We start from the raw sequence: 115,343 nt of genomic DNA on the forward strand, positions 1-115,343 counted from the left end.
CGCCGGCATCGCCCTGGGGGTGGCCGCGCTGATTGTGGTCAGCGCAGTGATGAACGGGTTGGAGGGGCGACTGAAGACCCGTTTACTGGGGGCGGTACCTCAGGTGGTGGTCAGTGCCGACGCGCCGCTTAATAAACCGACGCTGCTGGCCAATCAGTTGGCCCAGGAGCCCCATGTGATTGGGGCGGTGCCGCTGATCAGTACCGAAGCGATGATTCAATCGGGCCCGGAGTTGGCAGGAGCCCAGGTGCTGGGGGTCGATCCGCTGCTGGAGGCGCCGCTGTCGGCGGTCAGTCGCCATTTTCGCACTGGCAGTTGGGACACCCTGCAGGGCGGCGAATATCAAATTTTTCTCGGCAGCCAGCTGGCCAATCGCCTCGGGGTGATGGTGGGCGACAAAGTTCGGGTGCTGTCGGCCACCGGGGCGGTGTATACCCCGGTGGGGCGCCTGCCCAGTCAACGGAATTTCACCGTTTCCGGCGTGTTTGAGCTGGGGGCGGAGGTGGATGCCAGCCTGGCTTACATTCACATCGATGACGCCTCCAAGCTGACTCGAATGGGCAAACACAAGGTGCAGTCCATTCGCCTGTACCTGGACGATGCCTTTGCGGCGCCATTGGTGGCGGCGGATCTGGCCGCTAAGCTCGATGGGAGCTACCGGGTCGACGACTGGCGCAGCCAGTACGGGCAGCTGTTCGGCGCAGTGAAGATGGAGAAGAACATGATGGCGATGCTACTGGCGCTGATCATCGCCATCGCCGCATTCAACGTGGTGTCGGCGCTGGTGATGATGGTGACCGATAAAACCTCGGACATCGCCATCCTTAAAACCATGGGACTGGGACCGATGGCGGTGATGGGGGTGTTTTCGGTGCAGGGAATGACCAGTACGGTGCTGGGGGTGACCATCGGTACCCTGGCGGGACTGTTGCTGGCCTTTAACCTGCAACCATTGATGGCGGCCTTGGGCATTTGGTTATTGCCTCCGGGTCAGCCGCTGCCGGTGATTTTGAACTACGGCCAAATTGGCCTGATTGTGGCCGGGGCACTGTTACTCAGTTACCTGGCAACCCTGTACCCCGCATGGCGGGCTTCCCTGATTAAACCCGCAGAGGCATTGAGATATGAGTGAGCCATTGCTGCGCTGCACGCAGCTGGGAAAAGTCTACCGCGAAGGCAAACTCGACACTCGGGTGCTGTCAAATCTGGACCTGCAGGTGGCGGCGGGCGAGTTGCTGGCGATCATCGGCAGCTCAGGCTCTGGAAAAAGCACCTTGCTGCACATCATCGGTACTCTGGACACCCCCACCGAAGGGGAGGTGGTGTTTCAGGGTCAGAATCTGTTTGCCCTGAGTGACGGCGCTCGCACTCAGTTGCGCAATCAGCAGCTGGGTTTTGTGTATCAGTTCCACCATTTGCTGCCGGAGTTCAGTGCTCTGGAAAACGTGATCATGCCATTATTGATTGCCGGTCAATCGAAAGCCGTGGCGCGCCAACGCGGTGAAGCCTTGCTGGAGAAGGTGGGACTCAGTCACCGACTCGGACACAAGCCGTCGGAGTTGTCTGGCGGTGAGCGCCAGCGGGTGGCCATTGCCCGGGCCCTGGTTAACCGGCCGGCGCTGGTGTTGGCGGATGAACCCACCGGCAACCTGGACGAGACCACCGCCGAAGAGGTGTACGAGCTGATTCGGCAGTTGGCACGGGAGGAGGGCACGGCGTTTGTGGTGGTGACCCATGATACCGCCCTGGCCGCCAGGCTGGATCGGCAGGTGGCGATGCACGGTGGCCGTCTGCAGCAGGTTCAGGGCTCATGAACCGCATCAGCTTGGTGTGGGGCTTGGGATGGCGTTTTCTGCGTACCCGTCACAGCAACCGTTTTATCTCCTTCATTTCGGTGTCGTCCATTGTCGGGGTGGCACTGGGCGTGACGGTACTGATCCTGGTGCTGTCGGCCATGAACGGCTTTGAGCGCGAGCTGAAGGAGCGGTTGTTGGCGGTGGTGCCCCATGCGGAGATGATCGCGGTCGAGGACCCGATCATGGACTGGCACACCATGGCCGCCGAGGCGGCAACCCACCCCGAAGTAGTGGCGAGTGCGCCCTTTACCCTGGTCGAGGGTTTGCTGCAAAAGGGCGACAAACTCAAAGGGGTGTCGGTACGCGGAGTGGTGCCAGAGTGGGAGCAACAGGTTTCAGAAGCCGACCACTACATGAGTCCCGAAGCCTGGCAGTCGCTGTCGGCTCCAGGCAAGCCGTTGGTGCTGGGCAAGGCGCTGGCGCAGCAGCTTAAGCTGGAGGTGGGGCAACGCGTGACCTTGATGGTGCCCAGGCCCCAGTCTCAGGGGCGCCGGCCGCCGCAGCGGGTGGTGTTTACCGTGACCGGTTTGTTCGACCTGGGAGGAGAGATTGACCGTACCATGGCCTTCACCAGCCTGGCGGTGGCGTCGGAGATTCGTGGATTTGGCGATGGCGTCGGTGGGCTGCGACTGAAGCTCGACGACCTGTTTGCGGCACCGGCGGTGATTCGTGCCGTGGGCTATGAGCAAAGCCACTACCTGTACCTGAACGATTGGACCCGCACTCAGGGACACCTGTATTCCGACATTCAGCTGATTCGAACCCTGATGTACCTGGTGTTGGTGCTGATGGTGGCGGTGGCCAGCTTTAACATTATCTGCTCCTTGGTGATGGCGGTGCAGGACAAGCAGGCGGAGATCGCCATCCTGCGAACCATGGGGCTGAGTCGCAAAGCGGTGATGGGGGCTTTCGTGATTCAGGGGGCACTGACCGGGCTGACCGGCTGTATTATCGGTGCGGCTTTGGGGAGCGCGCTGGCGTGGCGCCTGTCTGATCTGATTGCTGCTCTGGAGCAGGCTCTGGGCGTTAAACTGCTGTCCGGAGACGTCTACTTTATCGACTTTCTGCCATCGCAATTGATGCTGTCTGACGTGGTGTCGGTCACCTGTGTGGCCTTCGTGGTCACGGTGCTGGCGTCGCTGTACCCGGCCTGGAAGGCGGCCAAACAGGAGCCGGCTCAGGCGCTGGGTTAACGGTGACAGCTCGACAAAAAAAGGCCGCGATTGCGGCCTTTTTTTATTTTCGGAATCGGATTAGCGTTTGCCGTTGCCGTTGCCGTTGCCGTTGCCGTTGCCGTTGCCGTTGCCGTTGCCGTTGCGTTTCTTCTGGCGTTTCTTCCAGCTGAACAGAATGGAGTAACGCCACAGGCTGTTGATCACCAGATAGGTGAACAGCGAACTGCCGATGCCGAGAATCAGGCAGCCGAGCAGGAAGGGTTCGCCGATCTGTCCCAGGCTGGTTTCCAGCCACTCCCAGCTAAGCTCGAATTGAAAATGGCCCGCTTCCATGCCAAGCATCGAGGCACCAACCAGGTAGGCCAGGTAGAACATAAATGGCATGGTCACCGGGTTGGTGAACCAGACCGTGGCAACCGCCAACGGCAGGTTGACCCCAAGCAGAATGGCGGCGGCCGCCGCCAGAATCATCTGAAACGGCACCGGAACCCAGGCAACAAACATCCCCGCCGCCAGCGCGCCGGCAGCGGAGCGGCGGTTCAGGTGCCACAGCCCCGGTCGATCGATGACATCACCAAACATTCTCAGGTGTTTATGATGTCTCAGTTTCTCTGGGTTCGGCATCAGCCGTTTAATCGTTTTTTTTGGCATAGCGGTCCACAATCGCCTAAACAGTGTCAGGTGAACAGTTTTCTAATCGGTTGGGTAGCGGCCATCAGTTCCGGGCTGATATGGCCAGAGTTGCTACCTGCTCTGGAACGGATAATCCTCATCGTCGCAGCGTTGGTGCTGGTGCGACGCCAGCCGCTGTGGGCCGGAGTCCTGATGGGGGTCTGCTGGTTTAGCTGGCAAGCCAGTGCGTTGATTGACCCGAAACAACCCTTGCAAACGGGCCGGCATCAGGTGGAGGCCACCCTGTTGTCTTTGCCAACCCGCGCCGCACTATACCAGCGAACTTTATGGCAGGTCGAGCAGATTGATGGCGCCCCTTTGCAGATACAGCATCCGAATCGTGTTTCTCTGACCCATCAGGGACCGGCTCCCTGGCTACTGGGTGAACGTTACCGACTGGATGTTACATTACGACCGCCCTCAGGCACATTAAACCAGTTTAGCTGGAATAGTCGTCGCCATTACCTTTCCCGAAGAATTGTGGCCACCGGCCGGATTCAAGGTTTTGAACCGCTTGAGGGGAGCGTTCATTGGCGCCAGCACCTGGCGGATAAGTTGCACCAGGCCACCGCATCCTTGCCCCGAGGGGACCTGATTCGGGCCCTGGCCATGGCCGATCGCACTGGTTTGAGTGATCAGCGCTGGCGGCAGTTGCGCCAATCCGGACTGACTCATCTGGTGGCCATCTCAGGGCTGCACCTGACCCTGGTAGCGGCGCTGGTGGTGTCGGGGCTGGCCTGGGCCAGTCGACGGTTGTTGCCCAGTCCTTCGGGCAGGGGCCGCGGTGTCATTCTGATGCTGGCGGCAACGGTGGTGATCGGTTACGCCCTGCTGGCGGGACTGGGGTTGGCCACTCAGCGCGCCCTGATAATGACTCTGGCCGGCATGGCCTTGCTGGCAACCGGCCGCCAGGCGCGACCATGGGAGATTTTGCTGCGGGCGATGGCGCTGCTGCTGTTGTTCGATCCGCTGGCGGTGCTGGCGCCGGGCTATTGGCTTTCCTGTGCCGCGGTGGCCAGCATTCTATTGCTGCTGTGGTTAAAACCGCTGGGAATACGCAGCAAGGTCGCCACCCTGGTGTGGATTCAGTGTGGTCTGACGTTGATGCTGGGGGTAGTGCAACTGGGCTGGTTCGGCAGCGTCACGGTCCATGCCTTGTGGGCCAACCTGTTGATGGTGCCCTGGGTGTCGTTGCTGGCTCTGCCGCTGACACTGGCGGCGGCGTTGTGGTTGTGGCTGGGCGGCCCCGCGGGCGATGAGGTGCTGTGGTTGGCCGACGCGGCGCTGTGGCCGCTGGATAACATCGCCACCCTGGCGGCGTCGTTGCCGGGGGCGGCATTGGGCTGGAGCCTGTCTCCGGTCGCGGCGGCGTTGGCGTTGTCGGCGTCACTGCTGCTGTGGCGAAGGCCGCTACCATACAGTGGCACCTGGGCGCTGCTGCTGTTGTTGCCGCTGTTGCTGTCGGCCCTTCCGACCAGGGACGCCCCCTGGCGGGTGCATGTGTTGGATGTGCGTCAGGGACTGAGTGTGGTGGTGGAGCGTAACCGGCGGGCGCTGGTGTTTGATACCGGCGCCGCTTATCCCTCCGGGTTCAGTTACGCCGAGCGGGTGTTGCAGCCGTTTTTGCTTGGCCACAGCATCGTTGCGGTGGATCATCTGGTGCTCAGTCACGGTGATAATGATCATGCTGGTGGTCGTCGGGTCATTCAGGCTTACTGGCCCGAGGTGGCAGTGATCGAGGGGGCGGGGTGTTTGTCGGCCCCCGAGCGGTGGCAGGGACTGAGCCTGAGCTGGCATCGACAGTCCATGGCCGGCAACAACGGTTCCTGTGTGCTGGTGATCGACGATGGCCGCCATCGGGTGATGCTGCCTGGCGATATCGAGCACGAAGCGGAGCGCCGAATGACGGTGGCTCCGGTGGATCTGTTGGTGTCGCCCCACCACGGCAGTCGCAGCTCCAGCAGTCCAGCGTGGTTGGCGCAGGTGCGGCCGCGATGGGTGGTGCACCCATCAGGATGGCGCAATCGCTGGGCGTTTCCCCATCCCGAGGTGGTCGCGCGCTACCACAACCTTGGGGCGCAGCAGTGGGTAACCGGTGACCACGGTCAGGTGAGCGCTCACTTCGGGGCCGACGGGGCAACCATGATGAGTTTTCGGGAGCAACTGGCCCCCTATTGGTACAATCACCGCCCTTGGTAAATGGCCGATAAATAAGCGGTTGACGAGTTAATATTGGTATCCCACAGGGGAGTCGGTAGAATGTCTGATTCAGTTTGTGAATGGTTAAAGATATGAGCGCCAAACCCCAACGCGCAGAGAAAGGCCAAACCTGGGCCACGTTTAAACGCTTGTGGCCCTATGTGCTGCCATACCGCACCGCCTTTATCATCTCCATCGTCGGCATGTTGATCTACGGTGGGGTCGATGCCGGCATGATCTGGTTGGTGCAACCGCTGATCGACAGTGGCCTCAACGAGGGACGCAGCGAGGTGCTGCGAATGGCACCGCTGATTGTGGTGGGCATGTTCCTGATTCGCGGCAGTGCCAACTTTGTGTCGACTTACTGTCTGGCCTGGGTCAGCCAGAAGGTGGTGCAGAACATGCGCCAGATGGTGTTCAATAAATACCTGAGTTTGCCAGTGAGTTATTTCGATACTCAGAGCACCGGTGATCTCATCAGCCGCATTACCTTTGATACCGAGCAGGTCGCCCGAGCCTCCAGCAGTGCCCTGGTCAGCATGGTGCGAGACGGTGCCACCGTCATCGGCTTGCTGTTTATCATGTTCTATCAGAGCTGGCAGTTGTCGCTGATCTTCTTCATGGTAGGCCCGATTGTGGCTTGGGTGATTACCATTGTTAGCCGCCGTTTCCGTAAGGTCTCCAAGGCGATTCAGCTGGCTATGGGCGGGGTAACGACGGCATCGGAACAGATGATCAAAGGCCACAAAAACGTGATTGCCTTTGGTGGTCAAGAGGTCGAAGCCGAGCGTTTTGCCCGCATCAACAACCTCAACCGGCGTCAGAACATGAAGTTGTCTGCCGCCCAGGCCATCAGCCAGCCCATCATTCAGATTATTGGCTCCGGTGCCATCGGTGTGGTGTTGTTTGTGGCCAGTTTTGATTCGGTGTTGCAGACCCTGACTCCGGGCACCTTCGTCACCATCATTGGCTCCATGATGGGGCTGATGCAGCCGATGAAGCACCTGACCAAGGTCAATGCCGACTTCCAGCGAGGCATTACCGCCGCCCACACCGTGTTTGCGGTACTGGACAAGCCCGATGCCGCCGACAGCGGTACTCATCAGGTGGAGCGGGTACAGGGACAGCTGACACTGAACAATGTGACGTTCAGTTATCCCAACACCAACAAAGAGGAGCCGGCCCTGCGCAATGTGTCGTTGCAGGTGGGGGCCGGTCAGACCCTGGCGCTGGTGGGGCGCTCCGGCTCTGGTAAGAGCACCATTTCCAACCTGCTGCCACGCTTCTATGATGTGACCGAGGGCGAGGTGCTGCTCGATGGCGTCAATGTGAATGAGTATTCCCTGAGTAACTTGCGTAGCCAGATTGCCATGGTGTCGCAGCAGGTGACCCTGTTTAACGACTCCATCGCCAACAACATTGCATACGCCTGCGACAACTGCAGCCGTGAGCAGATTGAAGCCGCCGCCGAAGCGGCGTATCTGATGGAGTTCGTTCGGGATCTGCCCGAGGGACTGGATACCATGGTCGGTGAAAACGGCATCCTGCTGTCCGGGGGCCAGCGTCAACGCATCGCCATTGCCCGGGCCATTTTGCGCGATGCACCGGTGCTGATCCTGGATGAGGCCACCTCGGCGCTGGATACCGAGTCTGAGCGCGCCATTCAGGCGGCACTGGATAACCTGCAGCGGGGTCGGACTTCGCTGGTGATCGCCCATCGCCTGTCGACCATCGAAAACGCCGATGTGATCATGGTGGTGGATAAGGGCGAAGTGATCGAACGCGGCAGCCACGCCGAACTGCTGGCTAAAGGCGGCGTCTACAGTCAATTGCATCAGATGCAGTTTGGTGACAATGAGTAACTGGCTCGAGCGCGCCTGGCAGCAGGGCAGCCTGCTGCTGTGGGTCCTGGCGCCCTTTACCCTGCTGTTCATCGTGATCAGCGGCTTGCGGCGCTGGGCTTACTCGATGGGGCTGCTGAAATCCGTCACATTGCCAGTACCGGTGATTGTGGTGGGCAACCTCAGTGTTGGTGGTAATGGCAAGACACCGGTGGTGCTGTACCTGATTGAGCTACTGCAGGCGCAGGGCAAGCGGGTCGGGGTTATCTCCCGAGGCTATGGCGGTGAAGCGGACAACTGGCCACAGTGGGTCGCCAGTGACACACCCGCGGCGCTGGTGGGAGACGAGCCCAGGTTGATCGTTCAGCGAACGGGAGTGCCCATGGCCGTAGGGCCAGATCGCATCGCCGCTGCCCAGATGCTGCTGGAGCGTGCCGAGGTCGACGTGATTCTGTCTGACGACGGCCTGCAGCACTACCGTCTGGGCCGCAAGGTTGAGCTGGTGGTGGTGGACGGCGAACGCCGCTTTGGCAATGGTTATCGACTGCCTATGGGCCCGTTGCGGGAGCCAGTCAGCCGGTTAGCCAGCGTGGATCTGGTGATCTGCAACGGCGGCACCGCCAAGCCCGGTGAGTATTCGATGCAGTTGCAGCCGCTGCCGCTGAGGGCGGTGGACGGCAGTGATCGCGCGTTCGATGCGGATCGGGACATCGTTGCCATGGCCGGCATCGGCCATCCGCCACGCTTCTTTACCTCGCTGGAAAACCAGGGACTGATGCCGGTACGCTGCGTGCCTTTTGACGATCACCACCCCTATACCGCCCCCGAGCTGAGGCAATTGACCCCGGCGGCTGAAACCCTATTAATGACTGAAAAAGATGCGGTTAAATGCCGCGCTTTTGCGCAGCCCAACTGGTTTTACTTGCCGGTTGCTGCTAGCTTGTCGAAAGATTTTGACGGCGCGTTGCTGTCACGACTGAAGGAATAACAACATGGCGTTTGATACAAAATTGCTGGAAATCATTGCCTGCCCGGTCTGCAAAGGCAAACTGGAGTTTAACGCAGCCGAGCAAACCCTCACCTGTAAGGGCGATCGCTTGGTCTACCCCATCGACGACGGCATTCCGGTGTTGCTGGAAAACCGCGCCACCGAGATGAAAGGCGAATAACCCATGTCCTTTGTGGTGGTGATTCCGGCGCGTTATGCATCCAGCCGTCTTCCTGGTAAGCCGCTGGCCGACATCGCCGGCAAGCCGATGATTCAATGGGTGTGCGAAAAAGCTCAGCAATCCGGTGCCGAGCGGGTGGTGGTGGCTACCGATGACATTCGGGTGCAGCAGGCGGTGACCGCCTTCGGTGGCGAGGTGATCATGACCTCCGCCGATCACAACTCCGGTACCGAACGGCTGGCGGAGGTAGTGACGCTGCTGAAACTGGACGACGATCAGGTCGTGGTCAACGTTCAGGGCGATGAGCCGCTGATCCCGGCGGCAAACATTCGTCAGGTGGCGGATAACCTGGTGGCCAGTGGTACCCCGATGTCCACCTTGGGGGTGGCCATTGACGACTGCGATGAGATGTTCAATCCCAATGCGGTCAAGGTGGTGTGCGCCGAGGATGGCAAAGCGCTGTATTTCTCCCGCGCCGCCATCCCTCACGATCGTGATGCCTTTGCCCAGGGGCCGGCAGTCAGCCCGGGCGCATTGCGGCATGTGGGGATCTACGGTTATCGAGCCGGCTTTATTCGTCGCTATGTGAACTGGGCACCAAGCCCGCTGGAGGCGATTGAGTCGCTGGAGCAGCTGCGGGTGTTGTATTACGGTGAGTCAATTCACGTGGCCCGGGCGGTGGAAACGCCGCCGGCGGGGGTGGATACACCGGAAGATCTGGCTCGGGTTCAGGCCATTCTGAGCCGCTGAGTCATCATTTCGGCCACAATTGTTGTTGGGCGATGCTGGCCTGGGCGGTCAATTTGGCCCCCAGGCTTTTGCCGTGCAACAGGTGCTCGGTGCCGTAGGCGTAAGTGGCGCATAATACCGCTGCCAACAGCATTCCGCGCCAGGTTTTGGTGGCAAACAGCAGACTGAAACTGACCGCCGCGAAGGCGCCCCCCACCACCCATCCCCATTGGCCCTCGACCTGTCGCAGTGACAACTCGATCAGGGTTAACGCCACCGCCACCGCAATGATGCCGATGAACATGCCTGGTGTGGGCGATCGGATCAGAATGGCGGCCAGGTACACCGGTACCATCGCCACCATCAAAATGCCAACGATCAACAGCAGCAGTTCAATCATGGATGCGCGCTTTGTCCTCGTACAGCGTGGTTACCCAACGTTCGGTGGTGATGAAGCGCCAGCTCCAGGTGTGGAGGGATTCGGGAAAGGCTGCCTGCCACTGCTGCAAAGACGCGTCCATCGGTTGCTTTCTAGCCCATCTTATTGAGTCTAGCAGCATTTTTTGAAAGTTCTGTAAATCCGCCTTGGTCGCCAGGCCGCCATGGCCGGGAATGACCCGGGTGTCGTCGTCCATCCAGCTCAGTGCGGTGGTGACGTTATTCAGGTAGCCCTCGACGCTGCCGCCGCCTTTCAGATCCACATAGGGAAAGGTGTCTTTAAAGAACAGGTCCCCCATGTGTACCACGTTGGCCTGATCAAAGCGCACCAGGCTGTCGCCATCGGTGTGGCCGGAGGGCAGGTGCACCACTCGCAGGCGTTCGCCATTGAAATGGATGGTGATGCCGTCGCCATAGGTGACTACCGGCAGGTGGGCGTCTGTCAGTTGGCTGTCCTGAGCCAGTCTCAGCCGCACGTTGTGGTGGGCGAAGATGGTGGCCTGGTCGGCAAACTCGGCGTTGCCGCCGGTGTGATCGCCATGATAATGAGTATTCAACAGGTACTTGACCGGCCTGGGGTTGATGGCTTTCAGGGCCGCGGCGATGCGATCCGCCAAGGGAGCAAACTGGTCGTCGATGATCAACACGCCATCCTCGCCGGCGCTGACACCGATGTTGCCACCACTGCCGGTGAGCATGTACACCCCCTGGGCCAGTTCGAGCGCCTGAATTTCGACATCTTTAAACCGATCGTCGCCGCTGGCGGGCAGGGCACAGATCAGGGCGAACAGCAGCAGCTTGCGCATAGTGACTCATCCAGATTGAGGGGGGGGATTGTTGAAAATAGCATCGTTTTTCAGTGCTGGGTAGGCTCGGGCTAGGGTTCACTGCTGTTGTTGGCTGACTGCACGCCGCAATGATCCATTCGGGCAAGGGCAGGCGCCGCTTTATCGTTGGTACTCAATGATTGTGGCTATCGGGGAGTTGATTCTGTGAACCTTCGCAGCATTCGATGTGAGTTGGCCCTCAATCCGTCTCGGTGAACAAAAGTCAATATGTAAATGCCGGGTTATTTGTATATTTTTGCCTCCTATTATCGCCTCAAGGCCGCAAGGCCATTTATAAAAAAGGTGATAATGATGATGAGAGAAACGCAAAAATGGCTACTGTGCGCCGCGGTGGCATCGGTGCTGACCGGCTGTGGTGGCAGCGACGATGATGCTCCTGAGCCACCGAAACCGCCGGTGGTGGATCCCGATCGTCCCGCCGAACGGGTATTTGGCCCCCGGCCCACCCACACCATGGCCGGCAAAAATTTCAATCTGTATTGGAATGAGGGCAGCGGTTTTTACTTCTACCCGGGAGGGATGGTAATAACGCCGCCGGCGACTCGGCCCATCGTGATTAGCGGTGACGAGGTGTTGCAGTGGTTGGATCAGCACCATGGCGGTGAGTCGATCAAAAACGAGTACGTGAAGATGTTCAAACCGGGCAACTTCACCGAGTTGGATGCCCTGGTTTATGCCGCCGAGAACCGCAAGCAGGAGATCTGCGACCGCTGGGGCAAGCCGGCGGACTGTGAGGTCAACCTGGAGTACCAGTGGGACCCGCAGCGGCGCAGTTTCGACATCACCGTTAATGGTGAAGGTAACTGGATGGCCGCCCAAGACTACGATGGCGGTGATGAAACCGCAGCCAACAACTGGGGGCTGGAACACATCGGTTATTTCAGGCCGGATGAGACCCTGGTGAAGCACAAAATGAACATTGGTTTTGCCCCCTATCCCCAGGACGAGGTGGACTTCTATCACCAGGCGCAGCAGGAGGAGATCAGCCGCCTGAACGACAACGACGGCAAGGTGATCGTCTCTGAAATTCAGGTGCAGACCCGCATGCGTCTGAATAGTGACATGGAGTTTGAAACCCGCTATATCAAGGAGTACAACCGCGCCAACCCTTACGAGTCGGAGTTCACCGAAGAGCGCTCCGAAGCGCAACTGGATGATAATGGCGAGCCGATGTATCACACCGGTTTTGTGATGGAAGGGATGTTCATCAGTTGCGGTATCGAAGGCTTCATCTGCTGGGACTACAAACCGGATTACGTGATTCGTGACGTGGAAGTGACGCCGCATAATCTGCGCCCGGATTACTACTACGATGGTGTGGTGACCATGGCGGATGTGGCCCTGTCCCTCAACGACGTCCCCGGTCATTCCGGCAGCCTGATCCTGTGGCCGTCTCTGGATACCAATACCACGGTGGAGACCTACGCCATTAATGACATCGATGGCCTCTACTCCAGTGGCTTCTATGGCTGGAACTACAACTGGAGCCATAAGATGCTGTTTGAAAGCGAGGGGGCGCCCTATCAGAAATTGAATCAGACGCCGTTTGACTATTCGCCGCACATTGTCGGTGACATGGCGGTGCTGGCCAATCCGGACGTGATGGTCTTCCAGTACGGCGACTTCTATCGCTCCTACTACGAGGTGCAGGAGTTTGTGCAGGGGGATGAGCGTGATCCCTATCGCCTGACCCGAGGCAGTGTTCTTGAGCCTGCGGCGCCATTGTCCGAGTCGCATTTCGGCTGGAAGGTGGCAAACTGCGGCATGTGTCATACTGCCAAGGACATGGACTACGGCAAACACCCGACGTTGGCGGACGATAGGTTGATTGAACCGGCTAAGTGTGCCGAGTGTCATGGCAATAACGGTGCGCCCAAGGGCCACGATCAGAAAGCCGGCTGTTACCGTTGTCACTTTGACATGGTTGGCCATGGCGATGCCATCGAGGCGAATTTCACGGCTCACCCCTTCGAAAAGTTGGGTAAAGGTCAGAGTGCCACCTTCCCCGATCCTTACTCTTGCGTCAGTTGTCATAACAACGAGCAGGATGTGCTGGTAGGCGGAAAATAGCCCTAAAAAAATCGACTGCCTCGAGGTCGCTCGGGGCAGTCGCAGCTCGAGTCAAGGGGGCATTATGAAGCGAGGCAGATTAAGGGTGGAGGAGGAGCAGGCGTTCGTGACTGCTCTGGCTGATTTCGGCATCAGTTCCTTCTACTACACCCTGTTTTATCTTCCCGAAAGTGAAGATGAGTTGGATATGGAGTTTGCCAACAAAGTGGATTTCAAAACCTACTCGCCAGCCAGGATGCTGAGAAAGAGTTATGTATTAGGCGGGGATCAGGCAACACTGCCCTACATCGAGCAGTACCTCAAACGTTATGCGGAACAGGATAAATGCTATCACTACGAGGCGTCTGAGGAGTTTGAGTTTTATCAGCCTCGCTGCGGCGAGCGCAAAAATCAGGCGCTGTTAAAGCTGATGGCCAGCCACCATGTGAATGCCGAGATGGGAACCGGTGTGCTGGACAGGGTCAGGCGGGGCTTTTTTGGTTTCTTTTTTCTGACCTCGGCCCAGCAGTCGGAACCGTTTGAGCGGTCTGCCCTGCACAGGAAAAGTGAGATTCGTTCCGAGCTGGAGCGGTTTCATCACCAGATGTGTGGGCGCTACTTCAAGGAGCTCAACCCCTGGTTTGATTCGGGGCTGATTCCGGAGCAGGCGCTGGAGATACTTAAACTGCTGTCTCAGGGGTACATCACCAAAGAGATTGCCGAGCTGAAAAACCTCTCCAGCCGTGGAGTGGATTATCACCTGGACAATCTGAAATCCTGCCTCAATGCCAGAAACCGAATCCATCTGACGGCCAAGGCCTATGAGCTGGGCATCCTTCCTTAACCACTCAGCCCGGCAACTGCCGGGCTGTTTTTTTGTCGTAGACTTAGTAGCTGTAGGTCAGATCGACGAAGTAGTAACCGCCATTGAAGCCATAGGGCGTATTGGTGACCGGATACTGGAAAATGCCGTTGAAGTTGTTGTCGTCGGGCCGTTTCTCCGGGTAGGTGTCAAACAGGTTCTGGGCGCCGGCAGTAATGCTGATGGCGTCGGTGGCCTGATAGCGAACGCTGAGATCCGTGGTCCAGCTGGCATCGTATTTGACCTCACTTTGGGAGTAACCCACGGTGTAGGTGCCAAAATAGTTAAACCTCAGGTGGCTGGTGAAATCGCCGTAGCGGTGGCTAAAGCCCAGATTGCCTTTATGATGCAGGTTGGCATCGGTACGCCGAATCTCCTCGCGACGATCGAACAGTGCCGCTTCCTGGGCGTCGAGGATGGCCGGTAGATTCACCCGTTCGATGTCGGTGCTGTTGTAGGCGTAAGCCAGGTTGGCCTCCAGGTCGCCCCAGCGGCCCAGATCGATGTCCTGAGATGCCACCACATCAATACCCCGGGTGCGGGTGTCGAGGCCATTGAGGAAGAAGCGGCCGGACTCGGCATTGGTGCCCTCGAACAGGGCGGCGATGGCGGGCGAGGCGTCCTTATCCAGCGAGCCGGACAGGATGATGCGATCATCGACATCAATCTGATAGGCGTCGACGGTGACGGTGAGGCCAAAGTCGGTCAGGTACACCAGTCCCAGGCTGTAGGAGTGGGAGATCTCCGGCTCCAGTTCATCGATGCCCAGAGCCTGGGTGATGGGGGACAGGGTATTAAAGGTGCCCGACTCCCTGGGAACAAACTCGCCGGTGTTCGGATCCGGGTCGAAAAAAGTGGAGATGCTGGTGTAGTACAGTTGCTGCACACTGGGGGCGCGGAATCCGGTATTGGTGGTGGCCCGCAGGGCCAGGTTGTCGGTGATGTCGTAGCGCCCGGCCAGTTTCCAGCTGGTGTTGGTGCCAAAGTCGGAGTAATCCTCGAAACGCACCGCCGCGGCCCAGTACCATTGTTCGCTGTACTGATTTTCCAGTTCCAGGTACAGCCCCAGGTTGTGGCGATCCTCGTCCACTTCCGATTGCGGCGTAAAACCACTAAAGCCCTGGCTGCCGCCGGATTTATTCTGGTAGTCGCCCTTGAGGTAGGACGCCTCGTCGCCAGCTTCTATCTGGTAACCACTGTTGCGCCAGCTCAGGCCCAGGGCCACCACCAGCTCGGAGTCGTTGTAAAACTCGTAGTAGCGAGAGGCGTCCAGGTTCAGGTTCAGCTCTTCGGTGGACAGGGTGCCGGCATCAAACTCGGTGGGGCTGCTCGGTCCCAGTGAGGCGTTGAGGCTGTTGACCACCCGGTATTCAAAGCTGTTGCTGCCGTAGCCGGCGGAGGCGTCCAGTTGCCACTGACCAAGGGCAAACTCATAGCCCAGCACCAGCGAGTAATCGATGATTTCCGGGTTAATCTGAGGCAGGAAGCCGTCCGGATAGATCTCGGGCAGATTGCGGCCATCCAGGGCGCGGCGGTAAAAGGCGCCGGATTTGGATTCGCGCTGGCTGATGCCGCCAAAGGCATACAGGTTGTCCTCGCCATCGAGGGAGTAGCCGGCATTGGCGAACAGGCCGTAGTTGTCGTAGTCGCTGTTGCCGATGTGGTGGCTGTTGCGATCAAAGCTCGCCTCGCGGGGATCCGGGCTGCCATCGGCCAGGGTTGGGTATTGTTGACGGGGATCGGCACCGGCCCGGTTGGTGGCGTTCTTCTGTTGGGCCTCCAGTGACAGGTTGAGGAAGCCGTCGTCGCCGAGGCTCAGGCCATGGTTAAGGCCAATTCGAACCTGCTCGCCATCCCCCTCGTAGGTCTGACCTATCTGGGTGGCGATGCTGCCGCCCTGATCCGCATCGTTCAGCACCACATTGATGACCCCGGCTATGGCGTCGGAGCCGTATTGGGCGGCGGCGCCATCGCGAAGAATCTCAATCCGCTTGATGGCAGCCATGGGGATGGCATTCAGATCGACGTTGGAGGAGCCCTTGCCGACGGTGCCGCTGGTGTGCACCAGCGCCGAGCCGTGGCGACGCTTGCCGTTTACCAGCACCAGGGTGTGGTCCGGTGACATGCCGCGCAGATTGGCCGGGCGCACGGCGTCGGTGCCGTCGGTAACCGACGAGAACGGAAAGGCATAGCTGGGCGCGGCGAACTGCAGTGCCTGAGCGGTTTCGGTCATGCCGGTGGCCTGCAGTTGCTCACCGCTGATGATGTCGATGGGGGCCGCACTGTCGGTGGCGGTGCGCAGGGCGATGCGGGAGCCGATCACCTCGATGGTTTCGACCTTGTCCTGTGAGGCCAGGGTCTGAGGGGCTGTAATGCTCGCTGCGACAGCCAACGCAACAAGGTTTGAGCGCATAAGGAAATGCCTTTTTATAACTATTGGTAATATTGATTGGCGGCAAGGGTAACATTTCCATTTTTATGGAATTAGAATCAAACGCGATAAATCAGCGCGGACTGTTCTAACGACAGCTGTAATTTTTTATAGCTTAAACAAGTGCTTAATATTGGTTTTTAGGCATTGTTAATGCCGTGGTGAAAAAAAGGAGAGGCACAGGCCTCTCCAAACTGGCCAGGGGAACAACTGGCCATCGGGATACAACAACACGGCAATGGCTTACAGCCACCTGGGCAGGGCGCCGTCGCTCCATTGTTTGATGCGGGCGCTTTTCTGGGCGTAGAAATGGCGCATTCGGGTTAGCAACAGGTAGCAGTAAGGCACCAGAAACAGGCTGGTAACGGTGGAGAACAGCAGCCCGCCGATGATCGCCAGCGCCATCGGGGTGTAGGAGGGGCCGCCGCCGGCCAGTCGGGTATCGTTCAGCGCCAGCGGCACCAGACCCAGCACCGTGGTGGCTACCGTCATCAGCACCGGCCGCAGCCTCGATCCGGCAGCATCGACAATGGCTTGCTTCAGCTTGTCGATGTCCGGTTCCCGCTGATTGATCTGATCCACCAGCACGATGCCGTTGTTGACCACCACCCCCATCAAGATCAGGATGCCGATCATCGCCATCATCGACATGTCCTGACCGAGAATAAAGAAGGTCCAGAAGACCCCGGTGATGGAGAATAGGATTGACGAGATCACCGCCGTGGGCAGCAACAGCGACTCAAACAGCGCCGCCATTACAATGTAGATCATGGCGATGGCCAGCAGCATGTTGGTGATCATTACCGCCTGGTCGTCCTCTTGCTGGCGGAATCCGCCGCCAAACTGGTAGTCGTAGCCCTCGGGCCAGTGCAATGAGTCCAGCACCTGAGTCAGGGCCGCCTTGGCTTCATCCATCGAGCTGTCCTCGACGTTGCCGCCGATGGTCAGGGCCGTCTGGCGATTGTAGTGTTTGATCTCTTGCAACCTGGGTTCCAGAGTGATGCTGGCCAGCATCTCCAGGGTATAGACCCGGTTATTATGTCGAGCCAGCGGCAACTGCTTCAGTCGTTGCAGTGACTGGCGCCACTGCCGGTCCCAGGCCAGGAAAATCTGCACTTCGCCACTGGGATCGTGGCGGAAGGATCGCAGGTTGTCGCCTCTGACGGCCAGCGCCACGGTCTGAGCCGCATCGGCCATGTCAATGCCGAGCCGCGACAGTTGTTGGCGGTCGAACTGTACCTGAAGTTCATACTGACCACTGTTGATGTCGGAGCGAACGTCCTCGAGGCCGTCGATGTCCTGAAACAGCGGCACCAGTTGGTCGGCCAACTCCATCAACACCGTGGTGGAGCGTCCGGTGAGGGTGACCCGCATGCCGGCGTTGTTGCCGCCATTCCAGCCAAATTCCGGGTTGGCGTCGGTCAGCCTCGGCATGTTGTCGCGAATGGTCTGCTTAATGGTTTCGATGTCCGCTGGCAGGGTTTCCTTCATGATCAGGGTGGTGGCGACGTTATCGGTGGCGTAGTAGCTGTAGACACTGTCAAACCCCAACTGTTGCTGATTGGCATACAGGTACTCTTCCACCCGGTTGACCATCCCTTCGGTGACGGCCAGGGCGTGCTGGCCTTCCAGGTGGTAACGCAGATAAAGCCGATCTTCGGCGTCGTCGTCGTCGGCCATGTTGACCTTGCTGACGGGCAGGGCGGTGCTGGCCAGGATCAGCAGGGTGATAAGGCCGGTGGTTTTTGGCCAGTTCAGACACCAGCTTAGGGCGCGTTGATAATGGCGTTGGCCCTTGGGGGCATTGTGGGAGCCGAGACGAATGCGGCCAAGCCGGGACAACAGCAGCGGCAGCAGGGTCTTGGCCAGCAGCAGTGATGCCAGCAGTGAGATGCAGATGGCGATGGCGACGTGTTCCAGGAACATGGTCATCTGCACCTTGATGCCAAAGATATTGGGCAGGAACACGATGATGGTGGTCAGGGTGCCGGCCAGTACCGCCAGGGCCACCTTGTTGACGCCATCAAGTATCGCCTGATGGCGATCGCCATCGTCGCGGTGTTCCTGGGCTTGCAATACCGACTCGGTGACCACCACCGAGTTGTCGATGAGCATGCCCACCGCCAGCAGCAGCCCCATCATCGACAGGATGTTGAGGGTATAGCCCATCAGGTACATGGCAGCCAGGGTGATGGCGATGGAGATTGGTACCGACACCACGATCACCAGGGTCATGGCCACGTTGCGCAGGAACAGAAACAGCACACCGAACGACAGTGCCGCGCCCACCAGGCCCGCCATCAGCAGATCATGCAGCGAGCTTTTGACCCCCTTGGCCTGATCGTCCATGGAGAACAGTTCGATGCCGCGAAACTGCGGATTGGCGTTGGTGGCATCGATGACCTTGGTCACCCGGGCGGCGACCTCCACCAGGTTGGCGCCGGACTCCTTAAAGATGTCCAGGCCGATGGCATAGGCCCGGTTGAGGTGGCGGCCATCGATGCGCTCCGGCAGGGTGTAGTCGATGCTGGCCACATCGCCGAGGCGAATGTTGGGCGCCAGAATCAACTGCTTGATCTCATCGAGGCTGCGAAACTCCCCCTTGGGCGACAGTTGCCACAGGGTTTGCTGGGTACGCAGGTTACCGCCGCTGATGACAAAGTTTTCTTGATTCAATCGTTGTTGCAGCAGTGAGGCCGGCACGCCACTGGCGGTAAGCCGATCCGGATCGATGCGAATCTCGATGCGCTGTTTGTCGACGCCGTACAGGGTCACCTGAGACACGCCGGGCAGGCGTTCCAGTGGCCGTTTCAGTTGTTTCTCCAACAGGTCGTAGGCACCGCTGAGATCCCGTTCGGAAGAGATCCTCAGGGTGTAGATGGGCATGTCGGCGGTGGAAAACTGACGCAATAGCACCCGCTCTACGTCCTCGGGCAACAGGTGGCGCACCGAGTCCAGCCGCTCGCGGGCTTCCACGGTTTTGGTGGCCAGGCTGCTGCCCCAGTCAAACTCCAGCTCAATGAAGGCGCCGTTCTCGGTCGAGGTGGAGCGCATCGCCTTGACGTCGCTGAGGGTGGCCAGCGACTCCTCCAGCACCGAGGTGATGCTGCGCTCCACCTCCTGTGGCGACGCCCCCTGATAGGGCACCTCTACCATGATTTCTGGAATGTCGAGACCGGGAAACATCTCCAGCGGCAGCAACCGGCTGGAGACGATGCCCATCAGCAGCATGGCGATGAAGGCCATGGACACGGTTACCGGTCGCCTCAGGGCCAGGGCGGTCAGGTTACTGGTCATGAGCAGCCTCCGTGGCAAAGTGTTTGTTGTCGAACAGGCTGTAGAGCACCGGCAGCACCACCAGCGTCAGCAGGGTCGACAGCAGCAAGCCGGCGATGACGGTGATTGCCATCGGTGCGCGCATCTCGGCGCCGTCGCCGAGGCCAATCATCATCGGTGCCAGTCCCAAGGTGGTGGTCAGGGTGGTCATCAGGATCGGTCGCAGTCGAGAGTGGGCGGCATCCTGAATCGCCTGCGCTTTATCCAGGCCGCTGCCGCGCAGTTGGTTGATGCGATCCACCAGCACGATGGCGTTGTTGACCACGATACCCGCCAGCATGATCAGGCCGATAAAGACGATGACCGAGATGTGGGTGCCGGTGAGCCACAGGCCGTAGACGCTGCCGGCCAGAGCCATGGGCACTGCCACCAGAATCAGCAGGGGATGCAGCAGGGATTCAAATTGGCTGGCCATCACCAGGTACACCAGAAACACGGCCAGGGCCAAGGCGATGTACAGCGAGTTGACCGAATGCTCCATCTCCTCGTTCTGGCCGCCAAACTGAATGCTGGTGCCGGCGGGCAGTTGCAGCTGTTGCAGCAAAGCGGTGGCATCGGCTACCGCTTCCTTGAGGGAGCCAAAGCTGAGGTTGGCCGAGACGATGGCCACCCGCTGCTGGGCGATGCGGTTGATGGCCGCCGGGCCAATCTCTTCGCTGATGTTGGCGACCGCGCTGAGGGCAATGGGGTGCTCCGAGCCCGGGTTGACGATCAGGCTGGCCAGGTCGTCCATTTGATCCCGCTGGTTGGGCAGGGCTCGCACCAGGATGTCGATTTTGCGATCGCGCACGGTGTAGCGGGAGGCCACGCTGCCGCCGATCACCGATGCCACCCGGTTGGCGACGTTTGGCGCGGTCAGTCCCAGAGTGGCTAACTTGCTGTGGTCAAAACGCACCGTCAGCTCCGGTTGCCCCTCTTTGAGGCTGTTTTGCACGTCTTTGAAGCGGCCGGACTGACCCAATACTTGAGCCACCATCAGGCTGGCCTGTTTCAGCTGCTGCAGGTCGTAGCCGCTGATCTCAAGTTCCATGGGGGTTTTAAAGCTGAATAGCTCCGGCGACTGGGCGGTGTACTCCAGATCCGGAATGCGACTGGCGACGGCACGAAGCTGGGCCATGATTCTGGGCTGAGCGCCGGCATTGGCCAGTACCACCTGCAGGCGGCCCCAGTTTTCGCCGCCGATCTGTGAGGCGGAGCTGAGCAGGCCGCCGCTGCCGGCCTGGGAGTAGACTTGCTCCACATCGGCATCGTCGACAATGGCCGTGGCCAGATGGTCGAGCACCCGGTCGGTGTGGCCGACTTCGGTGCCCGGTGGCAGCTGCACCTCCAGATAGAACTCGCCCTGATTCATTGGCGGAATCAGCTCCATGCCCAGTTTCGGCACCAGGGTGACGGCAAATCCGGTGATGGCAATGGCCAGGGCCAGGGTCAACCAGCGGGCGGACATCGCCAGCCTCAGCATTCTCGGGTAGCACCAGGTCAGGCCGGCGTAGAGGGCATTAAAGGCCCACAGGATTGGCGTGAACAGCAGTCGTGCGACTCGGCGCAGCAGCCGGCTTAGCATCAGGACCAGGGCGATCAGCAGGTTCGGCAGGTAGGAGAACAGCAGCACAAATGGAAAGCTGAATACCGTGGCGGCGCGCTGGCGCACCAGCCCCAGCCGAGTATCAGCTCGGGGTTTGGGGGCCGTCGGTGCTGGCGGGCGCAGGGTAATGCCCTTGCGGGAAGAGAGCATCGGAATGGCGGACAGGGCCACCAGCAGTGAGGCGATCAGGGCGAAGGCCACGGTCATGGCCTGATCCGCAAACAACTGGCCGGCGATGCCGTCGACGAAGATCAGCGGCACAAACACCGCCAGAGTGGTCAGGGTGGAGGCGATAATGGCACCGCTGACCTCTTCGGTACCGGTGCGGGCGGCTTGCTGCAGGTCGTCCCCCAGGGCTCGGCGGCGGTCGATGTTTTCCAGCACCACGATGGCGTTGTCCACCAGCAGCCCTACCGCCAGGGCGATGCCGCCCAGAGACATGATGTTGAGGCTGATGCCGGCGAAGTACATCAGGTTAAAGGTGGCGATCACCGACACCGGGATCGACAGCGAGATGATCAACGTGGGTTTGAGTTCGCCCAGGAACAGGAAGATCACTACCATGGCCAGCACCGACCCGATCAGGGCGGCACTGGTCACCTCGCTGACGGCACTTTCGATAAAGCGAGATTGATCGTACAGCAGAGTGATGGGGTAACGGCTGTCGGGCTGCAGTTGCTCGAGCTTGCGTTTCAGGGCCTGGGCCACCGCCACGGTGTTGGCATCGCCCTCTTTGTAGATGGCCAGTTCCACCGCTTCCTGGCCGGCAGAGCGGCTGATGTTGTCGCGCTCCTTGAAACTGTCCTGAACCTCGGCAATCTCAAACAGCCGCACCTGGCGCTGGCCGTCGCGGTAGACGATCAGTTGCCGCAGCTCGTCCAGGTTCTGGAACTGATTGAGGGTGCGGATCAGCAGTTCCTGATCGCCCTCGGTGAGTTTGCCGGCGGACAGGTTGATGTTTTCATTGCGGATACGTTCAATCAGCTGCTCGACACTGAGGCCAAGCTGGGCCATTTTCTGCTGGTCGATGAGGATCTGTACCTGCTGCTCCAGGCCTCCGGAGGGGCGCACCGAGGCCACACCGGGAACGGTTTCCAGGGTGCGTTTGAGCTCCTCTTCGACCCAGGTGCGCAGTGTCACCAGGTTGGCCTGGGCGCTGTCCTCGGCGGTGACCGCCAGCCGGACGATGGGATCCAGATTGGGGTTAAAGCGCAGGATCAGGGGTTTGTCGACGTCCAGCGGCAGTTGAATGGCATCGAGTTTTTCCCGGCTGTCCAGGGCCGCCAGGTCCATGTCGGTGCCCCATTCAAACTCCAGCAGCACGTCGGATAACCCGGCCCGGGAGGTGGAGGAGACCTTGCGCAGCCCTTTGACGACGCCGATGGCTTCCTCGATGGGCTTGCTGACCAACTGCTCCACTTCGGCGGGGGCGGCGCCGGCGTATTGGGTGCGCACGGTGAGGGTGGGGTAGCTCATGTCAGGCAGCAGGTTGACCGCCAGGCGGCTGAAGCCCACCAGTCCGAACATCACCACCGCTAAAATGAACATCCAAACGGTGACCGGCCGTTTTACTGAGGTATTAATGATTCCCATAATGCCGAACCCTTAGCGCTGGGCCAGTTGCAGAGGCTCGATCACTTCGACGTGGGCGTCCTCTTTCAGTTGATGCTGACCGCGGACCACCACTTTGTCCTGCAGGCTTAGGCCGGACAGGATCTCGATGCGGCCTTCGTCTTCAAATCCCAGCTCAACCTGGCGTCGATGGGCTTTGCCTTCTTCCACGACGTACACCGCATGGCCCTGATCCTGACGCAGCAGCGCGGTTCTGGGAATCACCAGAGCATTGTCGTGGCTGTCGTATTTGAGCTTGGCCTTGGCAAACATGCCGGCTTTCAGCTGTCCTTTATCATTGGGCACCGTCAGGGTTACCTTGAAGGTGCCGGTGTCGCTGTCGACGATGGGACTGATGCGTTCCACCTGCGCCTCAAAACGCTGATCGTTGGCCCCGAGGATCAACTGGGCCAACTGGCCTTTGCGCACCTGGCTCAGCTCCTGTTCCGGCAAGTACAGGATGCCGTGCAGTTCATCCTGACGCACCACGTAAAACAGCTCTTTGTATTGCTCGGCCATGTTGCCGCGCTTGACCAGTCGCTTGGCCACCACGCCATCGAAGGGGGCCACCGCCCTGGACTCTTTCAATTGCAGTGCCGCCAGATCCCTATCGGCGATGGCCGACAGGCGACGGAACTCCAGTTTGGCCATGGTCTCTTCGCTCACCAGTTGCTTGTTGGCGATTTTTTTCAAACGGTTCAGTTCTTGATCGATGACGTCCAGTTCGGCCTGAGCCTTATTGAGGTTGTAGCGGTAGCGCTCGGACTCAATGCTGGCCAGCAATTGGCCGGCGACCACCTTGTCGCCCTCTTCGACGGCGATGTGGGTAATGATGCCGGGGACCCGACTGACCACCATCGCCTCTTCCGGCGCTTCTAAGATGGCGGTAGAGCTGTAGTAGGAAGCGACGGTGCCGGTGACCACATCCCGGGTCTCCACCGGCAGGGTGACGATGTTCTGGTCGGTTTCGCTGGTCTGGGCCGTTTCGGTGGTGTCGGCGCCGGTGTCGTTGGCAGGAGCCTGGCCGCAGGCGGTCAGGGTGAGGATCAGAGACAGGGCAGTCACAGACAGGCGGCAATTCATAGCACGGTTCCTTGGTTGCTGAAGTCGAACGTTAGCGTCGGAAATGCAGGCTCTGTGCCAAAGTTATGAGGCTTTTTAAATCAATGGGTTAGCCGATGAGGATGCCAGGATATTGGTGGGGTTAACAAGATGTTGCGGCAATTGACTAACTGTTGGTGAGTTTGCTAACTGGTTGGTGCACTGGCCAATGACGGGCGCCGGTGCCGCCGCCACAACTCGGTGCCGATAACGGCAGCCAGCCCTCCCCATATGAGTACAAAGCCGAGCAGACGATTGGGGTGGCAGGTCTCGTCAAAGATCCACACCGCCACCAGGAACTGCAGGCTGGGGTCGTAATACTGCATCAAACTGAAATGACAGAAACTGATCCGCTTCACTGCGTAGTTGACCAGAGTCACCGCGGTCAGAATCAGGCCACCAAAGCCGAGATGATAGGCAATCTGGGCACCGTCCCCTTGCTGCAGCACCGAGTCGCCGTTGAGCCACAGGTAGCCCAGATACAGCAGTGCCGGCGGCAGCACCACCAGCTGTTCTAAAGACAATGACGTCAGGGTATCCAGTTGTACCTGTTTTTTTAAGGCGCCGTAGGCGGCAAACAAACCGCCGAGCACCAATGCCAGCACCACGCTGTCGGCATGACTGTGGAACTGGATCACCACGGCCACCGTTGCCAGCATCAGTGCCAGCAACTGTATGCGGCTGAGGCAGTCGCGAAACACCACCACAGCCAGCACCATCGACAGCAGCGGTGATAAAAACTGCCCCATGCTGGCGGCCAGAATCTGGTTGTGGCTAAAAGCCCAAGTGGAGAGCATGCCTCCGGCGCCCAGTAACGGGGCCGCCAGAGCGCAGCGCAGCAGTGCCGGCCGATGATGGCGACAGGCGTCCAGGATTCGCTGGCTTTGTCCTTGCCACTGCATTAGTGACAACAGCAGTACGGCACTCAATACGATGCGCAGACTGATAAGTTCAACCACGTCGGCACCGGGCATCAGCGGCAGATACAGGGGCATCAGGCCGAAGATGCTGAAGGCCACCAGCAGTGCCAGCTTGGGGATCATGACATCCACTCCTTGAATAGCAATCGGTAAACCCTATCACCCCTGTCGCTGGTAAGGGGGGTGCAATGGAAAAACTTTGAACCTCATCGGCGGATTTAGTGTGACCAGGGTCTAAGGGTGCAGCCGTCGTTTCCGCCGCTGCTGAGTCAGGGCTTCCACCGAGCACAGCAACAGCCCCAGCCAGATCAGGCCAAAGGTGACGGCTTTAACTTGATCAAACACCTCGGCAAACAGCACGGTGGCCAGCAAGAACTGCAGGCTGGGTTCGATGTATTGCATCAGCCCTACCATGGTCAGCGAGGTGCGGTTGATGGCCAGAGTGAACAAAATGAGCGGCGCCAGGGTGATGGGACCCGCGCCAAGATACAGCAGCAGGGTGCTGGTGCTGCCGCCAAGGGACGATAAGCCTGAGGTGGCCTGAGCGTACAGCAGAAACGCCAGTGCCGGCGGGGTTAACAGTACCGCCTCCACCGCCACCGAGGTCAGGGAGTCATAGCGGATGTACTTTTTTACCAGTCCATACAGAGCAAAAAAGCAGCCCATGAGCAGAGAGATCCACGGCAATTCGCCATATTGATAGACTTGATAGCCGATGCCCAGGGTGGCCAGTACCACCGCAATACACTGTGCCGGCGACAGCCGGTCGCTCAGAAAGAACACCCCCAGGGCGATGGCAACCAGGGGGTTGATGAAAAACCCCAGGCTGGCAGCCAGTACCTGTCCGTGAGTGAGGGCGTAGGTAAAGCTGTACCAGGAGACGCACATCAACAGGGAAGCCAGCAGGCATAACCCCAGGGAGCGACGATCTGCCACCACCGCCGTCAGTGGCATCGGCTTGCGACTCAGCAATCGAATCAGCAGCAGCATCACCGGCACCGAGGTAATGATGCGGATCGCCAGCAGCTCATTCATGTTGGCCTGGGGCAGAAAGTGGTAGTACAGAGGCAAAATGCCCCATAGAACAAAAGACAATGCCGCCAAGGCATTGCCAGTCCGGGCTTGGCTCATGGTGATTTCAGATACGTGCAGTTCGGGAAGGGCGTCAGTGTATCTTATTGCTGGTGAATGAGGGTAGCGTCAATGATGCCGTTGCGAGCCGACTCGCGAACCCGGTTTTCGGCTCAGGGACCAATGACTCAGGTTTCACCGAATTGGCTTGTGTTTAAGGGCCTGCAGCTGTTTGAGTTTGGGTTCCAGTTCGCCGGTGATGGCGTCTTTGAGCATCACCCAGTCGGCCAGCAAACTGTAGAAGGGGTAGCTAAAGGTGGCCGGACGGTTTTTTTCAAAACCAAAGTGGCCTGCCCAGGCAAAACCATAGCCAATCAGCGGCAGTAGCAACAGCAGCAGCCATTGACCCGAGGCAACGGCAATGCCGGCGGTCAATAACACCAGTGTCGAGCCGATGTAGTGCAACACGCGGCAGCGGCGATCTTGGTGCTCCCCTAAATAGAAGGGGTAAAATTCCTGAAATGAGGTGAATCGCTGTTCCATAAACCCGTTCTGACTAAAAGTTAATCAGAACAGGTTTATCATGACTGCATTCAGGAGGCAAGGTCCGCCTGGGCACGCAGCACGTCGAACCCTTCCGCTTGCAGCATTTCGGTCAGGCGAATCAATGGCAGCCCCATTAACGTATTGGGATCGCGGCCGCTGAGACGGTCGAACAGGGCGATGCCCAGTCCTTCGCTCTTAAAGCTGCCGGCACAGTTATAAGGCTGCTCGGCATTGAGGTAGGCGTCAATCTGCTTCAGGCTGAGGTTTTTGAAGTAGACCTTGAAGGTTTCCACATCCACCTGGCTCTCACCGGTGTCGGTGTTCAGCAGGCACAAGCTGGTATAGAAGGTGACTTTCTTACCACTGGCGGCCTGCAGTTGTTCGACGGCGTTGTCGTGGGTTCCGGGTTTACCCAGAATCTCATCGTCGATGACGGCAACTTGGTCGGAACCGATGACCCAGGCATCGTTGTGGCTCTGGCCAGCGGCGCGGGCTTTCGCTTCGGCCAGGCGCATCACCAGTTGGTAGGCGGTTTCATCGTCCAGTGGGGTTTCATCGACCTCAGGCTTTTCACAACGGAAAGGAAGATTCAGTTTTTCGAGAATCTGGCGTCGAAAAGGTGAGGTGGAGCCAAGGATAAGCGGCTTTTTCATGATGACACTTCAAAAGTTGATACAAATTTTCAGGCCGCAAGACTAGCAGATGAGATTCGAAATCACCATAAGGGCGAATGGTGGGTTTTTGATCTGGTTCAATGCCGGGGCAAACTTCGATAGAAAATGGTCACAGATTCGGCCGAATTGGATTCTGAGGGGCCATTTTACCCGCTTTGTGATCGGCCTCGGCAACAGGGTCAGGAGTGAGAGCGGGGTACTGAATAGGGACAAAAGAGGCGATCAGTGGAATCGACCGGGTTGTGGTGATGTTGATGTGGCGAGTAAACTAAGGCGGGGCGCTGATTACAGCGTGTCCGAATGGGAACTCAGGGTCTAAAATATTCTTTGACTCTGTGGAACTCAATCTATAAACTGCGCGCCCTATGCAGAATGTTCAAATTCCGGTATCGCTCGACCCAAAACGAGCTGCTCAACGGGGTCTTAGCTATGAAGGTATCCTTCGAGCCAAGCACCTGAAGCGTTTGATTGGTGTGAGTTCCGGCGATTGCACTGATGCTGAAGTGTCCGTTGAATGCGGCACTGACATCCAGGGGATAGTCTACCTCAAGGGGAAGGCTGTGACGGAGCTCACTCTGACGTGTCAGCGCTGTATGGAAACTTTTCAGCATCCTATCGCAGTTGAATTCGCATACAGTCCTGTGACCGACGATTCACAGGTCGAAGAGCTCCCGGATGCTTACGATCCCGTCGAACTCAATGAGCACGGCGAGATTAGACTACAGGAATTGGTGGAAGACGAGTTGTTGTTGGCCGTACCGATGATGCCTATGCATGATCTGGCTGATTGCAGCCGTCCTGAAACTGAGATCGTCGTGGGTGAATTGCCACCCGTCAGTCCTGAAGAAGAGCGTCCGAATCCCTTTGCGGTGTTACAAAACCTTAAAAGTAAGTAATTAGGAGATTGGGGCCATGGCCGTACAAAAAAGTAAAGTGACTCGTTCACGTCGCGGTATGCGTCGTTCACACGATGCTCTGTCTGAGTGTCAACTGTCTGTAGACGCGACTTCTGGTGAGACTCATCGTCGTCACCACGTGACTGCCGACGGTTACTACCGTGGCAAGAAGGTAATCAACAAGTAAGTTGATGCCATCTTGACTCATCTAACCCTAGCGTTAGATACCATGGGGGGCGATCACGGCCCCCATGTGACAGTGCCTGCAGCTTTGCAGGCGCTGTCGGTTTATTCCGACCTGCATCTTATTCTGGTGGGCGATCGCCCCGAGATTCTCTCTCTGTTACGTCAGCATCATGCGTCCGAATCCGTTCGGTTGCAGATTTTGCATGCCGAGCAGGTGGTGCAGATGGGCGACAAGCCCTTGCATGCCCTGCGGCGACTGAAGCAGAGTTCGATGCGGTTGGCGTTGGACCTGGTGGCCAATGGCCAGGCCAACGCTTGCGTCAGTGCCGGCAATACCGGTGCACTGATGACCATGGCTAAGGTGGTACTCAAAACCCTGCCCGGGGTAGACAGGCCGGCTTTAGTCAGCGCACTACCCAGCATGCATGGACAGCCGGTCTACCTGCTGGATCTGGGCGCCAACGCCTGTTGCGACTCGGAAGCCCTGTTTCAATTTGCGGTCATGGGGGCCGTATTGGCGGAACAGGTCGCGGACAACCCCAATCCGAGAGTGGCCCTGCTTAACATCGGTACCGAAGAGATCAAAGGTAACGATCAGGTTCAGCAAGCAGCAAGGTTGCTGCAGAGTACTCCCCACATCAATTACACTGGCTTTGTCGAAGGCGACCGAATCTTTACCGGTGACGCGGACGTGATCGTCTGCGATGGCTTTGTCGGCAACGTCACTCTTAAAACCACCGAAGGGATCGCCCGCCTGCTGATGCACCAGATTGCACAGTCGGTGAATCAGAATCTGGTGGCCCGCTGCTTGAGCTGGCTGCTGAAAGGGCGATTAAAAAAGCTTTTTTTGCAAATGAACCCCGACCACTATAACGGTGCTAGTCTGTTAGGATTGCGCCATATTGTGGTAAAGAGCCACGGGAACGCCGATGAGATGGCCTATTTGCGTGCCATCGAAGAGGCCATAACGGAGGTTCAAAGGCAGGTGCCTGGCAAAATCAAAGCTCGACTCGAGTCGGTGCTACTAGAAAAATCCTGTTGATATTCCTATGCATACAAAAATTTTAGGTACTGGGAGCTACTTGCCCACCCAGATCCGCACCAATGCCGATCTGGAACAAATGGTGGACACCACCGACGAGTGGATCCTGGAGCGCACCGGCATTCGCCAGCGTCATATCGCCACCGGCGAAGAGACGGTGTCCTACATGAGCCATCAGGCTTCGGTAAAGGCGCTGGAGATGGCCGGGGTGGACGCGTCCGAGATCGACATGATCATCTGTGGCACCTGCAGTGCCGCCAATGCGTTCCCGTCTGCGGCCTGTGAAGTGCAGGCGATGCTGGGCATTCAGGGCATTCCTGCCTTTGATGTGGCGGCGGCCTGCAGTGGCTTTATCTATGCCCTGGCAGTGGCGGATCAGTTCGTGAAATCCGGTGCCTGTCAGAAGGTGCTGGTGATCGGTGCCGATGCCCTGGCAGACCTGTGCGATCCGGATGACCGCTCCACCATCATCCTGTTTGGTGACGGCGCCGGTGCCGCCGTGGTTGGTGCTTCTGAGCAGCCCGGCGTGATGTCGACCCACATCCATGCGGATGGTCGCCATGGCCCACTGCTAAAAGCGGCCAACCCGGTTCGCAGCAAGACCCCTCGCGCAACCAGCGAAGAGGAATACATGTTTATGAAGGGCAATGACGTGTTTAAGCACGCCGTTACCCGCTTGGCCCAAGTGGTGGAAGAGACTCTGGTGGACAACCAGATGGACAAGTCGGAGATCGACTGGCTGGTTCCCCACAATGCCAACTATCGCATCATCAAGGCTACGGCCAAAAAGCTGGGCATGGGCATGGACCAGGTGGTACTGACCCTGGCCGAACACGGCAACACTTCGGCGGCTTCGGTGCCGATCGCCCTGGATGTGGCGGTCCGTGATGGCCGTATTCAACGCGGTCAGGTGTTGTTGCTGGAAGCCTTTGGTGCCGGCTTTGCCTGGGGCTCGGCCCTGGTTAAATTCTAAGGATTCATCATGTCTAAATTTGCATTCGTATTTCCCGGTCAGGGAAGCCAAACCGTTGGCATGCTGGCCGAACTGGCCGCAGAAAACGAGGTCGTCAGTCAGACTTTTGCCGAGGCCTCAGAGGTGCTGGGCTATGACCTGTGGAACCTGGTTAGCCAGGGCCCGGCCGAGGATCTGAATCAGACCCAGCGTACTCAGCCTGCGTTGCTGGCCGCCAGTGTGGCGCTGTACCGCGCTTACCGTCAGGCCGGTGGCGCGGTTCCAGCGGCCATGGCGGGCCACAGCCTGGGTGAATACTCCGCCCTGGTGTGTGCCGGTGTACTGGATTTTAAAGACGCCATTAAACTGGTGGAACTGCGTGGCCTGGCGATGCAGGATGCCGTTCCAGCCGGAACCGGTGCCATGTATGCCATTATCGGCCTGGATGATGACGCCATTGCTGCCGCCTGTGAGCAGGCCGCTCAAGGGCAGGTGGTGTCGCCGGTGAACTACAACAGCCCGGGTCAGGTGGTGATTGCCGGTGAAAAAGACGCCGTGGAACGTGCCGGTGCCCTGTGTAAGGAAGCCGGCGCCAAGCGTGCGCTGCCGCTGCCGGTCAGCGTGCCGTCTCACTGTGCCCTGATGAAGCCTGCTGCCGACAAGCTGGCACTGGCGTTGAATGATCTGACCCTGAGTGCCCCAGAGGTGCCGGTGATCAACAACGTTGATGTGACCGCCGAATCCGATGCCGATGCCATTCGTCAGGCACTGGTTCGACAGCTGTACAGCCCGGTTCGCTGGACCGAAACCATCAACGCCATGGCTGAGCAAGGGATTGAAACTACCTACGAATGCGGGCCGGGCAAGGTCCTGACCGGTCTGGCGAAACGAATTAACAAGACGATCTCCGCTGCGGCGCTGAACTGTCCAGCAACTTTAGCTGCGGCGTTATAATAAGGAATAAACTTCTCATGACCATTAGCATCGATTTGACCGGAAAAGTGGCCCTGGTAACCGGCGCCAGCCGTGGCATCGGTCGCGCGGTTGCCGAAACTCTGGTGGCTGCCGGCGCCAAGGTGATCGGCACCGCCACCAGCGAGCGCGGCGCCGCCGCCATCAGCGAGTACCTGGGGACTCATGGCCAGGGTATGGTCCTTAATGTGACCGAACAGAGCTCCGTTGAGGAACTTTTTGCGGCGATTAAGGCCGAACATGGTGATATCGATATTCTGGTGAACAACGCCGGTATTACCCGTGACAACCTGATGATGCGGATGAAGGAAGAGGAGTGGTGCGACATCATCGACACCAACCTGACCTCCCTGTTCCGCACCTCCAAGGCGGTACTGCGGGCGATGATGAAAAAGCGCGCCGGTCGAATCATCAACATTGGTTCCGTGGTGGGTACCATGGGCAACCCCGGCCAGGCCAATTATTGTGCCGCTAAAGCCGGTCTGCTGGGCTTTACCAAGTCGCTGGCCAAAGAGGTTGCCAGCCGTGGCATTACCGTCAACGCGGTGGCTCCGGGTTTCATCCAGACCGACATGACCGAAGAGCTTAATGATGACCAGAAACAAGCCATCATGAGCCAGGTGCCGGTGGCCCGTTTGGGTCAGGCCAAAGAAATTGCTGATGCGGTTGTATTTCTGGCGTCAGATCGTGCAAGCTATATCACAGGCGAAACCCTGCACGTCAACGGCGGAATGGTAATGGCCTAATTTAGGCTGAAACCGTGATCCAGTAGCTAATTTGAAGCGAAATTCGGCTAAATGAAGTCATCTCCGTGGTTTGACCACAAAAGCGTGACTTGCATTGTCAGACGAATCGAATAAACTACTCGCAACTCTACGCAATGGCGTAAAATTAATAGGAAAGCGAAGACTATGAGCAACATCGAAGAACGCGTTAAGAAGATCATTATCGAACAGCTGGGCGTGAAAGAAGACGACGTAAAAGCTGAAGCTTCTTTCGTTGATGACCTGGGTGCTGACTCTCTGGACACCGTTGAGCTGGTAATGGCTCTGGAAGAAGAGTTCGATACTGAGATTCCTGACGAAGAAGCAGAAAAGATCACTACCGTTCAGGCAGCGATCGACTACGTAACGGCTAACCAGTAAGCCGACGAATTTTAAAACAGGCGGCTTGGGCCGCCTGTTTTTGTTTCTGACGGAGAATAAAAATGACCAAGCGCCGCATTGTGGTCACAGGCCTTGGGGCGGTTACCCCAGTTGGCCATGACGTTGATACTACCTGGGCCAACGTACTGGCCGGTCAGAGTGGTGTCACGCCCATCAGCCACTTCGATGCCAGCGAATTCGCTGTCCGCTTCTCTGCCTCGGTCAAGGATTTTGATATTGAGGCTTATCTTTCCAAGAAAGATGCCCGCAAGATGGACCTGTTTATTCAGTACGGAATGGCCGCGTCCATGCAGGCGTTCAAGGATTCCGGACTGGAAGTGAACGACACTAATGCCCATCGCATCGGTGCTGCCATCGGTGCCGGCATGGGCGGACTGCAGTTGATTGAAGCCAATCACAGCCAGTTTGTTAAATCCGGCCCGCGCCGCATCTCACCGTTCTTTGTGCCATCCACCATCATCAACATGATTGCCGGTCACCTGTCGATCATGTACGGCTTTACTGGCCCGAACATCGCCATCACCACTGCCTGTACCACCGGTGTACACAACATCGGTCACGCGGCGCGGATGATTGCCTATGGCGATGCCGACGTGATGATTGCCGGCGGTGCCGAGATGGCCACCACCGAACTGGGGGTGGGCGGTTTCGCGTCAGCCAAGGCATTGTCGACCCGCAACGACGAGCCCACCAAGGCCAGCCGTCCCTGGGATAAAGACCGCGATGGCTTCGTGATCGGTGACGGTGCCGGCATGATCGTGCTGGAAGAGTACGAGCACGCCAAGGCCCGCGGTGCCAAGATCTACGCCGAACTGGTTGGTTTTGGCATGAGTGGCGACGCCCACCACATGACGTCACCACCGAGTGACGGTCGTGGTGGGGCGGCGGCGATGACCAATGCCCTGAATGACGCCGGTGTGGCGCCAGAATCGGTGGGTTACATCAACGCCCACGGCACCTCTACGCCTGCCGGTGATATCGCCGAAGTTAACGGCGTTAAGTCGGTGTTCGGCGAACATGCCTACAAGTTGATGATGGGTTCCACCAAATCCATGACCGGTCACCTGTTGGGGGCCGCCGGTGCGGTTGAATCGATCTTCACCATCCTGGCCCTGCGTGATCAGCAGGTGCCACCGACCATCAATCTGGACAACCCGGATGAAGGCTGCGATCTGGACTTCGTCGGTCCGGTTGCGCGTCAGGCCGAGTTGGAGTACGCCCTGTGTAACTCCTTCGGCTTTGGTGGTACCAACGGCTCTCTGTTGTTTAAGAAAGCCTGATTCAAAGGGGCACCGCCCGGTGCCCCCTGTTTTTCCTTTCCAATGTGAGTTCTTAGATGGCATACGTGGTTGCTAAGCCCCGGGGCTTTACCCTGGTTGAACTGATTATCGTTATCGTGGTGCTGGCGGTGTTGGCGGTGGTGGCGGCGCCATCATTGATTGCCCCCTCCTCAGAAGCCAGACAGCAGAGTCTGAACGCTTTTGCCGGCGCCTTTACCGAAGCGGAGCGGCTGGTGATTACCAAGTTCAAGCTGGAGGGGCTGGATATGAATGCGGCCACCAGCCAGGCCTTGTACGACGACAACAACGTCGAGTTGGTGTCCTCTGCTCATGGCACCATTAAGCTGACTCCCCATAACCTCCACGGCATGATGGACATTGATGGTTTTGTGGTAGTGGGCGATGCCATGGAAACCGAGGTGGTGGTAGTACCTTCCGGATTCGATTCGTTGGTGGACGGTGAAAGCTCCAACGCCATGGTGACCAAAGCCAAGGCGACTCAGTGTTACCTGTCACTGACCCGCCCCAGCGGTGCAGACAAAGTGGCCCAGGCCATTACCCTTAGCGGCTGCTAACTGGCACATTGATGAAAAAAAACGGCGCCTATTGGTGCCGTTTTTTGTGTTTGGGGCGGGTTATTGCCGCTGCGCCGACTGTCCAGGTTTGGCTCGTTAGGGGGCGCTGCCAAGGCGCCGGTTGGCGTGGCCTGTGACGGCTTGTCCCAGTTGATGGCAGTTGCTGTAACTGCGGCATGATTCAAAGTGAATGTTATGGTGGTGGTGTGGCTGTTAGCAATTGAGGGGAAATGTCAATGTTGTAAACGGGTTGCCATTTCAATTAGACTTTCCTTGCCCCAACCAAGGGACAAGTCGGTTGGCGGTGACAATTTGAATGCGATACAGCGATGAGCGATTGATGGTACGCGAGAGCGTAATAAATGTGCACCGCCTAAGGGCGAGCATTCCAGGGTGTAAGTTTGTGATCTTTCCCAGACACAGATGGCAGCCGGGTCGGCAACACTAGACTCGCATATTTTAACTTCAGGGTGGTCAGCTACTTAACCTAAACCGTAGTGCTGCCCGAGTTTTAATATGAGGCCATCATGACTAAACTACGCCGCTGGGGTGGGACTTTGCTCATCTCCACGTTATTGATTACTCCGTTTGCCGCTTATAAAGCGTTTGAAATTCGCTCTGCCATGGCCATGGTTGAGCACTTTCCCGAACACTCTGAGACCGTTACGTCAGCCACCGCACACACGGTGCAGCATCAGCCACAGCTCACCGTTATGGGCGAAGTGGTGATGCCTGAGCATCTGGTGATCAGCAACGAACTTGCTGGTAGAGTCGGCCAGATTGCGGTCAAGCCAGGGCAACAGGTTGAAAAGGGGCAACTGCTGCTGCTGCTGGAGATCAGCGAAGAGCTGGCCCGCCAACGCTCAGCACGAGCCAAACTCAAGCACACCAAGCTGAAGCTCGAGCGGATTCGGGCTCTTAAAAAAACTCAGGCCGCCAGCCAGTCGCAACAAGATGAACTGATCGCCGAACTGGAGATCGCCGAAGCCGAATTGGATCTGCTGCAAAGTACCATCGATAAGAAAACCCTCAGAGCGCCGTTTGCTGGCACTGTGGGCTTGTTTCAATTGGAGCCGGGCAGTTACCTGAACGCCAACACCCAAATCGGCACTCTGAGTGGCACCCAGCCGTGGACCTGGGTCGAATTTGAGCTTCCTCAGTTTTACTCCAAACTTCCCTTGGGCGCCGAAGTGACGATTAGTGGGCAGTACCAAAACGCCCCGCCGATGACGGCAACGGTGATCGCCAGTGACACCACCATCAACACCAATACCCGTACACAGCGCTACCGCAGCCGTCTCCCTGAAAAGCATGACTTGACCCACAACCAGGCGGTCAGGGTTATTGCGCCAAACGGTGCACCGCGGTCACTGCAACAGGTGCCACTGGAAGCCGTTCAGCGCGACGCTTATGGCAACTTTGTTTATCTGCTAAACCACTCTGAAGCCGAACCCGATGCGATTCGAGCTCAGCGCCAGCCGGTGACTCTGTATCGCCAGTTCGAGCACTACGCCCTGCTCAGCCAAGGCCTCAGTGGTGGTGAACAACTGGCGGCGAATGGCGCCTTTAAGCTCTACCCTGGTGTGCTGGTGAATATTGCGCCGCCTTCGCCACAGCCTGAAATCGGCAGCCAACTCTCTCAACACGAGGAGTAATCACGGATGAGCATCTTTATTCGAAAGCCAGCCCTGTCCCTGGTCATTACCCTGTTGCTGATTCTCAGTGGCCTGCTGGCGATGACCAAAATTCCGGTGCTGCAATTCCCTCAGCTGAACAGTGCCTCTTTCGTGATCACCACCCGCTTTGAAGGCTCTTCCGCCGATGTGGTTCAGGGCTTTATCACCGACCCCATCGAGCGGGTAGCAATGACGGTGCCCGGAGTCGATTATGTGGACTCGCAAACCACGGCCGGTCAGAGTCTGGTGACCGTGTGGCTGCAGCAGGGCGCCGATAATACCGAGGCACTGGCTCAGTTGACGTCCCAACTGAATCAAATCCGCTACGAGTTTCCCACCAGTGCCGAAGACCCGGCAATTACCGTGCAGCGCGCCGATCGCTCCGGCGCCGTATTCTATCTGGCAGTGGCGAGTGGCAACCTGTCTCGGTCCGAGGTAACCGACACCTTAAAGCGGCAGGTGATCCCACGCCTGTCCGCCATCGACGGCGTTCAGCGAATCGGTCTGCATGGCGATCGCGACCCGGCCATGCGCATCTGGCTGGATCCAATTCGCCTGGCAGCTCTTAACATGGGCGCCCACCAGGTATGGCAAGCCCTAGAGGCCAATAACGTATTGGCGACATTGGGCAAAACAGAAAACCCCAGTCAACAGATCAACGTGTTGAGCAACTCATTGCTGAAAACCCCTCAGGCGTTTCGAGATCTGGTTCTGTTAAACGACGGCAGCACTGTGGTTCGCCTTGGGGACATCGCCCGAGTTGAGCTTGGCGAAAGCACCGGCTCAGAAACCACCCGCGTCGACAAACAGCAGCAGGTGTTCATTGCCGTCTGGCCACAACCCGGTGCCAATGAGATCGCCATTGGTGACGATCTCTACCCAATGCTCGATCAGATTAACGGGGTTCTGGACCATGGCCTTGCAATTAACATCGCCTACGATGGCACCACTTATATGCGCCAAGCCCTGAAGGAGATTGTCATCACCTTGCTGGAAACCGTGGTGGTTGTGGGCATTGTGGTGATGGCCTTGATGGGCTCATTGCGCACCGCCATCGTGCCTCTGGTGACCATTCCCCTGTCGATTCTTGGCGCCATTGCGGTGATCTGGGCCATGGGGTTTTCGTTAAACCTGCTCACCATTCTGGCCATCGTACTGTCGGTGGGTCTGGTGGTCGACGACGCCATTGTGGTGGCAGAAAATGTCGCTCGATATATACGCCAGGGGCACAGGCCCATCGAGGCCGCACTCACCAGTTCCAAAGAACTGTTGCGGCCGATTATTGCCATGACTCTGACCTTGATGGTGGTCTATCTGCCCATCGGCTTTGTCAGTGGCTTAACCGGCAGCCTGTTTCGGGAGTTTGCCTTCACCTTAGCCTGCGCGGTGACCATCTCCGGCGTGGTGGCTTTAACCTTGTCGCCCATCTTAAGCGCCCGAGTATTCCGCAGTCAGACCGACGCCACTCAGGCGGGGCAGACCTCCCTGAGCGTTCGGGTCAATACCCAGTTTGAGCGTCTGCAAGCCGGCTATGGCCGAGTGCTTGACCGCTGCTTCGGCTACCGCCCGCAACTGCTGACCTTGGCGACCCTGTTTGCCTTGATGATGCTGCCATTCTACCTGCTGTCACAGAAAGAACTCGCCCCTGCCGAGGATCAAAACGGCATGCTGCTGATTGTCGAAGCCCCGGCGCACGCCTCCATCGACTACACCAATGCCCAAATGGACCAGGTGGTCGATGTGTTGGCGTCGGTGGAAGGCAATGAGAGCATCTGGCAGGTGCTGACGCCCAACTCCGGGTTCGGTGGCATCAGCCTGGTGGACTTCGAACGGCGCAGTCAAAGCGACCATGAGATGCTGCCGCAGATTTACCAGCGTCTTCGTAGCCTGTCCGGCCTTAGCGTGCTGCCGGTGCTGCACCCAGCCTTGCCGACAGCGGGTCAGTTTGATGTGGAGATAGTGGTACAAAGCGCCGACGACTACCAAAGTATGGAAGGTTATGCCTACCAGTTGCTGGCCGCCGCCTATGACAGTGGCCTGTTTATGTTTGTGACCACCGATCTTAAAGTGAATTTGCCACAATCCAGGCTGCAGTTTGATAACGATCGACTGGCGGATTTGGGCCTGACCATGCAAAGCGTCAGTGATCAGCTCAAAGCGATGAACTCAGAGCAGTTCGTTAATCGCTTCGACCGTGACGGCAAGTCCTATCGAGTCATCACCTTGCTCGACATCGGCACCCGCTTCAATCCAGAAGACCTGATGGATCAGACCCTGGTTAATGATCGTGGTGAGTGGATTCCCCTCCGTGCCATCGCCACCCTCACCGCCGAGGCGGGCCCCAAGACGCTGGGCAAGTTTAACCAGCAACGGGCCTTTCGCATTCAGGGAGGGATCGTTCCTGGCGTCACTAATGACATGGCGTTAACCGCGCTGGAACAGGCTGCCGAGGCGCTTCTGCCAGCGCACTACCAAGTGGATTATGCCGGCGTTTCCCGCCAGCTTCGCAGCGAAGGCAGCAGTTTGCTGTCGGTACTCGGTGCGGCTTTGGTGATGGTGTACTTGCTGCTGACGGTGCAGTTCAACAGCTTCCGGTTGCCCTGGATTGTGCTGCTCGGCTCGGTGCCATTGGCGCTAAGCGGTGCGTTAAGCTTCAGCTTCTTAAGCCTGACCACCATGAACATCTACGTCCAGATTGGCCTGGTTACCTTGGTGGCGCTGAACGCTCGCAACGCCATTCTGGTGGTGGAGTTTGCCAAAGAGTTGCAAAACCAGGGACTGAGCCGACTGCAGGCAGTGCGCCAGGCGGCCCAGACACGACTGCGCGCCATCATGATCACTACCTTTGCCACCGTGCTGGGGCACTTCCCGCTGGTGCTGGTGACCGGCGCCGGCGCCGCCGCCCGTAACAGCATCGGCATCACCTTGGTGGGCGGCATGGTGGTGGGCACCCTGCTGCTGCTGTTCGTGCTGCCCTGCGTCTATTTAACCATCGCCAAAGAAACCGACACGACCACTGACCTTGACACCAACTTTGGCGAGGCCCAAAACCTTAACCAACAGGGAGGGCTGGCGACAGAGAAAAACTAACAATCAGCAACACAGAACCACCGTGTATTACCGGGAAAAGTGGCTGTTACCTGCAAAAAGGTGTCGTCTTTTTCCCGGTATCCTTGGGCTAGATGATGGATACTCTTTCTCTTACTCACCGCTTCTAAGTGGTCGGTATTCCACCGTCAGGCCATTACCCTTAGCGGCTGCTAACTGGCACATTGATGAAAAAAAACGGCGCCTATTGGTGCCGTTTTTTGTGTTTGGGGCGGGTCAGTCGCGGCGAATCTCCACTCGACGATTGGCGGCCCGGCCTTCGCTGCTGTCGTTGCTTTTCCAGGGCTGACTTTCGCCGGCGCTAGTGCTGTCCAGGTTGGATTCGTCGACCCCCATCTCTACCAGCGCACGGCTGGCGGTATCGGCCCGGGCCAGACCCAGTTGTTGGTTGTAACTGGCGCTGCCACGGTCGTCGGTGTGGCCGGTAACCGCGATGGCCCGGGGGGCGTGTTTTAATCTCTGGGCCACCTCTTTCAGAATTGCCACCGACGCCGGAGTCAGATCGCTGCGGTCGAAATCAAAGTAGATGCGGGCCAGGGGATCGGTGTTAAGCAGGCCTTCGGCGCCCAGAAACTCCAGGCAGTCCTGGCCCAGGTCGATGGGCTGGCTGGGGACCGGCAGAGCCGGGTCTGATGCCAGCGGTTCTCTGATCTGCAGGCGGGTGTCGCGGTTGCTGCCGATGATGCTGGCTTGCTCAATCTGTACCCGGTGTTGAATCTGATAGTCGTCGAGCGCACACAGTTGTTGCAGGCGGGAGTTCGGATCCTGGCTGGCCAGGGTCGGGGTGGCCAGCAGGGCCACAGAGAGCAGATACAGAGGGATTTTCATAGTCCGTTACCCTGAATGTCGGTAGTAGAGACGGCTGATGCCATCGGTGCGGGCACCCTTGGCGATCAGCTCTTCAATTTTCTTCTTGAGATCACCGGAGCGGTTGACGTCGATCACTTCATTGGCGCAGCGCTCAAACGCCCGCTGCTCGGTGGCCTGATAGGCGATGCCGAGCACGCCGATGTACAACGGCAGGTCACTGCCTTTGAATTTGTCACGGATGGTGGTGCACAACCCCTTGTCCACCAGCTTGCCGAAAGTGTCGTGAAACGGTTGCTCGGAGCCGTCGGAGAGAATGATGATCATCTTGGCCCGGCGTTTGTACTCCTCCTGGACCGCTTCGGATGCGGCTGCCGAGGGGATGCCATCCGCCAGCACCTGGGCGCCGCGCATCAGCCCCTGAAATACCGCGGTATAACCGTTGGCATCCATGCTATTGATTTTGGGTGGGGTTTTAGCCAGCTCCAGGGTAGTAAAGTCGGTTTCGCACAGGCCCCAGCCGTACAGGTTCTGATATTGATTGGGGTGCAGATGAGCGCGGCTGGTCTTTTTCTCAAACACCTTATTGACCGATTTCTGGAAGGCGATGAAATCAAAGGGGTCCAGATAGTAGGCGTCTGAGTTGCCGGTTTCGGTTTTGGCGGCATCGAATACCTTGAGTACGGTGCGGGCCTCGGCCCGGGAGCGGCCATGGCAGTAGTAGCTGTTGTAGTTGTTGGCGCAGTAGTAGGCGTCGTTGTAGGAGTAGTTGCCCCAGTGCTGCCAGTGGACTGACTCGTAGTTGACCTCGGTACTGGTGTTACTCTTGTTTCGGTATCTTAGTTGGGTAATGCAGCGCTGACTGTTACCGATGCGCTCGCTGGTGCGCATGTTAAAGGGCACAAAGCCGACGCGGTGATCGAAGCCATCGGCCTTAGCCTGGGAGGACAGCAGGCTGGCAGTGATGGCGTTGATCTCCTCTTTCAGTACCTGAATCTTGGTTTTGTAGCTGTTCCAGCCGCGGTTCATGGAGTTGGAGAAGTCCGCCACAAACACGATGTCCAGATTGCGCTCCTGCTTGATGGGGTAGTTCTTGGCCACCGCCCGGTTGGCAATCTGCTCTTTGGCTGCAAAGCTGGGAATGGCGTCGCTGGCGAACCAGGACTGGTGTTGGGTGGTGGCGGTGACCCGGTACTGGATGTATTCCATCTCCTCCTCTTCGATCACCTCGGTGCCTTCGGTTTTTTGCACCTGCAGCTGGTCGACGGCGTCGATGTGACGCACGTAGGCGCGAACGTATTGCTCGGCCAGGTGGTTGGCGTAGGCCTGAGGTGTCTGGCCGCCGGCACCGGGAGCGCTGCGGTTGGCGATGGACACCGCCAGTGCTGCCGCCTCGGCGGCGTCCGCCAACCGGTTTTTCTTCTGAATGTAGCGGGTGCCCTCGATGGCCAGAAATACCATGCCAAACAGAGGGATCAACAGGAATACCAGATAGATGGCTGCCACGCCCCGTTGTCGCGTTATCCGGGTCTTCATCAGCGGCCCACCATGGTTGAGCTGGAAGCCAGTAGGTGGTCGCCAGCGGCCTTATCGAACCAGGCTTGTGAGTTCAGGCACAGCGTCACCTGGTACAGGGGGTAGCGCTTGCCGGCATCGTTTTCCGGCACCAGTTCGGAGAGGGCCTGAATGTCCTGCTCTGGAAGACAGGGGAGGGCGTCGAGGTAGCTGTTGCTGAAGCGCATTGGTTGGCCATCCACCAGGGATTGCAGAGCGATGCCAAAGCTGTTCGAAAGTTCAAGGCTTTCCCGTGCCAGCAGTCGGGCGGCGATCTGGGTCAGTTGATCGAAATCCTGCTGACTGACCGGCTCTCGGCCGGCGTAGAAACGGGTGCGTTCTTTGACCACATTGACCAGGGAATAGCTGACCCGGTCGAGGCGGGTGCGGTTGAGCAACTGCTGTGACAGGTCGGTACTGAACAGGAACAGCATCGCCAGAAACGCCAGTACAAAGGCCATCTCAATGGCAAAGGCGCCTCGTTGGTGATTATTGTGCATCTTGCCAGCCCTCATGTTCCTGAACCGACAGCAGCGAGCGGCGAATGGTGCGGTTGCCCACGGCGCCGACGAAATACACCGGTTGATAGTCGTAACTCAGTTCGATTTGAACGATGGGACAGCGTGGACAATTGACGCTGGGAGTGTTGTCTTCCAGTGCTTGCAGGCTGGGGTATTCATGGCGACTGAAGTGATAGCGATTCACTTCAACCAGGCTGTGCCACACCTGTCCCTGTTGACTGAACATGGCCGACAGGCGCTGGCTGTAGGACAGGTTCATGCGTTCGGATTCGAACACCTTGGTGTCGCGCACCGACTCCGACAGTGCCGCCTCGGTGAGGTTGATGATGTAGATAAACCGGCTCATCTCAAAGATGGCAAAGGTGGTTAGAAACAGCACGAAGGCGCCCAGGGCAAACTCGATGCTCAGTACGCCTCTTTGCTTGTTGGGTCGCCGAATCATGGAGTCACCTTCACAACTGTTGCAGCTGCTGAATCAGCGGCGCCAGTGGCTGTTGCGGATACAGGCTGGCCAACAGTCGCCGTGCCTGTTCCAGTTGATGATTTTTTACCAGCGACAGCGCCAGGTTGGCTTGCACCTGGGGGACGTCCGGGTGGGCGCGGTACACCGGCTCCAGCAGTGCTACCGCCTGTTGGTAGTGCCCTTGCTGCATCTGCAGCATCGCCAGGTTGTTTTTCACCGCCACTTCATCGTGACCTCGGAGCCGGGCCAGATTGAAGGCCCGTTCGGCCTCGTCGAAGCGCTTAAGCTGCGCCAGGGCAACCCCTTGACGCAAGGCCAGCTCGGACTCTGTCAGTCCCCGTTGTTCGGCCTTCTGATAGTTAAGGTAAGCAGCCTGATACTGTTGACGATCGCCGTGAATTTTCCCCTGCAGCAAGTATTGCTCGGGCAGGTCGCTGCCGAGGTCGCTTAAGTGGGAGAGGTAGAACTGGGCCGATTCCAGATCGTGATTCAGGTAGTAGCTGCGGGCCAGTTTCAGTAGCAGCTGAGGCTGATCCGGTTGCTGACTGAGTTGAGATTTGTACAGCTGAATCAGGCCGCCGTAGTTGGCGGCGGCGGTCAGCTGAGCTTCGGGGTCTTTGCGGACGTCGGTGGCGGCGCAGCCGCCGAGGGCGACGCACAGCGCCAGAAGGGTTACGCGCATCATTGACCAAACTCCATCATTAACTGGGAGATACCCGGTGCCAGAATCAGAATGACGATGGGAAACATGATCAGCAGGATCAGCGGAATGCTCATCTTTGCCGACAGTTTGCCAATCTTCTCCTCCATGCTCAGAACCTGCATTCGACGCATGTCTTCCGACAGGTCGCCCAGCACCTTGGCGATGGAGGTGCCGTACTGCAGGTTTTGAATCAGGGTAAAGGCGAAACTGCGCACCTCCGGGGTGGGCAGACGTTCGCTCAGATCGTGCAGGGCCTTCTCCAGTCCCTTGATGCTGGCGGCATCGGAGGTGCGACGAATCTGGTAGCACAGGTCCTTGTCGAAAGCCTGCAGTTCCTCGCCCAGATAGCGGAATGAAGCTTCGATGGTCATGCCGGTCTGAATGCACACCGCCATCATGTCGAGCATGTAGGGCAACTGGCGGGCGGTTTTGGTGATCAGCCACTTTTTTCTCAGCCCCAGGAGCAGGTCTGGCATCACGATGATGGTGATCAGCGACAGGGCGGCCAGCAGGATCTTGTTGGTCTGGCTGAGGTCGACCAGCACCACGGTCAACAGCGTCAATGCCAGCAGCACGTACTTGGCAGGCATGAAGTAGCGTGCCAGTGAGCCTTGGTAGATGCCGGCTTCGATCAGCTTTTGCTGCACCTCTTTTTGCTGGTTTTGCCCGAGGGTGCCGAGGAACTGGTTCAGCCAACTGATGGCGCTGCCGTCCTTTGGGGTCAGGTATTGGCGAATGCGGGCTTCCCGGGCCCGCTGGTTGATGGCCCGGGTGGCGAGCAGTGCCAGGGCCAGGCTGAAGGCTATAAACAGGGTCAGATACACCATCAGCGCACTCCCCGCACCAGCAGCCAGATAATGGTCAGGCCCAGGGCTTCGCTGCCGAGCACGTAAAACAGAATCCAGCGACCATCGGGGTGGAACAGCACAAACTGCAGGTCATCGGGGTTCATCAGGTGCATGATCCCCATGAACGCCAGCGGCAGGGCGGCGACGATTTTGGCCGACAGTCTGGCTTCCGAGGTCAGGGCCATCTTTTTCTTCTCCATGGCGCGGGAGTCCACCAGTACCCGAATCAGGCGAGCCATGACGTTTTTAAGTTGACCACCCCGGGTCATGTTGGCGCGGATGGTCACCACGAAGAACAGGTAGGCGGGGTAGGGAAAGCGTTTGCAGGAGCGTTTGAACACCGATTCCGGGGGTTCGCCCAGTTTCAGTCGCTCGCCGACGTGCTTGAATTCGCGGCCGATGGTGTTGTCCAGGGTCTTACCGACGTAGGTGATGGACTGAGTGACACTGTCACCGGCGGTGACCGCACTCATCATGATGTTGAGGGCATCGGGGAAGGTTTCTTCAAACTTGGTTTTACGGCGCCGCAGCATAAAGCTCCAGCCCCAGATGAAGGCCGCCAGGGTGATCAGCGCCGGCAGCAGCAGTGGGTGCAGTTGCAGCCACTTCTGATTGGCAAAGGTGGCGCCGGAGAACACCAGAGTCAGGAAGGCGCCAATCTTGATCCAGGCTCCGTCGCCGAGCAGATCCAGGGCGGGATCGGCCAGTTCTTTGAGTTTCAGGTAGAGGCGGGATTTTCCCAAGTTTTTCAGATTGACCGCCAAAGGGGTTTTTTCCTGCACCTGTTGCTCCGGCTTCAGGAACGCCGCTTTGGGATCGGGTCTGGTCTTGCCATACAGCAACAGGGCGAGGCCACCTAGCAGGCAGGCGATGTACAGACTCATGCCGGCACCCCGCTATGGAAGGCTTCCATCAACTCCTCCTGCAGACCGTAGTAGGAGGCTTGTTTCATCAATACCGAACGTTGCATCAGGCCGGAGGAGACGAACTCTCCGCTGATTTTGTCCTTGGCCTGGTGTTCATCGGAGTGGAATTGGAACAGCTCCTCCATCACCGCGTTGTCGCCTTCCAACCCCACCACTTCGGAGATGCTGGTGATTTTTCGAGAACCGTCACGCATGCGGCTGACCTGGACAATCAGATGAACGGCAGAGACGATGGTGCGGCGAATGGCGGTCAGCGGCAGGTTGAGGTTGGCCATCATCACCATCGATTCAATTCGAGCCAGGGCATCCCGCGGCGAGTTGGCGTGCAGGGTCGACATGGAGCCGTCGTGGCCGGTGTTCATGGCCTGCAGCATCTCAAAGGCTTCCGGGCCGCGGCACTCGCCGAGGATGATGCGGTCGGGCCGCATCCTCAGGGCGTTGATTACCAGAGAACGCTGGGTGATGGCTCCGGTGTTCTCGACGCTGGGAGCCCGGGTTTCCAGTCGCACCACATGAGGCTGCATCATCCGCAGTTCGGCGGCGTCCTCGATGGTGAGGATGCGCTCATCTTCGGCGATGTACTGGGACAGGGCATTGAGCAGGGTGGTTTTCCCCGAGCCGGTACCACCGGAAATCACTACGTTGAGACGGCAGCGGGCGGCGATCATCAGCACTCGGGCCATCGGCTCGGACAGGGTGCCGTACTTCACCATGTCTTCCAGGCCAATCTTCTGCTCGCGGAATTTGCGAATGGAGATGGTGGTGCCGTCCAGGGCGATGGGTTTCAGGACGATGTTGACCCGGCTGCCGTCATCCAGGCGGGCGTCCACCATCGGCGAGGACTCATCCACCCGCCGGCCGACCCGGGAGGCGATGCGCTGGGCAATCTCCACCAACTGCTGCTCGTTGACGAACGACAACTCGGAGCGGTGCAGGCGGCCGCCGCGCTCAAAGAAGATGTCGTTGACGCCGTTGACCATGATGTCGGTGATGCTGTCGTCTTCCATCAGTGGCTGCAGCGGCCCCAGTCCCACCAGTTCGTCCACCAGGTTCTTGACCAGGCCGGCCCGCATCACCGCCGGAACCGGGCTGGGGTAGTTGTTGGCCAGCACGCCGACGGCGCCCTCTATCTGGCCGGTCAGTTGTTGGCGGTCCATGCCGGAGATGGCACTGGCGTCCAGAACTTCGAAGATGCGGGTGCGAAAATCGGCGTAGATCGCCTTGCTGGTGCTCATCGTTTAAACACCTCTTTGAACAGGCTCAGGGGCGAGGTCCTTGAGGGGGCCAGTTGGCCATTGATCAGTTGATACAGGGCGGTGAGCGGTTTCTGTTTGCCGCTCTCCTGTTTATGCAATCGCCGCCCCTCCAGCACCATGTGAGCGAACTGCTTGTTAAACGGAATGACGATGTCGATCTCCGCCTCCAGAAACTGCTGCATCTCTTGCAGGTTGAGGGAGAAGGCACCGTCGGGTCGATGATAATTGACCACCGTCAGCAGCCGGGTTTCGGCGCCATTGGGCAGAGTGATTTTGCCGAGCTGCTCCATGATTCGCTGGGCATTGCGCAGCGAGGTCACCGAGGGCTCCTGCACCAGTACCACCATGTCGCTGCGCTTGGCCAGTACCGCCACATCCAGAGGGAAGTCGACCGAGGCGGAATAGTCTTCGACGATGAAATTGGTGCGGCGCAGCAGCAGGTCGCCGATGGAGTGACTGAACTCCATCAGATCTTTCTGTGGCCGGTTGCCGGTCAGGCCCAGCAGGTGCAGCCGTTTGCTGATGGGCGTCAGGTAGCTGAAGGCGGCATCCTCGTCCAGCTCGTGCAGTTGCACGGCGATGTTCTTGACATCGGTCTTGATGATGTCCTTGCGACACAAAATGATGTCGATGTTGCTGTTGAGGTATTTGTGATCCACCAACAGGGTTTCGGCGCCGGAGCCGGCCAGGGCCGAGGCCAGCTCGGTGGCGATCAGGGTGGTGCCGGTGCCGCCACGAGTGCCGATCACCGAGATGCGCTTGGCTTTGCGGTTCTGGCTGACCCCGGAGAATTTTTTCTGATTGCTGTGCACGTGGCGCAGGAAATCGGTGAACTCTTTTTTGTCTACCGGCCAAAACAGGTAGTAGAAGCCCATCGCCTTCAGTTCGCGCAAGGTGGTAATGGCGTTCTCCTTGCCCACCACCACGATGCCGCTCTTGTTGGGCATCTGGCTGGCAAAGCGGCGGGCATCGGCCACCACATCATTGGATTGGTTCAACTCCAGAATCACCAGATCCTGCAACTTGTCCACCGCAATCCTGGAGTGGGACTCCCGCTGGCACTCCGGCGCCGGCCAGCCCTCAAAGCGACAGATCTCCTCGATCAACTCATGAACTTCCGGGCTTTGATAGAACAGGCTGCAGCCACCGGGGCCGGTGTCCTGCTGCTCTTTCTTGGTCGATGCGCTGACCGCTTTGGCGAGATCAAACATGACTAGTGTTCTCCCTGAGACAGGTTGGCCGGATTCATGGTTTGGGTGATGCGGTTGGCGTTGGTGGCGCAGCCGAGCCTGGGGTAGGGCTGATCCAATCGATGTGGCCGGCAGGGTTCAACCGCCGTGCGCCACAGTTGCACCGTCAGTTGCAGCGGCGTAGGCAGGTGAGCGTCGGACCGAACCTGAACGCGCTGTGGGTTGAGGCCGCCGTCGATCAGGGCTTGGCGCAGTCGCTTCGCCTGACCTTGCCAGCCCGGTTGGTGGGCCAGAGTAAAATCGCTGGCATCGGCATCAAACTGATGGCTGAGAGCCACCAGCTTTTGCGACAGCCCGTTCGCCGGCTGGGCATCGACGTCGATGGCAAAGCTGTGAGTCTCGGCGTACACCAGCGCTTCGCTGCCCGGCGCGTCGTAGGCGTGATCGGCACAGGACGACAGCATTAGGGTTGCCAGCAGCGCCAGGGGCACAAGCAAGGATGGATGGGTCATTGGATAAAGCCTCCGCGCTGCAGCAGATCCAGAGTCAACGCCTGTTGCTGAGTGTCGTTGCCATTGGTGGGGTTTTTTATGTTGAACCAGCGGCTCAGGGTGCTGGAGCGCTGAATGTGCGGCAGCACCAGGCTGTCTGGCGAGCTGGGTTTGACCAGGTTGACGGTGGCAATGATCACCAGTTCGGTTTTGCGCCGGGTGGTGGTGCTTTTGCGGAATACGCTGCCCAGATAGGGAATGTCTCCTAGCAGTGGCACTCGGCTCAGCTCTTCAATCTCTTCACTGTTCATCAGGCCGCCGAGCATAAAGCTGTCGCCGTCCCCCAGCTCAATGGTGGTCATGGCGCGGCGAGAACTCAGCTGCGGCACTTCGATGCCAACCGAGCGCACGTAGCCTTCGATGGCACTGACCTCGGGCGCCAGCTGCAGTCGAATCTGTTCATCGCTGAGCACTTTGGCGGTCAGATCCAGGCCGATGCCAAACTCCTTGAAGGTTACCGTGGTGGAGTTGCTGTTGGTCACGATGATGGGGACTTCGCCCCCCACCAGGAAACTGGCGGACTCGCCAGAGATCACCGTCAGGTTTGGCTCCGCCAGCACTTCGGCCAGAGAATCGTCTCCCAGGGCGGTAATGATGGTGGACAGATCGGCGGCCTTGAAGTCGTCAAAGGTAAAGGTGCCCGGCAACTGGCCTACCGAGGACCAGTCGACGCCGATGGTTTCGTTGAATTCGTCGGTGACCTGGGCCACCGAAATCTTAACGTTCACCTGCTGCGGGCGATCCAGAGTCAGGCCTTCGACAATGCCCTGATAGGTATACAGGCGATGGAAGGTGGCCAGGCCACTCTCCTTCATGCCGTTATCGAACTCCAGCACTTCGGTTTCGCTGAAGCGGTCGATGCGCTCGCGGCCGAGCAAGCCGGCCACCAGGGCGTAGATCTCATCCCGTTGTTGGGTGGTAAATACCGTGCCTCGAATGGCCACCTGTTCGCCGACGGCATCCAGCTGAATCGACAATTCCGGGTAGCGCAGCGACAGCTGACGCTGAATCGGCGCCAGATCCAGATCGACGTGCAGCAGTTCGGATAGCAGTATCTGCCCCTGCTTGCCGTAGACGATCAGTCGGGCCTGGCCCAGCGCCTGGCCAAATACCACCACCTGGCGGTTATCGAGCACCTTGTAGTCGGCGATGCTGGGCTGACTGATGAACACGGTGCCGACGTCGCTGTCAAAGCCGAGGCTGACGGCGTCATTGAGGGGCAGGGCGCGGTCGGCGGCCAGAGTGATCCAGGGCAGCAGCACCAGGCTCAGCAACAGGCACAGGGAGCGGGGGGAAATCAACATCAGAATATCTCCGGCAGACTGGTTTGGCTCTGGCTGCCACGCAGCTCTTTGACGCCGGTGTAATTGACGATCACGTCGCTGACATCGGCGTCGGGGATTGGGTGTTGTTGCTGGCTGCGGTAGATTTCGATGAACATGGTCCGTTGTGCCAACGACAGCTTGGCCAGGGATTCCGGCGCCACTTCGATCACCACGATGGCCTCCAGAGCGCCGGCGCTGTCGACTCTGGGATTAATGGGGGCATCGGATTGGTTGTCCAGGGCCAGCACCTTGACCCGCTGCAGCAGCAGGCCGGCGTGGACGCCGTTGAAATTGGTCAGCTCCACGGTGGCGTTGGACAGGTTGGTGTGGGGGGAGCCCACCGCCAGAATGTCGATGTAATCACCGGGGCGAATGTAGTTATCAATCAAGTTCTTGGCTGAGATACTTAACGGATACAGGGTCATACCGTCGCTGGTCAGCAGATCCAGGTAGCCGGGATTGTCCGGCTGACTCAGGTGCTCGGGAAACACCCAGTCGTTGGCGTGTCGCGCCGTGCTGACAAGAGTACTTGGGGTCAGGGTCAGGGTGACATCGCCGTCGACACCGAGTTGACGAGCGTCAGCTTCGGGTAAACTCAGGCGCTTCAGGTCGCCCTGGTTGAGGTGTTGTCCCGCCACCAGGGGCACAGTGGCTTGCCACAGGGTGATCATCTTGATCACCGGCTCCGGCGGGGTGGCCGGGGCGTCGTTGCCGCCGATCCGATCCAGGATGCCATAGAGGCCGAACACCACCGCCAGAAAGGCAATGGCAAAAGTGACTTTTGAACTCATAATCTGTTCGCCGCAGCTGGGTTAAGAGGTTAGCGCAGAGATCAGAAGCTGGAATCCCATGCCAAGCAGTATGGCCAGGCCATAGGGTAAGCCGGGGTCTTCCTTGCTCCGGTTGATCAATCGATATTTAATCAGGTAAAACACGGCCAGCAGGCCGCCAAATCCCATCATCCACACACTGGCGTACAGCAGTTCAGTGGGGCTAAACAAGGGGGCCATGGCCGCATACAACTTGGTATCGCCGCCGCCCCAGACGCCCAAAACAAACAGCACCACGCCGATGGCAGAGGCCAGAGCCAGGCTTTGCAGGCCGACCCATCCCTGCCCGCTACTCAGGGCCAGAGTCCCGCAGACCAGCAACATCAGGCCGGTCTGCAGGTTGGAGATCCGCCGCAGGCGGACGTCCGTCAACGCTATCCACACCGAGTTGAGGCCGATGACCACAGATAGCATTCCATCTCGCCTTACTGATTAGGTGTTAGCGTTGCTGAGTTTTGTTGCAATGCCAGTGAAGGCGTCGGTCAGCTCTTTCAGGAACTGGCCGTCGGTGGTGCCCAGCACAGTCGCCAGGGCGGCAGCCATGGCCACGCCGATCAGGCCGTATTCGATGGCGGTAACACCGCGCTGGTCCTGTTTCAGGCTGTGCATCAGGGCTTGCAGGTTGGCAATAGACTTAATCATGGTCATCTCCTTATAACTTTAAATGAGTTGTGATAGGTACACGGCAGCAATGTTATTTGATTGTTGTGGCAGCAGAAAAATAGATACTATTAGCAAGACTTATGGTTGAGTGGCTGCGGGTATCGCGGGGCTAAGTCGGCGTTGATGGCATTTTTTGTCGCCTTGGGTGCGTTTTCCGGTTTCCTATGCCGGCTGGGGTAGGAAACCGGGGTGATTTTTCCTTGCGATGGTGAGTTGAATGGCAGTCATGTTTCGGTGGGGGATTCAGGGGCAACCCTAAATCATCAAATTTGATGAGACGATTATTTGATTTTTAATTCGGTAAGCTTTTTAAATATCCACTCGCCGGCTTCGTGGAATTTGTAGCCTTTATGCCACAGCATGGTCGCGCGCCAGCTGAATTTAGAAATCCGGTCGAAATCGAAGCGCACCTGACGCAGAATGTCGGCATTAAGGTCATGCTGAACCACAAAGTCTGGTAGACATGAAATACCTATTCCACTGCGACAAAAGCTGAGTAGAGTATTGATGTCTTCCACTTCCCATACCTGGATCTGATCGGTCATCGGGTTCAGACTCCGGTCCGGTAGATTGGTGGGCAGCAGCAATCGCGAGTGGCACAATGCGCCATAACTGATGGGGTCGCCCAGTGACTCTGCCAGTTGTGGCGAGGCGACCCAATGGCAGGCAACCTGGAAGGCATCGACGGCCGAGTAACCGATGTTGTCCCGCTCAGGAAACAATCCCAACACTGCATCAAGTTGATTATCTTTGAGTTTCTGTGATAGCGACAGACTGTTTTGTTGAAACAGCGACAGTTCGATGTGGGGAAAGGTGTTGGCAAACTCCGACACCAGGTTGACCAATTCCGGGGCGCAGACCAGGGGATCCACGCCCAGTCTCAGGCTGGGCTCGACATTGCCCTCCATGGCCCTCGCCTGTTCGGAGAAGTGCTCTACCTGGGATAGCATGACGCGGGCGTCTTTCAATAATCGGGTGCCTTTGGGGGTTAATACCGGGTATTTTCCGAGGCGGCTAAATAGGTCAAAGCCGAGATCAATTTCTAAGTTCTGAACTTGCTGGCTGATGGCAGCCTGGGTCTTTTTTAATTCCCTTCCTGCGGCGGTAAATGAACCATTTTCGGCAGCCGCGACAAACGCACGCACCGCTTCAATTTGCAGTTTCATACTCTTTCCCTGAGGTGTAATCGGCTCGATAATAATACTGAACGGTATTTTATCGCTGTTGATATATTAGTTTTTATTATTGTTTGATTTTTCAAGGCATAAATCAACCGCTTCGGTTTGCGAATTGTCATGCCATGGCCTCTGAGACGCTATTGCAGAATGCAATTCAATTCATTCTTTCAATTTTTTCATGATGAATAACATGGCCTTATAAGTTTGGCATGATTTTTCCTTAAGCACTGTCATGTTGCTAACGGGAGAGTGCTAATGGGAAATCAATGGTGGTTGCTAGGGGCGATGCTCGCCACTCAGGCTCAGGGGGCGGCGTTTACCAGTTGCCCGACCGAGGCGTATCTGTTTCAGAAAGACACGGTGGTGTACGGGGTGGATTTGGTGACCGGCGCCTACGAGGAACTCAGTGATGATCTGGGGATTCCCGGTAACGTCAATGGCATCGGTTTTAATGAAACCGATCGCTATATCTATGGCTTCAGCAAACACCTGAAAGATGTGGTTCAGGTGGACTCGGACTATCAGGCCACCGCCCTGAATGTGACCGGTCTGCCTTCCGGGGTGCACTTTTTCGTCGGCGATGTGCATGACGATACCTATTGGATTTATCACAGGAACCACGGCTTGTTCTCGGTGTCCCTGGACGAGACCTCGCCGCAGTATTTACAGGCACAGAAGGTGGTGGGCGCCGATACCAGCATGGTGTTGACCGATTTTGCTTTTCACCCCAGTAACCAGAAGTTGTACGCGGTGGATAACAGCAGCGGCGACCTGTATCAGATTGATATCACCGATGGTTCCCGCCAGGTGTTGGGCAACAGTGGCATTACCGGTACCTTTGGCGCCGGCTATTTTGAGAAAAGCGGCTACTACTATCTGAGCCGAAATCAGGATGGCCATATCTTCCGTATTGACCTGCGTAATCCGGAGCAGTTGGATGCCAGCGCCGAGTTCTTCGCCTATGGCCCGGCGTCCTCCTCCAACGACGGTGCCCGCTGCGCCAGTGCCGACGTGATCCCCGTTAACGTCGACTTCGGCGATGCCCCGGCCAGCTATGGCACCCGTATGGAAGACAACGGCGCTCGCCATGCCCTGGGTAGCCAGGGGCCGATACTGGGGGCGAACGCGGATGCGGACAGCGACGGTTTCAGTGCGCCCTGGAGCGATGACCTCGATGGCCTGGACGATGAAGACGGGGTGGCGTTTGTCACCGCCTTTGAAGCCGGAACCAGCGCCGTGATTCAGGTTGAGGTCACTCAACAGATCGGCTATTTGCAGGGGTTCATCGATTGGAACCAGGACGGGGTGTTTGCCGGGGCCGATGAGCAGGTGATCACCGACAGGGAACTGCAACTGGGCAGTACCAGCATTGCCATCGCCGTGCCGGCAACCGCCTTGGGCGGCGTCACCCAGGCCCGATTTCGCATCGCCTCGGACACCGGTTTGGGCCCCAAAGGCGGGGCGGCAGACGGCGAGGTGGAAGACTACGCGGTGGCGATAAGCACCCCGGGTTCGACCACTCAGACCTACCCCAATGAGGGCGAGTTCGCCAGCATCGCCTTTGAGGATCGTTGGCCATTCGAGGCCGATTACGACATGAACGACGTGGTGATGGATCTGCAGATCACCGAATACACCCAGCTGGCCAAGGTCACCAAGGTGGTGATCAATGGCAAGTTGCAGGCGCTGGGGGCGGAGATGCACAGCGGCTTTGCCATTCATCTGCCGCAAATCAGCCGCAGCAACATCGATGTGGCTCAACTGGAATACCTGAAAAACGGCGTGGCCGCCGATACCAGCACGGTGCTGGAGACTGGCCAGAGCGACGCGGTGCTGATCATCAGTGAAGATTTGTTCGATGAGGTGACGGTGGGGTGTGGCTTTTACCGAACCCAGGCGGGCTGTGATGATGGCCTGCAGTTCCAGTTTCAGCTGACCCTGGTGTTTGCCGAAGGGGTTGACCCCAACGCGATGCCAGCGGCACCGTACGATCCTTTCATCTTTGCCAGCCCGAACCGCTACCGCACCGGCTTCGACACCCCTCCGGGGCGGCAGTTAGAGATTCATCTGGCGGATTTTCCACCCACGGATCTGGGCAGCAGCAGTTATTTTGGCACCTTTGATGACGACAGTAACCCGGGCAGCAACCGTTATTACCGCAACAGCAACAGTTTGCCCTGGGGATTGCAGTTCCCGCAGAGCTGGCATTACCCGGCGGAGAAGCAGGACCTGCTGCAAACCTATCCCCAGTTTCAGCAGTACATCGAGTATGACGGTGGCCAGTATCTGGATTGGTACCACCGCGACAACGCCAATGCCGTCAAGCTGTTTAACTGATTCTGAGACGAGGACTGAATTATGAAAATCATCAACCTGTTGTCCGTGCTGTTTGTGAGTGTGTTGCTGGCTGGGTGTGGCGGCGGCGGCGGTGGTGGCAGCGAGACGCCAGCGCCACAGCCTCCGACCACACCGGTGGATGAACCTCAGGATGAGCCGGAAGAGGAGCCGGAAGCCGAGCCCGGTGACGACCCGGCGGCGGAGCCGGGGCCGATGCTCACCGCCGATCTGGTGGCGTCGCCGCAGATGAGTTTTGAAGGGGCCAGCAGCCTGAAGGTGGTGGTGTCTCTGGCAGCAGAGGAGCGGGCATTTGTGTCGCTCTACACCCATTTCGAAGCGAATGGCCAGGGGTATCAGCCCGACTATCAACGCCGGTTGGCCAGTGGCGGCGTTCATAATGGCCGCTTTGAAGCCGAGGTCATGGCCGCAGTGGACCAGGCGCAGATCCTGGTGGAGGTGTGGTTCTACGACGTGGACAAAGTGCCATTGCAAAAGGTGTTCCCGGTGTCGAGCCAACCGGTGGAATGGAGCATATAAAGCGTCACCATATCAAATGGATGAATGTTGGGGCTGAAGGCCTCGCATTCTCTTTGCCGCTGACCCACAATGGGAGTCTTGTTAAGCACTTGATCAAAGAGGGACAGCGATGGCTAAGGTGGCCTTTATCGGATTGGGCGTCATGGGGTACCCCATGGCCGGGCATCTTCAGGTAGCCGGGCACGAGGTGACGGTATTTAACCGCACCACCGCCAAGGCTCAGCAATGGCAACAGCATTATGGCGGTGAGTACGCTATGACGCCGGCCGAGGCAGCCAAAGAATGTGAGTTGGTGTTTGTGTGTGTTGGCAATGACGACGATCTGCGCCAAGTGGTGCTCGGGGACGACGGTGCCTTGGGAGCCATGGCGGCGGGCGCGGTGTTGGTGGATCACACCACCGCCTCGGCCGATGTTGCCCGAGAGTTGGCTGCGGTGGCGCACCAGCGCTCGGTGAGCTTTGTGGATGCACCGGTGTCCGGTGGCCAGGCTGGGGCCGAGAATGGGGTGCTGACGGTGATGGCCGGTGGCGAGCCACAACCGTTTGAGCGTGCCCGTGTCGTTATGGAGGCCTACGCCCGCTGTGCCGAGTTGTTAGGCCCGGTGGGCAGCGGCCAGCTGTGCAAGATGGTCAATCAGATCTGCATTGCCGGGGTGGTGCAGGGGTTGGCCGAGGGGATGCATTTCGCTCAGCAAGCCGGTTTGGATGGCGACAAGGTGCTGGAGGTGATCGGAAAGGGGGCGGCGCAATCCTGGCAGATGGACAACCGCGGCGCCACCATGCTCAAAGATGAGTATGACTTTGGTTTTGCCGTGGACTGGATGCGTAAGGATCTGGGCATCACCCTGGATGAGGCGCGGCGCAATGGCGCTCAGTTGCCGTTGACGGCATTGGTGGATCAATTTTACGCCGATGTGCAGCGTCTGGGTGGCAGTCGCTTCGATACGTCGTCGCTGAAGATGCGTCTTCCCAAGCGCAAATAAAGTCGCAAGCCACATCACAACGCGGCGTCAGCCATTACCGGGAACCGTGGCCCGTCACGCTCACAAGGCGTTGCCGCTTTCCCGGTATTCTGATCTTTTTGACCCTTGATCTTTGGCCAGGAGGACGCCATCGAGAGGGGCGGTGGCCGTCGTCTTGTTGATGACCAGAACCCACCATCCTTGCTCAGTGGCGTTTGCCTCAACTCTGGAATGCGGCCAAGATTTGAGCAATGCAAATAAATGGTTATGCACTCAATCTGGGTTTAAATTCGCAATGGTCACGATTTTACCGGTTAAAGGGTGTTCATTGGCCAAGATTCCTCTATCATCGCTGCCATTACCCACAGTGACCATCACGCCATAGCGATACCATCATGAGCGATACTCAAGCCACCGCCGTAACCACGCCGGGCAGCAAAATCTGGCAGATGCCGGATACCCTGATTTTGATCTTTGTGATTGGTGTGCTGGCCGCTGCCGCCACCTATCTGATTCCGGCAGGCAGTTTTGATACTCAAACTGCCACCTATGCCATGGACGGGGTTGAGAAGACCCGAACCGTCATCGACCCGGCGTCCTTTGCCTATGCCACCGATGACAATGGCGAGATTGTCTACAACCGCGTCGGCTTGTTTGAAGGGGGCGGCGGTGTCGGCCTGCTTAACTTCGCCTTTGAAGGCTTGGTTTCCGGCTCGAAATGGGGCAGTGCCATCGGCGTGATCATGTTTATGCTGATCATCGGCGGTGCCTTTGGCATCGTGATGCGAACTGGAACCATCGATAATGGCATTCTGCGCATCATCGCTAAGACCAAGGGCAATGAGTCGCTGTTTATTCCAGTGATGTTTGCGTTGTTCTCGTTAGGCGGTGCCGTGTTTGGTATGGGCGAGGAGGCGGTGGCCTTTGCCATCATCATTTCGCCCTTGGTGATCCGTCTTGGCTACGATGGCATCACCACGGTGATGGTGACCTATGTGGCGACTCAGGTGGGGTTTGCCGCATCCTGGATGAATCCATTTTCGGTGGCCATCGCCCAGGGAGTCAGCGGCGTGCCGGTGCTGTCCGGAGCGGATCTTCGCATGGCGCTGTGGCTCGGTTTCACCCTGCTGGGCATCGCGTTTACCCTGTGGTACGCCAAAGGGGTAAAGGCCGATCCGCGCCGTTCGTACAGCTATGCCTCCGATCAACCGCTGCGGGACGCACCGCAACCGGATCTGAAAGACAGCCGTTGGAATCTGGGCGATGGCCTGGTGATGCTCACCGTGGTCGCGACCGTCATCTGGGTGATCTGGGGGGTAGTCGTGCACGCCTGGTATATCCCGGAAATTGCATCGCAGTTTTTCACCATGGGGGTGGTGACCGCCCTCATCGCGGTGCTGTTTAAACTCAACAACATGACCATGAACGACGCCGCCGATGCCTTTAAAGAGGGCGCCGGGCTGATGTTGCCACCGGCACTGTTGGTGGGCGCAGCCAAGGGTATCTTATTGCTTCTTGGGGGCAGTGACCCGGCCGAAGCGTCGGTGCTTAACTCCATTTTGCACAGTGCCGGTACTGCCATCGGTGGCATGCCAGAGATGCTGTCCGCCTGGTTTATGCTGGTATTTCAGTCGGTGTTTAATTTCTTTGTGACCTCGGGGTCGGGGCAGGCGGCGCTGACCATGCCACTGATGGCACCGCTGGCGGACATTGTTGGTGTCAGTCGTCAGGTGGCGGTATTGGCGTTTCAGCTTGGGGATGGCTTTACCAATGTGTTGGTGCCGACCTCGGCATCGCTGATGGCCACGCTGGGAGTGTGTCGCATCGATTGGACCGATTGGCTTCGTTTTATCTGGCGTTTTATGTTGATGCTGTTCGTGATCTCCAGCGTGGTGGTGGTGGCGGCTCAGGCACTGGGATACGCCTGACCGTCTTTTGACAGTGCCAACCGCAATAAAAAAGCGCTGCCCCTAGGCAGCGCTGTTTGTTGATGGTTTCGCCGAAGCGGCTCGCAGAAACCTCAGACGGCGGTGGGCCACCTGAAGTTTGCGAGTTTTAACTCTGTGCTTTGTAGGTTTCAAGTTGGACCTGACTGATGGTGCCCAGGGCGTCGCTGCCACTGTGAAGGAAGCTGATCTGACCCTTGTCACCTTCCACCAAAATGGCGCGATGAATGCGGTCAAAGCCGATGCCCTGACGGGCCATGGCATTGATGGCCATCTGCATCGGGGGCAGGCTGGGGTTGAAGGCGGCGTTTTCGGCGTAACGGCCGACGAACACCTGGCCCGATTCCGTGGCCAGCACGATGGCGGCCGGGGTGTTGCTGTAAGGGGCATAGGAAGCATTGGCTTCCCGCAACGCACGTTGTACCAGCGGATCGTCGCTGTCCAGAGTCATCTCGTGGTCATTGCCATCGAGCAGGCCATCTTCCATGCCCAGATCTTTTGGCCCGAAGGCGTAAGGCAGGTAGTGGGTCAAGGGTTGAGGCGGTTGCTCCGGCAGACGGATGGTGAGATTGTCATTGTTATTCAGTTCAGTCATAAACTGACGACAATGCCCGCACGGTGAGTAGTTGACGGTGATGCCAACCAGCTTTTGTTCCCCCGCCAGCCAGGCGTGGCTGATGGCAGACTGTTCGGCGTGTACGGAGTGGAACAGGGCTTCGCCCACCAACTCCATATTGGCTCCCATGTAGATGTCTCCGGACTCACCGTGGGCGATGGCACCAACGAAGAAATTGGAGATGGGCGCGTATGAAAGCGTCGCGGCAATGGGCAGCAGTGCCAGATACAGCTCGGTACCAGACAGGCCGGATTGATCGCTTAATTCCTTTAACTGCTCAGCGGACAGGTGTCCGGCAAAATGGTCCGTCAGCATTGGCGACACCGCGTCGGCCAGCGCTTTGGGCAATTGAGTTAACGCGTCGTTAAAACGGTTGTTCATCCTCAATCCTCAATTTATGGAACTGAATTACAGTTTAGGGAGTTGTTGATCAATCTGATGTGATCACGATCACGCCCACTTCCAAATATAGGGGAAGTGGGCGACATTTCTCAGATTTACAGTGACTGAAGATGGTGGTAGAGGGATTTCAGCAACGCCATTTTGGTCTCATCTTGTTGATGGGTCTCCACTAACTGCTCCAGCTTCATGGCGTATTCCGGGTCATTGATTCTTTCCTGACAGTGCAGTTGCCAACGCTTTTGCTCCTGCTCCGACAGGGTGTAGGGGTAGTTGCGGGCGCGGTAGCGGAACAGCAGCGGCGCCAGGCGCGCGTCGCTGAATTGCGGGTTCAGTGCCGCCAGGTGCTCCGGAGCGGTGGCGCGTATCAGTTCCATCTGGCTGCGATCGGCGTCGGAGAAGAAGCCGCCGTACAACTGCTGATCGACGTCGCGGTCGTCACGACCGTCGCGGTCGTCACGACCGTCGCGGTCGTCGCTGTAAAGGGCGGTAAGCTTTTCACGAACCTGTTGATGGTGGCGACGCAGCAGGGCGAAGTTGTCGCGACAGCGTTGTTTGTCCAGGCCCAGGCGTTCGGCCTGCTGATCTTCCAGAGTGGCCGCCGGCGCGATAAAGGGGCTCTTATTGAAATGCAGCAGCTTCACCGGCACTCGAGGTTCCCCCGGTTCCAGTTCCCGGCTGGGGGTGTACAGTCGCTGTTTCAGTCGCGCTGCGTCCCACTCCAGCAGCGGGGTGATGTCCTGGTGCAAATCCACCACCACCACCGCATTGCGGTTGTCCGGGTGCCAGGCCATCGGCATCACCAGAGTGGCGCAGCCCTGGCTGGCGGGAAAACGTGACGATACGTGCAGCAACGGCTTCATCGCCAGTACGTCCACCAACTTGGAGACCGCTTGTTTGCGGCGCAGGGAGAAAAACCAGTCGTACAGCTTGGGCTGATGGGTTTTGATCAGTCGGGCCAGGGCGATGGTGGCTTCCACGTCGGACACCGCATCGTGGGCGTTGCCGTGGTCCAGGCCATTGGCCGCGGTCAGGTGCTCCAACTTGAAGCTGGGGTTGCCGTCTTCGCGCAGTGGCCACTCGATGCCTTCGGGACGCAGGGCGTAACAAGCGCGGACCAGGTCGATGATGTCCCAGCGGCTGTTGCCGTTCTGCCATTCGCGGGCGTAGGGGTCGAAGAAGTTGCGATACAGGGTGTAGCGGGTCACTTCATCGTCGAAGCGGATGGAGTTGTATCCCACGGTGCAGGTGCCTGGCTGGGCCATCTGGGCTTCAACTTTGGCGATAAACTGGGCTTCGACGTCGCCGAGGCGGTTGGCTCGCTGTGGAGTAATACCGGTAATGAACATCGCCTCTGGGCTGGGCAGGTAGTCAGCCGGCAGTTGGCAGAACAGTTCAATGGGGTCGCCAATGGGGTTCAGATCCAGGTCAGTGCGGATGGCGGCGAATTGCGCCGGGCGATCCTGAGCTGGATTGGCGCCCCAAGTTTCATAGTCGTGCCACAGCAGAGTTGGGCCGTCAGTCATCAATCTGTTTTCTTTTAAAGGGTTTGCGCTGAGTATACACCACTATTCCCGCCCGTCGGCAGGGGGCGGGCCAGATGGCGGCGAATTCGCAGCAGCCGCTGCCACTGAAGCCGCCGGCCTAAGCGGGCACAGGTCAGTCTCGTGTGGCAGTGTCACTGCGTAAATCGGCGTTGAAACCATCGGAAACGGCCGTTGCGATGCACTGTTTTTCTACAGATAACCGTTAACCCATTGAGTGACCGAGCCTATGCGACGGTCTCCAAAACCGGTGGCCTTACAGCGAGGTATGACGGATTTCCACTCCTGAAGCGGCGTGCAATACGCCAATTAACCAAGCCGTACTCATCAGTGGTTAGCTGGTGACTGCCGCTCGCTCCGGTCCGCCGGTGTTTTCGCTGGTTAAAATTTAGGCAGTATCGCCTAATTATTTGGTTTAACGTCAAGGTAGAACAAGGGCTGTGTTTATGGACAGCTTGCTTGTCAGCACCCGGCTGATGCCGTTGCAATCGCAACCAACGGGTTGCCGTTATCGACTTGGAAAGCGCCAACATGATTGAAGTCACTGGGTTTTGTTCCGTAATCCTCGGGCAAAAGGGAGGTGTTTATGTCAGCATTTTCAACCGCAACTACCGGATTAATTCATTTCACCCTGACACTGACGTTTGTACTGGTTGCCGTTTCGGCTTGGCTCTGGTTTGCAAAGTGGCGCTTTGACGTGCCGGAATCACTCACCGACAAAGACATTGATGCCGACCTGCATCACCACTGAGTCGCCATGGCTACCTTCGCTCGTCGGCAGCGGCGCGGGCCAGGTGGCGTCGAATCCGCAGCAGTCGGTGCCACAGAAGCCGCCGGCCCCGGGGGACGCCAGCCGGGTTTGGATTATAGCGTAACTGCTCAAATCGGCGCTGAAAGGCCCCCAGGTCGGCGGCGGCGCCGGGCCAGCGAATGGCAGCGTCGTGGATGATCGAGGTCATGGAGGCGTTGGCCGTTACCCTCAGGCCCCGCCGAGTCAATAGGTGGCGCAGTTGTCGCCACAGCAGCAGTTCCCATGCCGGTGGTCGCCACCGAGGCAGCATGCCGGCCAGCCCCAGTTGAATCAGTGCCAGCGTCGCCAGCACCGCGGCGGTCAGCAGCAGGATGTGGTGGCTGCCACTGTGGGCCAGCAGTTCTGCCAGCCATTGCCGCTGTTGCTGTTTATCAAACTCCAGCACGCTGCGTTGCCACTGGTAATCGAGGCGGTCCAGCAGGGCGTTCATGGAATCGGTGAGGGCAGGGTTTTGCAGCCACGTCGGCCAGGACAACGCCTGGAACAGCCGTTGCTGCCCCAACTGCTCGATGCGGTCCGGTGATACCTGCTGGGTGGGGTCACTGCGCAGCCAGCCTGCTCCCTCGACCCAGAACTCCACCCAGGCGTGGGCATTGAGCTGGCGCACCATCAGCCGGCCGTCCGGCAACCAGCGTCCCCCTTGATAGCCACTGATCAGGCGGGCGGGAATTCCGGCCGCCCTCAACAGGGTCACGGTGGCGCTGGCGTAGTGGCCACAGAATCCCGCTTGGGTTGTGAACAGGAAGTCATCCACCTGGTGGCGGCCGGTGGCGGGCGGCCTGAGAGTGTAGACAAAGGGTTGCTGCTGGAAGTAGATCAGCAGTCGTTGCAGCACGGCTCTGGGGGCCAGGCCCTCTGAGCGCAGCCGTTGGCCCCAGGCCAGGGTCCTGGGATTGGTGTGTTCGGGAAGCTGCAGGTAGTCCAGGCCGGCCTTGGCCGGCGTGGGGGCGAGACCCGGCTGCCAGCGAAAGGTCAGTTGCGGTGAGCCGGATTGATACAGCCTTTGCCAGAGATCGCCGCTGATTTGCCCCAGAGAGGCATCCCGACTGTGACTGCCTGCCAGGCTGGGGATTCGTAACTCCGTTTGTGGCCAGCCGAGCAGTTGGTAGCCGTGGTGACTGTCCCCCTGTTCGTGATTCGGTGAACGGCGGGGCAGCGTGGGTTGTGCCCGCCATACCTGGCCGTCAAAGTGAGACTGAATCCACACCCGCCAGTACAGGTCACGGTCTTGAGGCGGCCGGGTAAAGCGAGCGCTGAAGGCCGGTTCATTGGATTGAGTCAGCAGCGCGATCTCCCCCAAGGCCAGCTCGGCACTTAAACCGGTGCTGGCGCGGCCACCCACAGGTTGTTGCCACAGCGGTTCTAATCGTGGCAGTAGCAGGTACAGAATCACAGCCATTGGCAGGCTGCCCAGCACCAGCTTCAGGCTCATTCTCAGGTTGTGGGGGGCACTCATGGGGCGATGCAGGCTCAGCAGTATGGTGGCGTTGAGGATAAACAGCGCCAGGGCTGACATCAGTTTTAGCCAGGACTGCTGTTCAATCAGGCTGAGGGTGATGAGGAAAAAGCCCACCAACACCAGGGTCAGGATATCCCGGCGGCTGCGTACTTCCAGAGATTTGAGGCAGTAACTCAGGGCGATCATGATCCCCAGGGTGACAGCGATGCCCTGCTGAAGATAGATGGGGATCAGCGCCAGCAGAACCGTCAGGGTCAGGGTAAACAGCAGCCAGGTTGGAGGGCGCCGAACCTTGCCAAGAAAGATGGCCAGGCTCCATAGCAGTGACAGGTTGACGATGGCCAGCGCCCAATTCGGCACCATACCGATCAGGTGAATCACCAGCATCTGCTGAGTCATCAGCAGCCAGCCCTGAGTCTGGCGCAGGGCAACGGTGGTCAGGGTTGGCTCAGGGATCATGGGGTTCCACTCGGGCCAGTAGGGTCAGGCAATGATGCAGGTGCGACCGGCCCAGTTTCGGCATCAGGGTCTCGGTAGGGGTGGACAGGCCAACGGGGATCCCCTGTTGGTGCAGTTGCTGTAGCCGTCCGGTCAGTTCGCTGAGATGTTGCTCCAGTTGCGGGTGCTGGCTGTCCACCGTCAGCAACTGCGGGTTAGGGCTGGGGCCGTCGAACTGCTTGATCAGCATTCCTCGCTGCTGGGCCAGCTGCTTCCAGGCAACCCGACTGAGGCTGTGGCCCCGTTGCCAGGGTTTGAGCCCCTCGAACTCGTCGCCTGTTGATTGGCGGTCCTCTCCCTGGTTCGGCCGGGATTGGGGCGGCGCCGGGGTGCCCTCGGTCAGGGGGCGCGGCCAGATCCAGGCCGTCTGATTCAGGGTCAGGCGGCTCCAGACTCGGCATAGGCCAAGGGGGTAACGACTGCTGATGATCAGCGGAGGCGGAGTCAGCGGTCCTCGTTGGCTGGAGGGCCAGGGCACGTCCAGTCGGGAGGGAGTGGCGGACAGGGCGTGCAACTGTTGTTTGTCCCCTTGCACAAACCTCAGCTGCAGGTGGTAGTTGTGGCCACTGCCGGACAAGTTAATGGGAAAGTGCACCGGATCACCGGCGTGGACGCCGGACGCAGGTTGAGGGCGAAGGGTGACTCCGGCCAGGTTGCGGTAACAGATCAGCAGGCAGGAGCTGAACAGGCTGAACATCAGAAATGCCAACATCAGTATCAAATTGTTCTGGTAGTTGGAGCCAAACAGGAACAGCACCAGAGATAGCGCCAGAAACAGCACCCCGAAACGGGTGGGCACAATCAGGATGTCATTGTGGCTCAGGGTCCGTTGCGGGCAGGCTTGCAGCGGCGGCCGCCGCCAGAACGACAGAGTCATCAGCGTATCGGGTTAACCGCCTCCAGCAGGGATTGGGCCCGGCCGTTGCCGCGATGATGACCGGCTTCGAGCCGGTGTTCGGTGACCGCGGTAAACACCGCCTGCACGTCATCCGGCACGGCAAAGCTGCGACCGTGCAGCAGGGCCCAGGCCTTGGTGGCAGCCAACAGTGCCCGGCTGCAGCGCGGGGACAGTGGCGTCGTGCCCTGATGGCCATTGCGGCTGGCCTGAATCAACTCAAGCAGGTAATCCAGCACCATATCGGCGACACCGACTTGGTCGGCCTGTTGCTGCAGCTGCTGCAGCTGCGCCGGCCCCATCAGGGCGCTGAGGCGGTCACCACTGTCGGCCAGATGCCGACCGGTTAGCAGCTGCTTTTCCGCTTCCAGGCTGGGGTAGCCCAGGCTCAGTTTCATCATAAAGCGATCCAGCTGCGATTCCGGCAGGGGAAAGGTACCGGATTGCTCCATGGGGTTTTGGGTGGCGATGACAAAGAAGGGTTGCGGCAATGCCCGGGTAATGCCGTCGGTGGAGACCTGGCCTTCGGCCATCGCTTCCAGCAGGGCACTCTGAGTCTTGGGGCTGGCGCGGTTGACCTCGTCGGCCAGCACCAACTGACTGAACAGGGGGCCGGGATGAAACTCAAACTGCTGCTTTGGCGTGGTGTAAATGGACACGCCGATGAGATCCGCCGGCAGCATGTCGGCGGTGAACTGCACCCGCTGGTGGCTCAGACCCAGGGTACGAGCCAGGGCATAGGACAGGGTGGTTTTGCCCATGCCGGGGAGGTCTTCAATCAGCAGGTGCCCTCGGGCAATCAGGCAGGTGAGGGCCAGCCGAATGGCGACGGGTTTGTCCAGCAGCACCTGTTGTAACTGGTGAATCACCGGTTCCAGAGATTGCGGCATCGAACACTCCTTGTTGATTCAGCTTCAACAAGAATAGTTCAGCTTTATCGGCGTGGGAGGCTTTAGTAGCGCCGCTGCCATTCCGCTTGGCTCACCAGGTCCGAGGGCCGTTGTTGCAGGGTTCGATAGATTAACTGGTAGCTGAGGATGGCTTTGACGTAGTCCCGGGTCTCCCGGTAGGGGATGGTGTCCACGAACTGATCCATGGCCAACTTGCCATCGCTGTTCTTTAGCCAGCGCTTAACCCGGCTGGGACCGGCGTTGTAAGCGGCAGCCGTCAGGATGCGGTTGTCCTGGTATTGATCCATCAGTTGTTTCAGGTAGGCACTGCCAAGCTGAATATTGAATCTGGGCTGATACAGCGATCGGGCGCCGGAATAGCGCAGCTTTTGCTGGCGAGCCACCTGTTTGGCGGTGGTGGGCAGCAGTTGCATCAGGCCATAGGCATTGGCACCGGAGCGGGCCAGCGGGTAGAGGGCACTCTCCCTTCGGGCAACGGCCCTGAGCAGGGTGTCGTCAAGTTGTTGCTGGCGGGCAAAGTGGGAAAAGTCATCGCCGTAGGCGTCGGGAAAACGCCAGGGGACCGCGTCCCAGCTCTTGGCGGTGATGGTGCCCTGGACACTCAGGTAGTGCCAGCCCTGCGTATACGCCAGTCGGGTCAGGGCCCACTGCTGCGTCTTGTTGGCTCGCAGCAGTTGCCAGCGCCACTCACTGCGGGCGGCGCGGTGATCGTCAAGGGCGAGCAGCTCGCCAATGCGTTGTACCGACGCCAGTGTCGACACCCTGGCGGTCAGTTGCGGATCATCCTCAGGCAGGGTTTGGTTCATGCGGTAGGGCAGCCCCAGCCGCTGCGCAGCCAGGAAGCCATAGTAGCTGCGGCGTTTGGCCAGGGCTCGGTAGGCGGCATCGGCCTCCTCGGTCAGGGCCAGTTCCTCCATGGCCCGGGCACGCCAGTATTGCCAGTCGTCGGCTTCGGTGTTCTGAATTCGGGCCAGCCAGTGGTTGATGGCCTGCCAGTCGCCGCGGGCGATCAGCTGGCGGGTGCGAAGCACGATCAACTCGTCTTGTGGGAAGGACTCCATCAGTTGCGCCAGCTCCGGGGTCCACAGGTTATCGGCCAGGGCATAGCGTACGATTCGGGTCCGAACCTTGCTTTCATGCTCACCGAGCTGCCCCTGCCAGCGCAGGTAATGCTTGAGGGCGTATTCCGGAGCACGACGCGCCAGTCGGTACAGGGTCACGGCGGCGATCTGCTGTGCCTGTTTATGCTGGCGTTTGATGGTGGTGCGCTGGCGAATCTCTTTCGGGTGTTGATACAGGCGAACCAGCAGGTCGCCGCGCTCGCGCCAGCTGCGGGACAGCAGGGTGTTCAGGTACGCCAGTCGCTGGCCTTGATTGCCTTCAAAGGTCAGCAGCATTCGCTGCCAGATGATCTCGTTGCTGCGCTGGCCGGCTTTTTGCCAGGCACGCAGCAGTGGCGTACAGGCATCCGGCAGGCTGCGGTCGGTCAGCCACAGATCATGGGCGCCAGACCAGGCGGTGTCGATGTCCCCTTCAGCCAGCCGGGCTCGGTAATAGTAGCAGCGTAGATCGGTGTTACGGGGAGGTTGAGGACTGATGCTGAGGAAGATCGACCAGCGCTTCTGTTTGCCCGCCTGAACCAGGTAGCGGTGTTTAAAGCGGTCATACAGCGGCGTATCGGTCAGGGAGGAGAGAATTTCCACCGCCTGCTGGGCGGTCAGCTTATGCATCTGGCTGGAGCGGTGTTCAAAGTCCAGGTAAGGCAGCAGCGGGTAGTCTTTGAGCTGGTTTCGTAACCGGCGGAACTCGTCGTTGTCACCCTGTTTCAGCGCCGCCAGCGCCTGTTGATAGTGCTGTTGCTGCGGCGATAAGACCGGCTGGGCCGACAGCAAGCCAGCCCAAAACAGTGTGATGATCATCCAGCCAATCCGGGCCATAGTTCGTCCTTCTGCTGCCACCAGGACTCAGTGTAGTCCAGGTAGGGTTACTCTTTTGTGTCAACCGCGTCCCTGTGATCCAGCATCGGGTTGAGGGCGTCGTCCACCAGGGCCGCCTGCGGCTGTTTGCTGGTGGTGGCCCCCAGTTGCTTCATCTGCTCCGCCTGACGAAGCAGGTTGCCGCGACCGGAGGAGAACTTGCCCAGGGCTTTCTGGTAACTGCCCTGAGCCGTATCCAGTGCCCGCCCCACTTTGAGCAGGTCATCGGAAAAGCCCACCAGCTTGTCGTAGATTTTTCCCGCCTGAGCGGCGATCTCCTGGGCATTGCGACTCTGGTACTCAAACCGCCACAGGTTGTTGATGGTTCTCAGGGCTACCATCAGATTAGTGGGGCTGGTGAGCAAAATGTTCCGCTCCAGGGCAAAATTTACCAATTCTGGATCCGACTCAATGGCGGCCAGGAAGCCCGGTTCAACCGGAATGAACATCAATACGTAGTCCAGGGTTCGAATGCCGTTAAGCTGCTGGTAGTCCTTGTCGGACAGGCCTTTGATATGGGCCCGCACTGATGCCAGGTGGTCTCTCAGGCCGCGCTGACGATCGTCGTCGTCCTCGGCGTTGAAGAAACGCTCATACCCCAACAGCGACACCTTGGAATCGATCACCACATCTTTGTCGTCGGGCAGGTGCACAATGACATCGGGTTGGTAGCGTTTGCCGTCGTCCTGTTTCAGCGCGGCCTGAGTGTCGTATTCGTGGCCTTCCCTCAGGCCACTCTGAGTCAGCAATCGTGCCAGCACCACTTCGCCCCAGTTGCCCATGGCCTTATTGTCGCCCTTGAGGGCTTTGGTCAGGTTGAGGGCATCTTCACTCATCTTCAGGTTCATGGCCTTGAGATCGTCCAACTGATGCTTGAGGGCGAAACGTTCTTTGGCTTCCGAGGTGTAGCTGTCTTGAACCTGTTTGCGAAAGCCATCCAGTTGTTGCTGCAACGGGGTCAGTACGGCACTGAGTTGAGACTGGCTTTGCTCACTCAATTGTTGGCTTTTGTTGTCGAAAATTCGGTTGGCCAGGTTTTCAAACTGCAGAGTGAGGCGCTTTTCGCTGTCCAGAGCCTGCTGCACTTGATGACGCAGGGATTCCTCCCGGGCGCGGCTGTCCGCCAGGGCACTGTGCAGTTGATTCAGCTCCTGTTCTTTATGCTGCAGGCGGTTGTCGTGTCGTTCCAGTTGTTCCGCCAGTTGTTCATTGGTGGCTTCCAGGGTTACCGACCGGTGTTCGGCTTGTCGCCGGCCGTTGGACTGCCCCAGCCAGCCAATGGCCACAGCGATGAGAAAGGTAACGCCCAGAGCGGCTAACACGAGAGGGTCGGTAAACATGGCACCTGCAGCAACATTAAATCAGTGAGTGACTAGAGTGTCATTGACAGCCAGGGCCCGCAAGCGGCACTGGTGCAACTGCTGGTTTTCGCCTCAGTGGCCGTCGGTTTTGCCATCAATGCTCAGGTGCAGCCCCAGGTAGCCCGTCAACGCCGGTTGGGCCGGGGTCAATACGTGTTTCACCATCTGATCACGCTCAAACGCCATGATTTGCATGTCCCAGACACAGAAGGACTCGTTGTCGGCCAGACGCCAGTGGCCATCGGCGTCGCGATCACGCACCGCAACCTGAGTCAGGCATTCGTTGTGATTGGCCCAGTAGCACACCACCAGGTAGTCCCGCTCGACGCCGCGGTGCAGGATGGCAAAGCCAACATGGGCATGCTGAAACGGGGGCTTTTTGATGATGAACGGGGTGATCCAAGCCATCGCTTCGTTCAGTTGGTCAGGCTCTGGCATGGTGGCATCAAAACTGACCCGGTAGGTTTTCATTGATACGTGGCGCAGGGACATCAAAGGGCCGGGAGCAATGGTTCTGGGGTGATAAGCCATAAGCGTGTCATCCTTAATCCGCTCCCCGTCAGTGGCGAGCCGTGGGCGATCCATGTGGTTAAACCTACGCCGCCGACATGCCGCTGTCCAGCCCAAAGCCGACGGCAAGATCGAACCGTGGGATTCTACTGGGTGGAAATGCCAATTGCGCATTTTGCGATCGTGATATCGTCATCAGGTGGGCGTGTGGTTCACAGTTCGGTATTTTGCTGGCGGATGGCATTGAGAAGCCGGCAAGATGTTGTGATGATGCAGGAATTGGAACTCGCCGACTCCAAATCCGAAACTCTGTTAACAGAGCCTGGAGCGGCTTGATAAACCCCAAAAGAGGGTGCTCAGAGGTGAAAATGGAAACGTTGGAACAGTTGCATAAACAGGTTCGAGGTCTGTCGTTCTTCGATGTTCAGGTGTTTGTCTATCTGGGGAAATATCTGAACTCTAAGGCGGTGGCCAGCGAATTGGAGGTGCTGCCCTCCAAGGTCAGTCGCAGCCTGAGTGCCATGCGCTTAGTGTTCAACGACAAGCTGTTTATTCGGCGGCAGTACAATTTTGAACCCTCGCCACTGGCGGTGCAGCTGTACCCATTGATGGAGTCGGTGAAAGCCAATCTGGATCGCATGGTGCCGGTGGTGATGGGCAATCAGGGACGGGCTAAGCAAGAGCGGCAGAAGGTCAATCTGGCGGTGCCGGCGACCCTGAGCAACGGGTTGACCAATTACCTGCTGGAGGCGGCGCGCAGCCAAGGTGAAGAGATCGACATCAGCCTGCGAATCTGGAGCGGCAGTCTCAACACTGATACCAACTCCGATGCCATCGATCTCGGAATCTATCTCAGTGCCGTACCGGTTAAGGGCGCGGAGTCCGAGTTCATTGCTTTTTCAAAAAACACCTGCGTGGTGGCGGATAAAACTCACCCTCTGTGGCAGCAGTTTGACCGGTTCGAAGAGGTGATCTTTGATTACCCCTTTGTGGTGACCGAGTGCGCCTCCTTTAACGATAATCAGGACCCCATGGAGGATTTTGCCAAGCTCAATGGCCGTACACTGAACATTCGTGCCCGGGTCAATACGCTGGATGAGCTGGTGAGCATGTTGGGGCACCGGGACAGCTTCAGTTTTACCGGTGGCCGCCGCACCGTGGAGTTTTTAAGGGCCAACGACAACTTGAAGGTGCGGCTGGTACCCAGCCAAATCCGCCGTCGTCTTCATCAGGGCATCGGCAATGGCGCTCGCGAGCCCGGGTATTATTTGACCTACAAAGAGCGACAGTCCTGCCCGGCCTGGTTGTTGGAGGCGTTGCGTCGCTATATTTTGGAGTGTTTGGAGGTGGAAGACCTGCTGAACTGAGTGTCGCCCCTGGTCTCGCCCCCTCACCGATGCTTCAATTAATTGAGAAGCTGTTGAAATGCTTTAGCCGTTATCAAGGTCTAACAGGGGTAAGTAGCAAATAGGGACAGCGCAATGACATTCTTTCGCAAGCCACAGTGGGACAGATTCAAAGACAACGACGTGACCCCCGAAGAGGTATTTCGGGCCCGGCGTCAGATCGCCAAAGCGCTGGGGTTGGGGGCCATCAGTGCCAGTGTGCCACTGAATGTGCAGGCGGGGTTGCTGGACTGGTTTAGCCAGGGCAGTGACACGGATGCCATGGCGCCGCGGCGACCGTTGACGTCGGTATCCAGCAACAACTACGGCATCAGCGATGAGTTGACGCCCGAGGATAAGATCCTTACCCACAACAACTTCTATGAATTCGGCACCGCCAAGACCGACCCGTACAAACATGCCCAGGGACTGAAAACCCAGCCCTGGAGCTTGTCCATTGAAGGCGAGGTCGACACGCCACTGACTCTGGACGTGGACGAGCTCATCAAATCCCTGCCCATTGAGGAGCGCATCTACCGCTTACGCTGCGTCGAAGCCTGGTCGATGGTGATCCCCTGGTTGGGGTTCCCGTTGTCGGCGTTGCTGAAGAAGGCCAACCCCACCAGCCGGGCCAAGTACGTGGCCTTCGAGACCCTGTACGACCCGAAACAGATGCCGGGGCAGGCGTCGCGGTTTGTGGGGGGAGGCATCGAGTACCCCTATGTGGAGGGGCTCAGAATGGATGAGGCGATGAACCCGCTGACCCTGATCTCCGTCGGCCTCTACGGCCAGACCCTGCCGCCGCAAAACGGCGCACCGATTCGGCTGGTGGTGCCATGGAAGTATGGCTTTAAGTCAATTAAATCCATTGTTCGCATACGCCTGGTGGAAACCATGCCACCCACCACCTGGAACCTGCTGGCCAGCCATGAGTATGGCTTTTACGCCAATGTGAACCCCCAGGTGGATCATCCCCGCTGGTCTCAAGCCAGCGAGCGTCGCATCGGTGCCGGTGGCCTGCTGTCGGCCAAGCGCATTCCCACCGAACTGTTCAATGGCTACGGTGAACAGGTGGCGGGCATGTATGGCGATCTGGACATGAGGCAGTGGTATTGATGAGGCTCACTAAAGGCCGGCTGCTGGCGCTGAAATCCCTGTTGCACCTGTGTTTCCTGCTACCGCTTCTGTATTTGGTGGTGGCAGTGCAAGCGGGGGCCGCCGGCGGTGATCCGGTGCAGTATGTGATCCACTTCCTGGGCATGGGTGCCCTGCATGGCCTGATGGCCAGCTTGCTGGTGTCGCCGCTGGCGCGGTGGTGGAAGCTGGGAGCGCTGGTTCGGGTGCGGCGGCTGATCGGGTTGTGGAGCTTTGCCTACGCGCTGCTGCACCTGGGGGCCTTCCTGGCACTGGATCTGCTGGGGGACTGGGGGCTGCTGTTGGCCGAAGTGGTTCGGCGCCCCTACATCGTGGTGGGCATGCTGGCGCTTGTGATTCTGACGGCGCTGGCATTGACGTCGACTCAGGGCATGCAGCGTCGGCTGGGTCGTCGCTGGCAGCGACTGCATAACTGGGTCTACCTGGTGGCACTGCTGGCACCGGTGCACTTTTGGTGGTCGGTGAAGTCCGGCTGGTATGAGCCGGCGCTGTATCTTCTGTTGTGTCTGGGTCTGTTGGCGCTGCGGTCTAAGTTATGGAACATCAAGTCATTTCAACAAATTGTTACCAACTTTAACCGGGGCTAACATCGACCCCGGATTCATGGTTTACTGACCCCTGAGAATCCCCCATCAGACTCAGGGAAGTCATAATAATGAAATTGAAAATCGCCGCCCTGGCGCTGCTAACCGCCGTCGGCCTGGCGGGCTGCCAGTCTCCTACTGCCGAAGTTACCACTCCCGCTCCCTGTCTGGCCGAGTGCCAATCGGCAAAGTTCGATAGGGTGGGCCAGGAGTTTGTTCAGGATCTGTGGCGTCAGTCGCCGACTTGGGCACTGTACAGTGGCTTCTACGATTATGCCGAACAACTGGAGATTCCCGATGCCATGAGCCGGGCCTCCGAGGCTCAGTTTGTGGCCCGTTGGCGGGCCAGGCTGGCGCCGTTTGCCCAGCAACCCCTGACCAGTGGTGCCCGCATCGACCTGGCACTGATCACCAATGTGCTCGATAAGATGGAATGGGAAAATACCCGCTTTAAATCCTGGCAGTGGAATCCGGCCAACTACAATGTGGCCGGTCCCTTTGCCCGGCTGATGAATGAGCCCTACGCCGCCGACGAGGTGCGTTTGCGGGCGATCCTCGCTCGCATGGAGTTGGTGCCAGACTATTACAGCGCCGCCCGGGCCAACATCAGTCATCCGACTCTGGAACACACCGAACTGGCGTTGCTTCAGAATCAGGGGGCCCTGACGGTGTTCTCAGATGCCATGCTGACCATGGCGCAGGACTCCGGCCTGTCTGCCCAGGAAAAGGCCTTGTTTGAGCAGCGTTTCTACATCGCCAAGCAGGCGATTCAGAGCCACATCGGCTGGCTGGAAGCCAAGGTGGCCCAGCTCAAGAAGGACGGGGCTCGCTCGTTTCGCATCGGTGAAGCCCTGTATGAAGAGAAGTTTGCCCTCGACATTCAGGCGGGCATGACCGCCAAGCAGTTGTATCAGAAGGCGCTGGCGGACAAGTCTCAAGCTCAGAAGCAGATGGTGACCATCACCGAGCAGTTGTGGCCCAAGTATTTCCCCAATACCGCCATGCCTGCCGATGAGCTGGTGGCGGTGCGGCAGATGATCGATCACCTGTCGGCTCATCATGTTCAGCGTGATGAGTTTGTCAGCGAAGTGCGCAAACAGATTCCGGAGCTGGTGCAGTTTGTTAACGACAGCAAACTGGTGACCCTGGATCCGGAGAAGCCGCTGGTGGTCAGGGAAACCCCGGCCTACATGCGCGGGTTTGCCGGTGCCTCGATTTCGGCACCGGGTCCGTACGATAAGCACGCCAACACCTACTACAATGTCACGCCGCTGGATGGCATGAGTGACGAACAGGCCGAGAGCTACTTGCGCGAGTACAACCACTGGATCCTGCAGATTCTCAATATCCATGAAGCGATTCCCGGTCATTACACTCAGTTGGTGTACTCCAATGAATCCCCCAGCCTGATCAAGAGCCTGTTTGGCAACGGCGCCATGATCGAAGGCTGGGCGGTGTACGCCGAGCGGGTGATGCTGGAGCAGGGCTATGGCGGCTACGAGCCGGAGCTGTGGTTGATGTACTGGAAATGGAACCTGCGGGTGATCACCAACACCATCATCGACTACGAGATTCAGGTGAAGGGCATCGATCGGCAGCGGGCGATGTCACTGATGGTGGACGGGGCCTTCCAGCAGCAGGAGGAAGCGGCGCAGAAGTGGCGTCGGGCGACCCTGAGTCAGGTACAACTGACCTCATACTATTCCGGCTTCCGTGAGATTTACGACTGGCGTGAAGAGAATAAGGCGCAACTGGGGCAGCAGTTTGACCTGCAGCGTTTCCATGAAACCTTCCTGAGCTACGGCTCGGCGCCGGTGAAGTACATCCGCGAGCTGATGCAGTAACCTGGCCGCAAGCAAGGGTTGAAGCCGTCTGTTTCAGACGGCTTTTTTTGTGACCGTTGGTTATTGAATGGCGGCTTTAAAGCTGTCGTTGGGGCGAAACGCCGCGCTGGTTCGAAATGGGATTTCCATCGGCTCGCCGGTTTGCGGGTTACGACCGGTCTTGGGCAGATGATGGCGAATCTCAAACACCCCCATCTTTGGCAGATACACCTTCTCGCCCTCATGCAGGGCTCGGGTAATGCTCTCCTGTAGCGCTTTCAGGCTTTTCTGGCAATCGCTGTTGCTCAGGCCGCTACGTTCAGCCATCAATTGGATCAGTTGTTGGCGATTCATACTAGTCTCGGATTGTCGCTAAGGAGCGGCTTTATACCTGAAACATAGGAGAAAATCGAACTCTGTTCGGCTGACTGCTGGATACTTGGTCGATTCGACGGGCAAAAGAAAGCGCCAACTAAGGGGAGCTGGCGCAACATGACATGCTTTGGGAACATTAAGCGTTTTGAAGTGTATGCGGTTTTGTTAATGGTGACTGTGAGTTGGCTCACGGGCCTTCAGAAACCAGACAGGAAAGATAACTTCCGCCATCAAATAGTACATTCCATTTAAAATCATTTACTTATTGAAGCATTATGCGGTTCGAATCAGGGTCGGTAAAACCGTGCTTAATATGCGATTTAGCCGATCTTATTTGAACTGTGATCCGGGTCATTAAAATGAGAATGATTTTCATTGAGATGCTAGGGGGTCTCTGTCACCATCCGATGCCGATCGGGGAACCCCAGAGAGAGAGCATGAAGCCCATTCACACCCTATTTACATTGGCTTGGCTGGCGTTGGTTGCCAGTGCCCAGGCCGGCGAGTCCCTTGAGCAGGCCCGCCAGACCCAGTCCGCACTCCAGCAACAAGGCAGAGCGACTCAGCAGCAGGTGGAGCGCCTCGCCGATGACACCCTGGAGATGCGCACGGAAACCGAGCGGCTGGCTCAGGAGCTGGAGAACCTTCAGGTCTACCATGACCACCTGCAGGCGCTGGTGCAGGATCAGCAGCGGGAGCTGACGGACAAGCAAGCGCAGATCGACGGCATCGATACCACCCGTACTGGGCTGGTGCCGCTGATGTATCAGATGCTGACGGATCTCGAATTGAGAATCGCCGACGATCTGCCCATCAAGGTGGCATTGCGTCAGCAGCGGTTGGCTGAGCTCCGCGCCCTGATGTCTCGCGCCGATGTCGCCGACGCCGAGAAGTTTCGTCGTCTCCTCGAAGCCTATCAAATTGAGCTGGAGTATGGCCGCAAGGTGGCGGTGTATCGCGACAGCATCAGCTTCAACGGGGAGGGCCCCAGGGAGGTGGAACTGTTGCACCTTGGGCGACTGACCCTGCTGGCCAGAAATTTGGATGGCAGCCTCTATTGGCGCTGGCATCCCCAGCAGCGGCGTTGGCAGGTGATTGAGGATCACCCGCTCAGTGAATTAGAGCAGGCTTACCGGGTGGCCGGGGGGCAACAGGTGCCCCAGCTCATGAGCGTGCCGGTGTTTGTAGGGGAGGAGCAACAATGAAGGTGACTCTGATTGGATTGACCTTACTGATTTCGGCGACGGTTTCGGCGCAACCACTGACTGAGCTGAACCTGTCCAGTCAGCAGGCGCTGGCTCAGGAGCAGCAGCATAACCAGCAGCGCCAGGCGCGTTTTTTGGCCGAGCATCAGCAGGCTGAGCAGTCGTTGCAGCACCAGCAGCAGGCGTTGAGTGAGCTTCAGGCACGGGTCGAGTCGCTGAGCCAGGCCTTTGCCAGCAACGAGCGGGCGCTGGCCGATACCGAGAAACAGCTGGCCCTGGCCAGCAGCAGCCTCGGGGAGCTTTACGGGGTGGTTCGTCAGGCGGGGGGCGAGCTTCAGCGGCAGCTCTCCCAGGGACCGGGTAGCCTATTACAACCTGAACAGCGGCAATTGGCGCTGCGATTGTCGAACACCGACCGTCTGCCGTCGTTGCCACAACTGCAGCAGATGATGGCCGTAATCAACGCCGATATCGAAGCGTCGAAACGGGTTGGACCGGTGACCTTGGCCGTGGCAGATAAGCAGGGCCAGATCCACGACCAGCAGGTATGGCGCCTGGGCCATTTTAACCTGGTGTCCGAGCAAGGTTACCTGCAACTGACCCCTGAGCGTGGCCTGGTATCGGTGTATCCGCGTCAGCCGAAGGGGGCGGCAATGCCCACGCCGACCGGTTGGCAGCCGTTGCTGCTGGATCCGGCTAAGGGCGAGCTGCTGACTCAGATGCAGACCACGCCGACCCTGGCGCAGCGATTTGAGCAAGGGGGATTGGTTGGCAAGGCCATCGCTGTGTTGCTCGCCATCGGCGGCGGCATCGCCCTGTTTCGTGCACAGACACTGGTGCGGATTCAGCTGAGCATTAATCGTCAGTTGGCGCAGCCGCAGCGGCCGTCGGACAACCCGCTTGGACGGATATTGTCGGTGTATCAGCAACATCGTCATCAACCGCTGGACACTCTGGAGCTGAAGTTGACCGAGGCGATCGTCACCCAGCAGCAGGGTCTGGAAAAAGGCCTGTCGATGTTGAAGTTGATGGCCGCCATCGCACCGATGATGGGGCTGCTGGGGACGGTGACCGGGATGATCGGCACGTTTCAGACCATTACTCAGTTTGGCAATGGCGACCCCAAGATCATGGCCGGAGGCATCTCCATGGCACTGGTGACCACGGTGCTTGGCCTGATGGCGGCGATTCCGTTGTTGTTGGCCCATAACCTGTTGTCGTCCCGAGTGCGAACCCTTCGCAGCATCTTGGAGAAAGAGAGTCTGGCGCTGGTGGCGCACCATGCCGAGCAACAAAGCCCGGTGGAGTCCGCCTGATGATCGCCTGGTGGGAGTGGCTGAGCCGGTTTATGGCTCAGGGCGGGCCGGTGTTGTGGGGGTTGGCCGGGTGCGTGTTGTTGACCTGGTTTCTGATCGCCGAACGCATCGGCTACCTGCTGCTGGGCTTTCCTCGCCAGCAGCGGCAGGCATTGCGGGCGTGGCAGCAGCGCAAGGAGCACCTGTCCTGGTATGCCAAGGCGCAGCGTCAGGGGCTGTTGGCCCGGGCCGAACGGGGCCTGCATCGCTACCTGAGTCTGATAAAGGCGCTGGTGGCCATCTGTCCCATGTTGGGGTTGATGGGCACGGTGACCGGCATGATCTCGGTGTTTGAGGTGATGGCCGCCAACGGCACCGGCGATCCTAAGATGATGTCGGCGGGCATCGCCATGGCGACGCTGCCGACCATGGCCGGCATGGTGGCGGCATTGGCGGGCCTGTTTGTCCATGCCCGACTGACGAAAGGCTGTCAACGCACTCTGCAGCGACTGGCGATCAACATGCAAGAGGTAGAGTAGGATGCGACTGTTACGACAAACCGACACTCAAGAAGACGCGGAAGTGGATCTTACCCCCATGCTGGATGTGGTGTTCATCATGCTGATCTTCTTTATTGTCACCACCTCCTTTGTGCGGGAGTCTGGCATCGACGTTAACCGGCCTCAGGCCAGCCAGGGAGCCTCCCAGGCCGGCGCCGGCCTGTTCGTGGCCATTAATGATCACAATCAGATCTTCATCGATTCCCGTCAGGTGGATGTGGAACGGGTGCAGGCCAATTTGGAACGGCTGAAGGTGGATCAACCGGACTCGCCTCTGGTGATTCAGGCCGATGAGCGGGCGTTTAATGGCATGGTGGTCAAGGTGATGGACGCGGCCAAGGCGGCGGGCATTGATGATATCGCCCTGGCAACGGAGTCGGCACCATGAAGTCGTTGCTGGCCTATGGTGTCATTGCTCTGGCGGTTACGGCCGGGCTGTTTAGTCTGATGGCCTGGATGGTGGGGGGCAGTGGGTTTCAGGCGCCCACGGCGACGACCAGGGAGCCTATCACTATTGCCATGGTTGAACGGCCGCAGCGGCTGGAACGACGGCAGCGCACTCTGCCTGAACCGCCGCCGCCGCTGCCACCTCTGCCCACCGCGACGGTGACAAACAGCAGTGACGTGACCCGGCCCATGCCTCCGAGCCTGGCGCCGATGGCGTTGTCTGACGTTGGCAGCCTGACGGTATCCATGCCGGGGAAGCCCGGGTTTAGCCAATCGGATCGTCAGGCGATGCCGCTGTATCGGGTCGAGCCGGCGTACCCGCCACGGGCGAAACGGATGCGGGCCGAAGGCTTTGTGGTGATGAAGTTTACCATCGCTGCCGACGGCCGTCCGACCGAGATAGCGGTGATGGAATCGCAACCGGTGCGGGTGTTCGATCAGGCGGCGGTTAAGGCCTTGGCGCGCTGGAAGTACCAACCCAAGATGGTGGATGGCAACGCGGTGCCACAACCGGGGCAAACCCTTAAACTGGAGTTTCGATTACAGTGATACGACGATTGTGCCTGGTTCTGATCTGCCTCTGCAGCTTGCCGCTGCAGGCGGCCATCAGTCCCTTTGTGGCCGCCAAATTACAAAAAGCCTATGAGTTGTATGAGCAGGACCAGTCGCAGCAGGCCATTGAACTGCTGGAGTCGTTGACACCTTCGTCGGCGGATGCCTCGGCCTACGTTGGCCGCATGCTGGCGGGGCTGTACTCGGCGGCGCAGCGCTACCCGGAAGCGATTGCGCAGATGCAACGGGCGCTGGACAGCGGCGGGCTGGATCCGCTCAGCGAGCGCCAGACTCAACATGAACTGGCGCAATTGCTGCTGAGTCAGGAGCGTTTCGATGAAGCCATCGTCCATTATCGGGCCTTGATTGCCAGCCGCAGCGAGGTCGATGAGGATGCTCGAATCGCCCAATGGCATCTCGGGCTGGCGAGAGCTCAGGCCAGGCTGGCGCAGTGGCCGCAAGTGCAGACTGCGGCAGCGCAGGCGTTGGCACTGCTTGGCGACGATGAGGCTTCTCGCAACCCAGTGCTGGTGGCCCGGCAGTTGAGCCTGACCGCCCAGTGGAACCTGAAGCAATGGGCGGCGGCGGAGCAGACGCTGGAGGCGCTGCTGGCGTTGCAGCCAACGCGCCTAGCTTGGTGGCGCCAGAGCATCAGTGCTCAGCTGCAGCAAAACCGGGTGGAGGCCGCCCTGGTGACTTCGGCGTTGGCACAGCGCAGCGGCGTGCTAAAGAGTGACGCCGATCATCTGACCCTGGTGCAGCTGTTTGCCAGCCAGGGGTTGCCGGAGTTGGCCGCCCGTCATCTGCAGCACTACCTGGAGCAGGGCCTGATCGCGACGTCGGCGGAGCAGCTGCAGCAACTGGCTCGTTACTGGCAATCCGCGCGGGAGTGGCAACTGGCCATTGAGGCCTGGGAAACCGCGGCGGCGCAGCGTCCGGCGCTGTTATGGCCACAGATCCAGTTGCTGATGCAACAGCGTCAGCATCGACGGGCTTTGGTGGTGCTGGATCAGGCGCTGTTGGTGGAGTCTCTGGCAGATCGTCGTGGGGAACTGTATCTGGCGCAGGTGAATGCTCACTATCAGTTAAAACAGTATCACCGGGCCCGTGAGGCGGCGGTCAACGCCACTGAACATGGGCAGTCGCAGCGAGGCGAGTCCTGGTTGACCTTCCTTAATGGCAAGTTGGGACAGGTGTCAGGCTGAATGTCATGAAACTGCAACCTGCTGCCGTTACAGTGGCCCGCATGCGTTTGAACGCTCCCTTGTTATTGTTTTGACCTTGAAATCCCGGGCCCTCAGGTGTTCATGCCAAAGGGCCTTTTTTTTCAGTGCTCTATCCTGAGCTTTGTGATTTTTTCCGATGATTTCCCCAGTCTGTTGCCATACTTACTGCTGAATGCGAGAAATCAGCGTCGCTGCCGGCAACGCCGATTTCGATAACAGCGACATAATTGGCGCCCCCAGGATGGGATTCAGGCCCGACGGTCAAGGTGGAGTGATGACCGGCTCTAAGGGGGTAGCAGTGGGACGAGTGTGGTGGTTAGTACTGGCGTTGGTCTTGGTGTCTTCCGGCATCACTGCGGCGCCGTTGTGGTTCGACAATCCGGCTCAGCGTCAGGCGGGCCAGGAGCTGCGTAAGCAGGTGAATTTCATGGCGGCGGCCAATGTTTCTCATCAGTTCAACGAGCTGCAGCGATTGCTGAATCAGGAGGCGTTGACACTGAGGCAACAGAGCGAGCTGCTGACCGAGGCTTACCTGTTGATTCAGGGGTTCAACCAAACGATGGCTTCCCGTCCCATCGGCGCCGATCAACTCGGCCAGATGCCCCTTCACCTTACCAGCCCGGAAGGCAGCGCCTTTGAACTGGCCACTGCCGTCAGCCAGCAGCGCCTGATTCAACTGGTGATCGATCTCGAACCCAGAGGCAGCGACTATCTGGCGGCTCGCCATTGGGTGGAACAGTTGCAGCAGATGGTGCATCTTAATTGGCCTCGTTTTAACGCCACCCGCCTGATTGAGCCACACCAGCGCCATGTGGAGGTGGAGCAAATCCGGGTGGTGCTGAAGCTGTTAAACGATTATCAGGGGCCGGTGTTGGGGCAGGAGTACGATGCCGACTTGGTGGCGGCGGTGCAGCGGTTTCAGCGTCGACATGGATTGGCTGCCGATGGGGTGATCGGGCCAAAGACCCGCTCGTGGCTGTCCATGTCTCCGGCGGTGCGGGCCCAACGATTAGCTCGAAACATTCTGCGGCAGAGTCACGACCGTCGCTGGTTTGCCCAAGAGTACTTGCTGGTTAACATTCCCGATTTCTCTCTGCGTTGGGTCACTCCAGAGGGGCAGCGGTTTCAGAGCCGGGTCATTGTCGGTCGCAACAGCCGCCGAACCCCGAGAATGGCCACCGAGATGGTCAGTGTGGTGGTCAATCCCAGCTGGAACGTGCCGCGCTCGATTGTGCGCAAGGACCTGATTCCCAAGATTCGCCGCAACGGCGACTATCTGGCCCAGCAGCATTTCGACGCCTATGACTGGCAAGGGAGCCCGGTCGAGAAAACGCCGCAGCAGTGGCAGCAGGCCAGCTATGGCCGGTTCCCGTTTCGGCTCAGCCAGCGCCCGGGCAACCGCAATGCTCTGGGTCGTTACAAGTTCCACCTGACCAACAATCAAGCCATCTATCTGCACGACACTCCGAAAAAAAGCCTGTTCGACAAGCCCTCCCGAGCATTCTCTTCCGGGTGTGTCCGGGTTCAGGATGCGGATTTGCTGGCCCGGCAACTGGTGCAGTACGGCGACATCAGTGAGGCCAGGTTTGTTCGCTCTCGCCGCAGTAATGCCACCCAGTGGTTTAAGATGCAGCGACCGCTACCGGTGTACCTGGTGTATTGGAGTGCCTGGATGGGCCAGGACCACAAACCCCGCTATCGACGGGACCTGTATCATCAGGAGGGTGATCTCGATCACAAAATGACCATCGCCATGGGCCACCAGCTCAGCCGATAACCCCGTTTTGAATCCGATGTTTACCCCAAATCTGTAAGCGGTAGCAGAAGATTTACCAACTTGCCAGTGCAAAAAATAACCGTTAGCGTGTCGACCAACTGAGGGAAGGGGGCCTTGCCTCTTCGAGTCTTCGCTGCACTGGATAGTATTATAATGACGCATTGTGATCTTTTGCGCCGCCGCCTGATGTTGGGCTTGGGGGCATCGGCCGTACTGTGCCAACTGCCCCAGGTCGCCCTGGCCAGCCGCTCCACTCCGAAAAGTCTGAGCTTCTATAATCGCCATACCGGTGAGACCAGCAATCATACCTTCTGGATGGGGGGAGAGTATGACCCTCAGGCGTTGCAGAGCTTTAATCAGGTGCTGCGGGATCACCGTACCGGCGAAGTCACTCAGATGGATCAGGATCTGTTTAACCTGTTGTATGATCTGCAACGAAGCTTGGGTACTGATAATCGCATCGAGATCATTTCCGGCTATCGCAGCCCGAAAACCAATGCCATGCTGGCGGGGAAGTCGTCAGGGGTGGCTAAGAAGAGCTACCACACTCGTGGCATGGCCATTGATATCGCCATCCCCGGGGTCGAACTCAAGGATCTGCGCAATGCGGCGCTGGAGCTTAAGCGTGGCGGAGTGGGCTTCTATCCCCGCTCGGGCTTTGTCCATGTGGATACCGGTCGAGTGCGGCGCTGGTAACCAATCCGGTTTGCTCCCGAAAGTCGTTGGAGAAACCGCGGCCCCGTGATAAACTCCGTCCGCTTTTTGCAAAGTGCCACTGCTGGTCGCAAGCAGTGGCATTATTTTATCTGAAAATAAGGTATTACCATGTCTTTCGTATTCGAAGCTAAAGTACGCGCAGACCAGGGCAAAGGTGCGAGCCGCCGCCTGCGTCACGCGGACAAGATCCCAGCCATCATCTACGGTGGCGAAGAAGCCGCTGTATCCATCGAGCTGGATCACAACGTTATTCTGAAAGCTCAAGAAAGTGAGTCTTTCTACACTTCCGAGTTGACTCTGAACGTTGACGGTAAAGAAGTGAAGGTGAAGGTGCAGGACATGCAGCGTCACCCTTACAAGCCTAAAGTTACCCACTTGGACTTTAAACGCGCTTAATGTCGCGTTGGCTTGAAAAAGGCGCCCCGAGGGGCGCTTTTTTTGTGCCTGAATTTCTGTAGCGCGCCGCCAAGAATGAGAAAAGGCGTCGGATAAAATGAGAAATTTGGGGTAGGGCGGTTGCCTACTGGTGAAGGCGAGACTGTGATGGTCTCGCCTTTTTTTGATCTTCGCTTTTGTCTAACGCGTTAGACAGTTGCTGGCGTTAATGCTGCGTTTGGGTGCGGAGAGCATTCCAATCTAATGGACTGGTGTTAGTTGGGGCTAGGGCGAATTAGGTGTCCCTATAGATAAATTGACTGCATTTGTCTCACACGTGAGACATCCACAGAACAGTCATCTCGAAAGTAGGGCAAAACGCCCTAACGGAGATAGAGCACTCATTGTCGATGGGTGAGCTTACTTTCCATACCAATTACTAGGAGGCACTATGCTTGATTCTCTGTGGTTTTTCTCAGAAGTACTGCTACCAATTATTCAAATTGCCATGTTCATTTTGGGTGCAATGCGGGACGCTAGAACTGCACCTCATGTTCAGGTTGAAACGGTAAAGATTATTGTTTTCCACGCCGATGAGGTTCGCTTGAACTTACCCAAAGCACTAGATAAGTACTCTAGGTGAAGGATTTGGTGGGTGTATCGCAGATAAAGAAAAACCCCGGATCTCACCCCGGGGTTCCCACTGCCGACCAAGCGGTCTGCAGTTGCGTTTAGCGTCTTGTTCAGAAACTAAACTATCAAGCCTTTCCATAGCTGGCTTGAGACCACTTTATGAGTTAATGACCATGGCGTCAATATCCGCAACTGGTGAAGTTTGGCTAAAATCCCCTCCGATCTGACCTGCGATCTGACTCAAAAATAACCACCCAGTTCACTGCCAAGTGTTTTTTTTAGACGCTTGTTTTTTTTTGAATTAACGGTTGCTTTTTGGCGAGAGCAGTGGCGACAGCGGCTTCGGAGATGCGGTCTTTTTCTTGTTTAAGTTATTCACACTCTTATCCACAAAACACCCACATTTGAAGGCCTTGTTAAAGCAGATTAACCAACATATCTTGTAGTCATCGGTGTACAAAGCACACGATGTAGTAGCCGGGCTCTCAACCCATTTCTGTCTTTAACTGCGGATCAACCTTTCCATAGCTGGTTTGATCTGCCCTAACTTTTAGGGAAATCATCTAATGGATATTCCAATTTCATATCTGATTGCCGGACTGATTTTTGTCGTCATTCCGCTGCTTGGCACCAGCATTAAAACTGGTGACATTTCCATCAAAATCGGTCGGTTCTCAAACAAGAATCGTCGTGACTAACCAGGGGAAACTCCCGGGCCTGGCCCGGGAGTTTCTACGCTTCTAATTCTATTACTGGCGAGCTGCCGCTGAACTCCTGCAGGCTTTGTAGGTACTGGTAGGCGGCTTGTCTTGGGGTCATCTGCTGGTACTCGGGGTCGTTGAGGTTGAGCTGGAATACCCGGATGGTGCGGCCGTCACGTAGCAGGTCGACCGGCGGTAGCTGGTCGCTGATGGCCTGTTCGCTGGCGAAGATGCCGACCTGAAAGGCGCAGGTGTACTGGCCGCCCGGAGTTTCCTGCACCTGGTTGTGGTCGTCCAGGGTCTGGGTCAGGCTGGTGGTGTTGTTGGTGTTTAACTGGGTGATGGCCAGGCAGGCATTGGTCAGGGTAATGCCGGAGGCCAATTCAATACTCGGAATGGTTAACGCCATTTAAATTCTCCTTAAACGGTCAGGCTTCGGTTGAGATGATCCCCAGTACCTGATTACTCACCTGGGCGGTTGCGTGAAAGCGGGTGTGGCTGGTCACTTGCAGCCGGTACTGGAAGTTGCTGGTGCTGGTTGAACTGTCGTTGTAGGTGGTCGAGCTGGAGACCTGCTCGCGAATGCGGTACACCCCCAGTTCGCTGTCATAGTCGATATCCTGAAAATATGGCGGCTGAAATGGATAACCGGAAAATCGGTGCGCTAAGAGGGAGTTGGTGCCGGGGGAGCATGCCCCCGATAATGCGGGGGCAGGATGATTAGTTGGGAAAGAGGGGTTTCAAAAAAACTTAGGCAATGACGGCAGCCTGAAGCGCTTCTTGCTCTTCCTTCGCGATAACCAAGGATTCGCGATACTGTGCAGCCTCAGCTTTCATTGTCCAGTGTGCTTCAATATTAAGCTCTTCAACTACCTGTCGAAGCTCAGAAAGGGTCACTTTGAAGAACTCTCTCCGAAGGTTGACCCGGTTCATGCGACAGTAGCCAAATCTACGGTGAAGTTCATTTTCCAAGCGAGGCGCGTCTTCACTGTATATCATTGCGTGGACATCAAAATTGAAAGGCACGCTAGCATCGCCGAGCTCTTTGACTCGATCCATCGGTTCCAATCGTCGTGTCATTCCGACTTTAAACACATTTTCACCAAATGAGCCAATATTCGATATCACGTAAACGTGCCCAGTACGGGTTTGCTGAGCCATCGACATGGCCCTCTGGTTGCGGCTTTCTGCTTCTTCCCATTTCGTTTGTAGTTCGGCGAGTTGCTCTTCATAGCGAGCTTTTTCTTCCTCACTGGCTTTAGCCAGTTCTTTCCGAGCTTTTTCCATCGCCTTTTCTAGCATTCGTTCTTCTTTTTCTGCTTCTCGTTGAGCTTTCTCAAATTCCTTCTGAGCCCGCTCTTCTTCCCTGATTTTTGCTTTGATTGCCTGTTGCTCTTCGCGCTCTTTCAATCGCAGTTCTTCGGTTGCGACAGCCCACTTCAGTTCGTTGATTCTGGCTTGTAAATAGGTGTCGGTGATGCGAGCGTTTCTGAAGGCTGCGCCATGATGATTGACCAAAGCGTTAGCATCTTTTATCTCTTGCGTTAGTTTTCCAAAATTGTCCTTTTTAACTTTGGTCATGGTGGTGTCTACTTTTCCGTTGAAAGCATCCAGAACAAAGTGAACGGCGGTTTTCTTTCTCTTTGGTTCAACGTAGTCGCAGTCAGCCGCTTTACCTGCGACGACCATGGATTTGGTTACTTGTCTGCACTCTTTAAGTTTTTTCCCGGCGTCTTTATGCTCGAATTCTTCGGCTAGGTCATCAAGAACGTGGTGGTTTGGAATGATGTACTCATCTCCATAGCCATCTATGAGGTTGCGCATTGCACTGGCGGTTGCTTCGTAGCTTTCAGCGTGTTCTTTGGCTTCAATAGCACTCCCGGCTATGTTCTCTGCCTGAGTTCGAGCCTGCTCGACGATGCCGGTTGCGGTAGTGTGTGCTTCGGATACGATTTCGGCCGCCTTTTCAGCTGCAACCTTATTTCTGGCAGTGGCTTTCTCTCGAACCTCTTTGGCTTCTTGTCGGATTTTCTTTGCTTCGTCTAGGAGGCTTTGTCTGTCTTGTTGGGCGTATCGTTCTATGTCCAATGCGTCGCTTTTGGCATTTGCGATAATGCGGGCGACGTCCGCTTTTCCTTTTGCCAGAGCATCTTCTGATTCCTTTTCTACTGCTCTTTTTTTCTGTTTCTCCCAGGCTGCAACCTCTTCTCTAATGCTCTTGGCTTCTTCATCGGCGTCCACAATGGCTTCGTATTGCCAAAGGTGGCTGGTTTTATCTTTGATCTTATCCAGTTCTTCTTGAAGTGAATTTAATGCGGATTTGTCTCGGTACCTGAAATAACCTTGAACCGCGATGACAGTAAGAATCGGGAGCAGCACTAGCAGCCCTGTTGTTTGAAAATCCAAATCAGATACCTCTAGATGCAATGTTGTGCGCTATGCCTGCCCCTTTAGGGATACATTTTCATAAGGGGAAAGCACTATATGAACAGGGTAAACCCACTGTAAGCATCATCAAGCATGAGTTTTTTGTAAGATGCCAGATTTTGCAGATTACTGAATTATTGGGACTTTATCCAGAAGTGAGGCGGATCTGGTCGGTGATAGAGCGGTACCCGCTGTTGGGTTCGTCCTTCTTGCTATAGGTCAGTGAAATGTTCAGTTACTCATTCCTTTATGATCGTTGATTGTTGGGGGAAATTTTTTACTTCGAAATCTATGGAAGATGGTCAATCAAACAGCCGTATCTCATGGGGCTGGCGGAACACAATCACTCGGCTGGCCAGTGCCGTCAGATTTGGATCCAGAGAGAGGTTGCCGGATTGCAGCACAATCAAGGGGATACCGGCGCGGGCACAGTAACCGGCGGCAACGGCGATCTGCAGCAATGGTGCCGACGGAGCGGCGATCACCATCTGTGCCCGTTGCAATTGTCGCAACAGTGGCTTGCCCGGAGCAGGGTCATCGTCCGTGGTGGTGATGAGATCCAGGCCCTGGGCTTGCAATTGGCGGCAAATGGCACGGTGCTGAGGCGTCTGCTGCGAGTGCGGCTGAGACAGCAAGTGGGTCACAAGTGGCATGGTGGCAAGACCGTGGGTTGCGAGGAGAAAGGGCAGCGACCGGGGCCGCTGCCGGTATTGGCGGCCTAAACCGTGTGCACGTTAAAGCTGCGAATGTAATACACCCTGGGTTTGGTACCCGCTTCCGGTTTCAGCTGCATCGGCGTGTGCAGCTTGATAAGCCGTGAGACGTCGCTGTTGGGGTCGTCCAAGTCGCCGATGACCCGGGCACCGGCCGGGCAGGCGTCCACACAGGCGGGCTGCAGACCGACGGCCTGGCGGTGATCACAGCCGGTGCACTTCTCCACGGTTCGGCGTGGACGGGTTACCGGGTAGGTATCACCGCGCTCCGGGTTTTCGTGGGGAGACCGGTGGGCGCCGGAGGTCATCAGCACCTCTTTGGGAGAGACGGTGCCGCCAGCCACCAGAGCATGGTCGTCCTGCCAGTAGTGGTGCGGGGTCTGCTTGTTGAAACTGATGACGCCATAAGGGCAGGCTCGCTCACAGCGACGACAGCCGATGCATTTGTCGTTATCCTGCAGGGTTAGACCGTTGTCCGCTTTGTACATGGCACCCTTGGGGCACACTTTGACACAGGCGGCGTCCTCACAATGGTTGCACAAAGTAGGGATATAGCTGTAGCGAACGTCGGGGAAGGTTCCCTCGGTCCTGGTGATGTGATGGGACCATTGGATGCCATCTGCCGTGTTGTTTTCCGTCTTGCAGGCGAGGTCACAGCCGCCGCAACCTACGCATTTTTGCAGGTCGATAACCATTCCAAATTTCATCTGTTGTTACCTCACGCTTTTTCGATACGGATACGGGTGTGGCCATAGAAGGCCGAGGCGCCGCTGAAACGATCATAACGGGCGGGGATAATGGCGTTGTTGCTGCCACCGCGCGGGGTGATGCCAAACTCCTTCGACGCGTGGCGGCCGTATGCCCAGTGGCCCTGACCAAAGGCCTTGGCGACGCTGCCGGGGCGCACGCCTTCCCACAGTTTGGCAACGCAGGTCAACTCGCCGACGGTGCTGATGAGGCGGATCTTATCGCCATCCTTAATGCCCAGAGTCTTGGCGTCCACCGGGTTGATTTTGGCCACGTCTTGGTGGGCTTCATCCCCTGGGGTCAGATCGCCAAACTCATAAAACCAGGGGCTGTTCTGCGAGCGTCCCTCATGGCTGAGTCGGGACTTGTGATCCACCAGCAGCAGCGGGAAGGTGGTGGCATCGCCGTCGCGAACCGGCTGCTGATAGTGAGGCACGAAAGCTTTTTCACCGAAGCCGGTGTATTCGCAGGCTTTGACCACCTCGTCAATGGACACGTGGTGGCGCTTGGCGTGTTTGGCCAGAGCGTGCTCGAGCGTGACGCTGTAAAACTCAAACTTGTGCGTCTCGGTCTTAAATTTGCCCCAGCGCTTGCGGTATTCATAGGGGTGAGAGTTCCAGACGCCGCGCTCCACAAACTCTTTCCAGCCGGACAGGGTTTCGCCATATTTGGAGGCATCGTTGTGCCAGAGCGGGGCGGTGACGTATTTCACCGCAATTTCGGCGAACTCTTCCGAGTCCTTGGCGGGCTTGCCTGTCTCAGGATCGACGATCTGCTCATTGATGTAGCGCCAGGCATTGTCGAAGCCTTTATCCGCCAGCTTTTTCGCCAGCAGGTAAGGCACCTCAGTCTCATCCTGACGGGTGTCGTACATCCGCTCTATACTGGGTCGTTGCAGCGAGACATGGCTGACGCCGTTTCCTGCCGCCGCCAGCACCCCCCACTTTTCAAACATGTGGTGACTGGCGGGCAGCAGCAGATCGGCAAACCAGCTGAATTCGGAAATGTTGGTGGTCACGTGCGCCATGAAGGGCACTCGGCTCAGGGCGTGTTCCCAACGCTCGGTTTCCGGCGCGGAAAACGCAAAGTTGTTGAAGTAGGCCAGCATCACCTCGATCTCATAGGGGTCGGCGTTGATGATGCCGTCGGCGGCGTTGTTGGTGACCACGCCCTTACCGGATTTGCCTTTCTTCATGGCCGGGAATTGCAGACGCCCGCGCTGGTCAATTTTTTCGTGCTTTTTGCCCTTTCTGGCGATGTCATCCAGATAGTCATCGGCGTCGGGGAAGGACTTGTTGAGCGGTGCCTTGTTGTACGGGAACAGGCCACCTTCATTGTCGATGGCACCGAACAGGCCGTTGAGGGCATGACAGGCCATGGAGGTGTAGGTGCCGCGGGTCTGCATGATGGCGCCTCGAGCGGTCCAAACCTGCACCGCGGGTGCGGCGGCTCCCATCTCTTTGGCCATGGTACGAATCTCTGCGGCCTTGACCCCGGTGATGCTCTCACCCCATTCGGCACCGTAGTCTTTGAGGGCCAGGTTCCACCACTTCACCAGGCCGTGGCTGTAGCGATCGTCGAACAGGGATTCTTCAATCTGCTTGCCGGCGACGAAGTGGTTGTTGCCATCTTTGAAGTCACCGACAAAGGGTTTGTACCACAGCCCGGCAACCAGGGCTTCGTGGGCGATGGCCAGTGCCAGAGCCGAATCCTGGCCGGTTTCGATGGGGATCCACTTGTGGGCTTTGGCCGCGGAGGCTGACAGGCGAGGGTCGACCACCACCACCTTGGCGCGATCCAGAGTGTTGCCCCATTCACTGGAGTAGAAACTCACCTGACGGTTGGAGGCGATGGGATCGGCGCCAAAGGAGAGAATGTACTTGGTGCTCTTGACGTCGTACTGGTTGTAGCCCCAGTTGCCGTCTTGAAAGAAGGGGCCCATCTTATGGGCTTCGGCACAGATGGCGCTGTGAGAGATGTTGTTGGGCGAACCAATGATCTTGGTCATCTTGTCGTACAGCAGGTCTCGGGCCAGGGAGTAGCGGCCGCGAAGCAGGGCGTATTTGTGGCTGTCACCACGTTCTCGCAGTGCCAGAATGCGATCGGCCAGCATATCCAGGGCCTTGTCCCAACTGATGGGCACAAACTTGGGATCCTCGTGGCGGCCCTTTTTCGGGTTGGTGCGCATCATCGGCGTTTTCAGACGGTCCTGGTCATAGACCATCTGCAATCCCAGGTGTTGGCGTGGACAACCCGCGGTATCGTGAATCTTGGAGTAAGGGTTGCCGCGAACCTTGATGGCACGGCCATCCATGATGTACACCTGTTTGGCGCACCAGGAGGTGCAGCCCTGACAGGTGGTGGGCACCCAGGTGCCGGTGTTGGTACGCAGATCCACTTTGGGCAATTCGGCGGCAATGGCATCCATAACCGGAGCAAACGCGAAGCCACCGGTGAGCCCGGTGAGCAGGGTGCCGGCGGCGCCAGTGCGAAGCAACTGGCGGCGGGAAACATCCAGTGTGTCAGTTCTTTTCATTGATATATTCCTATATGCGAATATCCATTATTAAAATGCAGGATTAAGCCGGTGAATTCCGAGGGCTGGATCACAGCGGCCGTGGTCAGCGCGGATCTGGATCGCGAATGTGGATATTTACGCTGTGGCCGCCGGTTGGTTTCGCTAGCCAGGGCAAGTCGAAGGTGAGGCTTGTGCCGTTGGCTTTACGCCGTTGTTTCGGTTTACTTTAGTACCTGACTGTAAATTGCCTGCCAGTGCACTACACTGCGGCCTCAATATGGACAGCGATGAGGCGGTCGCCTGCGGCACGCCGGTCATCGACAGACAAAAGGAACGGTTATGACGGTGTACGTCACCCTGTGTGCCATCGCGGCGTTGGCGATGCTGATTGCGTTTATCAACAGCAAAATTGGCCATCTGCAACCCACCATTGCTATTACCGCGGGCGCATTGCTGTTGTCACTGCTGATTGTGGTGGCGGGTAACCAGAACTGGTTTTACCTGCGCGATGTGGCCGGAACCTATCTTGGCCAGTTAAACTTCGAAGACTTTCTGCTCAAAGGGATGTTGGGCTTCCTGCTGTTTGCCGGTGGCTTGGGGATCAAGCTGCCGAACTTGGAAGATCAGAAGTGGGAGATCGCCTCACTGGCGCTGGCGGCGACCCTGATTTCGACCTTGTTCATTGGCGTGGCCTTGTACGGGCTGTTTGCTCTGCTGCAGATCCCCATCGATTTTGTGTATTGCCTGTTGTTTGGCGCCCTGATTTCTCCCACGGACCCCATCGCGGTGCTGGCCATCGTCAAGAAGCTGGATGCTCCTAAACGGATCGCCACTCAAATCGAGGGCGAGTCCCTGTTCAACGATGGTTTTGGGCTGGTGTTGTTCGTCACCCTGTTTACTGTCGCTTTTGACAACCAGGCCCCGACGGTTGCTGGGGTCGCCGGCTTGTTTTTACAGGAGGCCGGCGGCGGCATCCTCTATGGTCTGGTGCTGGGGTGGGTGTTTCATCTGCTGATCAGCGCCACCGACGATCACTCCATGGAGTTGCTGCTGACCCTGGGCATTCCCACCGGCGGCTATGTGCTGGCGGACGCGATCCATGTGTCCGGTCCGTTGGCGATGGTGGTCTCCGGTATCATGATCGGCAATTGGACTCGCCATACCGGCTTCTCCGCCGAGAGTCAGCGTAATCTGGATCATTTCTGGGAGCTGGTGGATGAGTTTCTCAACAGCGTACTGTTTTTGCTGATCGGCATGGTGATGCTGCAGTATCAGTTTCATCATGAGGACTGGATATTGATGGTCATCGCGATTCCCGTGGTGCTGGCAGGGCGCTACCTGAGTGTCAAGGCCTGCTATCTAGGCTTTCGGCGTTTTCGGCATTACAACCCGCTGTCGGAGCGGATTCTGACCTGGGGCGGGCTGCGGGGCGGCCTGGCGTTGGCGATGGCGATGTCGGTGCCCGCCGGGGTGATGGTGGTACCTCAGAAGGGCATAGACATCAAAGAGATCATATTGGTGATGACCTATTCTGTGGTGGTGTTCTCGATTCTGGTTCAGGGGTCCAGCATCACCGGCATGATTCAGTCAGCCAAAGCTCAGCAGTCTGATTCGTCCGACTAGGGCGGTTGCCATGGCCGAAGTACGGGGTTATGGCGACCCCCTTACCGTCGCAGCGTGAAGCGTCAGAACGGAGTTGCCCTAGCTTATAGAATCAACGTATTGATTAAAAATAAAAAAATTCACTTTGGTTTGGAATGGCGACCAGAATCGTCATTTTGATTAAGATTCAGTCAAAGTCCAAACAAGGCACACTGAAATTCCTCTGGGGTACACTGCGGCCCAATCAACGCCCTTTCGGGGCCAGCAGAGACCAGATGGGGTGAGTACCGGTGAACAGCGATGCCTGAACGGCGTTACCAAGAGGTTGTCGAGGCGATTCAGGCCCGTAATTTTCGCCAGGGAACTCAGTGGGTGTTGTTGGCGACCTTCATTACCCAGGCACTGTTTTTTGCCAATTACTGTTTGCACCTGAACAGCTACTCGGCCAGGTCGCAGGGGCTGGCCGCCGCGCAGTTGTTGGCCTGTTTGATGCTGATTCTGCTGTTCAAGACTCAAGTGAGTGAGGTGAGACCGGCCTGTCGCTGGGTTCGGGTTGGCCTGGCCGCCTGTTGTGGCCTGGCCTGGAGTACTCTGTCCATCAATATTGTTGAAAGCTGGATGGAGTTTCAGTCTACCAAGCAGATCTTTGTGCTGGGATGCCTGTCGATGGTGATTGGCTGGTACACCAGTCGCACCATGCTGGCCATCGGCACCTCGATGATCATGCTGTCCTTCGTCTACCTGACCTACCTCTACAGTGGCTTCCAGTCGGTGACCACCTATCTGTCGGTGCTGAAGTTTCCGGTATTGGTGCTGCTCAGTGCCCATTTCCTGCGCAAATGGTACTTCTTCGGAATGGATCGCTACACCGAAAACTTGAAACTGATTGCCCGTTTCAAACAGGAAACCTATCTCGATCCACTGACCAATGTCGCCAACCGCCGCGGCTTCGATAAGGTGTTGGCTGAAGCGGTGACTCAACCCGGTCGCCATGGCAACCGATTCTGCCTGGTGCTTATCGATATTGACTACTTTAAACTCTACAACGACAACCTCGGCCACGATTATGGCGATCATTGCCTGCGCAAGGTGGCTCAACTGTTGCAAAGCGTGGTCGACCGCAACAACGACAGCCTGTGCCGTATTGGTGGCGAGGAGTTTGCGGTGCTGCTTGATGGCTGTGATCTGCGAGCGGCCGAGCAGGTGGTAACGGCGATGATTGCCGCCTTGAGACGTGACAACATTCCCCATCCGGCCTCGCCGGTTTCCCACAGAGTCAGTGTCAGCGTTGGCGTGGCGCAGTGGCGGGCGGGTGACACTCAGCAAACCCTGTTTCGAAGGGCGGATCAGGCGCTGTTTGCGGCCAAGCGCAATGGACGGGACGGTTGGGTCTCCGATGACGGTGGGTTGCCCGCTTCCTCGCCGGTGCCGGCAGAGCTTAAGGAACAGCAGTACTGATATGCAAGCCCGTTTGAGCAGGCGCCAGTTGTCGGCGCTGATGGCGGTTACTTCGCTGCTGTTGACCTTGCCAGTGATCCTGTGGTGCCTGTTGCAGTCGTGGAGCGCCCATCAAACCGCCGTGATGCAAAATATGCAAGGGGTCAGTCAGGGCATTCGTGCCGATGTGTTGCAGTCGGTAATGACCCTCAATGCCCAGTTTCCTACTCCCGAGTGCAATGAGGCGCTGATTCTGGCGATGCGCCGGGCCGACTACCAGGCCAAGTACCTGACCTACTTTTCTTTGGTGAACAAGGACCACATCGTCTGCAACTCCTTCGAGGGTCATCTCGAGGTGCCTGTGCCCTTGTCCAAGCCGGACGTCGAGTTTCGAAGCGGGGCCTCGTTCACCATCAATGAGCGGGTGCCACTGTTCTCCTCTGTGGTGTTTGGGCGAACCGTAAGGGTGGATAATTTCCTGGTCTTTTTAGACTATCCTGACACGGAATTGGAGGGCTCGTTGCCGTGGCTGCACTATTCCAGCTACGACTATGGCAGCGGCCGCCAGGTGCGGGTCTATGGAGAGGACGAGACCCGGTTGCAGCGGCTGGAGTTTGATCTGGCGCCCCGTTCTTGGATGGAGCAGGGATTTTGGGTTAAAAGCCTCTGTTTTCAGCAGTTGCAATGCATAGTGGCGGCGGTGGACATTCAGGGCTACTTTCGAGGCCAGTGGCTGGCGACGCTGCTCATCATCGCCTTATTGGCGGGCAGCGTGGTGCTGTTCTACCTGCTGGGGGCCGCCTGCCATGATCATCTGTACGGTTTGTCCAGGCAGGTTCGCAATGGCCTCAATCCGCAGCAGTTGAGTCTTCACTACCAGCCGATACTGGACACCGGCAGCGGCCTCGTCAGTGGCTGTGAGGTACTGTGTCGTTGGCAGCGAAGCGATGGCCAACCGGTGCCGCCGGATGACTTCATTCCTGTGGTGGAGCAGTGTGGCCTGACGGCCCACCTGACCGAACAGGTGACCCGAGGCTGCCTGCTGGAGTTGGAACAACTGGGGCTGTTGGGCAGAATGCGCGTTGCCATCAATGTGTTTCCCCAGGATATCGCCACCGGCCATATGGAGCGGTTGCTGACCCGGTTGTTACCGCCGCACCTGTATGGCTGGATCACCATCGAACTGACCGAGAAGCGCATTGACGATATGGACAACCTGGTTGAGCAGGTTAAACGATTGCGCAACCTGGGGTTCCAGGTCGCCATCGATGATTTTGGGACTGGGTTCTCCAACCTGGAGTCGCTGCAGAACCTCAAGGTCGACATTCTGAAGATTGATCGCTCCTTTGTCTGCGGGGTGGAAGCCCCGTCGTTGAAGCGCTCTCTGGTTGAGCACATCTGTCAGTTGGCAGACACGCTGGCATTGAAGGTGGTGGCGGAGGGGGTGGAAACCCGCCATCAACTGCAGTATCTGCACAGCGTCGGTGTCGACTATACCCAGGGTTATCTGCATGGTCGACCCATGCCGGCGGCGCAACTGCGCACGTTCCTGCAGCAACATTCGCTGGCCAGCCACAATGTGTTCAGTTCGGCCCATTGGTAGTGGGCCGGGCAGATATTTTCATTTGTCTATTGCTATGGCCGCTTGATTGAGTCCAAAATGTGAATAGACATCTATTAAACAATCAATTGTTCTAATTCTGGCAACGATGGATCTATTAAAATCGATACGGATATTCAGAGCGGTGCTGGAGCAACAGAGTTTCTCCGCCGCCGCATCCTCGTTAAACCTGGTGCCGTCGGCGGTCAGCCGGCAGGTCAGCGAGTTGGAGCGTCATCTCGGAGTGCAGTTGCTGCAGCGGACCACCCGCTCGGTGCGACTGACCGACGAAGGGCAGCGCTACCTGGCTAAGATGGAGTCCATCTGTAAAGAGGTGGATGGGCTGTACGGCAGCACTCAGACCGGCGATGGTTTGGCCGGCACCATTCGACTGGTGGCGCCGGTGCTGTTTGGTCAGTCGATCCTGCCAACGGCGTTGGCGGAGTTTGGTCGGGAAAACCCCGGGGTCGCCATCGAACTGAGGCTGCTGAACCGGCAATGCGATTTGGTTCAGGAGGGCTATGACTTTGCCATTAGAACCGGTAAACAGCCGGATGCGGATGTGGTGGCCACCAAGTTAACCACCATGCGGATGTTGACCGGGGCTTCGCCGGGGTACCTGGCGTTAAACAGCACTCCTAAGCATCCTGCGGATCTGGCAGATCATAACTGTTTGATCAATAACGTTCACCGTACGCCGCGCTCCTGGCTGTATCAGGAGGGGGGCCATCGGATTCCGGTCAAGGTGGATGGCGACTTCGAGAGTAACGACAGCCTGTGCATTCGCGCCCAGGCGCAGGCGGACCGTGGGGTGGTGCAACTGGCGGATTTTCAGTTGTGGCGGGCATTTGATACCGGCGCCCTGCGCCCTGTCCTCAGTGACTATGAACCACCAGCAGTGCCGGTGTGGCTGCTGCATCCGGCACAGCGCTTTCTGCCCGAGGTACAGCGGGCGCTGATGCAGTTTTTGTGTGATTACCTGAAACGCAACCCTTTGAAGCGAATGCCGGTGTAATCGAGTCGTGCTGGAAACGAAACAGGCTGCCATTGGCAGCCTGTTTGCGTTGTGAGGTCGATCAGTGACTGCCGGAGTCTGGATTGATCATGGCGTTGACCGGCTGGTTGTTGTCATCCAGCTCCATTTGCGACCAGCCGTGCATGTAGTCCATGGCTTCGGCGATGGCCTCCAGCAGCATTTGTGGCTCTGGCTCGGCCTGCTCGTTGCGCCAGGCCAGGGCATGTTCCTCTTCGCTGCCCAGAGTGGCCAGGTACCCCATCATGTGGCTGCAGGATTCGACCTCTTGTAACTGCTCCGAGTCGCAGATCTCCTGCCAGTTTTCACGCAGCACCATGTAGCCGGTCATAAAGCCGGCGCACCAGTGGCGCAAATCCTGGGGAATGGTGCGTGCCTTCACCTGTTCCAGCAGTGGCTGGCAGCGGGGGGAGAGTACTTGGCCCTTTTCCACCACTTCATTATGCAGCTGGTTGTAGAGGGTGAACAGCATCTCCATGGTCTTGTTCTCAAAAGGCCAGAGTTCTTTTTCCGGTTTCATGTTGGCGATGTGAGCACTCCACACGCCCGGATCGATGGTCCGTGGAAAACAGTGGATGTGGGCCAGATAGCCGCGACTTTGCATCAGCGTCATGCCGCCGAACTGGGCCGCTTCGTCCAAAACCTGAGTTAGTTGTTTCTCTTCTGATTTGGTCAATTTTTCGTTCATTAACACTCGAGCCTGATCAGGGGAACCCTATAAGTTTGGGCAGATAATGCCAGTTGTACTCTGACATTTTAATGCTCTGGCGCAATGTTATGAAAATAAAATTCAGTTTTTGGGCTGGGTTCAGTGATCCACCAGCTTTGGCAAGAGAGGGCGGGATGCGCAGGAGGTGATTAGAAACCTGACAACCCGCCGGAGCGAAGGGGTGCAGCCGCTTAGTGGCTGATAGTGGTATCGGCGATGCCGGTGTACATGGCGGCGCCGTGATCGGCTTTACCGTACTGGGTAAGAATCGACTGGCCGGCCTCGGAGCCGACAAAATCGATAAAGTGCTGGGACAGTTTGATCGCGGCGGCGTCTCCCTGGCTGCCACGCAGGGCGTGGTAGGTATTGACCAGGATGGGGTCGCCGGCAAATAGCACCTTTAATTTTGACAGGTTGGCTTTTTCTGCCACCCAGGTGGAACTGTCGGTCATAAAATAGCCCTGCTGCTGATTGGCCTGACGTAAGGTGGCGCGCATAAACTTGCCGGTGACCCGGTACCACTGACCCTGAGGCGAACGCTGGGCCTTCTCCCAAATCATCCGCTCTTTCTTGTGAGTGCCAGAGTTGTCGCCCCGGGACAGGAACAGCGCCGAGCTATCGGCTATCTGCTGATAGGCTTGGGTGATGCTGCGTGCATGACGAACCTCGGCGGGATCCGAGCTGGGTCCCACCAGGTAGAATTCGTTGCTGCCAATCAGGGTGCGCTGTGTGGCCCAGCCTTGTTCGACGGCCTGTTTTTCGGCGGCGGGGGCATGCACCATAACCATATCGACGTCGCCGGATTTCAGCAGGGACAGGGACTTGCCGGAGCCGGCTTTGACCCAGCACAGACGGCTGTCATGCCGTTGATTAAAGTCTTCCGCCAGGGCTTTGAGCAGGCCCAGCTCGCCAGGGCTGCCGGTTGCCAATTTGAACTCAACCTGGCCATCGCCATAACTGGCTTTGCATTCGATGGCATGAGCCGACAGGGTCGCAAAACACAGCAGGCCGGTAATCAGGGCACGATACGCCATGGGAAACTCCGAAAAAAATGGCGCTGCGGCGATGGATGCACAGTCGGGCCGCAGCGCCCAAGGGAACGTCTGCGGGCATGGTTGATCTGTGATGGGTTTTCAGCAAATGTGAATTCGAAGTGATGGGATGTGGATCAACATAAAAAACCTTTATAGAACAAGGATTACAAGGAATAACCATCAGGCTGGGACAAAATGTCCCGCAGTGAGAAAAAAGGAACCGGTGCCAGGCACCGGTTCAAGGCGATCCTTGATGATCATTCACTCGAGCCGCCGACTCGAAACCTGAGAAGAAATCCGCGACGGACCGAGACATCGAAAAGGCAGTCATCAAAGTGATGCTCGGTGATGACCTTGAGCGGCCACCGGCCGGGGCTGCGACGTACCGTTGTTGGGGCCGCAAGCCTTTGACTTGAGCTATTTCTAGCAGCCCGATGCTGCATTTTTGTGTCTTTTTTGTTTCTGGCGGTCGTTTCGTTGTGACACAAATGGGCAACAAAGCTGCAGCCTTAGTGACATGAAATCGTACCGGGATTGTCACAATTTCTGTCTAGCTTCCCAAAGCACTATGTAAACAGAACCGTAAACAGGACTCTGAGTTCTTGGGGAAGAAAAAGATGGAATGGAATAAGCGTTTTGCTGTTGGAGCATTGACGACCTCGCTGCTGTTGGCGGGCTGTGGTGGAGACATCAACCTGAACACCGGTGGTGATACCGCTCAGCCACCGGTCACCAACCCGGATCCGGTTGACCCGAGCGACCCTATCGCCGACAAGTACAGTGGTTTCGCCAGCCGCAGCGACAGCATCGGCGCGGTCGATGGCAAGCAGGTCTGGCGCCTGGAGGGGACGTTGATTGGTCCCGAGGGGGCTGCCAATGGCCAGTTGACTCTGGGCAACGACGTGGTCTGGGAGTTGTCCGGGGCCGTGGTTGTCGGCGGAGACAATGAGAATCAGACCACGCTGAATGTGCAAGCCGGCACCAAGATCCTGGGTAACAGTGACGCCTACCTGGTGATCAGTCGCGGTTCTCAAATCAACGCCCAGGGCAGCGTTGATGCGCCCATTATCTTTACTTCCCTGCAGTCTGGCCTGGGGTTGGAAACCGGCCGCGGTCAATGGGGTGGGCTGGTGCTGCTGGGCAATGCGCCGACCAATAAATGTCCGGATCTCAGCAGCTGTGATCAGAGTTTTGAAGTGGGCAACCATGCCTTTGGTGGCGATGACACCGAAGACAATTCCGGTACGCTTAAGTACGTACGAGTAGAGTTTGCGGGATTCAAAATCAACGACACCCAGGAACTCAATGGCGTCAGCTTTGCCGGTGTGGGTTCCGGGACCAGCGTCGATTATCTTCAGGTTCACATGAACGATGACGATGGGGTCGAGTTCTGGGGCGGTAACGTCTCAGTCAATCACCTGGTGCTGACCAACAACCTGGATGATTCCTTTGATTGGACCAACGGCTGGAGTGGTTCGGCGCAGCATGTGTTTATTCGTCAGCAAGACAACAACGCCAACCGAGGCATTGAAGCTGACAGCTCCAAGAGCGGCACCGACACGCCGGTATCCATGCCGGTGTTGTCTAACCTGACTCTGCAATTGGCGGGGGGCACTAATGGTTCCGATGACGATGCCGAAGGGATTTTGTTCCGGGTTGGCACCGGCGGCAGCGTCTACAACGCTCTGGTCAAGGGCGGCGTCGATACTGGCGAGTGTCTGGAGGTGAATGATGCCTCGACCGTGGCCAACGCCAACAGCGGCGATCTGAGCATCAGTCACAGCCTTATCGATTGTGTCGAGCCGTTCAAGAGCAGCAAGGACGACAGCGATGTGGTTATCCTCGACACCCAGGCCTGGTTCCTGGGGCAGGAGGGCAACCTGGCGGTGGCGGCAGACCTGAACGATTACCAGCCTAATCCGTCGTCTCCGGCCCTGTCCGGTGGTAAGACCGATCTGGCGAACCTGGACTCGCGCCTGGTGGACGCCGATTACATTGGGGCCTTTGATGGCAGCACCGACTGGACGCTCGGGTGGACCACCGACATTCACGATGAGGTCGATGCGCCGGTGACTCAACAGCCACTGACGTCCTGCCCGGCGGGTACCAGCAATGATGCCGCATCGGCAGCGTTGATACAGGGCATCGACCTGGTGTGCACCCTGCAAGGCAACTATACCAGCAGCCTGACCCTGCTGGCGGGCACCAACGTCAAATACAAACTGGACGGCGGCGCGGTGGTCATTGGTGATGACAACACCAACTCCGCCACCCTGGCCATTGAGGCGGGGGTGGAGCTGTACGGCACCAGCAACAGCTACCTGGTCATCAGCCGCGGCGCTAAGATCATGGCCCAGGGAACCGCCGAGGAACCCATCGTGTTTACCTCCGAACAGGATGTGACCGGGCTGGCGACCGACCGCGGTCAATGGGGCGGTCTGGTACTGCTGGGCAATGCACCGACCAACAAGTGCCCGGATCTGGACAACTGCGATCAGGGCTTTGAGGTCGGCAATCACAGCTTTGGCGGCAACGACAGCAGCGACAGCAGCGGTCAGCTTAGCTACGTGGTGGTGAAGTACGCCGGCTTTAAAATCAATGACACTCAAGAGATGAACGGCATCAGCTTTGCCGGTGTGGGGGCCAACACCCAGGTAGACCACATTCAGATTCATGCCAATGGCGATGATGGGGTCGAGTTCTGGGGCGGCTCGGTAAACCTGAAGTACGTGTACCTGACCGACAACTTCGATGACTCTCTGGATTGGACCAATGGCTGGACCGGTAAGGCTCAGTACGTGTTCATCACTCAGGAAGACAACAATGCCAACCGGGGGATCGAAGCGGACAGCAGCAAGTCGGACCCGCTGGGGCTGCCGATGTCACAGCCGACCCTGTCTAACGTCACCATTCTGCCTGCCCAAGGCAACAACGGCTCCGATGATGCCGAAGGGATGATTCTGCGGGTGGCGACCGGAGCGCACCTGGCCAACCTGATTATCCAGGGCGGCGCCAATACCGGTGAGTGCCTGGAGATCGACGGCGACGACACCTGGGCCAACACCCAGAGTGGCGACATCACCTTTACCCACAGCATCATCGACTGTGTCGAGGCCATTAAGGACGACGGCTATGAGACCACGGCCTGGTGGACGGCTCAGCAAGGCAACAGCCTGACCGATGCGATGCTGACCAAGGGCATGCCTGCCGTCGGCTCGCCGGCACTGGGGGCGGGGAAAGACATGAGTGGTGATGCCTTCTTTGATGCCACCGATTACATCGGCGCCTTTGATGGTGTCACCGACTGGACTGAAGGGTGGGCATTTAAGCCGTAATGCCGGGGCGGCCTGACCGTCATCATGCATACCCAATCCACTCTGGGTTGTCCCGCTGCCACAGGCAGCGGGGCAACCTGGCCGATCAGGACACAGGACAGTCTGACAATGAAAACCCAATCAACATTCAACATCAGCCAGGCGTCTTTGGCGGTACTGGCAGCCCTGGCGGCAGCGCCGGCCTGGGCCGAACAGGAGGCCAGTGGTGCCGACGACTTTCCCATTGAGCGGATCGTCATTACCGGCCGCCTCCAGCGCACCGCTTCTGAGGTGACCGAAGAGCGCCGGGAATCGCCCCAGGTCGCGGACCTGATGGGCGCCGATCAGATCGCCCGTACCGGCGACAGCGATGCCGCCGCAGCGCTGCGTCGGGTCACCGGTCTGACTCTGAAAGACGGCAAGTTTATCTACGTACGCGGTCTGGGAGAGCGTTACTCCAGCACCTCATTGAACGGTGCCCAGGTGCCCTCTCCGGACCCGACCCGCAGTGTGATTCCGCTGGACATGTTTCCCGCGGCCATCATTCAGTCGTTATCGGTGCAAAAATCGGCGTCACCGGATACGCCAGCCACCTTTGGCGGCGGGCATGTGGACATTCGAACCAAATCGATTCCGGCGGACACCTTCTTTAAAGTGTCGGTTGGTGGCCAGTACAATTCCTTGCACTCCAACGATCGCCTGACCTATTCCGGCGGCAGTGACGACTGGCAAGGCAAGGACGACGGCACTCGAGCGATGCCGCAGAGCATCAGTGATGCGTTTAACACCTATGGTGGCGTGTCGGTGACTGACATTTTTCGGGTCACTGGCGATGCGGATCAGTCCATCGCCATAAACCGGCAACTGGCTCAGGACATGAATCGCGACATGACGGTGCAGGCCAAGGATAGCAGTCCCGGCTTTCGGGGTAGCCTGGCCTTTGGTGACAGCTTTGATCTGGATGCCGGCAGTGACTATATCCTTGGTTTTGTCGGCGCTGGTTATTACAAGCAACAGACCGAGAACTATGAGCAGGAAGAGTATGAGCTGGTCAACAAGGAGGGGGAGCTGAACGCCAGTTCGATCGCCAAAGGCACCGATGACATCGTGCAGTGGTCGGCGATGTGGAACATGGGATTGGAGCTGACCGAGGATCATAAGCTGGAAACGTTCAGCACCTACCTCAGGGATACCTCTGACGATGTTCGAGTCTCCATTGATGAAACCCTGGATACCATCAGTGAAGATCAGGCGTTGCAGCGCTATGCCATTGACTATGAAGAACGAACGCTGATCAGCAACCAGATTCGTGGCCAGCATTATTTCCCAGCTCTGTGGGATCTGGAGGCCAGCTGGCAGTACACCGACGCCCGTGCCGAGCGTGATGCGCCCAATGAGCTGAACTACAAATACTCGGTGGTACAAAATGACGACGGCAGTTTTGCCAGTCGTTCCATGGCCCGCCGCTCAGACGCCGCAGTGTATCGTTATAGCCGATTGGATGACGATACCGAGAACTACGGTTTCGAGCTGGCCCTGCCCATTGAACTGGGGGAGTCGGTGTTGCGCTTGTCCGGTGGCTATGAGTACTTTGAGCGGGCTCGAACCTCGTATTCCACGCGTCTGTCTTTTGATGCATCCCGTTACCAGAGTGAGAATCTGACCGGCGAGTTCGGACAGGTGTTCGGCGATGACAACCTGTTTAATCCAGACAATGGTTTTGCCCTGCTGGATACCACCTCTGAGACCGACGATTACATTGCCGCTCAGATGAACGATGCCGCCTTCTTTGGCTTCGATTGGAACTTCGATGAGGTGTTCCGAATCACTGGTGGGGTTCGTTATGAGGATTTCCGTCAGCTGGTGCTGCCACTGACTCAGGAGGGGCAGGTGTCCGATGAGGGGGGCCGTAACGCGATCACCGATTACGCCACCAGTGAAGATGACTGGTTTCCGTCATTGGCGGCAACCTGGACCCTCAATGACGAGATGCAGTTGCGACTGGCCTACAGCATGACCCTGGTGCGTCCGGATTTGCGTGAAGTGGCGCCGGTGCGATTTCAGGACCCGGTCACCGGTTTCGATATGATCGGTAATGCCGACTTGCAGAGCTCGGACATTCAGAACCTTGACCTGCGTTGGGAGTGGTACCTGGAGTCGGGCAGCAACCTCAGCGTAGGTGGCTTCTACAAGCGTTTCGATGCCCCGATTGAGTCGGTGCAGGTGGTGACTGAACAGGACACCTTGCTGACCTTCCAAAACGCCGAAGATGGCTGGATCTATGGAATTGAAACCGAGTTCTTTCAGCGTCTTGGGGTGTTTAATGAAGGCAGTGAAATTCTCGATGGCCTGTTTGTGGCTGGTAACCTGACCCTGAGCGACTCAGAGATCAAGATCACGCCTTCAGGCAACATCGATCCCACCAACACGGCCCGCCGAATGACCGGTCACTCCGAGTACGTGGCCAACCTGCAGCTGAGTTTTGATTCTCCGGGGTCCATGCACTCGGCAACCCTGGTGTACAACGTCTTTGGCGAGCGCATCGCCTATGCCGGTACCGGGGGGCTGGATGACGTCTATGAGCAGCCGTTTCACTCGCTGGATTTCACCTACAGCTTCTATCCTACCGACTCGCTGTCGGCCAAGTTGAAGGTGAAAAACCTGTTGGGCGAAGAGAGTGAATATGAGCAGGAGAATCACCGCGTATTCTGGAAGAATGCCGGCAGTGAGTACACACTGACGTTTGCTTATCAGTATTAGTGAACCGATGGAAGGAAAACGCCACCTTTTCGGGTGGCGTTTTTATGGGTGTTGAGACGGTGTAGAAAGATGAAGATAATAATAATTATCGATTCCTTCACCTGAAATATAAATTTACACTTCCGAGCTTGCTGTTTTATTAAAAATGAACAACTCAGTATTCAATAAGGTAAAAGGTATATTGAAAATGGGTTTTTAATAAGTTTGTTCACTATCTTGCTTTGATTGCAAGGTAAAAATTTTATCCCGAAGGTTTCTGGCAAATATTTCGGTTAAACGACTGTCGGCGCTGCCTTTGCTTTCCAGATAGAATTGGAACTCGTTGGTGCTGTGAGGTGACAACACCTGTTTGCTCCAGTAGTCGGTAATGTTGACATACGCCAGTTCGCTGCGTTCCTTGACCGCTTCCAGAGCGAACACCGACGCCAGAATGCTGATGTGATCGGTCCGGGCCAGCTGTTCCAGCAGCAGTGACATGCTGGAGGTTTTCATGGCCACCTCGATGGCACAACCGAGCTCCTGGGCCGCCACTTCGATGCGGTGATGTTTGAGGCTGCTCAAGGCATAGTTAAACAACACCATCGGGTGTTGCAGCAGGTTAGGCAGTGACACCGTTTGTTCAAACACCGGGTGGCCTTTACGGGCGACCAGGAAGTAGTTTTTCACGGTGCCAATGTGGTGTAAGTCCACGGAATCCGAGTGTTTGGGGTTGATCGAGATGCAGTAGTCCAGTTGCCCCAGATTGATCTGCTTGTGTGAATCAGGGGTCCAGGGGTGCAGGTTGTAGCCGAAGCCGTTGCCCAGTTCGGCGCGGGTTTGGTTCAGGCAATCCACCATCAGTCGGAACAGGTGCTCCTGGGCGGCGATATTGACCTCCCATCTCTGGGTATAATCGTGGGCCAGAGCCTGGGACAACTGCTGGTACTGGCGGGCCAGTTCCTTGGCCATCGGGTAAAAAAACTCGGCTCGTTGATTCGGGATCATGCCGTATTGTTGGCGGACAAACAGTTCATCCTCGAACACTTCGCGAAGGCAGGTCAGGGCGCGACTGACTTTAGGTTGGGTGCTATTGAGTTGACGCGCCACCGCGATGCCACTGCGCTGTTCATACAACTCGACAAACACACTCAGCGTAAAGTAATCCAGCTTATTGAGCTTGCTATTCATTGATATTGCCTGGGAGAGAGAATGAGCAAATCCTATATTCTATTTTGTCTTTTTTCCTGACTGTGGGTCACAATTTCAATGGGGAGGTTTCAGTATTTCAATATTGAATTATCTTTATTGTTTTTGAACTTTGAATATAAAAAGAATATAACGTTCTGTTAATCTTTATGAGGGCGTAAAGCCTATTTTAGCAACAAAAATAGGTCGTCTTATGCTGCCCGGGTCATCAAAGGCAGCAGATTTGTGATCCACTCTGATCGAGGAAGACCGTGAGTGTGGCATACTGGGTGGTCCTGATTGACTCAACAGCGATCCACTATGACCCCAGCCGTAAATGCCGCCAAGAAAGCCAAAGTGGCGTATCAACTCCATCAATACCACCACGATCCCGCCAGTCCCTCCTATGGCCTGGAGGCCGCCGATGCACTGCAGCAGGACCCGGCGCGGGTGTTTAAGACCCTGCTGGCTGCTGACGACGGTGGCAAACTGTATGTGGCAGTGGTGCCGGTAACCGGGTCGTTGGATCTAAAAGCCCTGGCTAAGGCCGTGAAAGCCAAACGCTTGGCCATGGCCGATCCTAAGATGGCAGAGAAAGCCACCGGCTACGTGGTCGGCGGCATCAGCCCCCTGGGGCAAAAAAAGCGACTGCCGCTATTGCTGGACGAATCGGCACAGGCCCATGCCACGATTTTTGTCTCCGGGGGACGGCGGGGTTTGGAGATTGAGTTGGCTCCCGACGAGCTCGTGTCTCTGACACAGGGCCAATACGCGGCCATAAGAGGGAGATAGCGGCGTTGTAAGCCAATGGTAAGGGCCTGAAGAGACTTGAGCTGTGTGACGTCGATATGAGCCCTTCAGCGAACGGTTATCCGAAAAAAAAGGCCACCCGCGAGGGTGGCCTTTGTCATCTCAGGACCGCTTAGGCTTTGGCCTTGGACGCTTTGTCCAGCAGGGTCAGGATGTTTTTGTACGGAATGCCGGAGTGAGTGGTCAGGCCGATCTCACAGGTGGCCGACACCGAGTAGCCACTGGTGCAACCCTTGTCTTTGGTTTCCGCTTTCAGGTTACGCAGGCCGTGGGCGTTCAGCTCTGGGTAGTTCATGCCGCGGTTACCGGCCATACCACAACAGCCAACCTTGTCACGCTCTGGTACCACAACGTCGGATGCGCACAGCTTGGCCAGGCCAACCAGGTCATCGACGATGCCCATCTTGCGACAGGTACAGGTTGGGTGCACCGCGATCTTCTCTTCGATCTTGGTGATGTCCAGCTTGTCGACCATAAACTGCATGGCGAACTCCTCTGGACCGAGCATGTTCAGGCGCTTGTCACAGGCACGGCGCATCCGCTCCAGACAGGCGGTGGTTTCCACCAGAATCGGGTGCTCACCGTTGTTGGAGACTTCCAGCAGCCATTTGGACAGCTCGTCAGACTTGCGATCCGCCTGTTCGTCGTGACCGTAAGACTCCCAGGACTGGCCACAGCACAGACCCTGAGGTTTCTCACCGCACAGCATCTCGATGTTGGCTTTTTCGAACAGAGACTTAATCGTCTCAGGAATCGAACGTTGATCCTTGTTGCTTGGCGCGGTGCCCAGCATGCGGTTCAGACAGGCAGGGAAGTACACCGCTTTGGTGTCACCCTTGGTGGACATTTCAGGCAGGGCCTTACCACGTTTAGGCATACCTTCAGTCCATTGAGGAATCGGCATGCCAGGCATGATCTTGCGCGCCAGACCGGTGACCGCGCCCATACCACCTTCGCCAATCACGGCACGGGCAATGTCGGTGGCACCCAGCGCAAAGCGGGCTACCCCTTCCAGGTTGTCGTACTGGTTGGCAGTGAAGTTGGCGATCTTCTTGTCCATGGAAGTGGCGTACTTGGCACGTTGCTTCTTGATGAACTTACCGGTGTCGATGCCCATGGGACAGCCCAGCTTACACAGGCCGTCGGCGGCACAGGTGTCCATGGCGTAGTAACGGTAGTTGGCTTGCAGATCCGCCAGTACTTCCGGCTCTTTGCCGGTGGTTTCCAAGGTTTTCATCACTCGGGCAACGGCGGTGCGCTGACGGGGTGACATGGTCAGGCTGTGGGCGACACAGTGCTGCTCGCAGAAACCACACTCGATGCACTTGTCGATGAGATCGTGCACCTTAGGCAGTGGCTTAAACCCTTTAGAGTGGCAGTGTGGGTCATCGTTGATGATGACGCCCGGGTTGAGGATGCCGGACGGATCCATCACCTTCTTAACCCGCTTCATCATGCCATAGATGTTGCTGCCCCACTCCTTCTCAACGAAGGCGGCCATACCGAAGCCGGTACCGTGTTCCGCTTTCAGGGAGCCATCGTACTTGGTGGCAACCAGTTCAACGACCGCTGCCATGAAGTTATCGAAACGATCAATTTCGGCTTGGGTGCTGAAGTCCTGAGAGAAGATAACGTGGTAGTTGCCTTCCAGGGCGTGACCGTAGATCACCGCGTCGTTGTAGCCGTGTTCGAAAGACAGGTTCTGCAGATCGATGGTGGCCTGAGGCAGCACTTCGATAGGGAAGGCGATGTCTTCGATGATGCAGGAGGTGCCCGCCGGACGCATGGAGCCCGCCAGAGGGAATACCGCCTTGCGGATGGCCCACATATTGGCGATTTCAGAGCCTACCTGAGTAAACTCGGCCGGCTTGTACAGACCGTGTTTGGCCATGATGGCGGTCATCTTGGCGATGTTGGCGTCGATCTCTTCCTGGCTCATGCCGAAGGTTTCGAACAGTACCGCTGTGACGTCCTTGTGGATGTCGTTCAGGAAGTCTGGGGTTTGGTACTTGGAGGCCGCGACCGCTTTCAGGGCGAAGTTATCCAGCAACTCGGCGGCGTTGGTCTCGTCAAAGGCGTCTTTACGCAGTTCCACAATCGCTTCACAGGCGCCACGCAGGGAGTCGAAGTACACCATGGCAGAGGCGGAGTGGGAGGATTTCACCACGCTCTTCATGGTCACCTCAGACAGGAAGCCCAGGGTACCCTCTGACCCCACCATCAGGCGCAGCATGATGTCGAACGGGTCATGGAAATCAACGAAGGAGTTCATGCCGAAACCGGTCACGTTCTTGATGGAGTACTTACGCTTAATGCGCGCAGTCATCTCTTCGTCGGCGGCAATCTCGTCGCGGATCTGCTCGATGCCTTTGATCACCTCAGGGTGCTTGGCGGCGAACTCTTTGCGGCTGGCTTCACTGGCGGTATCGAGTACGAAACCGTTGGCCATAACGATGCGGGCCGATTCAATCAGGCGGTAGGCGTTGTGGTGGGTACCGCAGTTCATGCCTGAGGCGTTGTTGGCCACAATACCGGACACCATGGCTGAAGCGATGGTGGCTGGATCGGGACCAAACTTCCACCCCAGCGGGTTGAGCACCTGGTTGACCTTGGCACCGATCACACCGGCCTGCAGTTTCATGCGGGCACCACCATCGAGTACCTCGTACTTGTCCCAGCCACTGCCGGCAACCATCAGGATGGAGTCGGAGATGGCCTGACCGCACAAGGCGGTACCGGCAGCACGGAAGGTAACCGGAGTCTTATTGGCATGACACTCCGCCAGGGAGGCCGCCACTTCAGCTTCGGTCTTCGGGTGAACAACGATCTGTGGACGTTTTTGATAAAAAGAAGCGTCGGTACCCCAGGCTACCCGGCGAAGGTAGTCGGTGTGAACGCGGTCCTGGTCTAGAATCTGGTTAAGTTTGTTAGCCAGTTCACTGTAGTTAGCAGTTAGCACTTTTTTATACCCTTATATTGTGTACCAAGGGAGTTAAATATTTGAACAAATATTTATTGCACTTGGTATAGCCCGCACCTGGATCACATTTATTCAACATCAATACTATGCCATAAGGGCATTTCTACATCTTTGGACGAATGACCGAATATAGAGTTAAAAAAGACCCCGGTTTTTGTGCAAGTGAACAAAATTATCGAAAATAATTCTTGATGGCTGCCGGGGTTGGTTGCGGTCTCTCTTAAAGGTGCAACAGAGCAGTTGCTCAACAAGGCGGCCGATGGTCGAGCGTGGCCCACCGACCAAGTCCAGCACAGGGGCGTGCCGTTGCTGGGGGAACGGCACAGGGGTATTCGCCAGCGCTGCAGATGCCGGCGCGGCTCACCATGGTGATTTTTGTTGCACTGGGTTTGCCTTATCAGCGCCGCTTGATTGACCCTGGTCTGGGGGGCGCCTTCGCCGGGTTACCGCTGCTTACTGCCTGATAACGCTTGCCTGAGAGATCTGTGATAACGCCGGTCTTCCCTGAAATAGACTCGGCAGCATCAGGTGTGCGAGTGGTCCTTTGCCACTGGCGGTCGAGGCAGTGTCGGTTTTCAGAGCACGCTTGTTGCCCATGGCTGCAAGCCTGCCTGATTGAATCACCAAGCGAGCTTCGACTCGATAAGCTTGCCTGTCGCCTTGCTTTCTGAAATGGAAAATGGAATGCCCTTCATCGGCAGGGGTGGTACGTTGGGTTTGAGGTTCGTCGCGCTGCGCTGATTGGATGTGTGCACAAAATCTGATTTTGGCACCATGAAGCCAATAGGGGAGGTGAAACCGGGGGGGATTATTTGTGGGTGTGGGGGTGAGCTTTTTATGCAACAGTCGATAAATTCGACCATCTACGTATTGTTATATAAATTGAATTTCGAATTTTCTTATTTTTGTAAATGTAAAAAGTGTTAATCAGGGCGCCGGGGATGAAGTGATATGGTTATGGTTCGCAATAAAAAAGCCGGACTCTTTAGTCCGGCTTTTTTCATCTCTGGCGCAGGTGTTAGAACCCGCCCCAGAAGAAGGCGATGGTACCCGCTACGAAGGCGTAGGCCAGGGCAACAGGCATGGTTTTACGAATAATTTCAGATTCGCGGCCAGCCATACCCACAACGGTAGCGGCGGCAACCACGTTCATTACGCACATCATGTTACCGGCGTTAGCACCGATACCCTGCAGGGCCAGTACCAATGCGTGGTTCATGCCGATGTTATCGGCAACAGAGAACTGCAGGCCGGAGAACATCATGTTGGAGAAGGTGGCGGAGCCAGACAGGAAGGCACCGAAGATACCAACGATTGGCGCGGTCCATTCCCAAACGGCACCCATGGTGTTGGCCAGCAGGTCAGCCAGCGCCTTAGGCATGGACATCAGGCCTGCGGCGTTTTCACCGGAGTTCAGGAAGATCTTCACCATAGGAACCGAGGCGCCCAGGGAGATGATGGTTGGGATCATGGACTTGCAAGAGTCTGTGAACGCACCGGTGAAGGCCTTTGGCTTCATCTTGAAGATGAAGAAGCCCAGGATACACACGGCGACAAAGAAGGCGCCTGGTGCGTACAGGGTCTTGAAGCCGGAGCTCAGGGAGGTGCCCATCAGGCCAGGCCAGCTGATGTTAAAGCTCAGCAGGAAGCTCTTCAGAGGGGCAACAACACGAGACAGTACCAGCAGACCGGCCATTACCAGGTATGGGGTCCAGGCAGCGGCTTGGGAAAACTGGGCCTTGGTGACGTCGGCGCCAGCAGCCTGTGGTTGGCCCGCAGTGGCAGACGCGGCTTTGCCGTCGTTTTCAGCGAAGTCATTCCAAGGCTTGGCTGGCAGCAGGAAGCCTTTCTTAGCCGCAGGGATAACCACAGCCATACCAACCAGAGCACCGATAACGGATGGGAACTCAGGACCGGCGAAGTAGTTGATCAGCCAGGCTGGGATGGTGAAGGCCAGACCGGCAAACAGGGCGAACTTCCAAATGGCCAGGCCTTCAGCGAAGGACTTGTTGCGGCCAAAGAAGCCAGTCAGTACACAAACCAGTACCACAGGAATCAGTGAACCGGTCACCAGATCGATGGTGATCATGTGCATGGCAATCTGCTGAGCGTAGTCAGCGAAGGTTGCGTTGGCACCCAGTGCAGCGATCTGCTCAGCGGCCATGGAAACGCCACCGGCGTCCAGACCTTTGTCCATACCGAACAGTACCGGCAGGCCGATGGCACCGAAGGAAACTGAAGTGGAGTCAGCAATCAGCGCAACAACGGCAGCAGCCAGTGGCGGAACACCCAGAAGTACCAGGAGTGGAGCGCCAATGGCAGCTGGAGTACCGAAGCCTGCAGAACCTTCAATGAAGGCGCCGAACAGCCAGCAGATGATGATGACCTGAACACGGGCATCGGCACTGATGTTGGTGAAGCCCGCACGGATGGTATCCATGGCGCCGGAAGCTGCCAGAGTCTTCAGCAGGAAGATTGCACCGAAGATGATGGTCAGCGGGGTTATCGCATCAAGCATACCCTGGACGACGGATGCACCAAGAATGGTGGTATCCATCTGCCAGATGAAGGCAGCTGCTAAACCGGTTAATACTGCAGAGATTGGCATTGCCTTTGAAGCAGGCATGCGCAATAGCACCAAGAATACAAGTACCGAAATAATCGGTGTGAGCGTTGCGATGGTCTGTATGAGATTCACGCCGTTTTCCCTTCTATTGAGGAATGATTACTTTCTTTCACTTTCACTACGTCAACTGAAAATTATTAATCCACAGCTGAACGCTAGTAATTGGTAGCGTATTCAATAGCGGAAAGCGGGAAAGAAAATTGATCCAAATCAATGTTGATGAACTTCACATTTTAGTAGCAATCGGGAATGAGTTTCTCATCCCAATTGATGATTTTTTGTGATCCATGCCATTTTTGTGCGACCGTGGCTAGTGATGGCGATCACACTTTTTTTCTGGCTTTTGAAACGAAAAATTCACAACTTATTTTTATCCTTTAGAATCAATGGCTTGGCCATGCATTCGGAATCTATAATGTTTCGTTTTTAGCGGTTCTTAATGTGAATGGTTGTCATTATCCAGACTGCGGGTTGAATATCGCTCAATAAAGTGAATTTTACTTTTTGAACCTGATTAGATCCTCTTTAATCTAAAAACTCACTTGCCGAAGGCTATTTTGTTTTGTCGCCTTGAAATGTGTAGGAAAATTACGAACATAATGTCAATTAAAGGCAAAATATTGGCCTTTATTGAATTTGAATTACACAATCAAACTCGGCTGAAAACACCAATTTATGTTTCGATAATCTTCGTCAATTACTGCTTCAAGCGGTTGGATTACTTTGGTAATTCTAATGTCATCATGATTTGAGGCCGGTTTTGAGCCCGCCAGAAGGGCCAAAAGCCGGTGCTGGCCGGGCGTATCGCCGATGGTTTGGTTGTGGTTTGGGTGGACTCGACCCATTTCGTTAACCTGGCGGTCACGACTCGACCCTCAAAATGCTCACAACTGCCGGGGTTGGCGGCAAAGTGAGCGCTGGCTCCCAGTTTGTGTTGGTTTTAGGAGCTGAATTCGACCGCGTCATTGCCAGCAGAGAGGCTTCAAGCAACTTTGTCGGACTGTGAGCCATGGATTCGGCCGGGATGTCGGCTGGACGTGCGGGGCGGGGACCGGGCAATGCCACCGCCGTGCAGCGGTGAAAATGCCTACTATGCTTAGGTAAATCAATTATCTAATTAAGGTTCAGGTGCGATTTTGGAGCCGAGTTGGTTACTGGGCCTGGCTGCCATTATGGCGGTGGTGGCGACGGCCCGACTGGAGCTGTTGGCGCGTCACCCGCTGCTGCTGTTGCTGGGGCTGCTGGCAGGGCAAGCGGTTTCCGGTTTTGGCTGGCAAACCGGGGTGACGGCCGCGGGCCTGGCTAAGGGGATCTATTTCCTGTTGCTGCCCTGGCTGATGGTTCAGGGGGCGCTGCACATCTCCCGGCGGCGATTGTCCCGCTTGTGGCCCTGGGTGGTGATTCCATCCAGCCTGGTGTTTGCGGTGACGGCAATGACGGTGGCAATGGTGTTGTACCTGAGCATAGATCATCCCGGATTTCCGCTGCTGTCGGCACTGATCGCCGGGGTATTACTGGCGGCGGCGGATCCCAGTTGGAGCTCGTTGCTGATTCCGCACAAACGGGGGTTACTGGTGCTGCTGGAGGGCGAAGGGTTGTGGGGAGAGATGCTGGCGGTGGTGGGACTGATGTTGTTGATCGCCGCGGGGTCGTTATCGCAACTGCAGCCGTTGTCATTGAGTTGGGACTTCATTCGGCTGATGCTGGCTAGCCTGATACTGGCCTGGTGCGCGCACTGGCTGATGCGACCGCTGCTTGCGCGCTTTCCCCGGTTGCTCTTGCCCTTGAGCTACCTGCTGTTCTGGGGGGCGGAATGGGGCCTGGGTTTGTCCGGGGTGGTGACCGCGGCAGTGGCGGTGTTGCTGCTGTCTCCTCGTATCGACGCCGGCAGTCGCGACTTTATCACCGAGGGGGCCCGGTTGTGGGCCGATGTCCTGGTGCTGGTGCTGGGGTTCAGTCTGACCCTGTCGATGTTTACCGAGCGTTATTGGGTCATGGCGATGGCCATTGGCGCCTGTCTAGGCGCGCGAGTGCTGGTGCTGGGGCTGATTGCCCTGATCCCGTCGTTGCCTCTGGCCACCGAGAGTCGTGGCCTGTGGTGGCGATTGCCGGTTCATGGCCCGGTGACCTTGGCGTTGGTGTTGAGCCTGCCGGTGTCGGTGACGGCCTGGTGGACCATTCAGTCGGCGTGCTATGGGGTGATTTTGTTTGAGTTGTTGATTCAGCGCCCCTGGGTTGCCAGAGGTTTGCCGTTTCGATGACTGAATTGGGTTTATTTGTGATCTCAAGTGAATGGGAAATGGCTGGTTAATGTGGCAAATGTGACCTGCTGCGGTCTGGGTTAACCCGGTTTTTAGTACAATGGCGGCGGCTGTTTGATGCCGTCTCTATAGGTAGTGAACGTATGCAATGCCCCCATTCCGAGGCTCAGCTTGAGCGTTGTCAGCGCTTGCTTGATTCGACAGAGTCCCTGATCGAAAAGCAGGGCCTGATCTCCTTTAAGTTGTCACAGGTCAGCAAAGAATCAGAGCTGTCTAACAGCACTTTCTACAAGTTGTTTGAAAGTAAGGAAGATCTGTTGGTGTGCTGTTTTCTGCGTAACTCCACCACCAATCATTTTGCGGCCTTTGAGCGTCAGTATCCTGATCTGACCCCCATCGAGAAGGTGTTGATGCCGATTATCTTCACCTTTGAAGCGACGCACTTTTCTCCCACCTTTAACCTGGTGCGTCAGGTGGCGGTGAACTCCATGGTCTGGCGGCTGGCCAGCCCGGAGAAAGTGAAGGTGTTTGAGCAAAGGATCAATCAGTTCTGGCAAAGCATTACCGGCTTTTTGGGGCAGGCGGTGGCCGAAGGGGAGCTAGTGGCCAGCGAGGATGAGATTCGCGAGTTTGCTCAAGCGATCACCTTCTATCTCAGTGGCGCGTTGTCGGCCTTTGAAAGTCGGCTTATTGACGAAGGTTATCTGCAGGAACAGCGGCAGACGTTGTTCCGGCAACTGAAAAAGGTGTTCAGCCCCTATCAGTGGCGGGAGCCGCTGACACTGGCAGCGTTTGAGCGCATTGGCATGAGGGTGCATCTGTACTATCAGAATCATCGCGACAGCTTTAACAGCTGTCGTAACTGCCAGCAGATGCAGCAGCGTCCCTAGCGTCGCTTGCTTTAGTTGTGGCACGGTAAAAAAACGGCACCCTGAGGTGCCGTTTTGCGATGTGGTTGATGACGGTGTTTTGGCTTAGAAGTAGTAGCCGAAGTTGATGTTGATGCGTTGATCCCAGCCGTCGCCAGCCTCTTCCAGGCCCACGTGGTCGTCCATCTCGGTAGAGAAGGTCATGTTACGGCCCATGACAAAGTCAGCCATGATGTACAGCGGTCCGGCGGCGATGGCGGCACCGGTCACGTTCTGGTAGCTGTTGTCAAAGCTGTCGTCGTCCGTATCCGGAGTCATGATGCCAAAGTCGTTGTATACCTTGACGCTGCCCCAGCTGGTTGGGATGGTTTTGGCGATGTTGAAGTTGTAGGCCTGGCCTTTGGAGGCGATCTCATATTGCCAGCTGACCACCGATACACCGATTTTATTGCCGTCGACGCCGGCTTGATTTTCGGCATCGTATTCGTACTGCATGGCCTGCAGTTGAATGTTCCAGCCGTTAAAGCTGGAGTCCAGGTGCGCGGCGATGGCATAGCGATCGCCATTTTTCTCGGTTTTGCTGTTGTAGATCTGGCCCCATTGAACCGAACCACCAATGGTGGTGCTGCCGCCGTCATGGCTCAGGGTATAGGTCTGGCGCAGGTTCAGCTGATTGGTTTCTTCGTTGGCGTAGTCGGTGCCGTTGATGGTGCCGGTGTACAGATCGGTGGCGTAGCGCTTGTTTTCTGAGGCGCCGTATTCCGGGTTCTTGTAGAAGCCCAGGTCGGTGTGCCACTGGCCGTCATCAAAAGTGGCTTTCAGACCCACATCATGGTCGTCTTCAAAGCCCAGGTAGTAAGGGATACCGAACCACCAGCTGTTGGAGATGAATTCACGGTTGCCAAAGGGGACTTTGTTAATACCGAACTGCAGCTGCCATTCCGGGCTGACGTCGTAATAGCCGTAGCCGTACTTGATGTAATCGGTGCTGGAGGTGAAGCGGTACTCGGACGCCAGGCCCCAGTCGCCATGCTTGCCGTTAAACTTGATGGCGGCCATGTCAAAGCTCAGGTCGCCGCCTTTGTCTTTGGAGGCATCGCTGTAGAATTTCATGCCGTAGTTGACCCGGACTGCGCCGCCGACGCTGATGCCGTCTTGTTCCTGAGCCTGAGCTGGCGTGGTCAGCAGGGGCATGACCGCCGCTGCCACCAGAGAAAGTTTGGTTAGCTTGTTCATTATTTCACTGCCTTAAAGGGAGCCGGCAATACCGGCTCCAAAACATGGTTCGGGTTGTTTATTTTTCGAATTTGTCCTGGTTGGTGCCGTAAGGCCCCAGATCCATGGCGGCTTTACGCAGGGCGTCAACCCGGTCAAAGGCTTCTTCGGC

The 115,343-nt window shown here is 57.5% G+C and carries 97 protein-coding genes and 1 pseudogene (2 of these 98 running past the window's edge); 50 read left to right on the top strand and 48 right to left on the bottom strand.

Annotation, left to right across the window (positions count from 1 at the left end; translation table 11 throughout):
• The 3 genes in view from J8Z22_RS06630 to lolE are tightly spaced (each overlapping or abutting the next) and all read left to right on the top strand, a layout consistent with a single transcriptional unit that may run on beyond the window.
• Positions 1 to 1,132, top strand: partial view of a lipoprotein-releasing ABC transporter permease subunit gene (locus tag J8Z22_RS06630; RefSeq protein WP_252009593.1) — the 3' portion only. 92 nt of this gene lie to the left of the window's left edge; the window shows 1,132 of its 1,224 coding nt (coding positions 93-1,224); its start codon lies off the left edge, out of view; the stop codon is at positions 1,130 to 1,132.
• A complete protein-coding gene (gene lolD / locus J8Z22_RS06635; protein WP_252009595.1) occupies positions 1,125 to 1,814 on the top strand; it encodes a lipoprotein-releasing ABC transporter ATP-binding protein LolD in 690 nt (229 codons plus the stop codon). The genes J8Z22_RS06630 and lolD overlap by 8 nt, the downstream gene beginning before the upstream one ends.
• Positions 1,811 to 3,049 carry a lipoprotein-releasing ABC transporter permease subunit LolE gene (gene lolE, locus J8Z22_RS06640; RefSeq protein ID WP_252009598.1) on the top strand — a complete coding sequence of 413 codons (1,239 nt, stop codon included), beginning with the start codon at positions 1,811 to 1,813 and terminating at the stop codon, positions 3,047 to 3,049. Before lolD ends, lolE begins: the two co-directional genes overlap by 4 nt.
• 60 nt (positions 3,050 to 3,109) lie before the next feature.
• Here the strand turns inward: lolE and J8Z22_RS06645 are convergent, their stop codons facing one another.
• Positions 3,110 to 3,682, bottom strand: a complete 573-nt coding sequence (locus tag J8Z22_RS06645) for a DUF2062 domain-containing protein (protein WP_252009600.1) — start codon at positions 3,680 to 3,682, stop codon at positions 3,110 to 3,112.
• 30 nt (positions 3,683 to 3,712) lie between these two features.
• Between J8Z22_RS06645 and J8Z22_RS06650 the strand changes: the two genes are divergently transcribed.
• The 5 genes from J8Z22_RS06650 to kdsB all read left to right on the top strand — a co-directional run bounded on the left by J8Z22_RS06650 (position 3,713) and on the right by kdsB (position 9,662).
• Positions 3,713 to 5,902, top strand: coding sequence for a DNA internalization-related competence protein ComEC/Rec2 (locus J8Z22_RS06650; RefSeq protein ID WP_252009602.1), 2,190 nt, complete (start codon positions 3,713 to 3,715; stop codon positions 5,900 to 5,902).
• 92 nt (positions 5,903 to 5,994) lie between these two features.
• Positions 5,995 to 7,764, top strand: coding sequence for a lipid A ABC transporter ATP-binding protein/permease MsbA (msbA, locus tag J8Z22_RS06655; protein ID WP_028113729.1), 1,770 nt, complete (start codon positions 5,995 to 5,997; stop codon positions 7,762 to 7,764).
• Positions 7,757 to 8,731 carry a tetraacyldisaccharide 4'-kinase gene (gene lpxK, locus J8Z22_RS06660; RefSeq protein ID WP_252009604.1) on the top strand — a complete coding sequence of 325 codons (975 nt, stop codon included), beginning with the start codon at positions 7,757 to 7,759 and terminating at the stop codon, positions 8,729 to 8,731. Before msbA ends, lpxK begins: the two co-directional genes overlap by 8 nt.
• Before the next feature lie 4 nt (positions 8,732 to 8,735).
• Positions 8,736 to 8,912: a Trm112 family protein gene (locus J8Z22_RS06665; RefSeq protein ID WP_084144487.1), complete on the top strand. Its 177-nt coding sequence runs from the start codon at positions 8,736 to 8,738 to the stop codon at positions 8,910 to 8,912.
• A 3-nt stretch (positions 8,913 to 8,915) separates the two neighbouring features.
• Positions 8,916 to 9,662, top strand: coding sequence for a 3-deoxy-manno-octulosonate cytidylyltransferase (gene kdsB / locus J8Z22_RS06670; RefSeq protein WP_252009606.1), 747 nt, complete (start codon positions 8,916 to 8,918; stop codon positions 9,660 to 9,662).
• A gap of 4 nt (positions 9,663 to 9,666) precedes the next feature.
• On the opposite strand, the gene J8Z22_RS06675 is transcribed toward kdsB, so the two are convergent.
• Both J8Z22_RS06675 and J8Z22_RS06680 read right to left on the bottom strand, forming a co-directional pair.
• Entirely contained in the window at positions 9,667 to 10,041 is a 375-nt protein-coding gene (locus tag J8Z22_RS06675) for a hypothetical protein (protein WP_252009607.1), read from the bottom strand.
• Positions 10,034 to 10,885 (bottom strand): MBL fold metallo-hydrolase, encoded by an 852-nt coding sequence (locus J8Z22_RS06680; protein WP_252009610.1) that lies wholly within the window; start codon positions 10,883 to 10,885, stop codon positions 10,034 to 10,036. The genes J8Z22_RS06675 and J8Z22_RS06680 overlap by 8 nt, the downstream gene beginning before the upstream one ends.
• A 333-nt stretch (positions 10,886 to 11,218) precedes the next feature.
• Between J8Z22_RS06680 and J8Z22_RS06685 the strand changes: the two genes are divergently transcribed.
• Together J8Z22_RS06685 and J8Z22_RS06690 are read left to right on the top strand one after the other, a co-directional pair.
• The gene (locus J8Z22_RS06685) at positions 11,219 to 12,997 is read left to right on the top strand and encodes a cytochrome c3 family protein (protein ID WP_252009611.1); all 1,779 of its coding nucleotides are present in this window, start codon (positions 11,219 to 11,221) and stop codon (positions 12,995 to 12,997) included.
• Between the two features lie 64 nt (positions 12,998 to 13,061).
• Positions 13,062 to 13,820, top strand: a complete 759-nt coding sequence (locus tag J8Z22_RS06690; RefSeq protein ID WP_252009613.1) for a response regulator transcription factor — start codon at positions 13,062 to 13,064, stop codon at positions 13,818 to 13,820.
• Positions 13,821 to 13,863: 43 nt separating this feature from the next.
• Here J8Z22_RS06690 and J8Z22_RS06695 read toward each other — a convergent pair whose 3' ends face one another.
• The 8 genes from J8Z22_RS06695 to J8Z22_RS06730 all read right to left on the bottom strand — a co-directional run bounded on the left by J8Z22_RS06695 (position 13,864) and on the right by J8Z22_RS06730 (position 27,092).
• On the bottom strand, positions 13,864 to 16,251 hold the full coding sequence (locus J8Z22_RS06695; protein WP_252009616.1) for a TonB-dependent siderophore receptor: 2,388 nt from the start codon (positions 16,249 to 16,251) through the stop codon (positions 13,864 to 13,866).
• A 261-nt stretch (positions 16,252 to 16,512) separates the two neighbouring features.
• A complete protein-coding gene (locus J8Z22_RS06700; protein ID WP_252009617.1) occupies positions 16,513 to 19,566 on the bottom strand; it encodes an efflux RND transporter permease subunit in 3,054 nt (1,017 codons plus the stop codon).
• Complete coding sequence (locus J8Z22_RS06705; protein ID WP_252009619.1) at positions 19,556 to 22,783, bottom strand: efflux RND transporter permease subunit; 3,228 nt, start codon at positions 22,781 to 22,783, stop codon at positions 19,556 to 19,558. Before J8Z22_RS06705 ends, J8Z22_RS06700 begins: the two co-directional genes overlap by 11 nt.
• 12 nt (positions 22,784 to 22,795) lie before the next feature.
• The gene (locus J8Z22_RS06710) at positions 22,796 to 23,884 is read right to left on the bottom strand and encodes an efflux RND transporter periplasmic adaptor subunit (protein ID WP_035415955.1); all 1,089 of its coding nucleotides are present in this window, start codon (positions 23,882 to 23,884) and stop codon (positions 22,796 to 22,798) included.
• Positions 23,885 to 24,048: 164 nt separating this feature from the next.
• Positions 24,049 to 24,945 (bottom strand): EamA family transporter, encoded by an 897-nt coding sequence (locus tag J8Z22_RS06715; RefSeq protein ID WP_028113719.1) that lies wholly within the window; start codon positions 24,943 to 24,945, stop codon positions 24,049 to 24,051.
• A gap of 111 nt (positions 24,946 to 25,056) precedes the next feature.
• Positions 25,057 to 25,953: an EamA family transporter RarD gene (gene rarD, locus J8Z22_RS06720; RefSeq protein WP_252009621.1), complete on the bottom strand. Its 897-nt coding sequence runs from the start codon at positions 25,951 to 25,953 to the stop codon at positions 25,057 to 25,059.
• Between the two features lie 135 nt (positions 25,954 to 26,088).
• Entirely contained in the window at positions 26,089 to 26,436 is a 348-nt protein-coding gene (locus J8Z22_RS06725; RefSeq protein WP_051252760.1) for a DUF962 domain-containing protein, read from the bottom strand.
• 50 nt (positions 26,437 to 26,486) lie between these two features.
• Positions 26,487 to 27,092, bottom strand: a complete 606-nt coding sequence (locus J8Z22_RS06730; protein WP_028113717.1) for a nucleoside triphosphate pyrophosphatase — start codon at positions 27,090 to 27,092, stop codon at positions 26,487 to 26,489.
• Positions 27,093 to 27,478: 386 nt separating this feature from the next.
• Here J8Z22_RS06730 and yceD point away from each other — a divergent pair, with 386 nt between their 5' ends.
• The 11 genes from yceD to J8Z22_RS06785 all read left to right on the top strand — a co-directional run bounded on the left by yceD (position 27,479) and on the right by J8Z22_RS06785 (position 38,948).
• The gene (yceD, locus tag J8Z22_RS06735; protein WP_252009622.1) at positions 27,479 to 28,009 is read left to right on the top strand and encodes a 23S rRNA accumulation protein YceD; all 531 of its coding nucleotides are present in this window, start codon (positions 27,479 to 27,481) and stop codon (positions 28,007 to 28,009) included.
• Positions 28,010 to 28,025: 16 nt separating this feature from the next.
• Positions 28,026 to 28,196 carry a 50S ribosomal protein L32 gene (rpmF, locus tag J8Z22_RS06740; protein WP_084144486.1) on the top strand — a complete coding sequence of 57 codons (171 nt, stop codon included), beginning with the start codon at positions 28,026 to 28,028 and terminating at the stop codon, positions 28,194 to 28,196.
• 12 nt (positions 28,197 to 28,208) lie between these two features.
• Positions 28,209 to 29,237: a phosphate acyltransferase PlsX gene (gene plsX, locus J8Z22_RS06745; protein ID WP_252009623.1), complete on the top strand. Its 1,029-nt coding sequence runs from the start codon at positions 28,209 to 28,211 to the stop codon at positions 29,235 to 29,237.
• A gap of 7 nt (positions 29,238 to 29,244) precedes the next feature.
• A complete protein-coding gene (locus J8Z22_RS06750; protein WP_028113713.1) occupies positions 29,245 to 30,210 on the top strand; it encodes a beta-ketoacyl-ACP synthase III in 966 nt (321 codons plus the stop codon).
• A gap of 9 nt (positions 30,211 to 30,219) precedes the next feature.
• Positions 30,220 to 31,143: an ACP S-malonyltransferase gene (gene fabD / locus J8Z22_RS06755; RefSeq protein ID WP_252009625.1), complete on the top strand. Its 924-nt coding sequence runs from the start codon at positions 30,220 to 30,222 to the stop codon at positions 31,141 to 31,143.
• A 17-nt stretch (positions 31,144 to 31,160) separates the two neighbouring features.
• Positions 31,161 to 31,907, top strand: coding sequence for a 3-oxoacyl-ACP reductase FabG (gene fabG / locus J8Z22_RS06760; RefSeq protein ID WP_028113711.1), 747 nt, complete (start codon positions 31,161 to 31,163; stop codon positions 31,905 to 31,907).
• A gap of 165 nt (positions 31,908 to 32,072) precedes the next feature.
• A complete protein-coding gene (acpP, locus tag J8Z22_RS06765) occupies positions 32,073 to 32,306 on the top strand; it encodes an acyl carrier protein (RefSeq protein WP_028113710.1) in 234 nt (77 codons plus the stop codon).
• 62 nt (positions 32,307 to 32,368) lie between these two features.
• Complete coding sequence (gene fabF / locus J8Z22_RS06770; protein ID WP_252009626.1) at positions 32,369 to 33,607, top strand: beta-ketoacyl-ACP synthase II; 1,239 nt, start codon at positions 32,369 to 32,371, stop codon at positions 33,605 to 33,607.
• 56 nt (positions 33,608 to 33,663) lie between these two features.
• On the top strand, positions 33,664 to 34,182 hold the full coding sequence (locus tag J8Z22_RS06775; protein ID WP_252009628.1) for a prepilin-type N-terminal cleavage/methylation domain-containing protein: 519 nt from the start codon (positions 33,664 to 33,666) through the stop codon (positions 34,180 to 34,182).
• A 527-nt stretch (positions 34,183 to 34,709) separates the two neighbouring features.
• Positions 34,710 to 35,837 carry an efflux RND transporter periplasmic adaptor subunit gene (locus tag J8Z22_RS06780; protein WP_252009630.1) on the top strand — a complete coding sequence of 376 codons (1,128 nt, stop codon included), beginning with the start codon at positions 34,710 to 34,712 and terminating at the stop codon, positions 35,835 to 35,837.
• A gap of 6 nt (positions 35,838 to 35,843) precedes the next feature.
• A complete protein-coding gene (locus tag J8Z22_RS06785) occupies positions 35,844 to 38,948 on the top strand; it encodes an efflux RND transporter permease subunit (protein WP_252009632.1) in 3,105 nt (1,034 codons plus the stop codon).
• A 234-nt stretch (positions 38,949 to 39,182) separates the two neighbouring features.
• On the opposite strand, the gene J8Z22_RS06790 is transcribed toward J8Z22_RS06785, so the two are convergent.
• From J8Z22_RS06790 to J8Z22_RS06860, 15 genes are all read right to left on the bottom strand, one after another.
• Positions 39,183 to 39,794: an OmpA family protein gene (locus tag J8Z22_RS06790; protein ID WP_252009634.1), complete on the bottom strand. Its 612-nt coding sequence runs from the start codon at positions 39,792 to 39,794 to the stop codon at positions 39,183 to 39,185.
• A 6-nt stretch (positions 39,795 to 39,800) separates the two neighbouring features.
• On the bottom strand, positions 39,801 to 41,309 hold the full coding sequence (locus J8Z22_RS06795) for a TadE/TadG family type IV pilus assembly protein (protein WP_252009637.1): 1,509 nt from the start codon (positions 41,307 to 41,309) through the stop codon (positions 39,801 to 39,803).
• The gene (gene tadF / locus J8Z22_RS06800) at positions 41,309 to 41,827 is read right to left on the bottom strand and encodes a tight adherence pilus pseudopilin TadF (protein WP_252009639.1); all 519 of its coding nucleotides are present in this window, start codon (positions 41,825 to 41,827) and stop codon (positions 41,309 to 41,311) included. The genes J8Z22_RS06795 and tadF overlap by 1 nt, the downstream gene beginning before the upstream one ends.
• Positions 41,817 to 42,290: a TadE/TadG family type IV pilus assembly protein gene (locus J8Z22_RS06805; protein ID WP_028113706.1), complete on the bottom strand. Its 474-nt coding sequence runs from the start codon at positions 42,288 to 42,290 to the stop codon at positions 41,817 to 41,819. The genes tadF and J8Z22_RS06805 overlap by 11 nt, the downstream gene beginning before the upstream one ends.
• A 10-nt stretch (positions 42,291 to 42,300) precedes the next feature.
• On the bottom strand, positions 42,301 to 42,996 hold the full coding sequence (locus tag J8Z22_RS06810) for a lipopolysaccharide assembly protein LapB (protein WP_252009641.1): 696 nt from the start codon (positions 42,994 to 42,996) through the stop codon (positions 42,301 to 42,303).
• Entirely contained in the window at positions 42,993 to 43,841 is an 849-nt protein-coding gene (locus J8Z22_RS06815; protein WP_252009643.1) for a type II secretion system F family protein, read from the bottom strand. Before J8Z22_RS06815 ends, J8Z22_RS06810 begins: the two co-directional genes overlap by 4 nt.
• Positions 43,841 to 44,746, bottom strand: coding sequence for a type II secretion system F family protein (locus J8Z22_RS06820; RefSeq protein ID WP_028113703.1), 906 nt, complete (start codon positions 44,744 to 44,746; stop codon positions 43,841 to 43,843). Before J8Z22_RS06820 ends, J8Z22_RS06815 begins: the two co-directional genes overlap by 1 nt.
• Positions 44,743 to 46,023, bottom strand: a complete 1,281-nt coding sequence (locus J8Z22_RS06825) for a CpaF family protein (protein WP_252009645.1) — start codon at positions 46,021 to 46,023, stop codon at positions 44,743 to 44,745. Before J8Z22_RS06825 ends, J8Z22_RS06820 begins: the two co-directional genes overlap by 4 nt.
• Positions 46,020 to 47,255 (bottom strand): chromosome partitioning protein ParA, encoded by a 1,236-nt coding sequence (locus J8Z22_RS06830; protein ID WP_252009648.1) that lies wholly within the window; start codon positions 47,253 to 47,255, stop codon positions 46,020 to 46,022. The genes J8Z22_RS06825 and J8Z22_RS06830 overlap by 4 nt, the downstream gene beginning before the upstream one ends.
• Positions 47,256 to 47,257: 2 nt before the next feature.
• Positions 47,258 to 47,746, bottom strand: a complete 489-nt coding sequence (locus J8Z22_RS06835; RefSeq protein ID WP_252009650.1) for a hypothetical protein — start codon at positions 47,744 to 47,746, stop codon at positions 47,258 to 47,260.
• Complete coding sequence (locus J8Z22_RS06840) at positions 47,743 to 49,089, bottom strand: type II and III secretion system protein family protein (protein WP_252009652.1); 1,347 nt, start codon at positions 49,087 to 49,089, stop codon at positions 47,743 to 47,745. Before J8Z22_RS06840 ends, J8Z22_RS06835 begins: the two co-directional genes overlap by 4 nt.
• Positions 49,089 to 49,901: a Flp pilus assembly protein CpaB gene (cpaB, locus tag J8Z22_RS06845; protein ID WP_252009654.1), complete on the bottom strand. Its 813-nt coding sequence runs from the start codon at positions 49,899 to 49,901 to the stop codon at positions 49,089 to 49,091. The genes J8Z22_RS06840 and cpaB overlap by 1 nt, the downstream gene beginning before the upstream one ends.
• Positions 49,902 to 49,922: 21 nt before the next feature.
• Positions 49,923 to 50,354 (bottom strand): prepilin peptidase, encoded by a 432-nt coding sequence (locus tag J8Z22_RS06850; protein ID WP_051252757.1) that lies wholly within the window; start codon positions 50,352 to 50,354, stop codon positions 49,923 to 49,925.
• An 18-nt stretch (positions 50,355 to 50,372) separates the two neighbouring features.
• Positions 50,373 to 50,582: a Flp family type IVb pilin gene (locus tag J8Z22_RS06855; RefSeq protein ID WP_051252780.1), complete on the bottom strand. Its 210-nt coding sequence runs from the start codon at positions 50,580 to 50,582 to the stop codon at positions 50,373 to 50,375.
• Positions 50,583 to 50,884: 302 nt separating this feature from the next.
• On the bottom strand, positions 50,885 to 51,769 hold the full coding sequence (locus tag J8Z22_RS06860; RefSeq protein WP_252009656.1) for a LysR family transcriptional regulator: 885 nt from the start codon (positions 51,767 to 51,769) through the stop codon (positions 50,885 to 50,887).
• A gap of 267 nt (positions 51,770 to 52,036) precedes the next feature.
• On the opposite strand from J8Z22_RS06860, the gene J8Z22_RS06865 reads away from it, so the two are divergent.
• The 4 genes from J8Z22_RS06865 to yfcC all read left to right on the top strand — a co-directional run bounded on the left by J8Z22_RS06865 (position 52,037) and on the right by yfcC (position 57,544).
• On the top strand, positions 52,037 to 54,118 hold the full coding sequence (locus J8Z22_RS06865; RefSeq protein WP_252009658.1) for an LruC domain-containing protein: 2,082 nt from the start codon (positions 52,037 to 52,039) through the stop codon (positions 54,116 to 54,118).
• Positions 54,119 to 54,139: 21 nt separating this feature from the next.
• Positions 54,140 to 54,655, top strand: a complete 516-nt coding sequence (locus tag J8Z22_RS06870; RefSeq protein WP_252009661.1) for a hypothetical protein — start codon at positions 54,140 to 54,142, stop codon at positions 54,653 to 54,655.
• Between the two features lie 109 nt (positions 54,656 to 54,764).
• Complete coding sequence (locus J8Z22_RS06875; protein ID WP_252009663.1) at positions 54,765 to 55,637, top strand: NAD(P)-dependent oxidoreductase; 873 nt, start codon at positions 54,765 to 54,767, stop codon at positions 55,635 to 55,637.
• A gap of 374 nt (positions 55,638 to 56,011) precedes the next feature.
• Complete coding sequence (yfcC, locus tag J8Z22_RS06880; RefSeq protein ID WP_252009665.1) at positions 56,012 to 57,544, top strand: putative basic amino acid antiporter YfcC; 1,533 nt, start codon at positions 56,012 to 56,014, stop codon at positions 57,542 to 57,544.
• A 127-nt stretch (positions 57,545 to 57,671) separates the two neighbouring features.
• Here the strand turns inward: yfcC and cdd are convergent, their stop codons facing one another.
• Together cdd and sbcB are read right to left on the bottom strand one after the other, a co-directional pair.
• Positions 57,672 to 58,559, bottom strand: a complete 888-nt coding sequence (cdd, locus tag J8Z22_RS06885) for a cytidine deaminase (RefSeq protein ID WP_028113691.1) — start codon at positions 58,557 to 58,559, stop codon at positions 57,672 to 57,674.
• A gap of 116 nt (positions 58,560 to 58,675) precedes the next feature.
• Positions 58,676 to 60,103: an exodeoxyribonuclease I gene (gene sbcB / locus J8Z22_RS06890; RefSeq protein WP_252009705.1), complete on the bottom strand. Its 1,428-nt coding sequence runs from the start codon at positions 60,101 to 60,103 to the stop codon at positions 58,676 to 58,678.
• Between the two features lie 604 nt (positions 60,104 to 60,707).
• On the opposite strand from sbcB, the gene J8Z22_RS06895 reads away from it, so the two are divergent.
• Positions 60,708 to 60,872 carry a hypothetical protein gene (locus J8Z22_RS06895; protein WP_156897068.1) on the top strand — a complete coding sequence of 55 codons (165 nt, stop codon included), beginning with the start codon at positions 60,708 to 60,710 and terminating at the stop codon, positions 60,870 to 60,872.
• A gap of 10 nt (positions 60,873 to 60,882) precedes the next feature.
• Here J8Z22_RS06895 and J8Z22_RS06900 read toward each other — a convergent pair whose 3' ends face one another.
• The 6 genes from J8Z22_RS06900 to J8Z22_RS06925 all read right to left on the bottom strand — a co-directional run bounded on the left by J8Z22_RS06900 (position 60,883) and on the right by J8Z22_RS06925 (position 68,563).
• On the bottom strand, positions 60,883 to 62,850 hold the full coding sequence (locus J8Z22_RS06900; RefSeq protein ID WP_252009706.1) for a DUF3488 and transglutaminase-like domain-containing protein: 1,968 nt from the start codon (positions 62,848 to 62,850) through the stop codon (positions 60,883 to 60,885).
• Positions 62,840 to 63,766 (bottom strand): DUF58 domain-containing protein, encoded by a 927-nt coding sequence (locus J8Z22_RS06905; protein ID WP_051252755.1) that lies wholly within the window; start codon positions 63,764 to 63,766, stop codon positions 62,840 to 62,842. The genes J8Z22_RS06900 and J8Z22_RS06905 overlap by 11 nt, the downstream gene beginning before the upstream one ends.
• Complete coding sequence (locus J8Z22_RS06910; protein WP_252009708.1) at positions 63,766 to 64,674, bottom strand: MoxR family ATPase; 909 nt, start codon at positions 64,672 to 64,674, stop codon at positions 63,766 to 63,768. Before J8Z22_RS06910 ends, J8Z22_RS06905 begins: the two co-directional genes overlap by 1 nt.
• 62 nt (positions 64,675 to 64,736) lie before the next feature.
• Positions 64,737 to 66,632: a transglycosylase SLT domain-containing protein gene (locus J8Z22_RS06915; RefSeq protein WP_252009710.1), complete on the bottom strand. Its 1,896-nt coding sequence runs from the start codon at positions 66,630 to 66,632 to the stop codon at positions 64,737 to 64,739.
• Between the two features lie 47 nt (positions 66,633 to 66,679).
• Positions 66,680 to 67,993, bottom strand: coding sequence for a DNA recombination protein RmuC (gene rmuC / locus J8Z22_RS06920; RefSeq protein ID WP_371878110.1), 1,314 nt, complete (start codon positions 67,991 to 67,993; stop codon positions 66,680 to 66,682).
• Between the two features lie 111 nt (positions 67,994 to 68,104).
• Positions 68,105 to 68,563, bottom strand: coding sequence for a hypothetical protein (locus J8Z22_RS06925; protein WP_028113686.1), 459 nt, complete (start codon positions 68,561 to 68,563; stop codon positions 68,105 to 68,107).
• A 347-nt stretch (positions 68,564 to 68,910) separates the two neighbouring features.
• On the opposite strand from J8Z22_RS06925, the gene J8Z22_RS06930 reads away from it, so the two are divergent.
• The 4 genes from J8Z22_RS06930 to J8Z22_RS06945 all read left to right on the top strand — a co-directional run bounded on the left by J8Z22_RS06930 (position 68,911) and on the right by J8Z22_RS06945 (position 73,510).
• Positions 68,911 to 69,909 carry a LysR family transcriptional regulator gene (locus J8Z22_RS06930; protein WP_252009715.1) on the top strand — a complete coding sequence of 333 codons (999 nt, stop codon included), beginning with the start codon at positions 68,911 to 68,913 and terminating at the stop codon, positions 69,907 to 69,909.
• A gap of 114 nt (positions 69,910 to 70,023) precedes the next feature.
• Positions 70,024 to 71,043, top strand: a complete 1,020-nt coding sequence (gene msrP / locus J8Z22_RS06935) for a protein-methionine-sulfoxide reductase catalytic subunit MsrP (protein ID WP_252009716.1) — start codon at positions 70,024 to 70,026, stop codon at positions 71,041 to 71,043.
• Entirely contained in the window at positions 71,043 to 71,669 is a 627-nt protein-coding gene (gene msrQ, locus J8Z22_RS06940; protein ID WP_028113683.1) for a protein-methionine-sulfoxide reductase heme-binding subunit MsrQ, read from the top strand. The genes msrP and msrQ overlap by 1 nt, the downstream gene beginning before the upstream one ends.
• A gap of 68 nt (positions 71,670 to 71,737) precedes the next feature.
• Positions 71,738 to 73,510, top strand: coding sequence for a DUF885 domain-containing protein (locus tag J8Z22_RS06945; protein ID WP_252009718.1), 1,773 nt, complete (start codon positions 71,738 to 71,740; stop codon positions 73,508 to 73,510).
• 60 nt (positions 73,511 to 73,570) lie between these two features.
• Here the strand turns inward: J8Z22_RS06945 and J8Z22_RS06950 are convergent, their stop codons facing one another.
• Entirely contained in the window at positions 73,571 to 73,843 is a 273-nt protein-coding gene (locus J8Z22_RS06950) for an HU family DNA-binding protein (RefSeq protein WP_028113681.1), read from the bottom strand.
• A gap of 458 nt (positions 73,844 to 74,301) precedes the next feature.
• Between J8Z22_RS06950 and J8Z22_RS06955 the strand changes: the two genes are divergently transcribed.
• The 11 genes and pseudogenes from J8Z22_RS06955 (at position 74,302) to J8Z22_RS22135 (ending at position 83,349) form a co-directional block, all read left to right on the top strand.
• A complete protein-coding gene (locus J8Z22_RS06955) occupies positions 74,302 to 75,069 on the top strand; it encodes a DUF3450 domain-containing protein (RefSeq protein WP_252009720.1) in 768 nt (255 codons plus the stop codon).
• Entirely contained in the window at positions 75,066 to 76,385 is a 1,320-nt protein-coding gene (locus J8Z22_RS06960) for a MotA/TolQ/ExbB proton channel family protein (protein ID WP_252009722.1), read from the top strand. Before J8Z22_RS06955 ends, J8Z22_RS06960 begins: the two co-directional genes overlap by 4 nt.
• Positions 76,385 to 76,903: a MotA/TolQ/ExbB proton channel family protein gene (locus J8Z22_RS06965; protein WP_252009724.1), complete on the top strand. Its 519-nt coding sequence runs from the start codon at positions 76,385 to 76,387 to the stop codon at positions 76,901 to 76,903. Before J8Z22_RS06960 ends, J8Z22_RS06965 begins: the two co-directional genes overlap by 1 nt.
• Position 76,904: 1 nt before the next feature.
• On the top strand, positions 76,905 to 77,312 hold the full coding sequence (locus J8Z22_RS06970; RefSeq protein WP_028113677.1) for a biopolymer transporter ExbD: 408 nt from the start codon (positions 76,905 to 76,907) through the stop codon (positions 77,310 to 77,312).
• The gene (locus J8Z22_RS06975; protein ID WP_028113676.1) at positions 77,309 to 77,920 is read left to right on the top strand and encodes an energy transducer TonB; all 612 of its coding nucleotides are present in this window, start codon (positions 77,309 to 77,311) and stop codon (positions 77,918 to 77,920) included. The genes J8Z22_RS06970 and J8Z22_RS06975 overlap by 4 nt, the downstream gene beginning before the upstream one ends.
• The gene (locus J8Z22_RS06980) at positions 77,917 to 79,128 is read left to right on the top strand and encodes a lipopolysaccharide assembly protein LapB (RefSeq protein WP_252009726.1); all 1,212 of its coding nucleotides are present in this window, start codon (positions 77,917 to 77,919) and stop codon (positions 79,126 to 79,128) included. The genes J8Z22_RS06975 and J8Z22_RS06980 overlap by 4 nt, the downstream gene beginning before the upstream one ends.
• Before the next feature lie 295 nt (positions 79,129 to 79,423).
• Complete coding sequence (locus J8Z22_RS06985) at positions 79,424 to 80,926, top strand: murein L,D-transpeptidase (protein ID WP_252009729.1); 1,503 nt, start codon at positions 79,424 to 79,426, stop codon at positions 80,924 to 80,926.
• A 153-nt stretch (positions 80,927 to 81,079) separates the two neighbouring features.
• Complete coding sequence (locus tag J8Z22_RS06990; protein WP_028113674.1) at positions 81,080 to 81,622, top strand: DUF882 domain-containing protein; 543 nt, start codon at positions 81,080 to 81,082, stop codon at positions 81,620 to 81,622.
• A 129-nt stretch (positions 81,623 to 81,751) separates the two neighbouring features.
• Positions 81,752 to 82,033 (top strand): annotated as a pseudogene (gene rplY / locus J8Z22_RS06995) (50S ribosomal protein L25); the annotation flags it as partial.
• A gap of 436 nt (positions 82,034 to 82,469) precedes the next feature.
• Positions 82,470 to 82,661, top strand: coding sequence for a hypothetical protein (locus tag J8Z22_RS07000; RefSeq protein ID WP_252009731.1), 192 nt, complete (start codon positions 82,470 to 82,472; stop codon positions 82,659 to 82,661).
• Between the two features lie 556 nt (positions 82,662 to 83,217).
• Entirely contained in the window at positions 83,218 to 83,349 is a 132-nt protein-coding gene (locus tag J8Z22_RS22135; protein ID WP_256471823.1) for a hypothetical protein, read from the top strand.
• 34 nt (positions 83,350 to 83,383) lie between these two features.
• Here J8Z22_RS22135 and J8Z22_RS07005 read toward each other — a convergent pair whose 3' ends face one another.
• From J8Z22_RS07005 to arrA, 6 genes are all read right to left on the bottom strand, one after another.
• Entirely contained in the window at positions 83,384 to 83,761 is a 378-nt protein-coding gene (locus J8Z22_RS07005) for a hypothetical protein (RefSeq protein WP_252009733.1), read from the bottom strand.
• A 19-nt stretch (positions 83,762 to 83,780) separates the two neighbouring features.
• A complete protein-coding gene (locus J8Z22_RS07010) occupies positions 83,781 to 83,945 on the bottom strand; it encodes a hypothetical protein (RefSeq protein WP_252009735.1) in 165 nt (54 codons plus the stop codon).
• A gap of 157 nt (positions 83,946 to 84,102) precedes the next feature.
• The gene (locus tag J8Z22_RS07015) at positions 84,103 to 85,758 is read right to left on the bottom strand and encodes a GIY-YIG nuclease family protein (protein WP_252009737.1); all 1,656 of its coding nucleotides are present in this window, start codon (positions 85,756 to 85,758) and stop codon (positions 84,103 to 84,105) included.
• A gap of 323 nt (positions 85,759 to 86,081) precedes the next feature.
• Complete coding sequence (locus J8Z22_RS07020) at positions 86,082 to 86,432, bottom strand: hypothetical protein (RefSeq protein ID WP_252009738.1); 351 nt, start codon at positions 86,430 to 86,432, stop codon at positions 86,082 to 86,084.
• Between the two features lie 65 nt (positions 86,433 to 86,497).
• The gene (gene arrB / locus J8Z22_RS07025) at positions 86,498 to 87,199 is read right to left on the bottom strand and encodes an arsenate respiratory reductase iron-sulfur subunit ArrB (RefSeq protein WP_252009741.1); all 702 of its coding nucleotides are present in this window, start codon (positions 87,197 to 87,199) and stop codon (positions 86,498 to 86,500) included.
• Positions 87,200 to 87,210: 11 nt separating this feature from the next.
• Positions 87,211 to 89,775 (bottom strand): arsenate respiratory reductase molybdopterin-containing subunit ArrA, encoded by a 2,565-nt coding sequence (arrA, locus tag J8Z22_RS07030; protein WP_252009743.1) that lies wholly within the window; start codon positions 89,773 to 89,775, stop codon positions 87,211 to 87,213.
• Between the two features lie 321 nt (positions 89,776 to 90,096).
• On the opposite strand from arrA, the gene J8Z22_RS07035 reads away from it, so the two are divergent.
• From J8Z22_RS07035 to J8Z22_RS07050, 4 genes are all read left to right on the top strand, one after another.
• Positions 90,097 to 91,380 (top strand): sodium:proton antiporter, encoded by a 1,284-nt coding sequence (locus tag J8Z22_RS07035; protein ID WP_028113666.1) that lies wholly within the window; start codon positions 90,097 to 90,099, stop codon positions 91,378 to 91,380.
• Positions 91,381 to 91,659: 279 nt separating this feature from the next.
• On the top strand, positions 91,660 to 92,817 hold the full coding sequence (locus tag J8Z22_RS07040) for a GGDEF domain-containing protein (protein WP_252009745.1): 1,158 nt from the start codon (positions 91,660 to 91,662) through the stop codon (positions 92,815 to 92,817).
• 1 nt (position 92,818) lies between these two features.
• The gene (locus J8Z22_RS07045) at positions 92,819 to 94,399 is read left to right on the top strand and encodes an EAL domain-containing protein (protein WP_252009747.1); all 1,581 of its coding nucleotides are present in this window, start codon (positions 92,819 to 92,821) and stop codon (positions 94,397 to 94,399) included.
• Between the two features lie 106 nt (positions 94,400 to 94,505).
• Positions 94,506 to 95,411: a LysR family transcriptional regulator gene (locus J8Z22_RS07050; RefSeq protein ID WP_028113665.1), complete on the top strand. Its 906-nt coding sequence runs from the start codon at positions 94,506 to 94,508 to the stop codon at positions 95,409 to 95,411.
• Between the two features lie 61 nt (positions 95,412 to 95,472).
• Here J8Z22_RS07050 and J8Z22_RS07055 read toward each other — a convergent pair whose 3' ends face one another.
• Positions 95,473 to 96,117 (bottom strand): UPF0149 family protein, encoded by a 645-nt coding sequence (locus J8Z22_RS07055; RefSeq protein ID WP_252009749.1) that lies wholly within the window; start codon positions 96,115 to 96,117, stop codon positions 95,473 to 95,475.
• Between the two features lie 212 nt (positions 96,118 to 96,329).
• Complete coding sequence (locus J8Z22_RS07060; protein ID WP_252009751.1) at positions 96,330 to 97,172, bottom strand: substrate-binding domain-containing protein; 843 nt, start codon at positions 97,170 to 97,172, stop codon at positions 96,330 to 96,332.
• A 617-nt stretch (positions 97,173 to 97,789) separates the two neighbouring features.
• Here J8Z22_RS07060 and J8Z22_RS07065 point away from each other — a divergent pair.
• Together J8Z22_RS07065 and J8Z22_RS07070 are read left to right on the top strand one after the other, a co-directional pair.
• Positions 97,790 to 100,507: a hypothetical protein gene (locus J8Z22_RS07065; RefSeq protein WP_252009753.1), complete on the top strand. Its 2,718-nt coding sequence runs from the start codon at positions 97,790 to 97,792 to the stop codon at positions 100,505 to 100,507.
• Positions 100,508 to 100,615: 108 nt separating this feature from the next.
• A complete protein-coding gene (locus tag J8Z22_RS07070; RefSeq protein WP_252009757.1) occupies positions 100,616 to 103,246 on the top strand; it encodes a TonB-dependent receptor domain-containing protein in 2,631 nt (876 codons plus the stop codon).
• 195 nt (positions 103,247 to 103,441) lie between these two features.
• Here the strand turns inward: J8Z22_RS07070 and J8Z22_RS07075 are convergent, their stop codons facing one another.
• Positions 103,442 to 104,413 carry a LysR family transcriptional regulator gene (locus tag J8Z22_RS07075; protein WP_028113660.1) on the bottom strand — a complete coding sequence of 324 codons (972 nt, stop codon included), beginning with the start codon at positions 104,411 to 104,413 and terminating at the stop codon, positions 103,442 to 103,444.
• A gap of 318 nt (positions 104,414 to 104,731) precedes the next feature.
• Between J8Z22_RS07075 and ybaK the strand changes: the two genes are divergently transcribed.
• Positions 104,732 to 105,202 carry a Cys-tRNA(Pro) deacylase gene (gene ybaK / locus J8Z22_RS07080; protein WP_252009759.1) on the top strand — a complete coding sequence of 157 codons (471 nt, stop codon included), beginning with the start codon at positions 104,732 to 104,734 and terminating at the stop codon, positions 105,200 to 105,202.
• Positions 105,203 to 105,332: 130 nt separating this feature from the next.
• On the opposite strand, the gene J8Z22_RS07085 is transcribed toward ybaK, so the two are convergent.
• Positions 105,333 to 108,179, bottom strand: a complete 2,847-nt coding sequence (locus J8Z22_RS07085) for an FAD-binding and (Fe-S)-binding domain-containing protein (RefSeq protein ID WP_051252750.1) — start codon at positions 108,177 to 108,179, stop codon at positions 105,333 to 105,335.
• Between the two features lie 1,039 nt (positions 108,180 to 109,218).
• Positions 109,219 to 110,898 carry an L-lactate permease gene (locus J8Z22_RS07090; protein ID WP_035415951.1) on the bottom strand — a complete coding sequence of 560 codons (1,680 nt, stop codon included), beginning with the start codon at positions 110,896 to 110,898 and terminating at the stop codon, positions 109,219 to 109,221.
• Between the two features lie 1,064 nt (positions 110,899 to 111,962).
• Between J8Z22_RS07090 and J8Z22_RS07095 the strand changes: the two genes are divergently transcribed.
• Together J8Z22_RS07095 and J8Z22_RS07100 are read left to right on the top strand one after the other, a co-directional pair.
• Entirely contained in the window at positions 111,963 to 113,087 is a 1,125-nt protein-coding gene (locus J8Z22_RS07095) for a hypothetical protein (RefSeq protein WP_252009761.1), read from the top strand.
• A gap of 143 nt (positions 113,088 to 113,230) precedes the next feature.
• Positions 113,231 to 113,977, top strand: coding sequence for a TetR/AcrR family transcriptional regulator (locus J8Z22_RS07100; RefSeq protein WP_051252747.1), 747 nt, complete (start codon positions 113,231 to 113,233; stop codon positions 113,975 to 113,977).
• An 84-nt stretch (positions 113,978 to 114,061) separates the two neighbouring features.
• Here the strand turns inward: J8Z22_RS07100 and J8Z22_RS07105 are convergent, their stop codons facing one another.
• Both J8Z22_RS07105 and J8Z22_RS07110 read right to left on the bottom strand, forming a co-directional pair.
• A complete protein-coding gene (locus J8Z22_RS07105) occupies positions 114,062 to 115,192 on the bottom strand; it encodes a hypothetical protein (RefSeq protein WP_371878111.1) in 1,131 nt (376 codons plus the stop codon).
• A gap of 58 nt (positions 115,193 to 115,250) precedes the next feature.
• On the bottom strand, positions 115,251 to 115,343 hold the final stretch of the coding sequence (locus J8Z22_RS07110; protein ID WP_028113655.1) for a cupin domain-containing protein. It continues 642 nt past the right edge of the window; 93 of the gene's 735 nt are visible here — the last part of the coding sequence; its start codon lies beyond the right edge, outside the window; it ends in the stop codon at positions 115,251 to 115,253.

The organism is Ferrimonas sp. SCSIO 43195 (assembly GCF_023716685.1).
Taxonomy (GTDB): domain Bacteria; phylum Pseudomonadota; class Gammaproteobacteria; order Enterobacterales; family Shewanellaceae; genus Ferrimonas; species Ferrimonas kyonanensis.

What these genes read in the sequence shown, in the direction of transcription:
- lolD (WP_252009595.1), top strand. Translation starts at nt 1,125, where the DNA reads ATGAGTGAGCCATTGCTGCGCTGCACGCAGCTGGGAAAAGTCTACCGC.
- lolE (WP_252009598.1), top strand. Translation starts at nt 1,811, where the DNA reads ATGAACCGCATCAGCTTGGTGTGGGGCTTGGGATGGCGTTTTCTGCGT.
- J8Z22_RS06645 (WP_252009600.1), bottom strand. Translation starts at nt 3,682, where the DNA reads ATGCCAAAAAAAACGATTAAACGGCTGATGCCGAACCCAGAGAAACTG.
- msbA (WP_028113729.1), top strand. Translation starts at nt 5,995, where the DNA reads ATGAGCGCCAAACCCCAACGCGCAGAGAAAGGCCAAACCTGGGCCACG.
- lpxK (WP_252009604.1), top strand. Translation starts at nt 7,757, where the DNA reads ATGAGTAACTGGCTCGAGCGCGCCTGGCAGCAGGGCAGCCTGCTGCTG.
- J8Z22_RS06665 (WP_084144487.1), top strand. Translation starts at nt 8,736, where the DNA reads ATGGCGTTTGATACAAAATTGCTGGAAATCATTGCCTGCCCGGTCTGC.
- kdsB (WP_252009606.1), top strand. Translation starts at nt 8,916, where the DNA reads ATGTCCTTTGTGGTGGTGATTCCGGCGCGTTATGCATCCAGCCGTCTT.
- J8Z22_RS06675 (WP_252009607.1), bottom strand. Translation starts at nt 10,041, where the DNA reads ATGATTGAACTGCTGCTGTTGATCGTTGGCATTTTGATGGTGGCGATG.
- J8Z22_RS06680 (WP_252009610.1), bottom strand. Translation starts at nt 10,885, where the DNA reads ATGCGCAAGCTGCTGCTGTTCGCCCTGATCTGTGCCCTGCCCGCCAGC.
- J8Z22_RS06685 (WP_252009611.1), top strand. Translation starts at nt 11,219, where the DNA reads ATGATGAGAGAAACGCAAAAATGGCTACTGTGCGCCGCGGTGGCATCG.
- J8Z22_RS06690 (WP_252009613.1), top strand. Translation starts at nt 13,062, where the DNA reads ATGAAGCGAGGCAGATTAAGGGTGGAGGAGGAGCAGGCGTTCGTGACT.
- J8Z22_RS06695 (WP_252009616.1), bottom strand. Translation starts at nt 16,251, where the DNA reads ATGCGCTCAAACCTTGTTGCGTTGGCTGTCGCAGCGAGCATTACAGCC.
- J8Z22_RS06700 (WP_252009617.1), bottom strand. Translation starts at nt 19,566, where the DNA reads ATGACCAGTAACCTGACCGCCCTGGCCCTGAGGCGACCGGTAACCGTG.
- J8Z22_RS06705 (WP_252009619.1), bottom strand. Translation starts at nt 22,783, where the DNA reads ATGGGAATCATTAATACCTCAGTAAAACGGCCGGTCACCGTTTGGATG.
- J8Z22_RS06710 (WP_035415955.1), bottom strand. Translation starts at nt 23,884, where the DNA reads ATGAATTGCCGCCTGTCTGTGACTGCCCTGTCTCTGATCCTCACCCTG.
- J8Z22_RS06715 (WP_028113719.1), bottom strand. Translation starts at nt 24,945, where the DNA reads ATGATCCCCAAGCTGGCACTGCTGGTGGCCTTCAGCATCTTCGGCCTG.
- rarD (WP_252009621.1), bottom strand. Translation starts at nt 25,953, where the DNA reads ATGAGCCAAGCCCGGACTGGCAATGCCTTGGCGGCATTGTCTTTTGTT.
- J8Z22_RS06725 (WP_051252760.1), bottom strand. Translation starts at nt 26,436, where the DNA reads ATGGAACAGCGATTCACCTCATTTCAGGAATTTTACCCCTTCTATTTA.
- J8Z22_RS06730 (WP_028113717.1), bottom strand. Translation starts at nt 27,092, where the DNA reads ATGAAAAAGCCGCTTATCCTTGGCTCCACCTCACCTTTTCGACGCCAG.
- yceD (WP_252009622.1), top strand. Translation starts at nt 27,479, where the DNA reads ATGCAGAATGTTCAAATTCCGGTATCGCTCGACCCAAAACGAGCTGCT.
- rpmF (WP_084144486.1), top strand. Translation starts at nt 28,026, where the DNA reads ATGGCCGTACAAAAAAGTAAAGTGACTCGTTCACGTCGCGGTATGCGT.
- J8Z22_RS06750 (WP_028113713.1), top strand. Translation starts at nt 29,245, where the DNA reads ATGCATACAAAAATTTTAGGTACTGGGAGCTACTTGCCCACCCAGATC.
- fabD (WP_252009625.1), top strand. Translation starts at nt 30,220, where the DNA reads ATGTCTAAATTTGCATTCGTATTTCCCGGTCAGGGAAGCCAAACCGTT.
- fabG (WP_028113711.1), top strand. Translation starts at nt 31,161, where the DNA reads ATGACCATTAGCATCGATTTGACCGGAAAAGTGGCCCTGGTAACCGGC.
- acpP (WP_028113710.1), top strand. Translation starts at nt 32,073, where the DNA reads ATGAGCAACATCGAAGAACGCGTTAAGAAGATCATTATCGAACAGCTG.
- fabF (WP_252009626.1), top strand. Translation starts at nt 32,369, where the DNA reads ATGACCAAGCGCCGCATTGTGGTCACAGGCCTTGGGGCGGTTACCCCA.
- J8Z22_RS06775 (WP_252009628.1), top strand. Translation starts at nt 33,664, where the DNA reads ATGGCATACGTGGTTGCTAAGCCCCGGGGCTTTACCCTGGTTGAACTG.
- J8Z22_RS06780 (WP_252009630.1), top strand. Translation starts at nt 34,710, where the DNA reads ATGACTAAACTACGCCGCTGGGGTGGGACTTTGCTCATCTCCACGTTA.
- J8Z22_RS06785 (WP_252009632.1), top strand. Translation starts at nt 35,844, where the DNA reads ATGAGCATCTTTATTCGAAAGCCAGCCCTGTCCCTGGTCATTACCCTG.
- J8Z22_RS06790 (WP_252009634.1), bottom strand. Translation starts at nt 39,794, where the DNA reads ATGAAAATCCCTCTGTATCTGCTCTCTGTGGCCCTGCTGGCCACCCCG.
- J8Z22_RS06795 (WP_252009637.1), bottom strand. Translation starts at nt 41,309, where the DNA reads ATGAAGACCCGGATAACGCGACAACGGGGCGTGGCAGCCATCTATCTG.
- tadF (WP_252009639.1), bottom strand. Translation starts at nt 41,827, where the DNA reads ATGCACAATAATCACCAACGAGGCGCCTTTGCCATTGAGATGGCCTTT.
- J8Z22_RS06805 (WP_028113706.1), bottom strand. Translation starts at nt 42,290, where the DNA reads ATGATTCGGCGACCCAACAAGCAAAGAGGCGTACTGAGCATCGAGTTT.
- J8Z22_RS06810 (WP_252009641.1), bottom strand. Translation starts at nt 42,996, where the DNA reads ATGATGCGCGTAACCCTTCTGGCGCTGTGCGTCGCCCTCGGCGGCTGC.
- J8Z22_RS06815 (WP_252009643.1), bottom strand. Translation starts at nt 43,841, where the DNA reads ATGGTGTATCTGACCCTGTTTATAGCCTTCAGCCTGGCCCTGGCACTG.
- J8Z22_RS06820 (WP_028113703.1), bottom strand. Translation starts at nt 44,746, where the DNA reads ATGAGTCTGTACATCGCCTGCCTGCTAGGTGGCCTCGCCCTGTTGCTG.
- J8Z22_RS06825 (WP_252009645.1), bottom strand. Translation starts at nt 46,023, where the DNA reads ATGAGCACCAGCAAGGCGATCTACGCCGATTTTCGCACCCGCATCTTC.
- J8Z22_RS06830 (WP_252009648.1), bottom strand. Translation starts at nt 47,255, where the DNA reads ATGTTTGATCTCGCCAAAGCGGTCAGCGCATCGACCAAGAAAGAGCAG.
- J8Z22_RS06835 (WP_252009650.1), bottom strand. Translation starts at nt 47,746, where the DNA reads ATGACCCATCCATCCTTGCTTGTGCCCCTGGCGCTGCTGGCAACCCTA.
- J8Z22_RS06840 (WP_252009652.1), bottom strand. Translation starts at nt 49,089, where the DNA reads ATGTTGATTTCCCCCCGCTCCCTGTGCCTGTTGCTGAGCCTGGTGCTG.
- cpaB (WP_252009654.1), bottom strand. Translation starts at nt 49,901, where the DNA reads ATGAGTTCAAAAGTCACTTTTGCCATTGCCTTTCTGGCGGTGGTGTTC.
- J8Z22_RS06850 (WP_051252757.1), bottom strand. Translation starts at nt 50,354, where the DNA reads ATGCTATCTGTGGTCATCGGCCTCAACTCGGTGTGGATAGCGTTGACG.
- J8Z22_RS06855 (WP_051252780.1), bottom strand. Translation starts at nt 50,582, where the DNA reads ATGATTAAGTCTATTGCCAACCTGCAAGCCCTGATGCACAGCCTGAAA.
- J8Z22_RS06860 (WP_252009656.1), bottom strand. Translation starts at nt 51,769, where the DNA reads ATGAAACTGCAAATTGAAGCGGTGCGTGCGTTTGTCGCGGCTGCCGAA.
- J8Z22_RS06865 (WP_252009658.1), top strand. Translation starts at nt 52,037, where the DNA reads ATGGGAAATCAATGGTGGTTGCTAGGGGCGATGCTCGCCACTCAGGCT.
- J8Z22_RS06870 (WP_252009661.1), top strand. Translation starts at nt 54,140, where the DNA reads ATGAAAATCATCAACCTGTTGTCCGTGCTGTTTGTGAGTGTGTTGCTG.
- J8Z22_RS06875 (WP_252009663.1), top strand. Translation starts at nt 54,765, where the DNA reads ATGGCTAAGGTGGCCTTTATCGGATTGGGCGTCATGGGGTACCCCATG.
- yfcC (WP_252009665.1), top strand. Translation starts at nt 56,012, where the DNA reads ATGAGCGATACTCAAGCCACCGCCGTAACCACGCCGGGCAGCAAAATC.
- cdd (WP_028113691.1), bottom strand. Translation starts at nt 58,559, where the DNA reads ATGAACAACCGTTTTAACGACGCGTTAACTCAATTGCCCAAAGCGCTG.
- sbcB (WP_252009705.1), bottom strand. Translation starts at nt 60,103, where the DNA reads ATGACTGACGGCCCAACTCTGCTGTGGCACGACTATGAAACTTGGGGC.
- J8Z22_RS06895 (WP_156897068.1), top strand. Translation starts at nt 60,708, where the DNA reads ATGTCAGCATTTTCAACCGCAACTACCGGATTAATTCATTTCACCCTG.
- J8Z22_RS06900 (WP_252009706.1), bottom strand. Translation starts at nt 62,850, where the DNA reads ATGATCCCTGAGCCAACCCTGACCACCGTTGCCCTGCGCCAGACTCAG.
- J8Z22_RS06905 (WP_051252755.1), bottom strand. Translation starts at nt 63,766, where the DNA reads ATGACTCTGTCGTTCTGGCGGCGGCCGCCGCTGCAAGCCTGCCCGCAA.
- J8Z22_RS06910 (WP_252009708.1), bottom strand. Translation starts at nt 64,674, where the DNA reads ATGCCGCAATCTCTGGAACCGGTGATTCACCAGTTACAACAGGTGCTG.
- J8Z22_RS06915 (WP_252009710.1), bottom strand. Translation starts at nt 66,632, where the DNA reads ATGGCCCGGATTGGCTGGATGATCATCACACTGTTTTGGGCTGGCTTG.
- J8Z22_RS06925 (WP_028113686.1), bottom strand. Translation starts at nt 68,563, where the DNA reads ATGGCTTATCACCCCAGAACCATTGCTCCCGGCCCTTTGATGTCCCTG.
- J8Z22_RS06930 (WP_252009715.1), top strand. Translation starts at nt 68,911, where the DNA reads ATGGAAACGTTGGAACAGTTGCATAAACAGGTTCGAGGTCTGTCGTTC.
- msrP (WP_252009716.1), top strand. Translation starts at nt 70,024, where the DNA reads ATGACATTCTTTCGCAAGCCACAGTGGGACAGATTCAAAGACAACGAC.
- msrQ (WP_028113683.1), top strand. Translation starts at nt 71,043, where the DNA reads ATGAGGCTCACTAAAGGCCGGCTGCTGGCGCTGAAATCCCTGTTGCAC.
- J8Z22_RS06945 (WP_252009718.1), top strand. Translation starts at nt 71,738, where the DNA reads ATGAAATTGAAAATCGCCGCCCTGGCGCTGCTAACCGCCGTCGGCCTG.
- J8Z22_RS06950 (WP_028113681.1), bottom strand. Translation starts at nt 73,843, where the DNA reads ATGAATCGCCAACAACTGATCCAATTGATGGCTGAACGTAGCGGCCTG.
- J8Z22_RS06955 (WP_252009720.1), top strand. Translation starts at nt 74,302, where the DNA reads ATGAAGCCCATTCACACCCTATTTACATTGGCTTGGCTGGCGTTGGTT.
- J8Z22_RS06960 (WP_252009722.1), top strand. Translation starts at nt 75,066, where the DNA reads ATGAAGGTGACTCTGATTGGATTGACCTTACTGATTTCGGCGACGGTT.
- J8Z22_RS06965 (WP_252009724.1), top strand. Translation starts at nt 76,385, where the DNA reads ATGATCGCCTGGTGGGAGTGGCTGAGCCGGTTTATGGCTCAGGGCGGG.
- J8Z22_RS06970 (WP_028113677.1), top strand. Translation starts at nt 76,905, where the DNA reads ATGCGACTGTTACGACAAACCGACACTCAAGAAGACGCGGAAGTGGAT.
- J8Z22_RS06975 (WP_028113676.1), top strand. Translation starts at nt 77,309, where the DNA reads ATGAAGTCGTTGCTGGCCTATGGTGTCATTGCTCTGGCGGTTACGGCC.
- J8Z22_RS06985 (WP_252009729.1), top strand. Translation starts at nt 79,424, where the DNA reads ATGACCGGCTCTAAGGGGGTAGCAGTGGGACGAGTGTGGTGGTTAGTA.
- J8Z22_RS06990 (WP_028113674.1), top strand. Translation starts at nt 81,080, where the DNA reads ATGACGCATTGTGATCTTTTGCGCCGCCGCCTGATGTTGGGCTTGGGG.
- J8Z22_RS07000 (WP_252009731.1), top strand. Translation starts at nt 82,470, where the DNA reads ATGCTTGATTCTCTGTGGTTTTTCTCAGAAGTACTGCTACCAATTATT.
- J8Z22_RS22135 (WP_256471823.1), top strand. Translation starts at nt 83,218, where the DNA reads ATGGATATTCCAATTTCATATCTGATTGCCGGACTGATTTTTGTCGTC.
- J8Z22_RS07005 (WP_252009733.1), bottom strand. Translation starts at nt 83,761, where the DNA reads ATGGCGTTAACCATTCCGAGTATTGAATTGGCCTCCGGCATTACCCTG.
- J8Z22_RS07020 (WP_252009738.1), bottom strand. Translation starts at nt 86,432, where the DNA reads ATGCCACTTGTGACCCACTTGCTGTCTCAGCCGCACTCGCAGCAGACG.
- arrB (WP_252009741.1), bottom strand. Translation starts at nt 87,199, where the DNA reads ATGAAATTTGGAATGGTTATCGACCTGCAAAAATGCGTAGGTTGCGGC.
- arrA (WP_252009743.1), bottom strand. Translation starts at nt 89,775, where the DNA reads ATGAAAAGAACTGACACACTGGATGTTTCCCGCCGCCAGTTGCTTCGC.
- J8Z22_RS07035 (WP_028113666.1), top strand. Translation starts at nt 90,097, where the DNA reads ATGACGGTGTACGTCACCCTGTGTGCCATCGCGGCGTTGGCGATGCTG.
- J8Z22_RS07040 (WP_252009745.1), top strand. Translation starts at nt 91,660, where the DNA reads ATGCCTGAACGGCGTTACCAAGAGGTTGTCGAGGCGATTCAGGCCCGT.
- J8Z22_RS07045 (WP_252009747.1), top strand. Translation starts at nt 92,819, where the DNA reads ATGCAAGCCCGTTTGAGCAGGCGCCAGTTGTCGGCGCTGATGGCGGTT.
- J8Z22_RS07050 (WP_028113665.1), top strand. Translation starts at nt 94,506, where the DNA reads ATGGATCTATTAAAATCGATACGGATATTCAGAGCGGTGCTGGAGCAA.
- J8Z22_RS07055 (WP_252009749.1), bottom strand. Translation starts at nt 96,117, where the DNA reads ATGAACGAAAAATTGACCAAATCAGAAGAGAAACAACTAACTCAGGTT.
- J8Z22_RS07060 (WP_252009751.1), bottom strand. Translation starts at nt 97,172, where the DNA reads ATGGCGTATCGTGCCCTGATTACCGGCCTGCTGTGTTTTGCGACCCTG.
- J8Z22_RS07065 (WP_252009753.1), top strand. Translation starts at nt 97,790, where the DNA reads ATGGAATGGAATAAGCGTTTTGCTGTTGGAGCATTGACGACCTCGCTG.
- J8Z22_RS07070 (WP_252009757.1), top strand. Translation starts at nt 100,616, where the DNA reads ATGAAAACCCAATCAACATTCAACATCAGCCAGGCGTCTTTGGCGGTA.
- J8Z22_RS07075 (WP_028113660.1), bottom strand. Translation starts at nt 104,413, where the DNA reads ATGAATAGCAAGCTCAATAAGCTGGATTACTTTACGCTGAGTGTGTTT.
- ybaK (WP_252009759.1), top strand. Translation starts at nt 104,732, where the DNA reads ATGACCCCAGCCGTAAATGCCGCCAAGAAAGCCAAAGTGGCGTATCAA.
- J8Z22_RS07100 (WP_051252747.1), top strand. Translation starts at nt 113,231, where the DNA reads ATGCAATGCCCCCATTCCGAGGCTCAGCTTGAGCGTTGTCAGCGCTTG.
- J8Z22_RS07105 (WP_371878111.1), bottom strand. Translation starts at nt 115,192, where the DNA reads ATGAACAAGCTAACCAAACTTTCTCTGGTGGCAGCGGCGGTCATGCCC.